Consider the following 110,329-nt stretch of genomic DNA (forward strand, 5'->3'; position numbering starts at 1 on the left):
CGCTTCGCATCTGCCAGGATCTCGGGCTGGCCGTGTGCTTGGCCTTGCGCGGGCGAGACAATCCCAGCGCCCGTGTAGCCCTTCGCATCCATGAACCGCAGGGCGATGAGTCGGTTGAACCAGGTATAGGCGACCTTGTCGATCACGTGCTTGTGGCTGTGCGCGGCGATCTCCGTTTCGAGTCGGCGCACCGTCTCCGCTCGCTCAGTTCGCGCGACGGATCCGGGGGCGAGCACTGCCGACGCCTGCGCCGAGACCGCTGTGATTAGTTCACGGCGAGCAGCTTTCGCAAAACTCTCCAGGGGTTTCGTGTCCATGCCTGTTCCTTAGAGCGTGATGCGCTTGTTGTTGTTGATCGTGTTGACGAGCAGCGAGCGGAGTTCGCCGAGGTAGGCGGCGATGTCGTCTTCGGTTTCGAGCAGCCCACCGGCCATCGGAAGCGAGAGCTTTTTGATCGAGATGCTCTGCTTCAGCGGTTGCTTCGGAGGGACAGGGCCGTCCGGTGACGGTTCAGTGTCAGATTCCACCGAAGGGTCCGGGTCCAGTTGCGGCTGCCTGGTCGATTCCAGCTCGTCCAGGATGGCGGGGTAAGTCGTGTCGGCGAACTGCGCTGCGAGATTACGGATCGCCGGGATCTGCGTCTCGTGCTTCACCCGCTCAAGCACGGCCTCTGCTTTACAAGTCACGGACTCCCGTGAGGCCCCGGTCGCACGCTCAAAGGCTGCGCTGACCGGCACCTGCTTCCAGTAGTCGTTGATCGACCCGATGGCAGCGTCGCGCTCCGTGGAAACGATGCCGCCCAGCTGCGCCTGCAGGTCGGTGATCGCAGCTCCGAGCTGCGTCGTCCTGTTGCCCCGGAAGATCTGCGGATCCTCGAGTGCGATCTCGACTCCGTCCGCAACGCTCGCAGTCAAGAACGCAAGGTTCGTGCGGTTGAGCTGCATGAACATTGTTGCGTTGTCGTAGATGCTGCGCTGGTTGCCGTTGAGGAACGCCTTGATCGGATCGATCGCGTTGTCCTTCGCGTCCAGGAGCTCGTCCGCAGTTGTGTCAGCCTCGTTGAAATGCTCCAGGAACCAGTCGGCGTTGTTTGCCGTCAGCTCGCCCAACAGTCGGATCGGTTCGTCCAGCTGATCGATGAACGGATACGCGGCAGCACCGGACCGCAATGCCTTCAGCTCGACGAGCTTCGACTCGAGGTGGTCCTTCCCGACACGGCCAAGTTCAGCCGCATCCTTCGTGAGGCTTCCGTCGTTGGTGAACTCGATGACGAACTTGCGGAAAGCGTTCACGATCTTCTGGTCATAGACCCGCTGCGGAGCGACGACGAGGTTCGGGTATCGCTGCGTGTTGCGCAGCGTCCCGGTGATCTCGGTGCGCGCGAGTGTTTTGCCGTCTAGCTGCAGCTCGATCTTTGACTGTCCCGCGAGGTGGGCTACCACCGCGGCGATCGACCATTGGTCCCAGCCAAAAGGCTTGGCGGAGTACCGGTCGACGAGCTGCTTCATGGTGACCATCTCATGCCGCTTGCCACGCATCTCCAGATGCCCGAGCACATCATCGGCGGGCACCTCCAGGATGCTGAGGCTCTCATCGAACATCCCGTCTGCCGGGTTTACCAGTCCATTGAGACCCTGCTCGCTGAAAGTCTTGCCACCCAGCATGCTCAGGTTGGTGTACGTGGCCGCGATGACCTTCGCGAAGCCGTCATTGATTCGAGTCTGTGCGTCGCTGGCGGTGACGTCGATCACCGCAGCGTTATGAATCAGCGTCGCGCTGCCGACCGCAGTGCGGAGCCTCTCGACGATCGCTCTCTCGCGCTCGGCGTTCTGGGTACCCTTCTCACCGAGGATGCGGGTCTCGATCGCGGTGCGACTCGAACCCTGCGCACGCTTGACGTACTTCTGGGTCTTCAGCAACAACCGAAGGTCAGCGAGGATCCGGTTCGCCTCGGGCGGGAGAACAACGCGAAGTTCATCGAGACCCACGCTGTGTGCCTTGATCTGGTCGAGGCTGAACTCGGTCTCGGGGCTCGTGAAGTGCAGCGCCAGCTCGTACTGCTTGCCATACGGGGTTCCGTCGAGCTTGTAGCCGAACGGGAAGTTCTGGCCATTCTTCCCGACCGTCTTCGTCGTCTTCACGACGGACTCAGCGAGCAGTTTGTTGAGCTTCGCGGAGACCTCGGAGTTGTCGATGTCGACGTCCTTGATCTCCTGCTCGATCTTCTGCTCTTCGTTCGTCAAGTAGTCGTAAAGGTCGCCGTTGCGCTGAATGTAGGTCTGCGCCTCGAGCGCGTTGAGTGCTTCGTTAACGTCCTTGCCGAGCTGGATGAGATCCGTGCCGAAGCGGTCGTAGACCAAGACCGTGAGGTTGCGGGCGGTGGCCTTGAAGCTGTCGACGTACTTGACCAGGAACAGCGCCTTCAACAGGCGCGCCGCGAGCGTGCTGAGCTTGCCGCTGCCGGCGGCGCTCTCGGCGTTGATGATCGCCCGTTGATTTGCGGATTTCAGTGAAGCACGGATGCCCTCGAACATCTGGTCGAAGGATGCCAACGAGCCGAGCGGCCGATCGGCAAGGTGGGTTGCAACCTGCTGCACGACGCCGAGCATCGACCGCTCACCGACAGAGCTATTGCGTCCTTCGAAGATGTTGTGGTCGCTGATGCCCTCGATCGCGGCTTGGAAGAGCGGGAACTGGTACGTCACAAACGGGTACGTGCCGACGAAGTGTGACTCGTCGCGATAGTTCGGGTAATGGCGACCCTCGACGAAGTCAAACAGCGTCTTGAAGTTCGCGTGCTCGCCGCTGTACACCGCTGCGACCTCACTGGTAGCGGCATCCGTCTTCGCGAGAAGACGCTTGCGGATGACTTCCTCGACGTCCTGGCTGGTGAGCTTGAGGCGGTTCTTGAAGCGCGCCTGAATCTTGGAGAAGTCGTTCGACTGCTGCTTGGTCCGGTCGCCGCCGACCTTCTCCATGTCTTCCTGAGAGGTGACGAAGATCCATGCCCGGCCGCTGCACTTCGTGGCGATTGACTCAGCGATCGTCTGCAGGTTCAGCATAAGCTGCGTGTTCGTACCGATGAACTGGCCGACCTCGTCGACGAAGAAGTTCAGCCGGAAGCCCGCTGGTTGTTTTTCAAGCCACGCCGCGACCTCTTCTGCGAAGTCTTCGATCGATACCGAGTAGTTGGCGCTGTACTGACGGATGATGCCCGGGCTCTCTGCGCCGTTCACCTCAGCGAAGGCCTTGTCGATGTTCCCTGCTTCGAGCGCCGCCTGTTCGCGGCCACGCGCCCATTCGATTCCCGCAGCGCGCGCGAACGCCGCTTTGAAGTCGTCATACTGTCCACGCGAATCAAGGTCCCGCTCGAATCGAGCGATGTGCCCCTGGTTGCCGTAATATCCCCGCGCTTCATCGAAGATCTTCACAAACACCTTCAGCAGGGCATCGTTCTGATCTTTGGAGATCAGCGTTGCCTTCTGATCGATGTTGAACAGAAGGCTGCGCGACTGGATCCGGTCGGCCTTGTCGATCAGTGCGGGCAGGAACGCGTCGTCGGCCTTGGAACGGAACTGCTCCGACACGAGGACACGAGGGTAGTCATGGCCTTCGATGTCCCCCAGCAGGTGCGCCAGCATCTTCAGCAGGTGCGACTTACCGGATCCGAAGAAGCCCGAGATCCACACGCCGTTGGCATTCGTGTAGTTGGTGTATGCCTCAAGCACATGCTCAAGCCCCTTGGCGGCTTCGTTCGTGAGGACGTACTCCTCGACCTCCGTCGCGAGATGCGAGGTGTCATCCGCCTTGATGACGCCCTCGATTGGTCGCCCGATCGGCTTCGCGAAAATCTCGTTGATCACGGTCGCGCTCATGCTTCTTGCTCCAGAATGTCTTTGGCCCGGTAATAGCTGTCACTGGCGCTGAGATTCAGCGCACGCAACTGATGGCCCGCCGTCTGTGTGAACTCGTACGTGCCGGGGAACCACGCAAGCATCGGCCGCCCCACAACAACGCTCTGCAGGTTCTCCAGCACCGTGTGGGTGCGGATGAAAGGGAAGACCTCACCAAGCCCAGTGAGGAAGACGATGTCGCTCGACTGGTCCTGTAAGCGAGCACGGATGGCGGGCGCGATGTGATCGTGCGGGTCGAGCATCCCCTGCAGTACCTCGCGGAACTCGCCCTTGTCCATAGTCGGCTCCAGCTTGACGACTCGCTCCCAGACGCCACGCTCGGTGAGGAGCTCAACGGCGAGATCGTACAAATCAATCTGGGCGACTGTGAGTCCGTCGTCACTCTGGAGCTTCGTCCGCACCCGGTCCCGCATGCTCTCAACATCGTGCGTCCACGAGGGCGGGAAGTGGTAGATGAAGAAGGGGACCTCTTTCGAGAGTCCCTCCATCTTCAGGAATCGCTCGCTTCGGAGCACCTCATAGACGTGCCTCTCGTCGCTCTGCAAGCTGCGCTTCGTCTGTGTCATCACCCAGCCCCTGCGAATGTCGTCGTCGGAAAGAATCGGATGTCGCTCGGGGTACGCCTGTTCAAGGCCTCAATGACACGTTCCGACATCACCGCGGGAACGATGCTCCTGCTCTCCGTGAGCAACCCAGCGTCTTGCAGCATCCGAAACATGCTCTGACGCAGCTTCATTGTCGTCGACGGCTGCAACTCGTCCAGCTCGGGATGCCACAAACTCTTTCCAACGAGGAAGCGATCGAAGTCTTCAGCGCTCAAGCTCGGCGTCATCAGCAAGAACCGCTCGCGCACGACCTCTTCGGCGAACTCCCCGATAAGACGGTACCGACGGCACGCTGCGGCCCACATCAGGATCTGCTGCTCACTCGGGCCAGCGTCTGCGAGCAAGTTGATCTCGGCGTCTGTCAGCACGGATAGCCGCTGGACTGTTTCACGGATCACCCGCACGCTTGAGGAGGAAGTGCGCGCCTGCAGGACGTTTCGCTCGACGGCGATCTTCCGCACCTGACCCCAGTCGCGCTCCGCGAGGAACAGGGATGCGAGCACGGCGGCTTCGCGCATCAGGAGACCACCGCTCGTGAACGACAGCGCATAGCGCTTCGGAGAGTTCGCGAACACGGAACCTCCTCTCGGATTCTTGTAGTTGAGCGGCGATGTAAGACGCCGACGACGTTGCCGCAAGCGGCCGTGATCTGAACCGGCCATGAGTTCACCCTGGCTTCGTCTGGCGGGGCCGGACTGATTCGACGTACCCGGTTGTTCTGGCCTCTCGCCTTGGGCTCGCGTCGGGAACCAATCTAGGGTGTGCCCTTCGCGGCGCCGCAGGTGAAGACGGTGTCCTGCATCTCCCCGAGGTGGGAGGTGATGTCGTCGGCTGGCAATCATACTTAGGACACTTCGCTCCCCCTCGACCGCAGAACGCGGACGCACCCGATGATATCGGAGGAGCACCCGGTTGAGTCGTGTTGTCTAGAGATGGCCGCCCCGTAAGCCGACCCGAGGATTCGCCAACGGACAAGCGCATAGCGGCCAGCTTCGCCGATGAACAGCATCCAACCGAACACCTCGCTGATGTGGATGATGTCGCCCTTCGTTAGGGTTCTTAGACGCGCGCCTGCGCAGGCCTCGCAAGGGTCACGTCGCTGGTACGGGCGACAGCCAGATGGTCTGGTTCGCTCGCGGGCTCCCGACCAATGCGGGCCGAGCCTGACTCACCTTCGCCCCCAATGAAAGGCCCACACGTGGAAGCTTATGAACTCAAATCCACCGTCGGTCAGGGGCTGGAGCAGCTTGGATTGGGGCTTCTCCCCGTCGTCGAGGGCGCCTTTGCCGAGGCAGTTCCTGGGGTCGAGTGGACTCGGATCCTCGAGGAGAAGGACCGCGCTGCCGGCGGCGGCCAAGGGCGGTACTCGGCTACCGACGTGTCGCTCATGCTTCGCGCAATGACCGAGCGGATCGGGGAGCTCGGGTACCCGTTCGACCGCGTGCTGTCGCGGAGCGCTCGCGGGTACGCGAGTGAGCTTCGGGAGGTTCGGAACGCCTGGGCTCACAACGCGGGGTTCACGGAGCAGTCGGCTTACCGGGCGTTGGACTCGATGCAGTTGCTGTTGGAGAGCGTTGGGGCTGCGGAGCAGGCTGCGGTTGTTGGGGAGTTGAAGGGGCGGGTGTTGAACCCTTCGACAGGGGCAGGGACCCAAGGAGTGGGCTCAGGGAGCCAAGCGGTTGCGTTGGGCGGGACGGCTGACGGTGGGGAGATGGGCCCTTCGACAAGCTCAGGGACCGAGAGGGGTGCGTTGACAGGAGAAGCCAGCGATCGCGAAGCGGAAGATGGGCAGAGCGCCGCAGGCTCCTTGGTCGCCGAAGGCGTGGCTCCCTCCGTCTCCATCCGCGTCAGCGCGACGCCGACGCTCAGCTACGCGATGGCGCACTGCAGCATCGCGGTGATCGACGAGATCGTCCTCGAGAACCATGGCGGGGAACGCCGGGCGGCCTCCGTCGAGATCGACGTCGTCACCGCCGGCGGCGCCCTCGCCGACACCAAGGTGCTCCTCGCCGACCTCGGCGAAGACCGCACCACCCTCCTCCGCAGCCCCGAGGTACTGCTCGACCCCCGCCGCATGCTCCTCGTCGAAGAACAGCGCCCCGGCGTCATCCGCGTCACCGCGCGCGACGCCGCAGGCACCCAGCTCGGCACCGTCGAGACCCCCGTCACCGTGCTCGCGTCCAACCAGTGGATTGCCGCACCCGTGCAGCTCGGCCTCGAACTCCTCGCCGCCCACGTGCAGCCCAACGCCCTCGTCGTCAGCGAGCTCATGCTCGAGGTCTCCGACCTCCTCGACAAGCAGACCGGCAACAGCTCCCTCGCCACCTACCAACTCGACGACCCCGCCCGCATCGACGCCATCGTCGCCGCCGTCTGGGACGCCGCCCGCGCCCGCGACATCCGCTACGCCGAACCGCCCGCCAGCTGGGGCCAGAGCGGCCAGAAGGTCCGCACCCCCGAGGAAGTCCTCACCAGCCACCTCGGCACCTGCCTCGACACCACGATCCTGCTCGCGTCCGTCCTCGAAGCCATCGGCATCCACCCCCTCCTCTGGCTGCTCAAGGACCACATCTTCCTCGGCTACTGGCGCGTCCAGACCACCCTCGACGTCGTCGCCAGCACCGACGTCTCCGAAGCCGTCAACTCCCTCGAACTCGGCCGCATCGGCGTCGTCGAGACCACCATGCTCACCGGCACCTCCGCCACCTTCGCCGACGCCTCCCGCCGGCCCCACACCGAACACCTCGCCGGCTCGCTCGACGACTTCATCGGCGTCACCGACGTCGTCCAGGCCCGCCTCCGCAAGATCTACCCACTGCCGAGCCGCCGCATCAACGCCGAGGGCGAACCCGTCGTCACCCTCTACCAGGCACCCGAAGCCCGCGCCCTCACGCAGGACGCCCCGGCCACCGCTGAATCGACCGCCGCCGGCCACGGGCCCGACCTCCCGAAGCGCGTCTCCACCTGGAAGAACGCACTCCTCGACCTCAGCCTCCGCAACAAACTCATCAACTACACCGACCGCTCCGGCTTCGAACTCGCCGTCCCCGGCCCCGCCCTCGGCCGCCTCGAGGACAGCATCAACCACGGCACCCCGCTCACCCTCGTCGCCTCGGACAGCGTCGCGACGATCGACCAGCAGCGCGGCATCCGCTTCGGCCGCGACCTCGACGAGAGCGACCGCATCACCTTCCTCGAGGACAAGAAGAGCGCCTTCATCGACGTCACCGAGGCCGCCTACCCGACGAAGCTCCGCGCCCTCGCCTACAAAGCCAAGACGATCGTCGAGGAGACCGGCGCCAACAACCTCTACCTCGCGTTCGGCATGCTGAGCTGGCGCTTCGGTGACCGCGACCTCCGCTCACCCCTCGTGCTCGTGCCCGTCACGCTCACGACCACGAGCCGCGGCTCCTCCTACCGTCTCACCCTCGACGAGTCGGGCTCCTCCACACCCAACTACTGCCTGCTCGAGAAACTGCGCCTGAGCTTCGGCCTCGAGATCCCCGGGCTCGCCAACCCCGTCGAGGACGGCTCCGGCATCGACCTCCCGGCCGCGTTCACCGCCGTGCGCCAGGCGATCCTCGACGCCGGCCTCCCGTTCCGCGTGGAGGAGACGGCGTCGCTGTCGATCCTCCAGTTCGCGAAGTACCGGCTGTGGAAAGACCTCGACGAGAATTGGGAGACGCTCGCCTCCAACAGCCTCGTCGACCACCTCATCAACTCGCCGCTCGAGGCCTACGCCGACCCGACGCCCGCGCAGACCGACACCGACCTCGACCGCCTCGGCCTCGACTGCCCGGTCGCCGCCGACTCCTCCCAGCTCGACGCCGTCGCCGAAGCGGTCGCCGGCCGCACCTTCGTGCTCGAAGGCCCTCCCGGCACCGGCAAGTCGCAGACCATCACCAACCTCCTCGCCCGGTCGCTCGCCGAGGGCAAGAAGGTCCTGTTCGTCGCCGAGAAGCGTGCGGCGCTCAACGTCGTGAAGCAGCGACTCGAAGACGTCGGACTCGGCGCATTCTCGCTCGACCTCCACGACAAGGGCGCCAGGCCCAATGTCGTCCGCGCGCAGATCAAGACCGGCCTCGACCTTCGCACCAAGGCCGACGTCGACGCGCTGAGCACCAACCGCGAGCTGTCCGAGTCCGGCCTCCGTACCCTCACCCGCTACGCCGACCGCCTCCACGAGGTCAACGCCGCCGGCTTCTCCCTCTACTCCGCGCGGAGTCGACTGCTCGCGATGGACCACGACCTCGTCCCGATGGCGATCCCCGAGCAGCTCGTCGCCGCCGGCACGCCCGAGGCGTTCGAGGAGCTGCGGCAGGTGTTCCGCGACCTTCCCGAGCGCTCCGACCTCGCGCGCCCGAGCACAACGCACCCGTGGGCGTTCCTCGACGGCCCCTCGGCTCCCGGGCTGGACGCCGCGACCGTGCAGCAGGCCGCCCGCGCACTGGACGCCGCTCTTGCGACGACGCTCGACGCCGGTCTCCCGATGGACGCCCTGCGCCTCGCGTCGCGTCCCGACCTGCTCGGCCTCTGGTCTACCGCGGTCGCCGCGCCGCGTCTGCCGATCGGCGCGTTGATGGCTGGAACCAGGCCCGAGGACTTCACTCGGCTCGACGACGCCCTCGCCGCCGCCGAACAGCTCCGCGATGCCCAGGCCGAGTGGCGGTCGACCTTCACGCCGGCCATCCTCGACCGCGACATCGCCGGCCCGCTCCACGCCGCCGAGCAGGCCGCGGCGTCGAGCTTCTTCGGTCGCAAGAAGCGACTGCGGGCCGCGCTCGCGCAGCTGAGTGATGTGCTGGCCGTCGACGCGACCTCGTTCAAGGTCAAGCAACTGGTGCCGCAGCTCACCGAGGCGAAGGCGGCGCAGGACCGTCTCGTCCAGCTGCGCGGCACGCTCCGGTCCACCGCGCTCCCGCTCGTCGGCGACCGCTGGAACCCGCTCGTCGAGCCGACCCAGCCCGTGCGCGAACTCCTCGGCTGGTACCGCTGGCTGTCGGAGGGCTTCCGCCTGCCGGGCACGCCCGACGACGCGTTCATCACCGCCGTTCGCGACCACTACGCCACCACTCAGCCGTCGCAGCAGGCGGCCCAGGCACTGACGACGCTCGCGAGCACCTGGAGCGACGTCCTGCGCAGCGCGTCCGTCAGCACCGAGCGCCTGTCGGCGTGGTCGGGTGGCGAGGGCTTCCTGCAAGCCTTGTGGTCGACGCGCGACGCACGCCGTCTCGACGCCGCCGAGCCGGTCGTCCTCGAACGCTGGCTCGACCTCGTGCGGGTCGTCGAACCGCTCCGCACCCACGGGCTCGACGACGTCCGCGCTGCGATCCTCGCCGGTCGTATCGAGACCGAGGACGCGACGCTCGCCTTCGAGAAGGGCCTCGCGCAGGCGTCGATCGACGAGCGCGAGCGCACCACGACGCTCGACGCCTTCGACGCCACCGCGCACAACCGCAGCGTCACCCGCTTCACCACAAGCGTGAAGGCCGTGCGCGAGGAGTTGCCGCGCGCGATCCCGGCGTCGGTGCTCGGGCTGCGGACGTTCAGTTCGCAGTCGGAGAGCGGTCAGGTCGGCGGGCTGCGTCGGCAGATCGACCGCCAGCGCGGCGGTATGAGTGTCCGTGCGCTGCTCGAGAACTTCGGCGAGCTCATCACGCAGATCATGCCGTGCACGCTCGCGAGCCCGGAGTCGGTCGCGCGGTTCTTCCCGGCCGCTGCCGAGCTGTTCGACATCGTCGTGTTCGACGAGGCGTCGCAGATCCGGGTCGCCGACGCGATCGGGGCGATGGGGCGTTCGCGCTCGGTCGTCGTCGTGGGCGACAGCAAGCAGATGCCGCCGACGACGTTCGCCGAGGCGGGCGCGACGATCGACGACGACGCCGACTACACGAGCGAGGTGCTGCAGGACGAGGAGTCGATCCTGTCCGAGTGCGTGCAGGCGCGGGTGCCGAGCAAGTGGCTGTCGTGGCACTACCGCAGCCAGGACGAGTCGCTCATCGCGTTCTCGAACCATCACTACTACGACAGCCAGTTGTCGTCGTTCCCGGCACCGTTCGCGGGCGCGGGCGACGGTGGGGTGGCGGGTCACGGGCTGGCGTTCGTGCGACTCGATGGTCAGTTCGAGCGGGGCGGCCGCGGCAAGTCCCTGCGGACGAACCCGGTGGAGGCGCAGGCGATCGTCGAGGAGATCTCGCGCCGCTTCGAAGCCTCGCCGGAGGAGACGCCGTCGCTCGGGGTCATCACGTTCAACGCGCAGCAGCGGACGCTCATCGAAGACCTGCTGCGCGACAGTGCCGACCCGCGGATCGCGCTGGCGCTCGACGAGCAGGACGGGCTCTTCGTCAAGAACCTGGAGAACGTGCAGGGCGACGAGCGCGACACGATCCTGTTCTCGATCGCGTTCAGCGCGAACGAGAAGGGTGTGATCCCGCTGAACTTCGGGCCGCTCACCCGAGCCGGTGGTGAGCGACGGTTGAACGTCGCGGTGACTCGGGCGCGGCGACAGGTGGTGTTGTTCGCGAGCTTCGACCCGTCGGAGCTACGGGCGGAGCAGACGTCGTCGATCGGCATCAAGCACCTGAAGGCGTATCTCGAGTTGGCGCAGCGGGGGAGCGAGGCGGCCGGTGAGGACGGTCGTCGTCAGGCGATCATCGACCGCCACCGCGACGAGATCGCCGACGAGCTGCGATACGTCGGGCGCGCGGTGCGGACTGATGTCGGGCTGTCGGACTTCCGCGTCGACATCAGCATCGCGACGGAGGCGGAGCCGGACCGGCCGCTGGTGGCGGTGCTGCTGGACGGGGCATCGTGGCGGGAGCGTCGGACGGTCGCGGACCGTGACGGACTGCCGGTCGAGGTGCTGAGTGGCCTCATGCGCTGGCCGGGCGTCGAGCGCGTGTGGTTGCCGGAGTGGCTGCACCACCGCGAGGAGGTGCTGGACCGGTTGGTAGCGGCGGTGGAGGCTGCGGCCGAGCGGGTTGCTGCGGGGAGTGCGATGGTGGAGGCGTCGGGTGTTGCGGAGGCGGATCCGGCCGATGTGTCGGTTGCCGATGAGGCCGATGTCGCTCCCGAAGATTCGGATGCACCCGCGCCTGTTCGCAGTGCCCGAGTGCGCGAGTGGTCGGAGCGGCTGGCGTCGCTGGAGACCCTGTCGGAGTTCCGCGACCGCAAGGTCGGTGCGGCGCAGCCCGTCGAGGCGATGCCGGTGGCGGACACGTCCGCGCGTCACCCGGAGCTCTCGGAGTACCAGCCCTGGGACGCACCCACGCTGGGTGGGATCGAAGTGCTCGATCGGTTGCCGGGGCGGCAGTCGGTCGTCGCGGTGCAGGGCGCGATCCGTGCGGCGGTGGAGGCCGAGGGGCCGATCCACGTGACGCGTCTGGCGAAGCTGGTCGCGGGTGCGTTCGGTCTTGACCGGGTGGTGGGTTCGCGGGCGAAGTCGATCCTCGACAAGGTCCCGACCGAGTTGCTGGGTCGCTCCGACGAACCGTTCGCCTGGCCGACCTCGATCGACCCTCTCACCTGGCGCGGAGCCCGTCAGTCCTCGGCGGAAGCCGCCCGAGCGATCGAGCACATCTCCCTGGTGGAGATCGCGAACGCGATGGCGATCGCCGCGGAGGAGTCGGCGGGCCTCTCGCCCGACGAACTCCGCCGCGAGACCCTAGCCATCTTCGGTGGCAAGCGAGTCACCGCCGCGATCGGAGCCCGCCTCGACGAGGCCCTCGAGTTTGGACTGGTGTCCGGGCGCCTGGCACGGAGTGGCGAGGCGATCGTCACTTCGGCAACGTGAGAGAGCTTCCTGGAACAGTCCTTCTTTGTTCGGAGGCGGAGATAGCGGCGGGAGCTGCCCGCTATCGGACGGTCCCACCTCCTATCGGATACGAACGGATGTCGGATCGAGGGTGAACAGGAGACTCTCCGCTTCGAATGCGCCAACGCGCGCAGTTATGCGAATGTTGTCACCGACGCGTACGGAATCTCGAGTCTTATCCTGAAGATGAAGGTCTGCGGCGCTCACGTCCCGAAGCTGGAAGTTCGGTCCGCCGTAGGAGTGAGTTTCGCTGTAGTCGCCGTACGCGACGAGGATGTCGTAGCGGGTCGTGTAGTCGCCATGGGCACTTATGGCCGCGATGCTCCCGTCGAACTCGATCAGTTGACCCCTGTGGTTGGCTGCAAACGCCTCGACCGATTGTCCTTGGTCTGAGCCACTCAGTAGCAGGGCGAGCTCCTCGTTCGCTTCCGCAGTGAGAGGCCGTTCCGTGTCGGCGGCACCTGTGGGTGTTGCCGTTGGGACAGGTTCGGTCGTCTCAGCCGCTCGCGCTGGCGCCTCTGCCTGTTTCGAATCACTGCCTTCCAAAGTCGCGCCCACGGCGATGATCCCTCCAAGCGCGAGGGTCAGTGCTCCGGCGATGAGGATGGTGCGTCGCTGCAGCCTCGGCTTCGGGCGACGGAATGTCAGCTGTGTTTGCAGTGGCCCCTGACGCCGATCGAGTGTTTCCCAGCCGTCTGACTCCCATTTCTGGATAGTTCTTATCTCGGAACCGCGGATCGCGCGTACAGTTCTCTGTTCGTATTTGGTGTCTTCGGCAGACATGTCGACTCAGACCGCCCGAGTACCGATGTCTCGAAGCACGGCGGCCGACGCGCGGACGCCGTCCATCGCGCCCTGGATGGTGGCTGGGTCGCCGCCCGAGACCGCTGTCGTCAGCGTGTCGAGGTTGGTCTGCAGTCCGACGAGGGCAGGTGCCCACTCGGCGGCGATCGACGCCGGCACGTTCAGCGACTCCAGCTGACCGAGGTTGAAGCTGATCTCGGCCGTGTTCGAGATCAACCGCCAGGTGCCGCCCTCGGCCAGCGTGGTGACCATGTCGTCGAGGTCCTTGTCGATGTCGGCGGTGTGCTTACTCGCGCCCGCCTGGAAGGCGGCGACATCGACCACGGCCGGCGCAGCGGGCTCGGCGATGGGCTCGACCGTCGCGGTCGGAACCGGTGGCGGCGTTGCCGTCGGCGTCTGGGTTGCGGTCTGCGCGACGGCGACCGGCTCGGTCCGTCCGCCGTTGATTGCATTCGAGACACCACCGACAAGCAGGAGCGAACCGACGACAGCGCCAGCGATGATCCAACCCTTCGCCTTGCCACTCATGCCGGATGTGGTGCCTGGCTGTGCGGCGTACGGCGACGGAACCGGCGCGGCGGCGAACGCGGGCGGCGCGGACTTCTGCAGCTGGAGCGGCTGGTTGACGAGCGGAGCGGTCGCCGCCTGCTGCGGAGGCATGACTGCGGCGGGCGCGGTGTGGGTGGTCCACGCGGCACCGTCCCAGTAGCGCTGCTGCGTCCGGTCCGCGTAGTCGGGGTACCAGCCGGCGGGCGTGGCAGAGGGCGGGGTGGTCGAGCTCATGGGAACGGTCCTTGCATCGGGTCAACGCGACCCGCAGCGGCATCGGATCATCGACGGCAGGTGACGGACCCGCGAACCGGGCCAAGCACAGTCTGGCGGGGGAGGGGCGGGGGTCATCAGTCCCAGAATGGGTCACGCGCCCGAGTTGTGCGTCAGTCTTGGGCTTGGGCGCTGTTCGGCGAACACCGGACGCCGGTGTCCCAGAACTCAGTCGAGATCGAGCGCTCCAGTTCCAGGGGCGAGGTGATCGACCCCGGGCCGCAGGATCGTGATTGTTCGCACCCCTCCTTCGAGTTGGCGCTGCAGTTTCACCAACGAAAAGAGGTAGGAATCGGGAGTTCGCTCAGCTCGTTCGAGATACAGATTGCAGCCCTTCGACATCTCGACCAGGGTCAGGCGAATATCGCGACTGCTGCGCACTGCTTCTCGCGCCGTCCGAAGCTCGCGGCGTATGCTCACCACACTTCGGCTTACCTGGTCAAAGTCTTGCCGCTCTGCCGCATTGGGAACGACGTAAGGTTCTACGCTTGGATCGAGGGCTCGTCGCAGGTGTAGCTCCTCGATGAGGTTATTGAGCGCCTGAGTTTCGATCCTTCGAGCGTTCAATAGATACGTCGCATAAGCGGCGAAAACAGCCAGAGCGGCCCCGACTGCTGCAACGAGAATGTCGGGCCAGAACGTAATCCACACTCAGGCATTCTGGCAGGGGGTGCCCAGTTTCCACCATGGAATCTAGTCATGGTCCAGGGCCGTTGCAGGCTAAGCGCGTATTGAGCTCACTGCAGGATCCGCGACCACCTCGACCTTGAACCCCGCCTCGTTCTCGAGCCAGCCCGCGTAGTGCTGCTCGCCACCGGCGTGCGGATAGCGGTCCTGGTACAGCGGCCGCCAGCCGTGCTCGAGGCCCGCCGTCATGATCGCGTCGACAGCCTCCCGCGTGCCGCCGCGGAACGCGAGATGGTTCACGCCCGGACGTCGCCGATCGTGCGACTCCGCGCTGAGGTTCGGCGACGCCGTCAGCGTGACGTAGGTGTCGCCGGCCTCCCAGGACTCGCCGCCCGGCCACTCGCTCTCCTGGGAGAACCCGACGCGCGACAGCAGCCAGGCCCAGCCCGCCCGCTCCGCCTCCACGTCCGCGAGCCACACCTCGACGTGATGCAGCCCGGGACCGGCCGGCGCCGACGGACGCTCCCGCTGCAGCGCATCAGCTCCGTCCTGCAGTCGCTCCAGCGTCCCCGCCACCGCGACTCGCGCCAGTGCATGAGGCCGCGCGAGCACGTCGATGTTGCGGGCGATCCGAACGTCCTCGAGCGGCACCAGCACCAACCGAGGGTCGGCCCGCGGCGCCGTGTACCGGGGGAACAACGCCAGCAGCTCCCCGCCCACGATCAGCGACGCGGCCAGGTGGTAGTCGTTCACCCGATGCGCCCGATGGAACCGCACCCCAGCCGTCGCCTCGATCACCCCGAGTGCGACATCCGGCGCGAAGCCCGCGTGGGCGGCGATCCACGACTCGTCCGCGAGCTCGGCCGCCGACACCGACGATCGCCCAGCGAGCGGATGGTCCACCGACATCGCCACGTCGAACGGCTCGCTCAACAGCGTCATCACCGACAGCTGCTCCGACGGCCACGGTTCGTCGTGGTCCATCCGGTGCGCGATGACGAGGTCGTACTGATCGACGAGTTCGGCGAACTCGGGTTGCGCGACATCGTGCTCCCCGAACACCAGCGACGGCCCGCCCTCAGCGTCTTCCAGCAACTCCGGCAGCAACGCCTGCCCGGCGCTCTGGAACGCCGCCACCCGCACCCGTGCCCCGGTGTCGTCGCCGTACTCGCGCACCGTCTCGGCCGCGCGGTCGATCAGTGTGTGCACCGTCCCCGCCATCTCGGCCAGCGCCATGCCCGCCTCGGTCAGGCGGATCTCGCGCCCCACCCGATACGTCAGCGCGACGCCGAGCTCGCGGTGCAACGCGGCCAGCTGTTGCGAGATCGCCGGCGCCGTCACGTGCAGGTGCCGGGCGACCGCCGCGATCGTTCCGCGCTCGGCCAGTTCGCGCATGATCCGCATCTGAGAGAGATTCATCAGCTCAAGCTAACTGGTCACGTGGAAACCCTCAATATTCATGACGGATCGATCTGACTACGTTGGTCACCAGGACAGCGCAACGACGCCCGTCCGCGACAGCCGGCACCACCGGCCGCCGCCGCTCCCGCAGGAAGGAACGCCATTGCTCGCCCTCTGGAAACGACCCGACACCGCCGGTTTCGAACTCGTCGAGCGCGCGATGCCGGCCATGGGTTCCGACGACGTCCTCATCCGCGTCCATCGCACCGGCATCTGCGGCACCGACCTCCACATCGAGTCGTGGGACCCGTGGGCGGCCGGCGCGGTCGACGCCCCGCTCGTGCCCGGCCACGAGTTCTCGGGCGAGGTCGTCGAGGTCGGCAGCCGCGTCGAGGGGATCCCCGTCGGCGCAGCGGTCTCCGGTGAGGGGCACCTCGTCTGCGGCACGTGCCGCAACTGCCGCTCCGGCCGCCGCCACCTCTGCCGCCACACGCGCGGCCTCGGCGTCAACCTCGACGGCGCCTTCGCCGAGTACGTCGTCCTGCCGGCCACCAACGTCTGGGTCCACGGCGACCAGGTCACCCCCGACCTCGGCGCCCTCTTCGACCCCCTCGGCAACGCCGTCCACACCGCCCTCAGCTTCCCGATCCTCGGCGAAGACGTCCTCATCACCGGCTGCGGCCCCATCGGGCTCATGGCCATCGCCGTCTGCCGGGTCGCCGGTGCGCGCAACATCGTCGCGACCGACGTCGTCGCCGACCGCCTCGAGAAGGCCCTCGCCGTCGGGGCGGACCGCGTGGTCGACGTCTCGAAGGAACGGGTCGCCGACGCCCAGGCCGAGCTCGGCATGCTGGAGGGCTTCGACATCGGCCTCGAGATGTCGGGACAGGCTGCCGCCGCCAGCGAGCTCATCGAGAACCTCAACACCGGAGGCAAGGTCGCGCTCCTCGGACTCCCGTCGACCAACATCGAGATCGACTGGACCAAGGTCATCACCCGCATGATCACCATCAAGGGCATCTACGGCCGCGAGATGTTCGACACCTGGCACCACGCGAGCGCCATGGTCGACCACAGCCCCGAGCTCCGCAACGCCCTCGAGTCGCTCGTGACCGCCCGCTTCCCGCTCGCCTCCTGGCAGGACGCGTTCGACACCGCACGCGGGGGAGCGGCGGGCAAGGTGCTCATCGACTGGACCGATACCCGCGACGTCGTCATCACCGGCGTCGTCGACGAACAGGCACCGGTCGCCGCCCACGCCGCGACCGCCGCCTGAGCGACCGCCACACTCAGCTCAACCGCCCACTCGACCCCGAGGAGACGACATGTACGGCACCATCAAGACGCAGCTGCGCGACCAGCTCGACCGCATCGAGGCGGACGACCTCACCAAGCGCGAGTTCGCGATCACGTCCCGCCAGGGCAGTCACGTGACGATCGACGGCCGCGAGGTGCGGAACTTCTGCGCCAACAACTACCTCGGCCTCGCCAACGAGCCGTCGATCGTCGATGCGGCGAAGCTGGCGCTCGACGAGTGGGGCTACGGGCTCGCGAGTGTCCGCTTCATCTGCGGCACGCAGCAGATCCACCGCGACCTCGAGCAGGAGCTGAGCGCCTTCCTCGGCACGGAGGACACCATCCTGTTCTCCTCCTGCTTCGACGCGAACGGAGCGGTCTTCGGTGCGCTGTTCGGTGAGCACGACGCGATCATCTCCGACGCGCTCAACCACGCGTCGCTCATCGACGGCATCCGCCTGAGCAAGGCCCGCCGCCTGCGCTATCGCAACCGCAACATGGCCGACCTCGAGCAGCAGCTCATGAACGCCGCCGACGCGCGTCGCACCGTCATCGTCACCGACGGCGTGTTCTCGATGGACGGCTTCTACGCGCCCTTGGACGAGATCTGCGACCTCGCCGACCGCTACGGCGCGCTCGTCCTCGTCGACGACTCGCACGCCGTCGGCTTCGTCGGCCCGGGTGGTCGCGGAACGCCGGAGTTGTTCGGCGTGCAGGACCGCGTCGACATCCTCACCGGCACGCTCGGCAAGGCGCTCGGTGGTGCGTCCGGCGGGTACGTGAGTGCGAAGCAGGAGATCGTCGACGTGCTGCGGCAGTCGGGCCGACCGTACCTGTTCTCGAACAGCCTGGCGCCGTCGCTCGTCGCCGGGGCGCGTCGGGCCGTCGAGCTCGCGGCGGAGGGTGACGAGCTGCGCGAGGGACTGTTCCGCAAGGCCGACCTGTTCCGTGCCCGCATGACCGAGGAGGGCTTCCGGCTGCTGGAAGGCTCGCACCCGATCATCCCGGTGATGTTCGACGACGAGCAGCAGGCGGTCCAGGTCGCGGCGCGGATGCTGGAGCAGGGCATCTACGTGATCCCGTTCAGCTTCCCCGTGGTGCCCCGCGGCGAGGCCCGCATCCGCGTGCAGATCAGTGCCGCGCACAGCGAGCAGGACATCGAGGATTGCGTCGCGGCGTTCGTAGCGGCGCGGGGGTAGGTGCGGCGGCTACTCAGCGAGGTGATCGGCGTCGCTGGAGGCGGCCGTCGATCGAAGTCGCATGCTCAGCACGTGCCGCACCGACCCGTCTGCGCCGCGGTCGTCGTCCACGCGTCGCATGCCGATCTTCTCCGCCACGCGCGACGACGCCTGGTTGTCGGGGTGGACGATCGCGACGAGCTCTGACGAGTCCGTGTGCTCCTGGGCGAAGTCCCGACTGGCGGCGGCGGCCTCGGTCGCGAACCCTCGACCCTGCCAGGCGGGGCTCACGTGGTACCCGACCTCGAGCTTCAGCTCGCCGTTGACCCGCTGCCACGTCAGGCCACAGTCACCGACGAATTCGCCGTCGTGGTTCTCGATGATCCACAGTCCGAAGCCGTACTGTGCGTAGTTGCCCTCGTTCCAGGCGATCCACGCCGCGGCCTGCTCGCGGGTCTTCGGCGCCGGGTAGAACTGCATGACCGCGGGATCGCCGAGGAGGTTCGCCATCTCGTCGAGGTCCGCCTGTGTCATGCGCCGGAAACGCAGGTGCTCCGTGTCGTGGGGGAGCGCCATCAACCGCGCCGCATGCTGCGCGCAGCGAACCCGTCGAGCGCTGCCAGAACGGGAGGCGCAGTCCAGAGACGGTTCCGCTGTCGCGACGAGCCGACTGTGAGGATGCCACGGTCGACGAGGGTGTCGAGGGTGTTGAAGACCGTGCGATCTGAGGCGTCGAGATGTTCGCGCACGAGTCGACTGTTCATCACCGGATGCTCCAGTGCCAGCGCCGTGATGAGGTGCGCGGCCGAATCGGCGCGGATGTCGCGCAAGGCCTGCTGCCATGCGGCTCGGATGGTCTCGATCTCCTCCACCAATGTCCGTCCGTTGGCGATCGCGAGGAACGCACCGTCGGCGAAGACGTGGACGATCGGCTCGACGTCGCCCTGCCGATAGCTGGTGAGTGCAGCGAAGTAGTCGTCGCGCTGCTGCAGGATGCCGGCTGAGATGGGCACAGTGACCCCGCTGGTCAGTCCGACCCGCCGGAGGGCGGCCTGCACCAGCGCTCGACCGGTGCGCCCGTTGCCGTCAGGGAACGGGTGGATGGTCTCGAATTGCGCGTGAGCGACGGCGATCGCAGCGAGCGGGAGGGGTGCCGGTCGGAGGGAGTAGGCGATGAAGTCGTCCATCGCCGCTGCGACACGGTCATGGTGCGGCGGAACGAAGTCCGCTTCATGCGGACCGAAATTGCCGCCCCCGATCCAGACCTGCTCGTCGCGATATCGGCCGGTGATCTCCGGTGCCGATGTGCCGAGGAGCTGCTCCTGCATGGCGATGATCGTCGTGTTGGAGAGCTCGTCCGATGCCGCGAGTGCTGCCTCGAGAGCTCGGACATTGGCGACGATGAGCGGTGCGTTCCCGGTATCACGCTCGTCCAACTCGGCCTCGGCGATCGCCTTCGCGCTGCTCGTCAGGTTCTCGATCTGCGAGCTCGACGCCGATTCGCTCCGCAGCAGGATCGACGAGAAGGGCGCGGTGACGTGACCGACCTCGCTGTCGAAACGGATGATCCGTTCCTGCGCTTCGCCCAGCAGCTCCACGAGACCATCCGACAAGCGGATGTCGAGGTCCGCGATCGGCGGCGGGACCGCGGCGTCGTATGGCTGTGCGAGGAGCAGCCGCTCGCGCTTCGGCAACGCGTCGGGAGCGATACGCGACCGCCAGGGTCGCTGTTCATACGTGACAGCGGTCGTCATCATCCCCTCCTGTTTCCCGGCCGAAGTTGCAGTTACGACAGCCGTTAGTGAAGTTTAGGCGCTTATCCTTCACTAAGGAACCTTCGGGGTGCAGTTGGGACGCCGTTGTCAGCGGTTTGACTCTCCCGTAGGGGGAGGCGCGATGCTTGAAGCATGTTGCACATCGGAGAGTTCGCAGGCATGACCGGGTTGAGCGTGAAGGCGCTCCGCCACTACGACGAGAAGGGCGTCCTGGTTCCGGCCGACGTCGATCCCGACTCCGGCTACCGCCGCTACGGCGAGGAGCAGGTGCGCGCGGGCGTGATCGTGAAGGCCCTCCGCGATGCCGGTGTTCCCCTCGCCGCAGTGGGCGTCTCCGTCGCCGGCGCCGACCCGTCGACGGCTCTCGACGTGCACCATCGCCTGGTCCTGGAGCAGCGGGAGCAGGAGGACCACGCGTTCGCGCAGGCCCGCTCGGTCGTCGCGTCGCTCGCGGCACCGGTCGAGATCGTCGAACGCGAGCTCCCGCCCCAGCCCTATGTCGGCCGGGTGCTGACCGTGCCGCGCGGCGACGAGGACGCCGTGACGGACGACGACGCGAACGAGCAGTTCTCGCAGCTCTACGTCGCCCTGCAGGAGGCCGGGGTCGGCCCGACGGGCACGTTCTGGACCGCGCTCCGACCGGGCGAGCAGGGGCGGTCGAGATCGTCTGCTGCTGGCCGACCTCGTCGCAGCTCGAACCGACGTGGGGTGGTGACGAGACCACGGTCGACGTGCTGCCCGAGCGGACCGAGCTCGCCGCGGTCTGGCGATCCGAACCGGGCGTCGAGCTCCCCGAGGGATCGACCCACCCCGCGGTGGTCGCCCTGTTCGACGCGATCGCGGAGCGCGGCATCACGATGCCGACCACGGAGCTGCGGCAGCGGGTGCTCGGCCAGACCGCCGACGAGTACACGGTCGAGGTGTCGATCACCCTGCCGTGAGGTCGCTCTCCCACCGCGCTTCCCGGGGGCGTGTCAGGCCGGGTCGTTAGGCTGGAGTCGTGGCCAACAGCAGAGATTTCGACGCCCGTTACGAGCTCCGTGAGTTCCCGTTCGCGAACGGGGCCGACGGTGAACCGACCCCGGAGAGCCTCGCGGCCCTCGACGCCATCGGATTCGGCTTCCACGAGTCCACCCCCAAGCCGGAGGCGCGCAAGCGCAAGGTGAACGAACTCATCGCCGACGAAGCGGTGCTGCTCGGCGCCTACGTCCGCAAGCCGCAGCCCGGTTCGGTCGACGAGACCTGGCCCGCGGGCACCTTCTCCTGGTTCCCGAAGGCGCTCAGCTGGGGCGACGGCACCAGCATCAACACGCAGGCGATCTCCGACGTCACGGTCCGCCCGACCGAACGACGCCGCGGCATCCTGCGCCGCATGATGACGCAGGCTCTCGAGCGCGGCGTCGCCGACGGCTATGCGATCGCGGCCCTCACCGCCAGCGAGGGCACGATCTACCGTCGGTTCGGATTCGGCTCCGCGATCCGTGAGCGCAACGTCGTCGTGAAGCGCGCGAAGGCACTGCCGTTCCTCGCGCCGACGAGCGGCATCGTGTCCGTCGTCACGCCCGAGTACCTGGTCGACGGCGTCGCGCGTCAGGTGTTCGACCGCTTCGACGAGCGCTCGATCGGGTCCATGGTCCGCAACACCGGATCCTGGCCGCTGGTCCTCGGCACGCTGGGTCGCGACGGTGAACCGGCGAAGGACACCCGTGCCGCCGTGCACCGTCCCGCCGACGGCGAGGAGGTCGACGGCTACGTCACGTGGCGCATGGTCGAGCAGCCCGGTGGTCAGACCGGTATCGAGATCATCGACCTCGTCTACGCAACGGACGCGGCTTACCTGTCGCTGTGGGAGTTCCTGCTCTCCATCGACCTCAACGACGTCGTGAAGTACAACCGCGCCAGGCTCGACGACCCGATCGTCTCGGCGCTCGGCGACAACCGGGCGTACGACATCGAGCACGAAGAGGACCACGTGTGGCTGCGCGTCCTCGATCTCCCGGCCGTCCTCGCGTCGCGTCCGTTCGCGGTCGACGGCACGTTGACGATCGCCGTGACCGACGCGCTCGGCTACGCGGCGGGCACCTTCCGCCTCGAGGTGACCGGTGGTCGTGGAACGGCCATGAAGCTGAGCAACGAGACCGACGCTGCCGGCGCCGACCTCGCGCTCGACGTCGCCGACCTCGGTTCGCTCCTGCTCGGCGCGGTCTCGCCGGTGTCGCTCGCCGCAGCCGGGGTACTGCAGGCGGCCGACCCTGCTGCGCCGCTCCTGCTGCGATCGATGCTCCAGACGCCGCGCGCGCCGCACGGGATCACCTTCTTCTAGGCGGTCCCGAGCGGCGACCCGCGGGCGTCGCCCCGTCGCGGATCAGTCGCGCTGCTCGATGAGGGTGAGCTGCGTGCCGTCGGGGTCGATGAGGAATCCGGCCCGGAGTCCCCAATCCTGCATCCGGACCGGATGCAGGCGAGGCGCGCCGACGGTCGCCTCGGGGACTCCTGAACGTTGGATGGCGTCGTAGAGCTCGTCGACGTCGGCGACGCGCAAGCAGCACATGAAGCTGCTCGATGCCGGGTCGAGGTCGGGTGCCGGGAAGAACTCGAGCTGCAGACCACCGCGGACGAGGATCAGCCAGCCCTCGTCTCGGAACGCGCGCTCGAAGCCGAACGCCGAGTAGAACGTCTCCGTCGTGTCGAAGCTGCGGGACGGCAGGTTCGGTGTCGCGCGGTCGTGTCGTGTCGAGGTCATGGAGTCGATGATCGCAGCGTGTCGGCCGGCTGGGAAGATCAGGCCTGCGTGGCCGGTGTCGCGAGTCGTTCGCGGAGGAAGGCGACCACGCGCTTGCGGGCCTCGAACGCAGGGTGACCGTTGCGCTCGCGGACCTCGCCGGTGAGGACCGAGTGCGCGGTCTTCGCGAAGCCGGCGGCGTTGCCGGAGGAGGAGTCGAGTTCGATGACTTCGAACGCGTCGCCGAGCTTGGCCGCGATGGTGGAGAAGCGCTCTCGCGGGACAGCTCGATCCTCGCTGAAGCGGAGACCGAGCGCGCAGACCGAGCCCTGAGCCGCGCGGGCTGCGACGGCGTCGAACTCGGCGGCGGACATCCCGGGGTCGATGCGGCGGGCCCGGCTGACGGGGAACGGAGTCGACGGCTGGCTCATGACGGAGGCGAGGACGTGCTCGTCGACGGCAGCTGCGAGCGCGAATCCGCCGGTGAAGCACATGCCGATGACGCCGACGCCAGGACCCGGCGTCCGGGCCGCGAGGTCGGCGGCCAGTGCCCGGACGTGGTCGGCGACGGGTCGGTGGGCGCCGGTCGCGAACGCCTTGAACTCGGCGGAGACGCAGACCTTGCTGACGCTCGCGAGCGTGTAGCCGAGGGTCCCCTCGTGCCCAGGCGTCCCGAACGGTGACGGGATCGCGACGGTGAAGCCCTCCGCGGCGAGGTGCTCCGCCAACCCGAGGACCTCGGGCGTGAGTCCGGGCAGCTCGGGGATGAGGACGACGCCCGGCCCGGACCCCTTCTCGAAACAGTCGTGCGTGACGCCGCCGCCGGTGAACGGGGTCCGCACCCAGCCGGTGAGGTCTGCGCGCGGAGCGGTGTCGGTGGTCGCATCGTCGGTCATGGGGTGAGCGTAGTCCTGGTCGCTGCGTCCGATCTGCTGGATCGTGGCACGTCCCGCCTGGGAAGCCACCCGCCGTTCACCTCCCGGTCACCGCCGCTCCTCCACCCGGCCACCCCGCGCCGATGGGATGGGACACGATCCCCGTCCCTTCGTGCCCTGGAGACCCATGCCCCGCCTCAACCGCGTGTTGACGATGACCGCCGCGTGCGCCATCGCCGCCACCGCACTCATCGCGACGCCCGCCGCCGCCATCGCCGCCCCAGCGCCGGGGCTCCAGATCAACGAGGTCGAGTCCTCCGGGGGCGTCCCCGGCGACTGGATCGAGTTCACCAATACCGCGTCGACCGCGGTCACGCTCGACGGCTGGGTCGTGAAGGACAACAAGGACGACAGCAACTACGCGTTCCCGGCCGGCACCGTCGTCGAGCCCGGTGCGTTCCTCGTCGTCGACGAGGACCAGCTCGGGTTCGGCCTCGGCAAGGAGGACTCGGTCCGCCTGTTCGACCCGACCGCCGCGATCGCCGACGAGTACTCGTGGACCGCACACGCGCCGGTCACCTACGGCGTCACCGCCGACCGCGCCGGCTGGGCCGAGACCACTGAGTCGACGAAGGGCGCTGCGAACATCTTCACCGCACCCGAGGCCCCCGAGACCGACGGTGAGATCCGCATCAACGAGATCGACTCCCAGCCATCCGACTGGGTCGAGTTCTTCAACCCCGGCACGACGGCCCTCGACATCTCGCGCTACGAGATCCGCGACAACTCCGACGACCACCGCTGGCAGTTCCTGCCCGGCACGTCGATCACCCCCGGCGAGTTCCTCGTGGTCGACGAAGCGACGATCGGCCTGGTCGGCGGCACCGAGACGCAGGGAGCGTTCCGCGACCCGATCGGCATCGGCAGCGCCGACGAGATCCGCCTGTTCGACGCGACCGGCACGCTCATCGACCGCTCGGGAACGTGGAGTGGCCACGCGGCCATCGATGGTGACTTCATCGCCGCGACGCTCGCCCGCTGCCCCGACGGTGAAGGCGACTTCACGCTTGCACGCATCACCAAGGGGGCCGCGAACGACTGTGTCCTCCCGAACGTCGCGATCAACGAGGTCGAGTCGAACAACGACGCGACCGACTGGGTCGAGATCGTCAACCTCGAGGCGACCGCGCTGGACATCTCCGGCTGGACGCTCATGGACAACGACCCGGTGGGTCACGCTGCCGACACGACCCCGCTGCCCGCGGGAACGATCCTCGAGCCCGGCGCCCACTTCGTCTTCGACCAGAACGTGAACTTCGCGTTCGGGCTCGGCAACGGCGACACCACCACCGTGCGGAACGCCGCCGGCGCGACGGTCGCCGAGTACACCTACGCGGCCCACGCGGACGGCGTCTTCGCGCGCTGCCCCGACGGCACGGGCGAGTTCGTCGACACCGCCGTCTCCACCAAGGGCCTGCGCAACGCTTGCGGCAACCCGGTGCGCATCAACGAGGTCGAGTCCGACGGCGGTTCGCCCGACGACTGGATCGAGCTCGTCAACCCGACGACCGCCGCGCTCGACGTCTCCGGCATCGTCGTGAAGGACGACGACGACACCCACGCCTACGCCATCCCCACCGGCACGAGCATCGCGGCCGGCGGCTACCTCGTCATCGAGCGCGCAGCCCTCGGCTTCGGGCTCGGCGGCGGCGACACGGTCCGTCTGTTCGAGGGCGACGCACTGCTCGACTCGACCACCTGGGGCGAGGGACACCCGGCGAACACCTGGGGACGCTGCCCCGACGCGACCGGCGCCTTCGCTGCGACGGCCGAGGCCACCAAGGGCACGGCCAACGTCTGCGCCGGTGAAATCCCGGTCGGTCCGTGGCCCGGTTCGCCCGATGTGACGGTGCTCGACACCACGCCGATGTTCCTCGAGGACAGCTCAGGACTCGACACCCAGGTCACCGCCGACGGCGCGTTCCTCTGGGCGGTCGACAACGGCACCGGCTCGTTCTGGAAGCTCGCGATCGCCGCCGACGGTTCCGTCTCGTTCGTCGACGGTTGGGAGAACGGCAAGCGCGCCCGCTTCCAGAAGGACGCGTCGAACCCCTCCGCAGCCGGCCCCGACACCGAGGGCATCACCGTCGACGGCGCAGGTTCCGTCTATGTCGGTGTCGAGCGCGACAACAGTGTGAAGGGCACGACGCTCAACGCCGTGCTCAAGGTCGACCCGAACGCGCCCGGCCCCGACGTCGTCGCCTCCCAGGAGTGGGACCTCACGGCCCTGCTGCCGACGGTCGGTGCAAACCTCGGTGTCGAGGCCGTCGAGTGGGTGGCAGACGGCGACCTCGCCGGCAAGCTCTTCGACGACAACACGAAGGCGACGTACGACCCGGCGGACTACGCGGGCCACGGTGACGGGCTGTTCTTCGTCGGCGTCGAGGACACCGGCGACGTCTACGCGTTCGCACTGAACGCCGACGGCTCGGCCACGCTGATCTCGACGATCGACCCGGGCCTCCCGGCGGTCATGGCGCTCGACTACGACACGACGCTCGGCGTGCTGTGGGCCGTGTGCGACGACGGCTGCGCGGGCACCGGTGCGCAGATCACGTTGAACGGGACCGAGCAGCCCGGGATCGCTCAGGTCGAGCGTCCGGCGGGACTGCCCAACCTCAACAACGAGGGCTTCGCGACCGCGCCGGCCTCCCTGTCGGTCGACGGCAAGCGTCCCGTGTACTGGTTCGCCGACGGCTACGCTTCCGAGGCCCTTCGTCTCGGGTCGCTGCCCGGAACGACCACGCCGCCCGTGACGCCCCCGACCGGTGGGGTCACGCCACTGCCTGGGACGAGCCTCACCGAGGCCAACCGCGGTGCGATCACGCTCGCGGACACGGTGCGGCGGGGCGAGACCGTGACGGTCGGCCTCGAGGACCGCTTCGCCGCGACGGCCGTCGAGGTGTGGCTGTACTCGACGCCGGCGCGGATCGCCGCCGGCACGACGAACGCCGCCGGTGACCTGCTGGCGACGATCCCGGCCGACGCGACGTTGGGCGACCACCGGGTCGCGGTCTACGCGGCGGACGGCTCGATCATCGGCTGGACCGAGGTGCGGATCGTCGCGGCCGACGGGACGAGCGTCGACGGTTCTGCGTCGGGTGGGGCGCTCGCGACCACCGGTGCCGAGCTGCCGTTCGGCACGATCGGTGCGGGGGTCCTGCTGGTCCTCCTCGGTGGGGTCCTCGTCGCGATGCGTGCGCGTCGCCGGGCGGTCTGACCGACTGAAGGTCCTACGGCCCCGGGAGCGCACTGCTCCCGGGGCCGTTCGCGTCACCGGTCGCTCCGGCCCGCGGTGTGTGGTGGTGTTGGTGCCAGCGCGGTGCTGTGACGTGACCGCGGGTCTGGCGCGTGGGCGCGGGTCTCCGGAGGGGCGCGCTCGCGGGTGTGGGGTGCGCCCACGCCGGGAGGCGCACGCTCGCGCCGAGTCGGGCGCGCTCGCGCCGGCGCACCGCGCTGGCGAGTTCGGTACCGGTGTCACCGCGGTGCGGTGGGGCTGAGCGCGGGTCTGGCGCGTGGGCGCGGGTGCCCGGAGGGGCGCGCTCGCGGGTGTGGGCCGCGCCCACGCCGGGTCGGGTGCACTCGCGTCAGCGCACCGCGCTGGCAGCAGGCAGAGGACGCAGGTCGAGGCCGGGTGCGATGCTGGGTGGATGGACGAGCGCAGGAGGGCCGAGGGTGGCGTGACCGTCGGTCGGGCGGCGGCCGAGATCGGCGTCAGCGTGCGGACGCTGCACCACTGGGACGAGATCGGCGTCGCGCAGCCGTCCGGAAGGAACGAGAGCGGCTACCGCTCGTACCTGCCCGTCGACATCGCCCGCCTCCGCCGGGTCGTCCTCCTGCGTGACCTCGGGGTCCCGCTCGCTCGCATCCCCACCCTGCTCACCGCGCCGGCCGCCGAACGACGGGCGGAGCTCACGCAGCGTCGGCACGAACTCGACGACACCATCAAACGACTCGAAGCCGTCGCCCGATCCGTCGACCGCCTGCTCGAAGCCGACGAGGTCGGCGTGCTCGTCCCCGAGGAGCAGCGCCAGGCGGTGTTCGGCGACGACTGGAACCCCACGATGGCCGAGACAGCTCGCGCCCGCTGGGGCGACTCCGCGCAATGGGCCGAGTACGCCGAACGGTCCGCGACCCGCACGCCGGACGACTGGCGGGTGCTGGTCGGACCCATGCGCGACCTGGTCGACGAACTCGCCGAGGCCGAGCGCGCCGGTGTCGCCGCCGGAAGCGCGACGGCGGACACCCTCGCCGAACGGCATCGCGCCGCCCTCAGCGAGTACTTCCACTGCACGCCGTCCATGCACGTGATCATCGGTCGCCTCGCCCTCACGGAGCCCGGCATGGCCGACACCTACGACCGGATCGAGCCCGGCCTCGCCGCGTGGCTCTCACACGTCATCGACGAGAACGCGCGCAACCACGGCGTGGACCCCGAGACCGCCGTCTGGGAGTGAGAGCGTTCCGCCTCAGCCCAGCTCGCGGAGTGCCACCTCGATGATCGTCGCGCTCGGAACGTGTAGCGCCTCCGCGGCGGTCGTCCCCGTCGCTAACAGGTACGCGTCGACGAGGCGGTTGCCCGCTGCATACCCGGCACCCATCGGCAGACCGACCGGCTCGCCCCCGTATCGCAGCGCGGCTTCGTCACCGTGCACCCACGAGACGAAGTGCTGCATCCCGCCGACGTCGAGACCCTCGACGACCCGGTCGAACACCGCGTCGTCGTCGAGGTGCGCGACACCGATCGGCGTGTAGCCGGACGGTCCGTGCAACTGCCGGGCGAACGCGTCCGCGAGCCCCTCCGACACCACCTGCTCACCGACCACGACGGCCGCCGGATCCCACACCACCCCGCCCGGCGCGTATCGCAGATTGTGGTTGAGTTCGTGGACGGCGGCCGCCTCGAGGCGCGCGAGGTTCTCCTCCGTCGGCCAGAGGATGAGGGAGATGAACCCGGTCGCGCTGCCGTTGCCGATGAATCCGCGGATCGACTCCATGAAGTAGGTGTCGTCGGGGTCGCCGAGGACGAGCAGGACGGTGATGTCGGGGACGACGAGGGTCGGCACCGCCGCGAGCTGGGTGGCGACCGCCGCGTCGAGTGCCCGCGAGATCCGTCCCCACGCGTCCGCCGCGACGAGCCGGTCGAGGCCGTCGACGACCCGATCCCGGCTCCGATCGATCGGGAAACCCGAGCCCATCGTGTGCATGGCGAGCAGGTCGACCTCGCCGGGGAAGTACCGGTACATGTCGGCGACGGGCTCGAGCATGGCGCGGAGTCGCGCTGGTCGTTCGGCTTCCGGCGCGTCGAGGACGGAACGCATACCGCTGGCGGTGTCGAGGATCGTGATCGTCATGGTGACGACGCTAAAGTCTCACGCCGCGTGAGGGTCAAGTGCCCTACCCCGGGAAGCTGCCAGCGCGGTGCGCTGACGCGAGGGTGGTGTACCCGGCGTGACTGCTGCATAACCGGCGTGACCGCTGCACAACCGGCGTGACCGCACCCCGCGCGCGCGAGCGCGACCCTCCGGAGACCCGCGCTCACGCGTCAGACCCGCGGTCGCGTCAGCGCACCGCGCTGGCCCAAGGCGACGGCGGGCGGAGGAGCGGGCTACCGGGAGCGCAGCACTTCGAGCGCCTGGGGCGAGAGCGGCGACCCGGCGCGCTTCGCGGCGTACAGTGCGGCGCCGATCGCCGGACCCAAGAGCGGGGTCCGGAGTTCGTACCGGGCGGGCAGCGCCGCGATGGCCTGCTCGAAACCCGACCGCACCGGCTCAGCGGAGAACACCCCGCCCGAGTACGACACCGGAACGACCTCGTCGCCGCTGAAACCGAGCTCCACGCGGGTCGTCTCGACGATCTCCGCCAGCTCCCCGCTCGCGTCGGCCAGGATCCGCGCCGCGACCTCGTCACCCTGCTCGGCCGCAGCGACGACCGTCTTCGCGAGATCCGCGATCCGGCCGCGCTGACCCTTCCAGCGGTTCATGACGACGTCGATCACATCGAGGTCGCTCGTGATCCCGACCCTCGCCCGCACGAGGTCGACGAGCGGACCGCGCGGCAGGCGACCATCGCTCATCCGCGTGAAGGCGTTCAAGCCCCGGGCGGCGATCCAGTACGCCGAGCCTTCGTCGCCGAACAGTTCGCTCCACCCGCCGACCCGGTGCCCGCGGCCACGGCGCTCGCCGTACGTCATGGAGCCCGTGCCGCTGATCACGTTGATCCCATCGACGGCGCCGAGCGATCCGGCCCACCCGCACACCATGTCGTTGTCGCAGGAGAACCGGTCATGACCGAGCACGTCGCGCGGCAGCGCATCGAGGTGGGCGATGTCGGAACTCACCTCGCCGTACCCGGGCAGACCGAAGAAGGCCTGATCGATGTCGGCGGTCGTGACACCCGCCTGCCGGCACACCTCCGAGACACCCTCGATGAGGATGCGACCGACCAGCTCGATCCCCTCGTCGAAGTAGTAGCAGCTCGCCGTCCTCACTTCCGCGAGCACCCGTCCGGCGTCGTCGAGCAACACGAAGGCCGTCTTCGACCCGCCGCCGTCGACGCCGAGGTACCGCGCCACGACTACTGCGCCTGCAGCTGAGCGGCGACACTCCGAGCGTCGACGCCGCCGTCGAACTCGTGGATCCGGACGCCCTGCACGACGCGGTTCACCGTGCCGCTCGGGAACGGGTTGTCGGGCGTCGCGCCGAGCTGGAGCGAGTACGACAGGCCGAGCAGCTGGGCGACGAGCACGTAGCCGATCGCAAGCTGCGCGTCGTCGAGGCCGGCGAGCTCGGGCAGCACCCAGTCGTACGCCGTGGCGTCGGCGACCGGCTCGGAGGAGATCGCGATCACGCGTTCCGGCGACAGCGTGGCGCGCAGTTCGGTGACGATGTCGAGGTCGTACCGCCGCGTGTACGGGTCGGACGACAGGTAGACGACGACGAGCGTGCTGTCGTCGACGACCGCCTTCGGTCCGTGACGGAACCCGAGCGCCGAGTCGTAGTAGGTGACGATCCGTCCGGCGGTCAGTTCGAGCAACTTGAGCGCCGACTCGCGGGCCAGACCGGTGAGCGGGCCGCTGCCGATGTAGACGACGCGTTCGCACCCCTCGTTGGCGAGCGCGCGGATGTCCACCTCGCGCTGGTCGAGGATCGTCGTCGCTCCGGCCGCGAGCGTCTGCACCGCGGCGTCGTCAGCGCCGCCGAGGATGAGGAGGACCGAGAGCAGCATCGAGCTGAAGCTCGACGTCATCGCGAAGCCCTCGTCGTTCGACCGCAGGGGCATGAGGACGGTGAGCGACGAGGCGCGGTCGTGGTGGCGTCGGTACAGCTCGCCGGTCTCGTCGCACGTGATCACCAGGTGGTGCACCTCGGCGAGCGACTGGTCGGCGAGTTCCGTCGCGGCCACGCTCTCCGGGCTGTTGCCGGAGCGGGCGAACGACACGAGGAGCAGCGGGACGTCCTCGGCGAACGACTCCCGCGGGTTGGAGACGATGTCGGTGGTCGCGACGGCGTCGATCCGGCGACGGAGCGTCCGGGTCAGGGCCGGTGCCGCGATCTCGCCGATGAAGGCCGAGGTCCCCGCCCCGGTCAGGACGACACGCAGCTCGGGTCGTGCCAGGAGCGGTGCGAGGAACGCGTCGATCTCCTCGCGGCGGGCGGCGATCCCCGTCGACGCCTCGAGCCAGACGTCGGGCTGCTGGGTGATCTCGCGGACGGTGGCTTCCGAACCGACGATGGTGGTGATGGACACGGGTTGCTCCTGGGGTGGGTCGAGATGATGAGGGGGAGTTGCGAGGTAGCGATGTTGGTTGAGCGTTCGACGCGCGCGGCGATGGACGTGATCCTGCCATGCCGGGATCGGTGCCTACCCCTTGAGGCCTGAGAAGGTCATGGTCGCCACGAACTGCTTCTGGGCGAAGAGGAAGAACACGATCAGCGGGAGCGTGGCGACGACGTTGCCGGCCATGAGGAGCGCCCAGTCCGTGCGGCGCGCGCCCTGGAAGTTCGTGATGCCGAGCTGCAGCGTGAAGGCCTGGTCGTTGTTGATCGCGATGAGCGGCCAGACGAGGTCGTTCCACGAGCCCAACAGGGTGAAGATCGCGAGCGTCGCCAGCGCGGGCTTCGCGAGCGGCAGGATCACCCGGAAGAACACCTGCAGGCGGGTGCAGCCGTCGATGAGCGCGGCCTCCTCGAGCTCCGCCGGCAGCGACAGGAAGAACTGCCTCATGAGGAAGATGCCGAACGCGGACGCCAGCCACGGCACGATCGCCGCCCCGAGGCTGTCGATGAGCCCGATCCGGGAGAACAGGATGTAGGTCGGGATCATGAGCAGCTGCGTCGGGATCATGATCGTCGCGACGATCATGAGGAAGCCCATCGTCTTGCCCCGGAACTTCAGGCGCGCGAACCCGTAGCCGGCGAGCGAGCAGAGCACGAGGTGGGACAGGACCGCGACCGTCGACACGATGACCGTGTTGCCGAGCCAGAGCAGGATGTTCGACTCGGAGAAGAGCTTCGCGAACCCGTCGAAGGTGATGTGCGAGGGGAGGATGCGGGGCGGATAGGTGTTGATCTCCGACTCCGGCGTCACCGAGGTGATGAACATCTGCACGAACGGGATGGCGAAGATGATCGCGATCGGGGCGAGCACGAGATGCCAGGGGCTGAACCGCCGACGCGTGCGTCGTTCGGCGGGCGGAGCGGTCACGGACGACTTGCCGGTGGCGGCGTCGCCGCGTGGTGGGGTGGTCAGGACGGTCATCAGAATGCCTCCACGTTGGAACGGCGGGAGTACAGGACGACACCGATCGTGGCGATGAGTGTCACCACGAACAGCCCGTAGGCGACCGCGGAGCCGTACCCGAACTGCAACTGCTTGAACGCCGCGTCCCAGAGGTAGAACACGATCGTCTGGGTGGCGCCGAGCGGGCCGCCCCTCGTGGTGGTGTACACGAGGTCGAACAGCTGAATCGCCTGGATGAACTGCCAGATGGCGACGAACACGGTGACCGGCCCGAGCTGCGGGAAGGTGATGCGCCAGAACGACTGCCAGGCGTTCGCACCGTCGATCCGTGCCGCCTCGAGCAGTTCGGAGGGGATGTCCTGCAGTGCCGCCAGGTAGATGACGGTCGTGAACGCGGCCTGCCCCCAGAGCGACATGATCGTGATGACGACCATCGCCTGCCCCTGGTCTTCGAGCCAGCCCTGCGCCGGGAGTCCGAGGAACCGGAACACGGTGTTGAGGAGCCCGAACTGCGGGTTGAAGAGGTAGGTCGTGAGGATGCCGGTCGCGGCGGCGGAGGCGACGAAGGGGACGAAGATCGCCGTGCGGTAGACACCGATGAAGCGGATCCGGCGGTTGAGCGCGACGGCGAGGAAGAGTCCGAGTCCGAGCGACGCCGGGACGAACAGCAGTGTGTAGACGACCGTGTGGACGACGGCCGCCTGCAGCTCGTCGTTGCCGATCATGCTGGCGTAGTTCTCCAGCCCGACCTGCTCCGGCTCGCTGAACCCGTCCCACTTCTGGAGCGACAGGAAGAACGCCCAGATCGCGGGGAAGATCGACAGGCCCAGCACGATGAGCATCGCCGGGGCGACGAAGCCCCAGCCGGTGAGGCTGTCGCGGAACCGTCGTCCGGAACGGCGGGGCCGGGCCGGAGCGCGCTCGGCACGCTCCGGCTTCGGCTCCGTCGATGGACGTGTGTCGCGTCCGGCGACCGTGGACATCAGTCCTCCGCCAGGGCGTCGTCGGCGGTCTTCGCGGCGTCCTCGAGCGCTTGCTTCGGATCGCCCTGGCCCTGCAGCACCGAGGAGATCGCCTTGCCGATGGCCTCCGACAGCCCGACGTAGCCGGGCACCGTCGGGCGGGCCTGCTTGGCGTTGACGCCGTTCTCGGCCATCACGTCGAGGCCGGGCAGCTGAGCCACCTGCGCCTGGAACTCGGGGGTGTCGATCTCGCTCGAGCGCAGCGGGAGGTTGCCGTAAGCGACGTTCCACTTGAGGTCCTGCTCCGAGTCGGTGAGCCACTTCGTGAACTCGTACGCCCAGTACTCGCGGTTCTTGTCCTTGTGGTCGAAGAGCGCCCAGACGTCGGGGCCGGAGACGGTCTGGTGGTCGCCGTCGGTGCCGGGGAGGACGGTGACGCCGTACTTCGTGCCCTTCGTTTGCAGCGTCGACAGCTGCCACGGGCCAGAGGTGATCATGCCGATGCGGTCGCTGGCGAACAGGTCGCCGAACTTCGTGTCGGTCTGGTCGAGGTAGACGCTCTTGTCCTCGACCGCCATGTCGCGGAGGAAGGTCAGTGCGTCGACGCCTGCATCCGAGGCGAACTCGGCCGTCTTGGCGTCGTCGGAGATGATCGATCCACCGTTCTGCCAGAGGTGCGGCCAGAACTGCCAGGTCGTCTCCTCGCTGCCCGACACCGAGTACGCGTAGCCGTAGGTGTTCGTCGCCGGGTCGGTGAGCTGCTTCGACGCCTCGCGGAAGTCGTCCCAGGTCCAGTCGGCCGTGGGGTAGTCGACGCCGGCCGCATCGAACACGGTCGTGTTGTAGAGGAGGGAGATGTTGTCGACCACGGCGGGGAAGCCGATCGTCTTCTCACCGGTCGGCTGCACCGTCTTGCGGGCCGCCTCGGAGAACTCGTCCCACTTGACGTCGGGCTCGGCCACCTGGTCGGTGATGTCGAGGGTGCGGCCGGACGCCTCGAGTCGGCTCGCCCAGGAGCCGAAGGCGTACGAGACGTCGGGGTAGTTGCCGCCCGCGAAGCTCGCGGAGAGCTTCTGCAGGAGGTCCTCCGTGGACGGCGCGCCCGAGGACACGTCGATGGTCACGTTGGGGTGCAGCTTCTCGAAGTCGTCGACGAGGCCGGTGAGGATCTGCTGCGCGGCGTCGGCCTGCCCGGTCCAGAAGGTGAGTTTCACCTTCGCGTCCTTGTCGAGCGTCGTGGCACCGGAGGATCCGCCGGCGCACCCGGAGAGCGCGAGCGCTCCGACGGCGAGGACGGCGGTCGCGGTGATGAGGCGACGTGCGCGGCGGGCGTGCGGTGAGGTGGAAGCGTGGATCGTGGAACGGGGTGGGAACATCGGTGGTCGTCTCCTGTGTCGATCGTTCGGGAAGGAATCGGTTCGGCGGTGCGTCGGGTCGGTCAGATGCGGTCGGCGGGGATGATCTCCCGCAGCGGCTCCGGCAGCAGCTCGCCGTGCGCGGCGACGAGGTCGTTGCACAGCTCCCAGATCTGCTCGGGCGTGAGGGTGGACGAGGCGTTCGGGTCCATGAGGACCGCCTGCCGGATGAGCGTCGGGTTGCCGGTGCGGGCGGCCTCGATCGTCAGCTCGGCGACGGAGACGTACGGGCGGTTGAGCGCGGCGCACTGCACGGGCAGGGCGCCCATGGGCTGCGGAGCGATGCCGTTCCCGTCGACCTGGACCGGGACCTCGACGACGGCACCCTGCGGCAGGTTGTCGATGAGGCCGCGGTTGACGACGTTCCCGTGGATGAGTCGCGGTGTGTCGGTCACGAGCGAGTGGATGAGCTGCGGCGCGTACTCGCTCGCCTCGTCCTCGAGCGTCAGCGGGGTCCCGGCCGCGAGGGCGGCCTTCGTCGCCTCGAACTCCGCGACGTTCTCCTCGCTGATGCCGAGGTACTCGAGTGGCTGGAGGCGGAAACGCTCGACCTGCTCGGGGGAGCGGAGGAACCACGACAGGTACTCGGAGGAGTGCTCACTCGTCTCGGTGGGGTAGTAGCCGATGCGGCGGAACATCTCGACGCGCACGCGGCGGCTGAGCTCCGGGTCCTCGCGGATGCGGTCGCGCAGGGCCGGGTAGAGGTCGCGGCCCTCGTGGGTCCACTCGAGCAACCACGACTGGTGGTTGACTCCGGCGGCTCGGTAGCTCGTGCCCTCGATCGGCACGCCGACGAGCTCGCAGAGGTCGTTCACCGTCCAGAACACGCTGTGGCAGAGGCCGATCGCGCTGATGTCGGGGGCGACGACCGACGCCCACCAGATGTTCATCGCCATCGGGTTGGTGTAGTTCAGGAGGTGGGCGTCCGGGCAGATCTCCCGCATGTCGGCGGTCAGCGCCGAGAGCAGCGGGAAGGTGCGGAGGGCGCGGAAGACGCCGCCGACGCCGGTGGTGTCGCCGATGGTCTGCAGGAGACCGCGGGCCGCTGGGATCTCGAGGTCGGAGACGGTCGCGTGGATGCCGCCGACCTGGACCATGTTGATCACGAAGTCCGCACCGGCGAGGGCGCGACGACGGTCGGACTCCGCCGAGATCGTCGCCCGGCCGTCGAGGCGTTCGTCGACGTGGCGGGCGGTGCCCTCGGCCACGGCGAGGCGTTCGGGGTCGATGTCGTGCAGGACGATCTCGAGGCCGGCGAGGTCGCGGTAGCGGAGGAGGTCGGCGATGAGTTGGCGGGTGAAGACGACGCTGCCCGCCCCGATGAAAGTCACTCGTGTCATGGAGTGATCATCGACTACAGTGATCGAACCGAGCAAGAACTTGATCGGAAATCGATTGAAATGATCACTTTCGCTGAGCAGAGCCGTCGGCGACGAGGGAAGGGTTCGCCGTGGGAGGACCGACCGCAGCCGAGCTCTCGCGACACGCTCCGTCCGGGAAACGCAGTCAGCGGATGCGCGCCATCCTCGCGCTCCTCGCGGCGGAGGACGCCGTCGTCTCGATCGACGACCTCACGACCCGGCTCGACGTGTCGGCCCCGACGATCCGGCGCGACCTCGCCGACCTCGACGACCTGGGCCTCGTCCTCCGGACGCACGGTGGCGCTCGGGCGGTGGAATCGCGCGACGAGGTGCCCGTGCGGTTCCGCGACACGCAGTTCCGCGAGGCCAAGCGTCGGATCGCCTTGCGCGCGGCGGAGATGATCCCCGCGGGACCGTACGCGATCGCCCTGAGTGGTGGCACCACCACGGCGGCGGTCGCCAAGGAGTTGAGTAACCGGGCGGAACTGACGATCGTGACGAACTCGCTCACCACGGCGACCGAGATCGCCTCCCGGCCGAACCTGCAGGTGATCATGACGGGAGGCCTGGTGCGCTCCTCGTCGTTCGAGGCGGTGGGGGCGCTCGCCGAGAACACCTTCAGCGCGATCAACGTGGGTACAGCGATCCTCGGGACCGACGGCATCAGTGCGCAGGGTGGAGCGACGACGCACGACGAGCGTGAGGCGCGGACGAACCTGGCGATGGTGCTACACGCGCAGCGGGTCATCGTGGTCGCCGACGGTTCGAAGGTCGGGCGGGTCACGCTCGCGCGCATGGCCGAGTTGGGGCAGATCCACGACCTCGTGACCGACTCCTCCGCCGACCCCGACGAGCTCGAGCGCCTGGCGGCCGCGGACATCGCCGTCCACGTCGTCGAGCTCTGACCGGTCCTCCTTCCTCTGCTGCGGCTTGGGCCAGCGCGGTGCGCTGACGTGAGCGCGGGCCTCCGACGTGAGCGCTGGTCTCTGGAGGGGCGCGCTCGCGGTTGTGGGGTGCGCCCGCGCCGAGTGGCGCACATTCGCGTCAGCGCACCGCGCCGGACCTCAACCCCACAGATGTCGCGGGCGCGGACGGCATTGTTCTAGTACTATTGCAAACATGTTGTTCCGCGTCGATCCCACCTCCGCGGTCTCGCTCGCCGAGCAGATCGCGGTGCAGGTGCGCTCCGGCATCGCGACGGGCGCGCTTGCACCGGGGGAGCGCCTCCCGCCCGCCCGCGACCTCGCCCGAGCACTGCAGATCAACATGCACACGGTCCTCCGCGCCTACGGAGAGCTCCGCGACGACGGACTCATCGGGATGCGACAGGGCCGCGGCGCGTGGGTGAACGAGGACGCAGCGCCGGGCCTCGTCCGGGTCAACGAACTCGTCGCCCAGCTCGTGACCGAGGCACGCAAGTTCGGGATCTCGCCGACGGACCTCAGCCGGATGATCGAACGCACCTGACGATCCCCGACGCCAACCGCACGACCCCGTCAGTCGACGACACCGACGATCAGACCACCTCAGCAGCTCAGGGGGAGCACATGCACGAAACCACCACCACACCGCCACCGGCAGCACCAGCGCGCGGACGAATCGTCCTGGCCGGCTTCGCCATGGCCGTCCCGGCGATCGCGATCGCACTCACCCGGCTCGTCTGGGGCGATGCGATCCCCGTCGACGTCGCCTCGCACTGGTCGGGCACCGGGGCACCGGATGACTCCCTGCCCGCCGCGGGCGTCTTCCTCGTGACGCTGATCATCGCGTCCGTCGCCGCGATCACAGCCATCATCCTGCTCGCCCTGCCGAAGCCGGACATGCGCACCAAGCGCATGATCATCCTCTTCATCGGCATCGCCGCCGGGTCGGCCGCGTCCGTGTGGATCATCCCCACCTGGCTCACTGTGCAGGCGGGATCGGTCGACGGTGCCGTCCTCGGCTGGTGGGTCGTCCCGCTCGCCGCGTGCTCGCTCTGGGGTGTGATCCCCGCCGTGATCCTGCCGGCTCAGCCGCTGCTCGCCGGTGCAGCTGCACGACCGGCGCCGATGGACCTCGGCGAGACCGAGGTCGGTGCCTGGAGCCGGAGTGTCACAGCCCTGCTGTTCCTCTGGCTCGCCCTCGCCCTCGTCGCGATCGGCGCCGTCGCCTACACGCCGATCCTGCTGGGCGGCGAGTCGGGCGTCGCGATGTTCGGTCTGTCGATCCTCGCCCTCGCGACCCTCCTCTGCGCCTCGTTCATCCGGCTCCGCGTGAGCGTCGACTGGCGCGGCCTCCGCGTCGTCTCGCTCTTCGGCATCCCGATGAAGCGCATCCCCCTCGACCAGGTCGACGTCGTCGAGGCCACCGACATCCGCCCGATGGACTGGGGCGGCTGGGGGTACCGGATCATGCCCGGCCGCTCGGCCGTCGTGCTGCGCTCCGGCCCCGGACTCGTCGTCACGAGCACCTCGGGCAAGCAGTTCGCGATCACGGTCGACGACCCCGAGGAACCCGCCGCGCTCTTGCAGGCACTCGCCGCCCGCGCCGGCTCGCGCGTCTGACGTTGCACCGCGTGACGAACCGGACGTCCAACCTCTCCTGACGCCGTACGGTGAATCCATGAGCGAAGCACCCCTGGCCACGGAGCCGACCACGACCGCGCTGCCCTCGACCACGATCGGAGTCGGCGACACCGCCGCGCAGGTCGGCGCCATCGGGTACGGCGCGATGTCCATCGCCGGCACCTATGGGGCGATCGCCGACGCCGATGTCACCACGATCCTCGACGCCACCCTGGCGAGCGGCGTGAACCTCATCGACACCGCGAACGTCTACGGCGACGGTCGGAGCGAGGAACTCCTCGGCCGGTACCTGACCGGGCGCCGCGATGACGTCTTCCTCGCGTCCAAGGTGGGCATCGTCACCGGCGGCGGCATCGGCAAACGAGGGATCCGTGGCGACCGCGCCCACCTCCACGAGCAGATCGACGGGACGCTCACCCGCCTCGGCACCGACCACCTCGACCTCTACTACCAGCACCGCGTCGACCCCGACATCCCGATCGAGGAGACGGTGGGGGCGCTCGCGGAACTGGTCACCGCGGGCAAGGTCCTCCGCATCGGTCTGTCCGAGGCGACGGGCGACGAACTCCGCCGCGCGCATGCCGTACACCCGATCGCCGCGATCCAGTCCGAGTGGAGCATCGTCAGCCGCGACATCGAGACCTACGTGGTCCCGATGGCGGCGGAGCTCGGCGTGACGGTCGTCGCGTTCTCGCCGCTGTCGCGCGGGCTGTTCACCGAGGACTTCACGGCCGAGACGGTGCCACTCGGGGGGACGCGAGCGAACTTCCCGCGCTTCCAGCCCGAGCACCTCGCGGCGAACCTCGAACTGGCCGCACGCTTCCGCACCCTCGCCCACCGCATCGGGACGACCGCGGAGGCGCTCGCGCTCGCCTGGGTGCACGACCGAGGACAACAGCTCGGCGCGCGGGTCGTCTCGATCCCCGGCACCCGGAGCGTCGCGCACCTGCACGCGAACCTCGAGGCGTTCCAGGTGGAGCTGACGGACGAGATCCGAGCCGAGATCGACACCTATGCCGACCAGGTGAGCGGTCCGCGGGCCGCCGACCCGAACTGGGTGTCGGGCGGTCGCGAGGGGCTCATCTGATCGGGACCGAGCTCGAGCACGGTTCCGGTCACGCGGTCAGCAGCCGATGGCTGGTTTGCCGGGGCGGCAGGGTTTGTCGACGCCCACGGTCGAGTTGCGGACGATCTGGACCGTGTGGGGTTCTTCGGTCGGGATCGAGAGGGTTCCGACGACGGGCAGCCACCCGCTGTCGCCGATGCGGTACTCGGCGGCGTACTCGATCTCGACGGTGATGGTCTTGGTCCCGACCGTCGTGTAGCGGTGGCTGGTCGGGGTCTTGGAGAACTCCGCGAGTCCGAGGGCAGCCCACGTGGATCCGCCGGTCCGGGTGGTGGTCGTGTCGCCGTCGCTGTAGTCGTAGGTGAATCCGACGGGGATGAAGTTCACCTCTGCGACCTGGCCCAAGAGGGTGCCGGTGCGGGTGTGTCCGGAAGCAGCTGCGATGACGTTGGTGTGGAGCCCGCGCACTCCCCAGGCGGCGGGTTCGGTGGTGACGGTGGGTGCGGCGGGGGCGAAGCTGGCGACGTCGCGGATCGTGACGGGGGCCGCCGGTGCTGCTTCGAGGTCGGTGCCGAGGTCGCCGGGGGTGAAGGTGTAGCACTCGTCCGGCCGCATGAGGCTGCAGACCGTCCGCTCTCCGTTGGGCCCGTCGGTCACCCCGGGCGGCAGCTCAGCTGAGCCGCCGCCTTCGTCGTCGCCTCCGCCCGTTCCGCCGCCGGAACCACCGCCAGTGCCAGGGCGTTCGACGCTGCCGCCGATGTCGACCGAGCCGTTACCAGCGCATCCCCAGATCGCATCCGCGGACCCGCAACTCGCGGCCCTCGCAGGTCCAGGAGCGGCCATTGTGATCGTCATTCCCGCGACGAGAGCCATGGCGAGCGTTGCAATTGCCGTCTTCACGCGCATGATGAAGCACCTTCTTCCGCATCCTTCGACGTGATGAGGAAGCGGCCGGAGCTTGCCGGGTCAACGCCGAGGGATATCTCGAATCCGATGGCGGGCAGGCGGTCAGGTTGCGGTTGGGGTTGACCGTTCGCATCCAAAATCTCGACGGATCCGATGATCTCGCATGCAAACGCTCGAGCGACGACTCCGACTGAGTCGGGCGAGTTGTAGAACTCGCGGACCTGGACACCGGACAGAGTTATATCTCCTCGGGTGCTGTAGCCGCCATCGCGCATTCGGGAGTAGGCCTCGTATTCGATCGCCGCGACGTCGGCGGACGCGATCACATCGATGCGCTCCGGATTGACGCCTCCCTCATGGAGGATCGTGTTCGAGATGTCGAGGAACTGTTGATAGATCTCTGTCACCGCCGCAAGAGCCTCCTCCTCGTTCTCGAAGACCGGAGGCGTGCTCATCGGTGACAGGGCTGGCGCTGGGCCGGTGCAGGCCACCAGGCCGAGGAGTCCTGACACGAAGGCCAGCGTGGAAACAGTTCGAGGCAGCAGGGTCTTGGGCATCCCTCGACGCTAAGCGCACCCACACTCCAGCCCAGGGTTATCCACAGAGCAGATATGCCTACACCGACATATGCCGCGCAACGGACTTATTCGCCAGCGCGGTGCGCTGGCGTGAGCGCACCCCGGAGGACTTGAGCGCGGGTCTCCGGAGGGGCGCGCTCACGTGAGGGACCCGCGCTCGCGTCAGCGCACCGCGCTGGCGTCAGGCCCAGGCCCAGGCGCCGAAGTCAGGAGCGGCCGAGCCACCAGGCGGGGGAGGCCGCGATGACGGTGCGGGCCGCGGCGTCGATGTCGTCGAGGTCACCGGATCGGAGCCACTCCTCGATCGCCGCGACCGTGCCGGCACCGGCGTAGGCCACGAGCATCCGCACGTGTCGCTCGGGCGTGATGCCGTCCTCGCGAGGTGGGGCGATGTGCGGGTGTCGGTCGAGGTGGTGCGCGAGCGCCTGCTCGATCCGCTCGGTGAGCGCGTCACGCAGGGGTCCGATGAGCCGGGGGCGCATGGCGTTGCGGTAGATCGTCGCGTGCTCGGCGACGTGACGCAGGAGGTCGCGTTCGGACTCGTCGAAGACGCTCAGCGTCGAGTCGCTGTGCGCCGGCAGATCGGCGTGCGCCTGGAGCGTCTCATCCAGTTCCTCGCCGAGCACGTCAGCGAGCAGGTGGACCGGCGTCGCGGCGTGACGGTAGAAGGTGTCGCGGGTGATCCCCGCCACCCGGGACACTTCCGCAACGGTCACCTGGTCGATGCGCTTCGCCGCCGCGAGGGTGTGGATCGCGTCGCGAAGGGCACTGCGGGTTCGTGCCTGACGAGGGTCCATGCGTTCACTCTAGTGAGGCCCGACCAGTCGGCTCGTGCACCGAGTTGCACCCCGGCTCGGAGAGTGCAATACTGCACTTCGTGATGCAGAGTGCAACTTCGACGAATCGGCTGTCCGACCGGATGGCCGCCACCGCCGCGCGCCTGACGACCGTGTCGCGTCGACTCACGGCCGCACAGGGGCTCAACGGCTTCACGATCGAGGAACTCTGCGAGGAGGTCGGCGTCTCGCGTCGCACCTTCTTCAACTACTTCCCGAGCAAGGAGGACGCCGTCCTCGGCATCGACGAGACCGAGGAGACCGAGCGGTTCGCCACCGAGTTCCTCGCCCTCGGCTCGCGGGGGTGGCGCGCCGTGCTCGACGACTTCATGCTCATCGCGGCCGGCCACGCGGAGCGGTCCGGGTTCGGTCTGGCCGAGCACGTCGACTTCCACGCCGCCCTCGAGCGCGAACCCAAGTTGCTGGTCCGGTTCATGGGCCTCAACCGTGAGCGCGAGCAACTGCTCGTCGAGCTCATCGCCGTGCGGGAAGGCGTCCCGGCAGACGACCCGCGTGCCCGCGCCTGCGCCGACCTCTTCGGGATGGCGATCAAGACGACGATGGCGCGCGTCTTCGGCAGCGGCGTCGCCGACATCGGCCAGGGCGGGGAGTTCGACATCGTCGGCTCCATCCGCGACTGCCTCGCGACGTATCGCGCCATCCTCGAGCCCGACGACCCCGAATCCGCCGACGCCGGACCCGCCGCCGCCGCGCCTCAGCATCCCCACACGAACCCCACCCCCCGAAAGGACCTCCAGTGACCGCCGCCACCGCCGCACCCACCGAGGGCCCGATGCTGCTCACCAAGCGCCGCATCTGGATCATCTTCGCCGCCCTCATCGCGGGCATGCTGCTCTCCAGCCTCGACCAGACGATCGTCTCCACCGCCATGCCGACGATCGTCGGACAGCTGGGCGGCGTCGACCACCAGGTCTGGCTCACCACCGCCTACCTCCTGGCGACCACGATCGTCATGCCCGTCTACGGCAAGTTCGGTGACGTCCTCGGTCGTCGTCGCCTCTTCCTCGTCGCGATCGCCCTGTTCACGATCGCCTCCGTCGGTTGTGCGTTCGCGGGTGACTTCACGCAGCTCATCGTCTGGCGAGCCGTCCAGGGCCTCGGTGGCGGTGGCCTCATGATCCTGTCGCAGGCGATCATCGCCGACATCGTGCCCGCCTCCGAGCGCGGCAAGTACCTCGGCCCGCTCGGCGCCGTCTTCGGTCTCTCCGCCGTCGGTGGCCCGCTCCTCGGTGGCTTCTTCGTCGACCACCTCACCTGGCAGTGGGCGTTCTACATCAACATCCCGGTCGGCATCGCCGCCTTCGCGATCGCGTTCTTCACGCTGAAGTTGCCGAACAAGAAGGCGACCGCGCCGATCGACCTCCTCGGCGTGATCTTCCTCTCGGCGTTCACCACCTGCCTCATCTTCTTCACCGACTTCGGTGGCGACGCTGCGCACGGTTGGGGTGCCATCGAGACCTGGATGTTCGGCATCGGCATGCTGCTCGCCGCGCTGCTCTTCGTCATCACCGAGGCGCGCGCCAAGGACCCGATCATCCCGCTGTCGCTCTTCAAGAACCCGACGTTCATCAACGCGACCGCGATCGGCCTCACGCTCGGCCTCGGCATGTTCTCGGCGATCGGCTTCGTGCCGACGTTCCTCCAGATGTCGTCCGGCACCTCGGCAGCCGCATCGGGCCTGCTCATGATCCCGATGATGGTCGGCCTCATCGGAACCTCGATCGTCTCGGGGAACCTGATCACCAGGACCGGTCGCTACCGGATGTTCCCGGTCATCGGCACGCTCGTCACCGCCGCCTCGATGGTCGCGTTCACGACGCTCACGGCGGACACCCCGATCTGGCTGATCTGCGTCTTCCTGTTCTTCTTCGGCGCCGGTCTCGGCCTGATCATGCAGGTCGTCGTGCTCGTCGCCCAGAACTCGGTGGACGCGTCGATGGTCGGAACCGCGACCAGCACGAACAACTACTTCCGCGAGGTCGGTGCGTCGCTCGGTGTCGCCGTGTTCGGCACGATCTTCACCACGCGCCTCACGGCCAACCTGAAGGACGTGTTCGCGAGTTCGGGTGCCAGCGCGGGGGACGCTTCCAATGCGGCGGCGACGATCGACCCGCAGACGCTCAGCCAGCTTCCGCCGGGCATCCGCGACGGTGTCGTGACCGCCTATGCCGACGCTCTCGCCCCGGTGTTCTGGTACCTGCTGCCGTTCATCGGCGCGGCCTTCCTGCTGTCGTTGTTCCTCAAGCAGATCCCGCTGTCCGACGTCGCCGGGCTCATCGCCCGCGGCGAGGCGGTCGGCGGGGACGAGGCGGAGTCGCTCGAGGCCGCAGCGCGCGGCAAGGTGCCTGCTTCGACCACCGGGGCACCCGCGTTCGACCGGGCCTCGGGTGGCGACGGTGAACTGGCGGACGCTGATCGCGAGCAGTCGCCGCGGTAGGACTCGGCCGCTGCCTGACGCCGGCCCTGGGACACGTCGTCCCGGGGCCGGCGTCGTCATGCTGAGGCCTGCCTGAAACTATCTGACATGTGACTGATAGATGCGTATGCTGGGGGGTGCTCGCCAGAGCCGGTGAGCAGAACGGAGCGGCATCATGTCGAATGCATCAATCCAGGGCCGGTTCGCCGGCAAGGTCGCGATCGTCACCGGGGGCGTGTCCGGCATCGGGGCGAAGATCACCGAACGGCTGGTCGCCGAGGGCGCCTCGGTCGTCGTCGCGGACATCAATGCCGAGCTCATCGCGCGTGCCGCCGAGACCTTCGGCGATCGCGTGTGGGGTCGGCGCACCGACGTGACCGACGAGGCTGACTTCTCCGCGCTGGTCGCCGAGACCGTCGAACGCTTCGGCACGCTCGACACGCTCTTCAACGTCGCCGGTGGATCGCGCGCCGGGACGATCACCGACATCTCCTTCGAGGACTGGGACTTCACGGTCCGACTGAACCTCTACAGCGCCTTCAACGGCACTCGGCTCGCCGCCCGTCAGTTCCTCGCCGAGGGCAAGGCCGGGTCGATCGTCAACATCGCTTCGCTCAACTCGCTCGTCCCCATGCACTTCGGTGTCGGCTACACGGCGTCGAAGGCCGGCGCGGTCATGTTGACCAAGCAGGCGGCGCTCGAGCTCGGTGAGCATGGCATCCGGGTGAACGCCGTGTCGCCGGGTCTCGTCGCGACGCCGTTGACGAAGTCGCTGACCGACATCCCCGGTGTGCAGGCCGCGTACGACGAGCGCATCCCGCTCCGACGTGCCGCTGCGCCGGAGGAGATCGCCGCAGCCGCCCTGTTCCTCGCGAGCGACGACGCGTCGTACATCTCGGGCGACAATCTCGTCGTCGACGGTGCCTGGCAGACCACCGGCTATCCGGACCTGCGACCGTTCATGAGCTGATCAGGTGGGGCCGACGGCTAGCCCTTCGGGGAGACGACCTTGATGCGGGAGTGACCCGAGGGGCCGCCGGTCGACTCGATGTGGGTCTTGAACGCCTCGAGCGCCCCACGGACGACCCGTCCGGCGAGCCCGAGCGCCGCAGCGGTCCGCTCCACCGCGGACACCGGCTTCCAGTGCACCGTGACGTCCACGCGGGTCTGCTGCTTGTCGATCGCGTCGAAGGTGGCGTCGCCACTGAACCAGACGTCGCCCTCGATGGTGCGCCAGACCAGACGCTCCTCGGGGAGCTGCTCCAGGATCTCGACGAGGAACTGCCGCGAGAGCTTGCTGATCGCGACGGTCCAGCGACTGTAGACCTCGCCGGTCAGCTTCACCTCGCGGACAGCCGGCAAGAACTCCGGGTACGACTCGAAGTCGACCCACTGCTTGTAGACGGCGGCGATGGGGAGGTCGACGATGATGCTGTGCTGGACGGTCGAGACCCCGTCCTCCGCCGTACGGGTTCGCTTCGCCGTCTCTTCGTCCCCGGGCTCGAACGATCCGTCGTCGGGGGCGGAGTCTGTGCTCCCTCGTCGCTTCATTTGTCCTTCTTGTCCTTGTTCTTGCCGTTGTTGCCGTTGTTGCCGTTGTTCCCGTTGTTCCCGGAATCGTCCCCGCCTCCGTCGTCTTCGACCGGTGCAGCGGGTTCGGCCGGCGCGACCGAACTGGGTTCCGGGGTCGGCGTCGGGGTCTCGACCGCGGGGGAGAGTTCGGCGCGGACGAGCGCGATCGCCGCACGGATGTCCGCGGCTCGGGTCGCCGAAACGGTCCCAGCCGCCTCAGCAGCGGCCAGCTGCGCCTCGAGCGCGTCGAGAGCCGCGAGTGCACCCGCAGTGTCGCCGTCGGCGGCTGCGTTCGCGACCACGAGTACACGACTCTGCAGGTCGCGGCCGGTGTTCGCGTCGAGGTCTGCAGCCGGTCCGGCGCAGCCACTCAGGAGGGCGACGACGACCAACGGTGCTGCGAACAGCCGGAGCCCTCGGTTCCAGGAGTTCCTCATGGCGTCACCTCCCGCAGGAGTTCGTCCAGATGCGTCGACAACGGTTCGGGCAGAGTGGGCAGCGTCGGGGCAGGCGGCTGTGCCTGGGACACGATGAACCAGACGACGGCGACCGCGATCACCAGCAGCACGGCCGCGAGGATCAGCCAGCGTCGAAGGCGCCGCGGCTGGTGCGCTGCGACCTGTCGCCGTGCACCACCGTCGAGACGTCGCTCCGAGCGGCGAGTGCCGTCGAGCCCCGTGGTCGGGCCGGTCTCGGCGCGCGCGCCTGTCATCGGCGCGAACGGCGTCGTCGAGACGAGCGGCTCGGTCGCGGCCGTCGGTGCCGGGTCGGCGGTCGTCGTCATCGCAGGTGCCGAGGTCGCCACGGTCACATCCGCCGGGTCGAGCACGGGGTCCATCGCGCGGACGGTCGTCGCGACGTCGAGGGCGGTGGGGCGTTGCGCCGGATCGGCGGCGGTCATCGCGGTGAGCAGCGACTTCCACTGGTAGCCGAGCTCGCCGGGGATCGTCGGCGACGCGTTGAGGCGTGCCATGAGCGACTCGTGCGTGGTGGTCTGCGGGTAGGCGCGGCGACCGGTCAGGGCTTCGAGGAGGACGAGTCCGAGGGCGTACACGTCGGCCGGAGGGGCCGGATCCGCTCCACGGACGAGCTCAGGACTGAGGTAGGCGACCGTGCCCATCAGTGAGCCCGGCGCGGTCATGCGGGTGCTGTCGATGAGGTAGGCGATGCCGAAGTCGGCGAGCTTCGCGCGGTACTCCTGGTGGGGCAGGATCGTCGGTCGCAGCAGCACGTTGGACGGCTTGATGTCGCGATGGACGACCCGCGCCGCGTGCACCGTGTGGAGCGCCTCCGCGAGGTCGACGGCCATCGCGGCGACCTCGGACGACGGAAGCGGCGACCGAGCGATGCGTTGGGACAGCGTCGGGCCGTCGACGTGCTCCATGACGAGGTAGGAGCCGTCACCGGCCACGACCCTGGCGTCGAACAGGGTGACGAGGGCCGGGTGGTTCAACGACGCGAGCAGACGCGTCTCCGAGGCGGTCCTGGCGCCGTCGGTCGCATCGGTCGTTCCCGGGCGGAACAGCTTGACCGCCACCTTGCGCCCGAGCACCTCGTCGGTCGCCAGATGGACGGTCGCCATCCCGCCGGCACCGATCGGTCGCTCGAGTCGATACCGACCGTCCAGCAGTTCGCCGCTCTGGGACGGCGCGGTAGCGGGTTCGGTCATGGGTGGTGCGGCCGGTCCGGTCGTCAGAGGACGGGGCCGTCGTTGTCGGTCGTGCTGCGGCGGGTGACGCGTTCGCCGCTACCGGGGTCCACTGCGGAGCGCGTGGTCGAGGAGACCTGTCGGTGGCGGAGCACGAGCACGAGCGAGATGAGGAACACCACGGCGCCGGCGGCCATGAGGATGTACCCGATGAGCGTGAGGTCCACAGCGGGGACGTCGACGTTCACGGCGAAGGCGAGGATGGCGCCGATGACGATCAGGGCGATTCCGGTTCCGAGACCCATGAGTAGCTCCTCTTCTCGACGACCGTGAGTTCGAGCGGATCGCTCAAGGGGTGTTCACGGACGACTCAGCCTATTATTGAGTCAATCACGGTTGAGTCAACGGGGGTTGTGTCGGTGGAGTCGCTGGCGGTAAGGGCGTCCAAGTTCGCCGCGCTCGCGGAACCGGCGCGGCTGCGCATCGTGGACCTCCTGGCGCTCGGCGACCTCTCGCCGACCGAGATCCAGCTCGCCCTCGGGATGGGCTCGAACCTCGTCTCCCATCACCTCAGCGTCCTCCAGCGAGCGGGGATCCTCTCGCGGTCGCGATCCGAGTCCGATGGGCGCCGGAACTACGTGCGGCTCGTCCCGGGGGCGTTCGACCGCCTCGCGCCCGAACCGATCAGCGCCCCGGCGCGGGTCGTCTTCGTCTGCACGGCGAACTCGGCGCGGTCGCAGATGGCGGAGGCGCTCTGGCAGGAGCGCAGCGACGTCCCCGTCGCATCGGCGGGTAGTCGGCCGGCGAGCGAGGTCAACGCGGGCGCCGTCCGGGCGGCGGCACGCCATGGCGTCCGGATCCGCCCGAGCGTTCCACGCGCGACGGCGGAGGTCCTCCGGCACGGCGACTTCGTCATCACCGTGTGCAACCGGGCGCACGAGGAGCTCGGCGGGCTGGATGACCTGCACTGGTCGATCCCCGACCCTGCCGCGCCTGCGACCGACGAGGCGTTCGACGAAGCGTTCCGGGACATCCGCCTGCGCGTGGACGAGTTCGTCAGTCGGCTGGCACCGGTCGCCGGATAGGACCGGGACGCCCGGCGGGAGCAGCTGGTCGCGGCACCGACCTCATCCGGCGTCGGGGAGAAGCTCCGGGCACTCGCCGCCGGGGACGGTGGCCAACTCGAAGTGCCAGATCTCGTTCGCGTAGGTCTGGCAGAGGCCGTAGTCGGCGCCGTGCTCGATGAGCCAGTAGTCGGCGTCCGTCGCACCGATGTCGACGGCCGCCCCGCGCGTGTGCGAGGAGCCGTCGGGCGTGGCGATGTACCGCCGGGCGGCCGCCTCGCTGCCGTACTGGAGGATCGCCGCGTCGAGCAGGTGCTGCTGGTACGCCGTGCTCCGCCAGCCGGAGCTCACGTACAGCGCGATGTCGTCCTGCGCCGCTGCGTCGGTCGCCTGCTGGACGGCCTCCAGGAGGTCCGCATCGAGGTTCGCGATGGCCGGGAGATCGGTGTCGTAGGCCGAGTACCGGTTCTCCTCCAACACGCCGTCGTCGGATCCGAACGCGCCATCCGTCGTGGTCGTAGTTCCGGCACTCCCGTCTCCGGACGGTCGCTCGGCCAGTGCTGTGATCCCGCGGGTGATGGTCGGCGCGACGCCCGTGCACGCGACCAGGGCGATCGCGGCGGTGAGGGCGACGGCCGTGGCGGCGAGGATGACGACGGCTCGGTTGGAGCCTCGGCGGGCGACAGTGCTCCGTTGGCCTGGTAGCCGGTGGTGCTCGTGCTGGTGCTGCATGTCGTGCTGCATGGTTCCTCCTCGGTCGGTCGTCGGTGTTCGGCACGCGACGACCAGGCCCCAGTCCAGCTCGACGGCGGTTGCGCGGGCGTCGGACGATCATCAGACGGTTCCGAAACACGGTGCCGCCTACGATCGACACGACGCCCATCGCGGGCGCCGGAGCGACGCCTTCGACGCGTCGTCCGTCCCGAACACCGGAGGTCCCATGCGTGTCCTGATCGCCGAGGACGAGCAGTACCTCGCCGAGAGCATCCTCGAGGGCCTGCAGCACGAGGGGCTCGCCGCCGACCTCGTGTTCGACGGCGACACCGCGCTCCAGCGGCTCGCCGTCAACGCCTACGACGTCGTGGTGCTCGACCGCGACCTCCCTGGCACGCACGGCGACGACGTCTGTCGCTGGATCATCGCCCAGGAACTGCCCTGCCGGGTGCTCATGCTCACCGCGGCCGCAGACCTCGACGACAAGGAGAGCGGCTTCGAGATCGGCGCCGACGACTACCTGACCAAGCCGTTCGAGCTGCGCGAGCTCGTCCTCCGGCTCCGTTCACTGGCGCGTCGACCCAAAGCGTCGCTCCCACCCGTCCTCGAGTACGCCGGTGTGCGGCTCGACCCGTTCCGCCGCGAGGTGTACCGCAACGGCCGGTACGTGCGTCTGGCGAAGAAGCAGTTCGCGGTGCTGGAGATCCTGCTCGCGGCCAAGGGTGGCGTCGTGAGTGCCGAAGAGCTCCTCGAGCGCGCCTGGGATGAGCACGCCGACCCGTTCACGAACGCCGTGCGGGTGACGATGTCCACACTCCGGAAGGTGCTCGGCGAGCCGTGGATCATCCACACCGTGCCGGCCGTCGGCTACCGGGTCCTGCCGCCAGGTGAGGCTCCCGCCGAGACGAGCGGCGCGGACGCCGACGACGAGGACGACGAGGCGGGCGCATGACCGCCGCTCCGGCCGTCGGTGACATCGTCCGGCCGACGTGGATGACCGCTCGCGTGAAACTCACCGCGACCTATGCCGCCTTCACCGTCGTGACGGGACTCATCGCGCTCATCGTCATCAACGTCATCATCTGGCGGTTCCCCAGCTATCCGCTCGCGCCCGCCGCCGACAGTCGACAGATCTCCGCCATCACCCGCGGCGAGATCCGCGATTCGCTCATCAACTACTCGATGCTCGCACTCATCGGTATGGCCGTGATCGGGACCGGTGTCGGCTGGATCGTCGCCGGACGGGTTCTGCGGCCGCTGCGGGACCTCAACGCGGCCGTGCGAGCGGCGGCGGAGGGCTCGCTCGACCACCGCATCGCGATGACCGGTCGCCGCGACGAGTTCCGCGAGCTCGCCGACCGCTTCGACGACATGCTGGCACGCCTCGAGCAGTCGTTCCTGACGCAGAAGCGGTTCGCGGCCAACGCCTCGCACGAACTGCGGACACCGCTCGCGACGATGAAGATGCTCATCGAGGTCGCCCAGGCCGACCCGGAGGGCCGCGACGTCGACCGCGCGTTGCGACGGCTGCACGAGACGAACGAGCGGGGGATCGCGATCGTCGAGGCGCTCCTGCAGCTGAACCAGCTCGATCGCCGCCCGCTCGTGACCTCGCCCGTCGACCTGGCGGCGGTGGCTCGCGACGCGTCGCAGCTCATCTCGCCGGAGGCCGCGGACGCCGGGGTCACGATCTCGTCGACGCTCCGGAGCGCATCCGTGCGCGGCAACCGCGTGCTCCTCCAGCAACTGTTGACGAACCTGCTGTTGAACGCCGTGCGATACAACAGCGGTCCGGACGGCTGGGTCTCGGTGTGGGTCGGACCCGACCCGCAGGCGCCGGGACGCGCCGTCGTCGTGGTCAGCAACTCGGGGCCGCTGCTCGAGGAGGCTGAGGTGGCGCGGTTCGTGGAGCCGTTCGACCGGCGGGACGCCCGGATGGCGCGGGCTGCCGGTCGCGATCGGGGGAACGGTCTCGGGCTGACCCTGGGGGCCCGCATCGTGGAGCTGCACGGCGGGTCGCTGCGGCTCGCCCCGCTGCCGGCGGGTGGACTCGAAGTGACGGTGCTGTTGCCGGCTCACGACCCCGACCCGGCCGGAGCCTGACCGCGGAACGACAGGACACGGAACGACGGAACGGCCGACCGATCACAGGATCGGTCGGCCGTTCCGTCTGGTGCGGAGGTCACTGCACGGCGCAAGCCCTGGCCTCATCGAACAGGTCCTCCGGCAGGGCCCACACCCCGTTCGCATCCGGGTCCGGGACGTCGAACCCCTGGTCCCGCAGGCATTGGGCGCGGAGCCGGAGCTCGTCGGAGATCTCGGCCTTGCTGGGCTGATCGGGGTTCGCGGGCGGTGGGCCGAGTTCCTCGGCGCAGGCGTCGTAGGCCGTGTTCATCGCCTCGCCACCGTCGAGGGTGATCGCGGTGCCGGGTTCCGGGTCAGGGACATCGAACCCCTGGTCGCGCAGGCAGCCGGCGAGGGAGATGGTGTAGTCGTCGAACGCCTCGGCGTAGGAGTCGGCGGTCGACGGCGATCCACCACCCGACGGTGCTTCCGCGGATCCGGAGCAGGCGGTGAGCCCCAGCATGAGGGCGAGGACGGGGACGGCGAAGCCGATGGCTGTGGGTCGGCGCATGGATGGTCCTTTCTGACGGGCGACCGGTGTCGGTCACCCAGCCATCCCATCAACCGGCCTGTTCCGTCCTCGTCTCCCGATCACCAGACGTTCCCAACACCCCGCCCCTGCCCGCGAACTGTCACCAACCGCTAGTCCGGGCGGCTCGGACTAGCAGCAAGTGACAGTTCGCGGGCAGGGGAGGTTCAGTTCATGCGTGTGACGATCCAGACGATCAGTGTTCCGACAACGAACGCGACGGGGATCCACGTCCCGGATCGGCGCAACCTGCGGCCGGACGGAGCGACACCCGGCGGCGGGGTGAGCAGTCCGACCGCGGGGGAGCCGGTCTGAGCGCCGGGTGCCAGCGGGTGCTCCGGAGCTCCGGACGTCTGCGGCTGCAAGCGGTCGTCCCGCCACCGAGCCCACTGGTCCAACTTCGTCATCAGGGCGTCGATGACGCTGAACAGCCAGGCCCAGGTGTCGGGATCGAGGGTCGACACCTCCCGTTTCGTGTAGAGGAACAGCCAGTCGTCGATGATCTCGACGTCGAGCTGGGCGGCGTGGTCGATGAACCGCGCCATGATGTCCGGCGTGAACAGGTACAGGGCGTCGCGTTCGTAGCCGTCGGGGCAGTAGAGCGTGAAGTGCCGGTCGAAGTCGCCTTCCAGGGACAGTCGCTGGGCCCGCTGGAACGCCGCTGGGAGGTTCGAGCCGAACCCGTTGTTGCCGATCGCGTCGAGCACGATGTTCGGCAGGGGGACGTCGAGCTTCACCGCGACGTACCCCCAGTGGTGGGTCGTCGAACGCTTCCCGTGACGGACCGTGTACCGGTAGTTGCCGAACTCCACGGGGCGGGGACGGTTCGCCCGCAGCACGTCGGTCGACTGCCGCGACGATCCGATCCCGAAGATCATGCCGGGGAACGGAGGGTAGCTGAGGTCTGCGGTGTAGGTCATCCCGTTGGCCGCGGCGAACTGGGAGAGGCGGAAGCGCTTGATGCGCCTCGTCCGCCAGGAGAGGACCGCGACCACCGCGACGGCGGCGGCCGCGAGGAGTCCGATCCCGAGCAGCGGCGTCGGGCCGGAGCCGCCTCGTGAGGGCGTGGGCAGCGTTCCCAACAGGACGAACCCGCCGACGGCGACCACGACGATCCCCGCGATCAGGCCGATGAACAGCCGGGCGGACGGCGCGCGATGGTACGAGGGCGCTTTCGCCATGGCGTCACGGTCGATGGGGTCGATGAGCGCTCGGGTGTCGATCGTGCCGTCCATCCCCTCACGCTACCTGCCCGCGAACTGTCACCAACTGCTAGTTGGAGCGGCCAGGACTATCAGCAAGTGACAGTTCGCGGGCAGGGGGAGGGGTTACATCGAGCGGCGGAGCCAGCTTTCGACACCGGAGACATGGACCGTGACCAGCGCGCGGGTGAGTTCGGTGTCGCGCTTCTCGAGGGCGTCGACGATCGCGTGGTGCTCCTGCAGGGTGCGGGCGACGGCCTTCTCCTCGGTGAGGCCGCGCCAGATGCGGGCCCGGACCGTCTTGCTGCCGAGCGCGTCGAGCAGACTCGCGAGGTAGGCGTTGCCGCTCAGCTCGATCACGCGGGCGTGGAACTGCAGGTCGTGCGCGACGAGGTCCTCGACCGTCGTGGACTCGTCGACCTCATCGACCATGCTGCGCAGCTCGGCGATCCGCTCGTCGTCGAGGTGCTGGATCGCCATCACCGACGCGGAGGGTTCGAGGATGCGGCGCACCTCGAACATCTCGATGAGGGAGGCGTCGGCGTGCATGTCGATGACGAACGACATCGCCTCGTGCAGCAGGCTCGGTTCCAGCGTCGTGACGTAGGTGCCGTCGCCGCGACGGACGTCGAGCACGCGGATCAGCTCCAGCGCCTTCACCGCCTCGCGGAGGGAACTGCGGGAGAGCCCCAGGGTCTCGCTGAGCTCCTTCTCCGGAGGGAGGCGCTGGCCGGGTGTGAGGTCGCCGGCGACGATCATCGCCTGGATCCGCGCGATCGCCTCGTCCGTGACTGCCATGCGACCCCCTGCTCGAGCGAGACGGTCACATGGAACACCGCCTCGCGCCATGATACATCCGACGTTTCCACGGGCCTCACCCCGACCAGGCTCCACGCACCGCCGACATCGGGCACCTTGTGTTACGTCAGGTTGAGCGCCCTCTCGCGGCCCGTCCGATCACTCCCTACTGTTGCTGCAACCCGACGTCCCGGTGCGCCCCGACCGCACCGACAGCGGACGCCGGCACGCTCCACCACCCCCCTGCACCGTCCCGCACCCCACCGTCATCTGGAGTCCCCATGCGTCGTCGATCGCGCCTCGCGCTGTCTCTTGTCACCCTGGCCGTCGTGGCCGGCCTCGCCACCGGCTGTTCGCTCAAACAGTCCTCGTCCAGCGCGTCGACGAGCGGCGCCGCTGCCAGCTCGGCCGCCTCAGACGTGGACGTCCCCTCGCTCAAGGGCAAGACCGTCGGCGTCGCCGCCAAGGACGTCGTCCGCGACTTCGGCCGCCTCACCTACCAGGGTGTGCAGGACCGCCTGGAGGAGCTCGGCGCCAAGGTCGTCGCCACCCAGGCCGACGCACAGGACGACAAGCACCTGGCCAACGTCGAGAACCTCGTCTCACAGAAGGTCGACGCGATCGTCGTCATCCTCGGCGACGCGACCACGCTCGCCCCGGCGCTGCAGCAGGCGAAGGACGCCGACATCCCGGTCTTCACGATCGACCACGCCAGCGAGAACTCGGTGAACAACATCGGTTCCGACAACTGGCAGATCGGCTCCACCCTCGCCCGCACCCTCGCCGAGGACATCGGCGGGAAAGGCAAGGTGCTCGTCTTCAACGGCTTCTACGACGTCACCCCCTGCCAGATCCGCTACGACGAGTTCAAGCTCGTGCTGAAGAACTACCCGAACATCGAGATCATCGAGCCCGAGCTGCAGGACATCTACGAGGGCACCATCGAGGACGCCAAGCAGAAGACGAACGACGCGCTCACCCGCTACCCCAAGGGCGAGATCTCGGCCGTGTGGTCGTGCTGGGACCTCCCGGCGATCGGTGCCTCCCAGGCCATCGACGCGGCGGGCCGCGACGAGATCAAGGTCTACGGCGTCGACGCCGAGCCCGGAGCGCTCGACCTCATCCAGGACCCCGACTCGGTGTACCAGTTCACGGTCGCGCAGCAGCCGACCCTGTTCGGGACGACGAGCGCGAACAACGTCGCCCTGTACCTCGGCGGCAAGCAGGACGAGGTGCCGCTGAGCACCTACCTCGACGCCGTGTTCATCGACAAGGCGAACGTCGCCGACGAGCGCAAGCGACTCGGCCTGGAATGACGCACGACACCTCGATCGACGGTCTGACCGCCCAGCGCTCGCTGGGCGGCCGGCCCGGTGCAGCCACGACCGAAGCCTCGGCTCCAGCCGTGAGCATGCGTGGCATCGCGAAGGACTTCGGCGGTGTCCGGGTGCTGGACGACGTCGACCTCGAGGTGCACCCCGGCGAGGTCGTCGCGCTCGTGGGCGAGAACGGCGCGGGCAAGTCGACGCTCATCAAGATCCTCACCGGCCTCTACACGGCGAGCGAGGGCACCATCGAGATCGACGGCGAACCGGTCGTCATCCGCAACCCGGGCGACGCCGAACGCCTCGGTGTCCGCGTCATCCACCAGGACCGCCACCTGGCCGGTCGCCTCACGGTCGCGGAGCAGCTGTTCCTCGGCTCGCGCTCCGCGTTCCTCACCGGCCGGCAGCTCGACCGGCGCGCCGAGCGGGAGCTGCTCGACCTCGTCGGGCTGGACGTGCCGGGCAAGACCCTCGTCGACGAGCTGAGTGTCGCCGAGCAGCAACTCCTGCAGCTCGCGATCGCGACGATCACGCGCCCGCGGGTCCTCGTGCTCGACGAACCCACCGCACCGCTCGCCGCCGGCGACGTCGAGCGGCTGTTCCGCACCGTCCGGACCCTGCAGAGCCAGGGCGTCGCCGTCATCTACATCTCCCACTACCTGCAGGAGGTGCGCGACATCGCGTCCCGCGTCGTGGTCCTCCGCAACGGTGAACGCGTCGGTGCGCTCGATCTCGCCGATCCCGACGCGACCCTCGACGCCATCGTCCAGCTCATGGTGGGGCGGAGCGTCGAGGAGTTCGGCGACCGCGAACGGATCGTCGCCGACGCCGTCGCCGAACCGGTCCTCGCGATCGACGGCCTGACGGTCGCGGAACGGCTGCACGGCGTCTCGATCGCCGTCCGTCCGGGCGAGATCGTGGGCGTCACGGGGCTCGTCGGATCGGGCCTCGAGGAACTGGCCGACGCGGTCACCGGGCTCCGGGCGCACGGCGGGACCGTGCGGCTCGGCCGGGCGACGATCCGCTCGCCGAGGGCCTTCGTCCGGGCGGGTGGGGCGTACGTCCCGGCCAACCGCCACCGCGACGGCATCCTGAACCGTCAGTCCGTCCGCGAGAACCTCACCCTCGCCGCGCTCGACCGCATCACCGGGCTCGGCGGGATCCTGCGTGGTCGACGCGAGCGGGAGATCGCCGCCGACCTCGTCGCGAGGCTCGACGTCCGGCCCGCGAACGACACCGCGGTGGCCGGGAGCCTCTCTGGCGGCAACCAGCAGAAGGTCGTGCTCGGTCGATGGCTCGCGGCCGGGTCGACGGTGTTCGTGCTCGACCAGCCGACCTCCGGCGTCGACATCGGGTCGCGTCAACAGATCTACGCGGAGATCGACGCGCTCGTCGCGCAGGGCGCCGGCGTCCTGCTCGTGAGCGTCGACCTCGAGGAACTGATCGGGCTCGCCGACCGCGTCCTCGTGTTGTACCGCGGGACGATCCGGACCGAGCTGCCCCGATCGCAGGCGACCGCCGACACGATCCTCGCCTGGTCGACGGGCGCCGCCGAGGTCGCGTCAACGCCGCCGGCCCCCTCGACCGGCTCGGGGACCGAGTCGTCACCCACCCGAGGAGTCTCCGCATGACCGCCCTCTCCGCTCCACCCGTCGCGCCCGGCCAGGCGCCGTCGGCCGCAGCCGAGTCCGCGACCAAACGTCGTCGCCCGGTCTCCCGGTTGGGACTCATCGGCTACGCGATCGTCGTCATCGAGGTCGTCGTCTTCGCGGTCGCCTCGCCCGGCTTCCTCGACCCGGCCAACCTCGCGACGATCCTCACCCAGTCGGCGGTCTACGCGATCGCGGCCTTCGGACTGTCCATCGTCGTCATCACGGGCGGTGAGGACGTCGTCCGCGGCGGCATCGACCTCTCGATCGGCGCCGTCCTCGGCTTCTCCGGCGCCCTCGTCGCGGTGCTCCTGCAGGCCGAGCTCGGTCTGCCGCTCGCGCTGCTCATCGGACTCGGAGCCACGGCGGTCATCGGGCTCGTGAACGGTCTCGTCGTCGTCGCCGGGATCCGCCCGCTCCTCGTCACCCTCGCGATGATGAGCATCGTCACGAGCCTCACCATCGTCATCACGAACAACGTGAAGGTGCCGGTCTCCGACGCCGGGCTGGTCTGGTTGCGGAGTGGACACGTCGTCGGTGTCCCTGCGGCGGTCGTCGTGCTGCTCCTCGTCTTCGCGGTCGCCGCCTTCGCCACCGGGCGCACCAGCTGGGGCGTGAAGAACGCCGCGGTGGGGCAGAATTCGACGGCCGCCCGGGTGGCCGGGATCAATGTCAACCGCCACATCGTCGTCAGCTACGTCCTCGCGGCGGTCCTCGCCGGGATCGCGGGCGTCCTCATGACCAGTCGGTTGTCCGCTGCCCTGCCGGGGATCGGCGAGCAGTCGCTCATCGACATCCTCCTCGCGACGTTCCTGTCCATCGCGTTCTCCCGTCGGCTCGTCGTCACGATCACGGGGACCCTGTTCAGTGCCGTGTTCGTCGCGATCCTCACCAACGGCTTCAGTCAGCTCGGCGTCCCGAGCCAGTGGATCGGCATCACCAAGGGTGTGCTGATCCTGCTGGTCCTCGCGGTCGCCGCGATCCGCGAACGGAGCGTCAAGCGATGAGTGTCGACACGCGCACGCAGTCCTCCGCCACCACCGGCGTCTCCGTCCCGAAGGCCGGGTCGGCTGGAACGAGAGGCGGCGATGACCAACGTCCCGGCGGCCCGCTCTCGAGGCTGACGGTCCGTGGCCTCGGTGCCGCGGTGCCGCAGGCGCTCGCCCCCGCCGTGCTGGCCGTGCTGCTCATCGTGTTCGCGGTGCTGTCGCCGTCGTTCCTGACCGCCGACAACCTGCTCGGGGTGCTCAACCAGAACGCGCTGCTCCTGCTCGCGGCCGTCGCGATGACGGTCGTCGTCCGCGCCGGTGGCATCGACCTCTCCATCGGTGTCGCCATCGACCTCGCGGCGCTCACCGCCTCGGCGCTCCTGGCCGACGACTACGTGGCCTGGGTCGCGATCGTCGGCGGTCTGGTCGTCGGCCTGCTCGTCGGGGCCGTGAACGCGTTCCTCATCGTGGTGCTGCGCATCCGGCCGTTCCTCGCCACGCTCAGCGTCTGGTTCATCGGTGGTGGCGTGCAGCAGGTCGCGACCGACGGTGGGTCACCCATCTACCTGTCGCGCAGCAGTGTGCCGGACGAGTTCGCGTGGCTGGGCGCTGGAACCGTGCTCGGTGTCGCCGCGCCGATCGTCGTCGCCGTGCTCGTGCTGATCATCGTCTGGGCTGCGCTCGAACGGAGTCGCTGGGGTCGGGTGCTGACTGCGGCGGGTGAGCAGCCGACGGCGACCCGGATCTCCGGTCGGCTGGCGGGGACGTCGATGGCGACGGCGTTCATCTTCGCTGCCGGGATCGCGGCTATCGCCGGGCTGATCCTGGCCTCGCGGAGCCAGGGCTTCGTCGCGAATAGCGGGCAGCTCTACGTGCTCGACTCCATCGGTGCGGTGTTCATCGGGACGACGCTGAGTCGGACGGGGCGGCCGAACCTCTTCGGGACGCTCGTCGGCGTGCTCATCTTCGCGCTGCTGACGAACGGGATGAACCTCATCGGGCTGTCCTTCTACTGGCAGGGTCTCGCCCGCGGTGTCGTGCTCATCCTGATCCTGCTGCTCGGTGTCCTCCTGGCGCGCGACCGCGTCCGCAAACCCCTCACGTGACGTCCATCCGAGTCTGGTGGTGCGGTTGCGCCAGCGCGGTGCGCTGACGCGAGGAGGAGTGACTCGGCGCGAGCGCGCCCCGCACGCGTGAGCGCGGGCCTCTGGAGACCCGCGCTCACGTGCATGACCCGCGGTCACGCCAGCGCACCGCGCTGGCATCACCCGAGGGAACGGATCAGACCCGGAGGTCGAGCCAGGCGACCTGCTCCGGGGTCAGCCTCAGGGACAGGGCATCGGTCGACGAACGCGTCTCCTCGATGGACCGCGGGCCGATGAGGGCGAAGGTCGGGAAGTCCTGCGCCAGCACATAGGCCAGGGCGATCGCCGTCGGCGCGACACCCAGCTCCGAGCCGAGCTGCCGGGCACGGGCCAACCGCTCGAAGTTGTCGTCGCTGTAGTAGCAGCGCACGAGATCCGGGTCCGACAGGTCCTCGGGCTCGGCGCGCCCGGTGAAGAACCCGCGTGCCTGCGACGACCACGGCAGCAGCGGCGTCTTCGTCTCCTCGAGCCACGCCCGGCTCGTCGGATCGGTCACCTCCACACACCCGGCCCACGGCACGTCGAGCGCGCGGGCGAGACCGAAGTGGTTGCTCAGCGCCGCGAACCCCCGCTTCCCGTTGGCCGCCGCATAGGCGTTCGCCTCCTCGAACCGGTCGATCGTCCAGTTGGAGCCACCGAACGCACGGATGCGACCGGCCTCGGCGTGCTCGTTCAGCACGTCGACGAACTCGCCCACCGGCACCTCCACGTTGTCGCGGTGCATGAGGTACAGGTCGAGGTGGTCGGTGCCGAGACGGTCGAGGCTCTCGAACAGCTGCCGGGAGATCGACTCCGGGTCGCAGAACGGTGTGTGCGCACCCTTGCCGATCACCACGACGTCGTCGCGGAGACCCCGGTTGGCGAGCCAGCGTCCGAGCAGCTGCTCCTGGAGCCCGTCGCCGTACAGCCAGGCCGTGTCGAAGGCGTTGCCGCCGCGCTCGAAGAAGTCGTCGAACATCGCCGACGCGTGCGACAGGGTCTGCTGGTTGTCGACACCCATGACGAGGCGCGAGATGTCGTGGTCGATGCCGGCGATGCGACCGGTCGGCATCGGGAACTCGGCGCGCACGGCGAGCGGCCGGCCGGAACCGGTCGGGATGTCGGTGTCGATCGACTCGAACGGGTACTCGAGGCCGATCGCCTCACGCCACCGGTCGAGGGTCCCGAGGTTGCCGAGCGAGTCCGCCCAACGCATCTGCGGCGCCTGGCCCGCGTCGGCGAACGTCGCGACCGCGTCGGCCTGGATCGCGTACTGCGGCGCCCCGGGGATGTGGATCGACTCGGTGCCCGAGATGGTGCGGACCTCGATCGTCGAACCGTCCTCGACCGACGGCAGCCACGGGTCGGACACGATGATCTGCCCGGTGGACCCCGTGACGACGACGCGGTTGTCGTCCTGGACGCGCACGCCGCTCGTGACGTGCGCCGTGATGCCCGACGGGAAGACGAGCGAAGCGCTCGCCCACTCGTCGACGCCCGTCGCACCGACGGTCCCGGCGCCGCTGACGTCCGTCGGGTCGGCGAAGGGCGCACCGACGGCCGCCCCGGCGATCAGCCGCGAGATGGAGACGGGGTAGCCGCCGACGTCGAGGATGCCGCCGCCCGCCAGCTCCGGGTTCATGAGTCGGTGATCGGCGGGCAGGTCTGCGGCGAACGCGAACGACGCCTCGATGTGCTGGATGTCGCCGATGGCGCCCGACGACACGAGCTCGACGAGCTTCGCCGTCTGCGGGTGGAAGCGGTACATGAACGCCTCGGCGAGGTACACGCCGGCACGGCGGGCGGCCTCGATCGCGAGCATCGCACCGGCGCGGTTCACCGAGAGCGGCTTCTCGCTGACGATGTGCTTGCCGGCTTCCGCCGCTTCGATCACCAGCCGGACGTGCTCCGTGTGCGGGGTCGCGATGTAGACCGCGTCGACGCCGGGGTCGGCCAGCAACTCGGCGACCGAGCCGTACCCGCGGACGGGAGCCGTGCCGTCGCCGAAGCGCTCGCCGAACTCTTCGGCACGCGACGCGTCACGACTGGCGACGGCGGCGAGTCGACCGGTGCGACTGGCGTGCAGCTCGGTCGCGAACCGTTCGGCGATCGTTCCTGGGCCGATGATTCCCCAAGCGACGTGTTCCATATGGTGGTGCTCCTCAACGTTGATCGGCGGTGCGATGGTCTGTGGTGAACGTCACCGTGAACGTTCACGGTGCGAGCGTATCAGTACGATGTGACCATGACCAGGCCCCGCGACGATCACGCTCCGGCGCGAGCGACGATCATCGACGTCGCCCGGGTCGCCGGTGTCTCGCGCCAGACCGTGACCCGCGCACTCAACGGGATGCGCGACGTCAGCGACGCCACCAGGCAACGGGTCGTCGAGGTCGCGGCATCGCTCAACTACCGGCCGAACCGCGCCGCGCAGCACCTGGTGAGCGGCCGGACCACGACGCTCGGACTGGTGGTCGACGACCTGCGGAACCCCTACTACCCGGAGCTCGCGGCCGCCCTCGTGCAGCAGGCGGCAGAGCGCGGATGGACCGTGTTGGTCGCCGAGGTCGGGGGAGCGGCGAACGCATCGGGCGACCGACCCGCCGCCGCGGATCGCGGACCGGACCTCCCCGACGCGGAACGTGCGCAGCTCGCCGAACTCGCGCGGCAGGTCGACGCGGTCGTCGGGCGCAACGGCGCCGACCACGGAGCACTCCAGGGCGCCTTCGCCACCATCCCGTTCGTCTCCCTCGGCGACCATCGGTCAGACGAGCCCGAGGCAGGATCGAACCCGCCCGGCGCCGAGCCGACGCTGCAGGTGGCGGGCGTCGACATCGACTTCGAGGACGGCATCCGACAGGCGCTCGCACACTTCGTCGCGACCGGGCGCCGGTCCATCGCGATGATCGACGCCTCGGCGGAACCGTCCGGACGACGTCTCGCGTACCGGGCGTTCCTCGAGGAGCACGGCTTGCCGTGGTCGGAGGCGTCGGAGACCTGGGCGGAGGACACCCACCAGGGCGGGGTGTCGGCCGCCCTGCGGTGCCGGGCCGCGATGCCCGACGTCGATGCCGTGCTCGTCTTCAACGACGTCATGGCCGTCGGCGTGCTCAAGGGACTCGCCCGTGCCGGGGTCGGCGTGCCGGAGGACGTCGCCGTCATCGGCATCGACGGACTCGACCTCGGTCGCTTCGTCACCCCTGAGCTCACGAGCGTGGCCGTCGACAAGGGCGACATCGCACGGCACAGTCTCGAACTGCTCGACGGCATGATGTCCGGCACGCTTCCGCTCTCGGGGCCGTCCGTCCGACGCTCGGTCGGTGTCTCACTCGTCATCCGCGAGTCCGCCTGAGCCGCTCCGCCTGGGCCACTCCACCCGAGCCGCACCGGCCCCGTCGTCCGGACGGGCGCGGACGACACGGCAGACTGGTCCCATGTCTGAACTCCTCGCCCTCTGTCGCGTCGAAGCCCTCCAGGTGGACGACGGGTCGATCGGTGTCACCGCGATCGACAAGCGCCCGGTCGACGAGCCGCTGCACGTGCGGCCGATGGGGCTGTACGGCGACGTGCAGGCCGATCGCAAACACCACGGCGGTCTGACGAAGGCGCTCTACGCCTACGCCGAGGAGGACGCGCGGTTCTGGGAGGGTGAGCTCGGTCGGGAGATCACGCCGGGGCTGTTCGGCGAGAACCTCCGCACGCAGGGGCTCGACGTGAACGGTGCCGAGATCGGTGAACGCTGGCGGATCGGCGACACCCTCGTCGTCGAGGTGACCTGCCCGCGGACCCCGTGCGGCACCTTCCAGCGGCGCCTGGGCGAGCCTCGGTGGGTGAAGCGCTTCGCCGACGCCGCGCGGCCCGGTGCCTACCTCAAGGTGGTCAAGAGCGGGACGGTGCAGGCGGGCGACCCGATCGAGATCGTCCGACAGCCCGGCCATGGCGTCACCATCGCCTCCTGGTTCGCCGCGGCGGACGAGGCGCAGGCCGTCACCCTCGAGCAGTCGGAGCAGTCCGGCGCCGTGGTGCTGGCGCCCGAGATCCACGAGTCGATCAAGCAGCTCCGCCGCAAGCGGACCGTCTGAGCCCTGCCGTCGCGTCCGCACACCTGTGCGACCGCTGAGTGCAAGCCCCGGCCGGAACAGTCCGGAAGCGGACGCTGTTGCATACCATGGAGCCGAAGACCGGAGCACGCGGGGACCCCGCACGGTGCTCGGCACGAAGGAGGAGTCACGATGAGTGCAGCAGACGAGCAGAGCACGACGACCGAGCGCGCGGTGCTGGCCGGCGGGTGCTTCTGGGGCATGGAAGACCTCGTCCGGAAGATGCCGGGCGTGAAGTCGACGCGCGTGGGCTACAGCGGTGGCGACGTCGCCAACGCCACCTACCGCAACCACGGCACCCACGCGGAGGCCCTCGAGGTCGTCTTCGACCCGAGCAAGCTGTCCTTCCGCGAGCTCCTGGAGTTCTTCTTCCAGATCCACGACCCGTCGACGAAGAACCGCCAGGGCAACGACGTCGGCCTGAGCTACCGCTCGGCGATCTTCTACACCTCGCCCGAGCAGGAGCGCGTCGCCCGCGACACGATCGCCGACGTCGACGCCTCAGGGCTCTGGCCAGGCAAGGTCGTCACCGAGGTCGAGCCGGTGTCCGAGTTCTGGGAGGCCGAGCCGGAGCACCAGGACTACCTGGAGCGCATTCCGTGGGGCTACACGTGCCACTTCGTGCGCCCGGGCTGGAAGCTCCCGCGCCGCGCAGAGGTCGCGGAGCAGGCCACCGCGTAAGCACGTCCACAGCGCCCGGCACCTCGGTGTCGGGCGCTGTGCTGTGTGTGGACCGGCAGGCTCAGACGCCGTCGGCGCGCGAGGAGTTGACGGCGTCGGAGGCCAGTCGTGGCGCGAACCGCGGGTCGAACTGCAGCGATGGATCGTCGGGTGATGCCAATGACGGTTTCCCGAGGCGGACCCACTCGAGGTACTGGAGGTAGGGGTCGGACCCGGCATCGACCGGCGCATCGACGATGCGCTTGCGTCCCCACGGCCACTTCCACCCCACGATCAGCATCCTACGGACGGTTCCTGAAGATCCGCGGACCATCGCGCCACGATCTCGCAACGATGGCGTCGAGGCGTGCTCGTTTCGTCTGATGGATACGGAGTTGTCCATCGGCCGTCGGTGCTGTCATGATGAAGCACGGCGGAGATAGCTAGACAATCGAGATACTTCGAAGGGTTGTCCGGACCCGGTCACTGCACCTGCCGAGAGAGGTCGTTCCATGGGCTCCGCCGGCAGCGAGACGTCTGAACTCCGCCGAGCCTGGGTGGAGCAGCTCACGGCCGACCGCTTCGGCGTCTTCGTGGGGGATCGGCGAATCGGGTTCATCGATGTGGACTGGCCGCTGCACGTCGCCCTCCGCGGGGCCGACTACGAGACGGCGGTCGAAATCGATCGGGCGATCCGGTTCGACCAGGCGCTGCGAGCGGTCCTCGGCGACTGAGTCGCCTCCGGTGTCCGGCGACTATGATCGCAGCACGGTTCGGGTGGACGGTTCGCCGGGCGGCACCCGGTGGGACCTGCGAGACGGAGGGAGAGTGACATGACCGACTCCTTCAGTGCCGAGCCCTGGGCGTCCGGCCTCCCGGTCCTCGAACTGCCGATGTTCCCGCTCGGCTCTGTGCTGTTCCCGCACATGCCGCTCGCCCTGCGGCTCTTCGAGGAGCGCTACCTGACCATGCTCGCCCACCTGCTCGAGGCCGAGGACCCGGCGTTCGGCGTGGTGCTCATCGAGCGCGGGCGCGAGACGGGAGGCGGTGAGCACCGCTTCCGGACAGGGACCGTGGCGGAGATCGTCGAGGTCGACGGCGGCGAGGGCTTCGTGGCGGTGATCGCCGAGGGCGGTCAGCGCTTCGAGGTGACCGACTGGCTGCCGGACGACCCGTACCCACGCGCCGAGATCCGCACGCTCGACGACTTGGAGTGGGACGAGCGCTGGGAGCAGCTGCGGGACGAGACCGAGGCGGCGGTGCGGCGTTCGCTGGCCGTGGCCAGCGAGTTCAGCGAGCAGCAGTGGGCCTCGGTCGTGGAGCTCGCCGACGACCCGCTGGAGTCGTCGTGGCAGCTCGCGGGCATCGCCCCGGTGAGCGAGATCGATCAGATGCGATTCCTCTCGGCCGGTTCGCTGGAAGAGCTGCTGGTCGGTGTGCGCGATCGCGCCACCGAGGCCGGCGAAGCGTTCATCGCGGGCGGCATCGCCGACGCGGACGACGAGGACTGGGACATCCTCGGCGGCTGAGCCCCGACGTCCCACCTCGACAGGCTCGGTGACCGGCAGTGCTCTGTGCCGCCGGGTGCGCTCGGACACCGGAAGCCCGCCTCCCGCTCCGCTGGTCGCCGAGCCTCGGCCCCTCCGCCGGCCACTGAGCCTGTCGAAGTGCCCTTGCGCATTCGTGGAAACGCTTTACTATTTCCTATAGGATCTTTTTGACCGGGAGCACCAGCCCCGAGCAGTCCCTGAGCGCAATGGAGCATCATGACGGATACGACCGCGACCGCGTCGACCCCCCGATGGACCGCCGACACCTGGCCCATCGCCACCTGCCTGCACGGCATCCCACCCGTCGACCGCAACGGCGTCTCCCTGCACGACGCGGAACCCGAAGCCTGGGACGACCTCTTCGCGCAGGTCGCCGGCGTCGGGTTCACCCTCGCCGAACTGCCCGACAGCCACGTCCGGCCCGCCGACCTCGAACCGTCCCGTCGCGACGAGTTCCTCGCCATCGCGAAGTCGCACGGCGTCGGCGTCCCGTCCGTCCACCTGCAGCGGCAGAGCGTGATCATGCCGGGCCACGAGGAGCGCAACCTCGAGTACGCGCACCGCACGATCGACGCCGCCGCCGAGTGGGGGATGCAGGTCTTCTCCACCGGCCTGCACCAGCCCTTCAGCGAGGCCCAGCGCAAGGCGCTCTGGTTCTGGACCGCCCAGGGCCCGAAGGACCCCGACGACCCCGAGGTCTGGAACGCCGCCGTCAGCCGCATCCGCGAGCTCGGCAAGCACGCGGCCGACGTCGGGCTGCCACTCGCCCTCGAACTCTACGAGGACACCTACCTCGGCACCGCCGACAGCGCGGTGCGGTTCGTGGAGGAGGTCGGGCTCGACAACGTCGGTCTGAACCCCGACGTCGCGAACCTCATCCGCCTGCACCGCCCGGTGGAGGACTGGCGCGAGCTGTTCGCCAAGACCCTGCCGTACGCCAACTACATGCACGTGAAGAACTACACCCGCGACGAGGCGGCCGACGGCAGCTGGGCGACGTCCGTGCCCTCCACCATGGAGGCCGGGCTCATCAACTACCGCCAGGTCTTCCGTGACGCCGTCGAGCTCGGCTTCAACGGCATCATCCTGGCCGAGCACTACGGCGGCGACAGCCTCGGCATGTGCTCCACCAACCAGAAGTACATCAGGACCCTGCTGCCGCAGGCCTGATCCAGACGACCACAGGAGAGCTTCATCATGACCACACACACCATCGCCGTCGTCGGATCGGGGTACATGGGCGGCGGCATCGCCCAGGTGCTCGCGCTGTCCGGCGCCACCGTCCGCATCGCCGACATCTCCGAGGAGATCGCGCGCAAGAACTACGACCGCCTCATCGCCGAGGCCGAGCAGTTCGTCGCCGACGGACTCTTCCCTGCCGACGCCGTGGAGCGGATCCGCGCCAACGTCTCGCCCGCAGCGTCCATCGAGGAGGCCGTCACCGGAGCCGACTTCATCGAGGAGGCCGTCCCCGAGAAGATCGAGATCAAGCACGAGACCCTCCGTCGCATCAGCGCCGCGGCCTCGCCCGACGCCATCATCGGCTCGAACACCTCGACCATCCTCATCGGTTCGCTCGCCGAGGCCGTCACCAACCCGGAGCGGTTCCTCGGCGTCCACTTCTCGAACCCGGCCCCGTTCATCCCCGGCGTCGAACTCATCCCGCACGAGACCACCGCCGATGCGGCGATCGCCACCGTCGAGGAGATCGTCGCAGCGACCGGCAAGGAGACCGCCCGCGTCAAGGACGCGACGGGCTTCGTGCTCAACCGCCTGCAGTACGCGCTGTTCCACGAGGCGACGCAGCTCGTCGAGGAGGGCGTCGCGACGCCCGAGGACATCGACACGATCGTCCGCACCACCTTCGGCTTCCGGCTCCCCGTCTTCGGTCCCTTCGCGATCGCCGACATGGCCGGACTCGACGTGTACTCGTTCTGCTACGCCTCGCTCCAGACCCGGTGGCCCGAGCGGTTCGCCACGCCGGACTCCCTCAAGGAGCTCGTCGACGCCGGCAAGTTCGGCACCAAGTCGGGTGCCGGCTACCTCGACGTCCCGGCCGACCGCACGCCCGAGCTGATCGCCTACCGCAACAAGGCCTACGTCGCGATCAAGCAGCTCATGGACGAGCTCGGCCCCGCGCCCATCAACTGAGCGCGGCGCCGACCGAGCGCACCGTCCGGCTCGATCGGACACCGACTTCACCACTCCCACGCAGAAAGGCCGGCCATGACCGCCACCAGCTTCCCCAAATCCAAGACCGTCGTCCTCACCGGTGCAGCCTCCCCGCGCGGCATCGGTCGCGCCTCCGCCCACCACCTCGCCGAACTCGGCTGGAACATCGGGATCATCGACCTCGACGAGGCTGCGGCGCAGGCGGTCGCCGCCGAGATCGCGGAGCAGCACGGGGTGCAGGCGGCCGGCGCCGGCGCGAACGTCGCCGACGAGGCGCAGGTGCGTGCCGCGTTCGACGCACTCGAGACCGCCCTCCCACAGCTCGTCGCCCTCGTGAACCTCGCGGGCGTCGCCTCACCGGTGCCCTACCTCGAGGTGAGCGCCGACGAGTGGAAGCGCGTCATCGACATCAACCTCAACGGCGTCCACTACACGACCCGCCGTGCGGTGGAGTCGATGGTCGCGAACGGTGTCGGTCGGGTCGTCAGCCTGTCATCCGTCTCCGCCCAGCGCGGCGGCGGCACCTTCAGCAAGACGGCCTACTCGGCGGCGAAGGCCGGCGTGATCGGCTTCACCCGCAGCGTCGCCCGTGAGCTCGGCCACGACGGCATCACGGTCAACGCCATCTCGCCCGGACCGATCGACACCGACATCATGGGCGGCACCCTCACCGAGGAGCGCAAGACGGCCATGGCCGCCGACGGCGTCCTGCCCCGCATCGGCACCCCACGCGACATCGCCGCCGCCATCGCCTACCTCATCAGTGAGGACGCCGGCTTCGTCACCGGTCAGACGCTGAACGTCGACGGCGGCCTCTACATGCACTGATCCACCACACGCACCACGAGCGAACGGAGCAGCACCATGCAGCACCTCACCGGTCAGTGGACCAAATCCCGGTTGATCTTCCTCGGTCTCGGCGTCGTCTTCGTCGGCATCGGCCTCTGGATGATCATCCCCTCGATGGTCTCCTGACCACCGCCAGCAGCAGCAGTAGCACCAGCAGCACCCACCCGCACCAGTCATCTCAAAGGAGAGTGTCTTGTCCACACCCAATCCGCCGGCGATCGGATCGACCAACGATCCGGCGCTGAAGTCGGCGATCCGCAAGGCGTCGAAGCACCTCATGCCGATGCTCGTCATCCTGTACTTCGTCGCGTTCCTGGACCGCACGAACGTCGGCTTCGCCGAGGAGGCGCTCAGCGTCGACCGCGGCATCTCGAACGGTGCCTTCGCCCTCGGCGCCGGCATCTTCTTCATCGGCTACGCGATCTTCGAGATCCCGAGCAACCTGCTGCTGAAGAAGTTCGGCGCCCGGTTCTGGCTCGCCCGCATTGCGGTGACCTGGGGCATCGTCGCCGCCCTGTTCGCCTTCACGACGAACGACACGATGTTCATCGTCCTGCGGTTCCTGCTCGGCGTGACCGAGGCCGGGCTCTTCCCCGGCGTCATCATGTTCCTGTCGGAGTGGTTCCCGAACAAGGTCCGTGTCCAGATGTTCTCGATCTTCTACCTGGCGCAGCCGTTCTCACAGATGCTCGGCGCCCCGCTGAGTGGTGGCCTCATCAGCTTCGGCGACGCCCTGACCCCGTGGCACGGCTGGCAGGTGATGTTCTTCGCCGAGGGCATGCTCGCGGTCCTAGCCGGCTTCGCAGCGCTCTACTTCCTCACCAACTCGCCACAACAGGCGAAATGGCTGGACCAACAGGAGAAGGACTCGCTGACGGCCGCGATGGAACGCGAGGACACCGTGCGGCAGTCGGACGGCCCGACCGGTATCGCGAAGGCGATGACGAGTTGGAAGGTGTGGTACTTCACCATCATCTACTTCTGCCTCCAGATCGCGGTGTACGGCACGACGTTCTACCTGCCGCAGCAGGTCTCGAACCTCATCGGTCAGGACGTCGGCTGGCAGGTCGGCCTCGTGGCGGCCATACCGTGGCTCGTCGGCCTCTTCGCCTGCTACTACGTGGGACGGAACGCGAACACCGTCGTCCGTCGGCGCACCTGGGGCACGTGGTTCTACATCTCGACCGGCGTCTTCATCCTGGCCTCGGCCTGGGCGGGCGCGAACAACCAGCCCATCCTCGGCATCCTGTTCATCACGATCGCCGTGGCGAGCTTCCTCTCGGTCGGGCCGATCACGTGGGCCTACCCGACGGCGTTCCTCACCGGAACGGCTGCAGCGGCGGGCATCGGCCTCATCAACTCGCTCGGTAACCTCGGCGGCTTCGTGGCACCGATCATGCGCACCGGGATCAACGAGAGCGTGCCGACCGACAGCGGCGTGTGGGGCGTGGTCTCGCTCGGGGTGTTCGCCTTCCTCGCGGCCGCCATGCTCTACTGCACCCGGTTCTTCCGTGGGGCGAAGGCGGACGAGCTGCTCGAGACGACGGCGAACCGCACGGCGCACTAATCTCACCGCAACACCCGGACGGGGTCGATCGCTCAGGCGGTCGGCCCCGTTCTGCCCTTCGACAGGCTCAGGGACCGGAGGAGGGCGGCTCAGGGACCGGAGGAGGGCGGCTCGGGGACCGGAGGACTCGGTCCCTGAGCCTGTCGAAGGGTGCATGCCTGGCCCGGCGCCTGTCAGACTCCGGTCCCTGAGCGTGTCGAAGGGCGGTTCAGTGCTCGGCGTCGCTGCGGGCGCGGGTGCGCACGAGCTCGATGTGCGAGCGCATGGCCGCCGCGGCGGTCTCGGGGCCGTCGGAGAACGCGTCGAGGATGGCTCGATGTTCGACGACCGCTTGGTCGGCGTCGGTGACGCCCGTCTCGACCGTCTGGCGCATGCGGTGCACGCGGGTGGAGATGCCCTCGGACATGTCGAGGAGGAAGGGGTTGCGGGTGCCCTCGAAGATGAGGTGGTGGAAGTTCCAGTCGACCGCGAAGTACTCGCGGAGGAGTGCGACGGGGATCTCGCCGGCCGACGCCGCGGCGCGCACCCTGGCGGTCATCTCGACGTGCTGTGCGAGGGCGACCTCGAGGGCCGGGACGAGCTCGTCGGCGTGGGCGGCGGCCAGCGCGGTGGCGCCGCTCTCGAGCACGATGCGGGCGTCGAACAGCGACTCGAGCTGGTCGTCGGCGAGCGGCGGTGCCACCCGGTAGCCCTTGTGGGTGACCCGGGTGACGAGGCCGGTGCGCTCGAGCTGGACGAGCGCCTCGCGGACCGGCGTCGGCGAGACGTCGAGGTCGCGGGCGATCGCGTCGATCGACAGGCGGGCACCCGGTTCGATACCGGAGCTCAGGAGCATGTCGAGCACCAGCTCGTAGACGCGGTCGCGCAGACCGCGGCGTTCGAGCGAGGAGGAGGCGCCGAGCGGGAAGACGGCATCAACCACGGCAGCCTCCGAAGGGTGTGCTCGAGGCGTCGTCACGGAGGGGAACCTCCGGTCGAGCGGCCGCGATGATCGTCGAGGACCAGTTTACGGGGCCTCCAGGCGTCATCGCGGCAGGTCGGAGCCCGCGCGGTCGAGGCCGGCCACCTCGTCGAGCACCAGCGAGAGGGCTGCCGGATCGTGGGCGAAGCGGCCGAGGAAGACCCCGTCGACCGCGTCGCCGATCGTGGTCAGCAGGCCGGGTCCGGCGCTCCCGCCGTAGATGACGGCTGAGGAGGTGTCGATGTGCCCGGCCGCGGCGAGCGCGTCGAGGTGGCCGCGCAGCCGGAGGCACACCGTGCGGATGTGGGCTGGCCTCGCGGCCTCGGTGGCGCCGATGGCCCAGTGTGGTTCGTAGGCGACGATGACGCGGCCCACGATCCCGGCGGCGACCGCCCCTGCCAGGGCGTCGTCGAGCTGTGCGACGCACTCCGCGGCCGCCACCTCGGCGTGTCCGTGCTCGGCCTCGCCGATGCACAGCACCGGCGCGAGACCGTTGCGGAGCGCGGCGGTCGTCTTCGCGCGGACGACGTCGGGCGTCTCACCGAACAGTCGGCGCCGCTCCGCGTGCCCGACCTCGACGACCTCGCAGCCGACCTCGCGGAGCTCGGCGCCGCTCACCTCGCCGGTGAACGCCCCGGTGTCCTCGGTCGCGAGGTCCTGAGCCCCCACGGCTGCGACGCCGCGGAGCCGCTCGACCGCGCCGGTCACCGAGAGGTATCCGGGGATGACGAACAGCTCCGCCGCGCCGGATCGGAGTGCGTGGTGCTCGGCCGACACCCCCGCGACGACCGAGCACCAGTCGAGCGTCTGCGCGTGCCCGAAGTACATCTTCAGGCTCACGCCGACGAGTCTGGGACGTCCTGACATCAGGACGCTTCGTACGCGCTGATCTCCTGCACCTTGTCGTTCGACGCGCTCGAGGCGTCGAACTCGTAGGTGAGCCACTCGCGCACGTTGCGGCGGGCGAGTTCGATGCCGACGACGCGTTGGCCCATGCAGAGCACCTGGGCGTCGTTCGAGAGCACCCCACGTTCGACGGAGAAGCCGTCGTGCGCGGTGACGGCTCGGATGCCCTGGACCTTGTTGGCCGCGATCGCGACGCCGAGGCCCGTGCCGCAGATGAGCAGCGCGCGGTCGGCCTCGCCGCGGGCGACGATCTCGGCCGCGGTCACCGCGACGGTCGGGTAGTTGGTGTGGCCGTCGGCGTCGACCCCGACATCGACCACGGAGGCGACCAGGTCGCTCGCCTCGAGGTCGCGCTTGAGGATCTCCTTGTAGTCGTAACCGGCGTCATCGGAGCCGATGACGATTCGCCAGGTGCGGGTCATGGTGTGCCTTTCGTTGCTGGCCCTTCGACAAGCTCAGGGACCGGTGTGTCGCTTCAGGGAGCGGGGTGTCTGCTCAAGGAGCGGGGTGTCTGTTGAGGGAGTGGGGTGTCTGTCGGTGGATCGGACGTTCAGTGCTCGGCGAGGAGGGTACCGACGCGCTCGACGATGAGGGCGAGGGAGACGGCCCCGGGGTCCTCGACGCCGACGGCCTTCGAGCCGTGCGAGCGGGCGCGACCCATGCCGGGCATGAGACCGGCCGTGTCGTGGGCCGCGGTGGTGGCCGCTGCCGCCGCCGTGGTCCACGCGGTGGAGAGGTCCTCGCCGGCGGCGACGCGTTCTGCGAGGGTGTCGGCGAACGGGACCAGGGCGTCGACGAGCGTCTTGTCGCCGACGGAGGCCTTGCCGTAGCGCATGACGGCGTCCTTCGCTGCGGTCACACCCTCGCTCACGGCGGTGGCGGTCGGGCGCTCGGCGTCGCCGAGGCGCTCGCCGAGGGTGCGGAGCATGACGCCCCACAGAGCGCCCGAGGTGCCACCGGCGCGGTCGGACCAGGCGTCGCCCGAGCGGTCGAGCAGCGTCGCGACGCCGGCACCGGCCTCACGCAGGCGCTCGGCCTCGGCGGCGGCAGCGGTCGCCCCGCGGTCCATGCCGATGCCGTGGTCGCCGTCGCCGACGATGGCGTCGAGGCGTCCCAGCTCGTCCGCGTGCTCCGCGAGGAGCTCCTGGATCGCGGAGATCGCGTCGGCCACGACGGCTGCCGACTCCTGCGACTCGGGCGAGGCGTCCGGCACGACGAAGGCGACGTCCTCGGTGTCGTCGGCGGCGACGGTCTCGAGCGCGCCGGAGTCGACGGCGCCCGTGCGGAACGCGGGCGTGTCCGCAGCGGCACTCCACAGTGGCTCCAGCTCCTCGTCCACCCAGAGCAGGGTGAGCGAGACGCCGGCCATGTCGAAGCTCGTGCAGAACTCACCGACCTGCGGATCGACGAGGGTGATCCCGGCGTCCTCCAGTAGGGAGGCGATGCGGTCGTAGACGACGAACAACTCCTCCGACTTCACGGAGCCGAGGCCGTTGAGGATCGGGACGACGCGTGCGCCGTTCGGCGTGACGCCGTCCGGGATCTCGGCCTCATTCAGGAGGTGGTGCACGAACAACTCCGCCAACCCGTCGGCGGAGGGGATGTCGGTCTCGTCGATACCGGGCTCGCCGTGGATGCCGAGCCCGACGGCCATCCGCCCCTCCGGCACGGAGAACAACGGCTCGTCGGCACCGGGCAGCGTGCACCCGGAGAACGCGACGCCCATCGAACGGGTCCGGGCGTTGGCGAGGATCGCCACGCGCTCGACGTCGTCGATGGAGTACCCACCCGATGCCGCACCGCCAGCGACCTTGAAGACAGTGAGGTCGCCCGCGATCCCGCGCCGCTTCTCGAGTTCGGTGGGCGGGGCGCTGAAGATGTCGTCGGTCACGGTGACCGTGCGGCAGTCGATGCCGTCGGCCTTCACGGCGTCCTGCGCCGCGGTGAAGTGCAGGACGTCACCGGCGTAATTGCCGTAGCTGAGGAGGACGCCCCGTCCCTGCTCGCTCGCGCGGACGACGCTCTCCACCTGGTGTGCGGACGGCGACGCGAAGAGGTTGCCCATGGCCGCACCGTGGGCGAGTCCCGGTCCGACGAGGCCGGCGAAGGCGGGGTAGTGCCCGGAGCCGCCACCGATCACGAGGGCGACCTCCGGTTCCGCGGACCTGGTGGAGCGCGACACCCCGCCGGAGACCTTGCGTACCCAGCGTCCGTTGGCGCGGACGAAGCCGTCCACCATCTCGTCCGCGAAGTCGGCCGGTCGGTTCCAGAGCCTGGTCATCTGCATCTCCTCGTCATCGAGTCCGTCGATCCGGCGCAAGCCGGCACATCGCAATAATCCTATAGGATATTGGAACCGACCGGAACCCTGGACTGCTCCCAACTCAGGACGCTACGGGCGGGTCGGCGCCCTCGGGCGGCAGCCGGAGGCGACGCGCCGGGGGCACCTGAGTTGTGAACGTGTGACACGAGCGACGCACGTCGCCGGCGTCCCGACGGCTGAACCTGCCGAGGCTGGAGTGGGGGAGACTCAGCCCCGGCAGGTTCGGCGATCGGGACGCCGGCCATCAGGGGCGCGTGACGGTGGACCCCGTGTGCGTGGCTTCGACGCGTTCTGCACGACGCGCGGCGAGGAGCGAGGGCGTGATCGCGAAGGTGATGCTCGACGACCGGCGCGGCGCGGTCGCCCGCAGGAAGCCGAGCCGCTCGGCGAGGGCGATGGACCTGGTGTTCTCCGGCTCGATGACGGCTGTCACGGTCTTCGCCCCGAGCTCGCGGAAGGCCAGGTCGATCATCGCCTCGGAGGCCTCGCTCGCGAGACCGCGTCCGCCGACGGCGGGGTCGAGGACCCATCCGATCTCGACCGAGCGCTCGGCGGGGTGGACCTCCCGGAGATGCAGGGAGACATCGCCGACGAGCCGCCCGTCGTGCTCCACGGCCAGGGCGAGGAAGTCGCCCGACTGCCAGAGGCGGTGGTGCCCGACGCGGTGCCGCAGGTGCTCACGGGACGCCTCGCGGTCGCGGACCGGCCACGGCAGGTGCTCGACGACCGCCGGTGTGGACTGGATGCGGTACCAGGCCTCGGCGTCCTCCAACCGGTGGCGACGCAGGACGAGACGGTCGGTGCTGATCGGGTGCGCGTCGACGGGAGCCTCGATCCGCGGCCCGCGGAGGAATCGAGGACGTGAGACACCTGCCGGGAACAGGGGACGCAGAGCACGGACGGCGGCGGCGAGGCCGCTCCGGATCCGGTCCGCAGGCTCGGCCGTCGCTCCGGCCGTCCGACGACGGCGGGGGGCGAACGACGTGCCCAGGGGCTCTGCTCGGGTCATGCCCTCCACGGTAGGCACCGCACCCATGGGCTCGGCCTGAAAAGATATGAGGCCTCTATGAATCGCCCGTCGCTCCCCGCGCCTCGCAGCTCGACGACGGATAATCGACCCATGCCCTCCGACCTGCCAACGCAGATCGTCGACTCGGGGCGCCGCCGGGCGGTCCTCGCCAAGCTACCGCGGATGTACCGGGCCGACGGTTCACCCATCCGCGTCCTCCTCGTCGACGACGAAGCGGTCCTGACCGACCTCGTGAGCCTGGCCCTCGGCTACGAGGGGTGGGTCGTGGACGTCGCCACCAATGGTCGCGAGGCCGTCCAGCGCTACCGCACGGAACGTCCGGACGTCGTGGTCCTCGACATCATGCTGCCCGACATGGACGGGTTGAGCGTCTTGCGCCAGCTCCGCAGCTTCTCGCAGGGGGAGCCGGAATCGGGCACCCCGACGCTGTTCCTCACCGCTCGCGACTCGGTGGACGACCGCATCATGGGACTCACCGCCGGCGGCGACGACTACATGACGAAGCCGTTCTCGCTGGAGGAGCTCGTGGCCCGTCTCCGCGGTCTCCTCCGCCGCACCGCGCACGTCGTGTCCGACGACGACTCCCGCATCACGATCGGCGGGCTCTTCCTCGACGAGCGCAGCTACGAGGTCAGCCGCGACGGCGAGCCGGTGGCGCTCACCACGACGGAGTTCGAACTGCTGCGCTACTTCATGCGCAATCCGAAGCGCGTGCTGAGCCGCGCCCAGATCCTCGACCGCGTGTGGAACTACGACTTCGCCGGCAAGGCCAGCATCGTCGACCTCTACGTCTCCTACCTCCGCAAGAAGATCGACGCCGACCGTGCGCCGATGATCCACACCGTCCGCGGTGTCGGATACGTGCTGCGGCCGGTCGAATGAGCACCGCATCGGTTCCGACTGCGGGCGTGCCGACGCCTCGGGCGAACCGGCGGCACCCGTGGACGCTCCAGCGACGGTTGGTGACGGGCATCGCGGCGGTCATCGCAGCGGTCCTCGCGGTGTCGGGCATCCTGACGATCGTCACGGTCGAAGGGTCGGTCACCGCCGTCGTCGACACCCAGCTCACCGGATCGATGGAGGCCTTCGAGCACTCCGTGGTGAAGTTCCACGATCAGCAGGCGGGCGGGGGAGCCGTGGTGGACCCCGATGCCACGCGCGGTGAGCCCGGCTACGTCAAGCCGTTCGTGGACTACGTCGGCCACGGGCCCGGGACGCTCATCGCGCTCGTCGCGGACGGTGGGGTCGTCGATTCCGCGCGCTTCACCCAGTCCAACGCGACGGCGCTCGACGTGCGGACGAAGGCGCTCATCGAGGAGGCCGTCGCGGTCGACAGCTCCGAGCGACAGAACATCGAGCTGGGGTCGCTCGGCGGGTACCGACTCGAGTTCCTCGACCACGGCGACGGCGAGACCCTCGTGGCCGGCGTCTCGCTCGCCACCCCGCGTGCCGCCGTGCAGCAGGAGGCGATCGTCATCGCGATCCTTGCCGTGCTCGCGCTCGCGGTCACCATCGTCGGGGCGATCATCGTGGTCCGCCTCGGGCTCCGACCGTTGTCCCGCGTGGCCGCCGCCGCCGAGGAGGTGTCCACCCTGCAACTCGAGCGTGGCGACACCGGGATCGACGTGCGGGTCGATCAGGCCGACACGGATCCCCGGACGGAGATCGGCAAGGTGGGCGAGGCGCTCAACGGCCTCATCGACCACGTCGACCGCGCACTCGCCGTCCGAGCCGCGACCGACAAGCGCATGCGCCGGTTCGTCACCGACGCGAGCCACGAACTCCGGACGCCGCTCGCTGCGATCCAGGGCTACGCCGAGCTCACCCGCCAGGACAGCGAGAACCTCCCGCCCATGACGGAGCACGCGCTCGCCCGCATCGAGTCGGAGGCGACCCGGATGAGTTCGCTCGTCAGTGAGTTGCTCCTGTTGGCGCGTCTCGACGAGGGCCAGGACCTGCACCTCGACGACGTGGACCTGAGCGACCTCGTCGCCGCCGCCGTGAGCGACGCGGCCGTCTCGGCACCGGCACACCACTGGTCGGTCGACGTGCCGGAGCGCGCGATCATCGTGCGCGGCGACCGCGAGCGCTTGCACCAGCTCGTCGTGAACCTGCTGTCGAACGCCGCCGTGCACACCCCGGCCGGCACCTCCGTGGTCACCCGCATCAGCGCACCGAAGAGTCCCGACGAGCCGCAGCGCGCCTCGCTGACGATCGCCGACGACGGACCCGGCATCGACGAGGCCTTCCTCCCCGAACTCTTCAACCGGTTCGCCCGGGCCGACTCGTCGCGCTCGCGTGCCGCCGGCAGCACGGGCCTCGGCCTGGCGATCGCGCTGTCCATCGCCGAGGGCCACGAAGGATCGATCGAGGTCGCCTCGTCATCCGCCGGTACCACGTTCACGGTGACGCTGCCGTGGTCGGGCCCGTCCGAGGAGCACCCCGCCGTCCGGCCGGCGGCCGACGCCACCGCGACGCGGCCGGAGGCGGTCACCTCGACGCGAGGCTGACGGCCCGTCCGGTCGTCGAGCCGCACCCGGTCGCCGAGCGCCACCCGGTCACCGAGCTTGTCGAGGTGCCCTTCGACAAGCTCAGGGACCGGAAGGGGTGGCTCAGGGACCGGAAGGGGTGGCTCAGGGACCGGAAGGGGTGGCTCAGGGACCGGAAGGGGTGGCTCAGGGACCGGAAGGGGCGGCTCAGGGATCGGAGAAGGGGGGGCTCAGGGGCCGAGTTCAGGGGGCCGACCGGCGCGGGGCGATGAGCTGCTCCGCCGAGTGCGCGAGGTGCGCGCGGAGCTCCGCCTCGCCCTGGTCGCCGCTGAGGGCGTCGACGAGTCGGTCGTGCTGGTCGATGAGTTCCTCGGGCGGGAGGACGCTCCGGAGCTGCACCATGAACAGGCCGAGCTCGGCGAGCAGGCCGGCGTGCGCCTCGCTCAGTCGAGGGCTCCGGGCCGCGGCGACGATCGCGTGGTGCAGCTCGGCGTGCGCGACCTCGATGGCGCGGTGATCGCCGGGTCGGTCGAGGCAGATGCGTCGGAGACTGTCGTTCGCCGCGATGATCGAGGTCGGTGGGCGCGACGACGGCTCCGCACGCGTTCGCAGCAGCCGGACCGCCTCGGCCTCGATCGCCGTCCGGTACTCCATGAGGGCGAGCACGTCGGCATCACTGAACGACCGCACCCGGGCGCCGCGGTAGGCCTCGAACGTGACCAGGCGCTCCGCCGCGAGCGCCCGGAGCGCCGCTCGGACGGTGTGCCGGTTGACGCCGAACCGGGCGGTGAGGGCGGTCTCCCGCAACGGCTCGTCCGCGCCGAGCCGTCCGTCGAGGATGTCCTCCCGCAGCGCGTCCGCGACGGCGTCGACCGCGGTCATCGGGCGACCTCGCGACGGTCGATGCGCTTCGGTAGGACGAGGATCCCGAGTCCGGTCACGAGCAGCGCGGCACCGACGACGGTGGACGGCCCGAAGGACTCTCCGAGGAGCAAGATGCCGAGGAGCGTCGCCGTCAGTGGTTCGAAGAGCGTGAGCGTCGCGACCCGAGACGCGGGCAGCCCGCCGAGCGCGTAGCCGAACAGCAGGTACCCCGCCACCGTGTTCACGAGCGCGAGCCACGCGACCGCGAGGGCGCCGGGCACGGTGAGGATCCAGGCGGTCTCAGTGGCGAGGAGGATCGGCACCGAGACGAGCGCCGCTCCGCCGAAGAGCGCCGCCATGGTGCCGAGCGGTGTCCATCCGTGCTCGATGAGCGCCTTGCTGCAGAGCGTGTACAGGGCGTAGGAGGCTCCGGCTCCGACGGACGCGAGCAACCCGCCCACCGAGACGGTCCCGATCCCGCCGCCCGTCACCCCGGACAGGACGGCGACACCGGCTGCGGCGACGATCGTGGCCAGGAACCAGCGGCCGCTCGGGCGCCGGCGGTGGATCGCCCATTCGAGGAGGCCGGTGATCGCGGGTGCGGAGCCGAGCGCCGTGAGGGTCCCGATCGCGACACCGTTGCGCTCCACTCCGAGGAAGAAGAACGGCTGGTACGCGGTGACGCCGATCGTGCCGACGACGACGGCGACGACCAGCGCGGGCCTCCCGAGTTCCGCTGCGCGGGTCCGAGGTGGAGTGGACCTCGAGCGGCGGGCGAATACCGCCCACACGAGGACGAGGAGCGCTCCGCCGAAGACGATGCGTGCAGCGCCGAACGCGACCGATCCCACCTCGATCGGTAGGAGCGCGTGAGCCGTGCCCGTCGTCCCGAAGCACACGGCGGCGAGGATCGCGGCTGCGACGGGCAGGCGCCCCGCGGCAGTGCTGGTGCCGGTCGTCTGGGTTTCGGTCGGCGAACGGGTCATGGGGACAGCCTGCCGCAGGATTGTGTAACAATCAACGGCTGTCCGGGATGTCCGGGACACACGCCACGACGCCCGCCCGCTCGAGGAGCGGACGGGCGTCGGGCGGGAGATCGGGTCAGCCGGCGTAGCCGCTGCTGATCACCGACACCCCGAGCAGCAGGGCTGCACCGGCTGCGACGATCAGGGCGAGCGCCAGCATGGTACCGGAGATGATGACGGCGGTGAGGGCGAAGCCCTTCGACTTCGGCTTGCGGGCGAGCGCGATGATGCCGAGCACGAGCGAGGCGATCGGCAGGAGCACGAACGACGGGGCCACGACCGCGGCGATCGACAGGGCGAACGCGATGATCGACAGCGTCTGGGTCGAGCTCTCGCGGTCGGCGGTCGTCGCAGCAGGAACGGGTGCGAGGGGCAGCGGGGCCGTCGGCTGAGTCGGCGCGACCTCCTGCACGGGCGTGGCCTGGGTGAGGGGCTCGGGGCCGAACGCTTCGGTCGGGGCGTCTGCCAGGGTCACGTCCTCGGCGGGCGAGATCGTGGGGGACTCGGTGGTGGCTGAGGCGGACATGAGGTGGGGTTCCTTCCTCCGCGAGGTGCGGAGCTTCCTCCGCGGTGTGCGGAGCTGATCGGTTGATGGTTCCAGCCTCCTCGGATCGCCGCCGGGGCGCGTCGCCCGCGCGCCCGATCTCCCGTCCTCCCGCGGGATGATCCTGCGCGTCCGGTCCATGGGTCTGCGGTGCCGCGCCCGTCGGTACCACTGTTTCGGCTGACCCTCGGAAACGGGACACCGGGCTTCCGCGGGCGACCGATGTGTGTTTATCCTGACGCCTGTGACCCGCCGCATCGGAGCCGCTGTGCTCGCCCTGCTCGGAGCCTCCGCGCTCGCCCTCACCGCAGCCGTCCCGGCAGCCTCCGCCGCGACCACCTCGAGTTGGGCGACGTGGTCCGAGCTCTCCGGCGGATCGGGGTCGTACCAGGGCACGATGACCCTGGCCGGTCAGCCCGCCCTCACGGCGGCGTTGACGAGCGACTCGGTCGGCGGCGGTGGCATCGGCGTCATCCCCGGCACCACGACTTGGCTGGCCGCGTCCACCCCCGTCGGTGCGAAGTACGGCAGCAGCCGCGGTCAGGCCTACCTGAACCTCCGGCCGAAGGCGAACAACGCGGCGTCGCCCTCGACCACGACCTACTCCTTCGCGACGCCGACACCGCCGTCCGGCTGGACGTTCGTCCTCGGCGACATCGACGCCGACCAGGTCACCGTGACGGCGATCGGCCCCGACGGTTCCGCGCTCACCCCTGACGAGCTCGGGTTCAACGGTGGCTTCAACTACTGCGCTCCCGGTCTGGCCGGCAAGCCGTCCTGCACCGGTTCCGCCACGGACGTCCCCACCTGGGACCCGGCGACGCAGGTGCTCCGCGGCAACGCCGCCGCCGCGGACACCGCCGGCGCGGCGGGTTGGTTCGAACCCTCCGCCCCGATCTCCAGCCTCACGTTCACCTTCCAGCAGCGCCTCGGCGCGCCCGTCTACCAGGCATGGTTCGCGTCGATCGCGCGCGACGTGACCGGCACCGTGACCGAGCAGACCACCGGCCCGCTGGACGGTGTCGGCGTCCGCCTCATCGACCGCGACGGTCGGGTGGTGGCTTCGACCACGACCGCCGGTGGCGGCGCCTACACCTTCGCCGGCTACTTCGCGACCGACGGCTACACCGTGCAACTCGTCCCGCCGGCCGGCAAGATCGCCGACGGTCCCGCACGAGCCGCCGCGGACCTCACGGACGCCGACGCCGTCGCGGACTTCACCGTCCGGGACATCGTGCCCGTCGCCGTGTCCGGCACCGCGCTCGACACGGACGGTATGCCGATCGTCGGAGCCACGGTCACGATCGACGGCGCGGGCAGCGTCACCACCGACACCGACGGGAACTACCTCTTCGACACCGTGCCGGTCGGCGAGCACACGGTCGTCATCACGCCGCCCGCGGGTTACGCGGTGCAGAGCCCGCCGAACGTCTTCACGGTCCCGGTCGGGAGCGAGACACCCATCACCGAGCAGGACTTCGTGCTCGTCGCGAATCCCAGTCTCGGCGGGGTGATCACGTCCGGTGGAGTCGGTGTGGCCGGTGTCACCGTGAGCGTCGACGGTCCGAACGGGGTCGAGAGCGCCGTCACGGCCGCCGACGGTTCTTACCGCTTCCCGCTCCTGCCCGCTGGCTCCTACGAGGTCTCGGTCGTCGCCCCGGAGGGGTACGTCGTCTCCGGAGCCGCAACCCGGGCGGAGGAGCTCGCCGGCGCCGATCTGGACGCGGTCGACTTCGAGCTCGCTCGGCTCGGCACCGTCATCGGCGACGTCCGGACGGACACCGACGCCCCCGTGCCCGCAGCGACGGTCACGGTGACGACGCCGGGCGGCCCGGTCGCCCTGACCACGACGGCCGAGGGCTCCTACGGGCTCGCCGACCTGGCGCCGGGCAGCTACGAGGTCACGCTGACCGTCCCGGCCGGGTATTCGGTGCCCGCGGGTGGTGCCACGACGGCCACCGTCGTGGTCGGTACGGACGGCGCGGTCCAGACGGTGCCCACCTTCGTGCTCGTCGCCGATGAGGTCGCTCCGGTGCCGCCCGTCCCAACGGCGACGCCGAGCGACCCCGCCGTTCCGAGCAACCCCGCCGTTCCCAGCAACGCGGGTCGTCTGCCCTCGACCGGCGCGGACGCGATGCCGTGGATCGTCGCTGCCGGAGCGCTCTTCGTGCTCGGTGCCGCAGGTGTCGTCACCGCGGCCGTCCTGCGTCGTCGACGCGCGAATCGGGACGAGCTGTCCGGCGAATGACCGTTTGAACGACCCCTCGGGGATGGGAGGGCGCGGCTCGTCCGTAGACTTGGGCGAGCCGCGCCCCACCCAGGAGTGCGGATCGCACTGCTGAACGGGGATCCGTGGACATCATCGGGTGGGTGAACGACGCCGCGACGGCGCTGCCCGATCCGCTGATCTGGCTCCTCGGGCTCCTGTTCTCGACCGCCGAGTCCGGCCTGTGGCTCGGCCTCGTCGTCCCCGGTGAACCGGTGGTGCTCCTCCTCGCGGCCATGCTCGACTCCGCCCCCGGTGCCCTCGTGCTGTTCCTCGCGGTCGCCCTCGGCGGGTCGCTCGGGGACCAGCTGGGCTACCTCCTCGGTCGGCGTTCCGGTGGTCGCCTCCGTGACTCGGCCATCGTCCGACGGCTCGGCGTCGACGGCTGGGACCGCGCGGTCGAGGCGCTCGAGCGACGCGGGGCCCAGGCCGTCTTCCTCACGAGGCTCGTCCCCGTGCTCCGATGCCTGACACCGACCGCCGCCGGGGTCGCCCGCGTGCCCTACCGGTCGTTCCTCGCGGCATCGCTGCTGGGCTCCCTCCTCTGGTCCGCCGTCTACGTCGGGGTCGGCTCCCTCGTCCGCGCCACACTCGACACGGTCCGCCAGTACCTCGGTGCCACCGGCTGGGTGCTGCTGTTCGCGCTCGTCGTGGTGGTCACGGTGGTCGCGATCGCCCGATTCCGCCGCGGTGCCGCGATCCCCGGCGACGAGGCGATGATCCCGGTGACCCTGCACGAGAAGACGCCGCTCGCGCGCCTCCGGACGCAGCTGTTCTCCGACGACGACTGGAAGAACCTCCCGAACGCGATCACGGCGGGGCGCATCGTCCTGCTCCCGGTGTTCGCCGCCCTCGTGATCACCGGCTCCTACTGGGCTGCGCTCGTCGTCGGCGCGGTGGTGTTCCTGAGCGACGTCGCCGACGGGCAGATCGCGCGCCGCATGGGCACGGTCTCCGCGCTCGGCACCTGGCTCGACGGGGTCGCCGACCGTCTGACCGTGGTCGTGGTCGCCGCGTCGTTCGCCATCGCGCAGATCATCCCGTGGCAGGTGTTCGTGGTCATGATCGTCCCCGACCTCCTGCTCGCGTTCGTCGCCGTCGTCGCATTCCGCGGGACGCCCGAGGTGCCGGTGAGCATCGCCGGCAAGATCCGGACGGTGTTCCTCTTCGTCGGCTTCTTCGCGCTGCTCATCGGCCTCGCGCTCGGCGGCGGGGATCCGGCGTCGGCGCTCTACCGGGTCTTCGGCGGGGTCGGCTTCGTGGCGATCCTCCTGGGACTCCTCGGCCACTTCGTCGCGGCGACCCAGTATGCGCGACGCATGGTCGTCACCTGGCAGCGACAGGGCGTCCGCGCGGCCCGCTGACCATGACGCCGACCGCCGTCGGAGGTCGCCGCCGGAGGGCACACGGCCACAGCGCAGGCGGTGTCGTTTAGGCTCGGAGCATGCCAGTCGACTATCCGGACCTCGTCATCTTCGACTGCGACGGGACGCTCGTCGACACGGAACGCATCTCCGTCCGGGTGAACCTCCAGCTGCTCAACGAGGTCGGCGGCGACTACACCGAGGCCGAGGTGCGGGAGCTCTTCGTCGGCGCCTCGCTCGAGACCTACGCGACGCTCGTCGAGCAGCGGCTCGGGAAGCCGCTCGAGGCGGATTGGATCCAGCGCTGGAGCGATATGTTCCGCGGCATCTGCGAGCGCGAGCTCGAGGCGGTCGACGGGGTCGTCGACGCCCTCGACGGTATCGCTGCGACCGGGGTGCCGCTGTGCGTGGCCTCGAACGGGATGCTGCACGACGTCGTCCGCAACCTCGGGCAGGTGGGCATCCACGACCGCTTCGACGGGCGCATCTTCAGCGCGACCGACGTCGCCGTCGGCAAGCCCGCACCCGACCTCTTCCTTCATGCCGCCGCCGACTTCGACACGGCCCCCGAGCGGTGCGCGGTCATCGAGGACAGCGTCGTCGGCGTCCTCGCTGCCCGCGCGGCCGGCATGACGGTCTACGCCTACGCCGGCGGCATGACGCCCGCCGAGCGCCTCATCGGCGACGGCACCCACGTCTTCGACGACATGCGCTTGCTGCCCGACCTCATCCGCGACACCTGGGCGACCTCCGCGGCACGCTAGCCGCGCCGCACTAGCTGCGACTGCGGAGCTCGGGGAAGCCGTCCTCATCGTCAGGGACGGCCTGCGCCGCGACCGTCGGCGCCGCTGCCGGATCGGCTGACGTCGACACGTCCTGCTCCTCGGCGCGACGCCGCGTGCGTTCGCCACCGCGCTTGACGGCACGGTCGAACAGCTGTGGGCCGGTCGTCGCCAGGCGCCTCCAGGGGAGGGTGCCCTCGATCTCGATCTGCAGGGAGAAGCTCAGCAGGGTGCGGATGACGACGATGATCGCGAGGACGAGTGCGTCGGTCAGTGAGGGCGTCGACGTGACCGTCGTCACGAGGTCGGCGGCCACGAGGATCTCCAGCCCGAGCAGGATGACCGAGCCGATCGTCTCCCGCAGCATCCGGAAGGCCCGTGCGCCGTCGCGCGTGCTCCACCACAGGCGGGCCGAGAGGGTGACGGCGATCACGAAGCCCACGACCATCGCCCCGACACCGGCGACCTCGAAGACGATGGTGACCAGCTCGAAGAAGTCCATCCCTCCATCATCGTCGCCCGCCCGCTGGACCGGAAGCCGGGCCGACCCGCTAGGGTGGTCGCGAGTGACACGGGGTGCCGATCCCACGACGATCGGCTGAGAACACACCCGTCGAACCTGATCTCGTTAGTCCGAGCGAAGGGATGTCGCGAATGAGCATTCGCACACCGCAGCAGTCTGCCCACCCGTCCACCGACGACTCGTCCGTCGGCGAGTTTGCGAGCGCGTCCGGGGACCTCCTCGACCGCCTGCGCGAGCGCACGCCGCTCGTCCAATCGATCACGAACGCCGTGGTGACGAACTTCACGGCGAACGTCCTGCTCGCCATCGGCGCCGCCCCGGCGATGACCGACATCCCCACCGAGGCCGGACCGTTCGCCCGCATCGCCTCCGGCGTGCTCCTCAACCTCGGGACGCCGCAGGCTGAGCAGCGCGAGGCCATGGTCGAGGCCGCCACCGCCGCGAACGAGGCCGGCACTCCATGGGTGCTCGACCCCGTCGCCGTCGGCTTCCTGCCGGTGCGCACGGCGCTCGCCACCGAACTCCTCGCCCTCCGGCCGACGATCGTGCGCGGCAACGCCAGCGAGATCATCGCGCTCGCCGGACTGGGCGCCGGCGGTCGCGGCGTCGACAGCACCGACTCGGTCGACAGCGCGATCGAGGCGGCCACCGCGATCGCCCGCACCTCGGGTGCCGTCGTCGCGATCTCCGGGCCGACAGACGTCATCACCGACGGTGAGCGCATCGTCCGCTGCTCGAACGGACATGCCTGGCTCACCCTCGTGACGGGCGGTGGCTGTGCCCTCGGTGCCGTACTCGCCGCCTTCGCGTCACTCGACGACGACCGGCTGCTGACGACGCTCGCGGCGACCACCGCGTACACGGTCGCCGCGCAGCTGGCGGCCGCGGAGAGCCGTGGACCCGGCTCCTTCGCTCCCGCCTTCCTCGACCGCCTCCACCTCCTCGATGCCGACACCGTCCGCAGCCTGGCGGTGATCGCGTGAGCGCCTCGACCACCGCGGACCTGGTCCTCGCGGCCCGTTCGCACGCCGAGCTCGTGCGCCGCGGTATCGCCACCTACCTCGTCACGGATGCTCCGGCCAGCGGGGATCGCGGTGTCCTCGACGTCGTACGCCGAGCTGTCGACGGCGGGGTGACCGCAGTTCAGCTGCGGGAGAAGACCGCATCGGCGCGAGAGCTGTTCGACCTGACCGTGCGTGCGGCGGAGGTCGTCGCCGGGCGGGCGCTGCTCCTCGTCGACGACCGGGTGGACGTGTTCCTCGCCGCCCGTTCCGCCGGTGCCGTCGTCCACGGCGTCCACGTGGGTCAGAGCGATCTCCCGGTCGACGCCGTGCGCCGCATCGTGGGGCAGGCCGCCGTCGTGGGGCTGACGGCGAACACCCCGGCGCACCTCGACGCGGTCGCAGCGCTGCCTCCCGGGGCCGTCGACTACCTCGGTGTCGGCGTCATCCGCCCGACGACGACCAAGCCGGACCACCCGGAGCCGCTGGGCATGGAGGGGTTCGCCGCGATCGCCGCCGCGACCCCGCTCCCGTGCGTCGCGATCGGTGGGGTGTCACTGGAGGACACGGTCGAGCTCCACGCTGCCGGTGCCGCTGGTCTCGCCGTCGTCTCCGCCATCTGCGCCGCCGACGATCCGGCGGCCGCCGCCCGGGCGTTCCGCAGCGCCTGGACCGAGGTCTCGGCATGAGCGCCGCGGAGCAGACGACGACGCCGGAGTCGTCGAGCTCGGACCGGGTGCGCGGTCGACGACCTGTCGCGGTCCGGGACACACCGCGGGTGCTCAGCATCGCCGGGACCGACCCGACCGGCGGTGCCGGGATCCAGGCCGACCTCAAGAGCATCGCCGCGAACGGCGGATACGGCATGGCGGTCGTCACCGCGCTCGTCGCGCAGAACACCCGGGGCGTCCGATCCGTGCACACCCCGCCCGTCGGGTTCCTCCGCGAGCAGTTGGACGCGGTCGCGGACGACGTGGTGATCGACGCGGTCAAGATCGGGATGCTGGGCGACGTCGCGATCATCGACACCGTGTCGACCTGGCTGCAGGAGACCGTGACCGGACCCGTCGTCCTCGACCCGGTGATGGTCGCGACGAGCGGGGACCGCCTCCTCCACCGCGACGCCGAAGCGGCCATGCGCGCGCTCCTGCCACACGTCGACCTCCTGACCCCGAACCTGCCGGAGCTCGCCGTCCTCGCGGACGAGCCGGTGGCGACGAGCTGGGCCGACGCACTCGCCCAGGCGGAACGGGTCTCGGCGCAGGCGGGCGTGATCGTGCTCGTGAAGGGCGGGCACCTGACGGGGACGACCGCGTGCCCGGATGCGCTCGTCGACGCCACCGGTGGTCTGGGCGACGACCGATCACTCGTCGAGTTCGACGGTCTTCGAGTCGACACGCGGAACACCCACGGAACCGGGTGCTCCCTGTCGAGCGCGATGGCCACCCTCGTCGCCCGTTCGGGATCCTGGACCGAGGCCCTCGGCGAGGCGAAGGCGTGGCTCACGTCGAGCCTCCGGCACGGGGATTCGCTCGAGGTCGGCTCGGGCAACGGCCCGATCAGCCACTTCGCCGAGCTGTGGGCGTCGGCCGGGATGACCTCGGGTAGGCAGGACGGCGCCGGCATCCTCACGGGCTGGTGGGAGGACATCGCCCAGCTGCGGGACCGGATCGACCACCTGCCGTTCGTGACGACGCTCGCGGACGGCACCCTCGATCCGGCCCGGTTCGCCTGGTACCTGCAGCAGGACGCGATCTACCTGCGGGCCTACTCGCGGGTCCTCGCGCGAGCGAGTGCACTGGCACCGACGGCCGAGGAGCAGGTGTTCTGGGCGACCGGTGCGGCGGGCTCCATCGAGGCCGAGATGGAGCTGCACCGCACCTGGCTCAGCACGTATGCCGTCAGCGGTATGGACGTGGAACCGTCGGCGACGACCGCGGCGTACCTCGACCACCTGCACGCGGCGACGGTCGACGGCGACTACGGGCGGGTGGTCGCCGCCGTGTTGCCCTGCTACTGGATCTATCAGGATCTCGGTGAACGGCTCGTCGGCGCATCGCACGCGGAGCACCCCTTCGCGGCGTGGCTCGACACGTACGCCGACCCCGCCTTCGCGACGGCCAACGCCCGGGCGATCGAGATCGTCGCCGGGGCGGCAGCTCGTGCGGACGAGGCCGGCCGGGAGACGATGCGACGGGCGTTCCTGGCCTCGGCCGCGCACGAGGAGGCGTTCTTCGCCGAGCCGATACGATGAAGGCCGGATCCGCCGCCGCGGTCCCGGACCACGACGAGAGGCCCCTGATGCTGACGAGCAACGAGTACTTCGACGGCAACGTGAAGTCGATCGGCTTCACCACGAACGAGCCCGGTGCGGAGTCGGCCAGCGTCGGAGTGATGGAGCCGGGGCAGTACACCTTCACCACGGGTAAGGCCGAGGAGATGTCGGTGATCTCCGGCAAGCTCCGCGTGCTGCTGCCGAACACGAGTGCCTGGCAGGACTTCGGGCCCGACGCGCAGTTCAGTGTCCCGGGGAGCAGCAGCTTCCAGGTCGAGGTCGAGGTCACCACCGCGTACCTCTGCCGCTACCTCAACATCTGAACGTTGGTCACTGAGCTTGTCGAAGTGTCGACCGGCTCAGGGACCGGTCGGGGTGCGCCCGTCGACCGGCTCAGGGACCGGTTCGGTCCGTCCGAGCGTCCCGGCTCAGGACCGGTCGACGACCTCGAGCGTGAGGACGACGGTCGAATCGTCGGAGCTGTTCGTCAGCGTCACCGTCGTGCTCCCGACCTCGAGCGGCTGCAGACCGGGGTTGAACGACGCGCCGCCGCGGGATCCGCCCGGCACGTACTCCGCGATCGACGGATCCTCGACCTTCGCGGACCAGACGGTCGGATCGACGGCGACGAGGTCCACCACGTTGTCGAGGCCGACGGTGATGGTGCGGCCGTCCTGATCGACGAGCTGCACGATGACGGGTGCGATCACGCCGGCCTCGCTCGCGGAGCTCTGACCGGAGGGCGAGTCCGCGCCACCCGTGCAGGCACTCGTGCCGAGCACGGCGCCGACGATCGCGATCACGGTCAGCCCACGGGTCGCACGGCGCATGGCGGTCCTCTCTCGACGTGACCTCACCCTACCGCCGGGCGACGGCGGACCTCAGGACTGCAGGGCCAGTGAGTCGGCGGCGGCGCTGAGCCGACCGTCCTCCATGACGAGCACCTGGTCCATGCGGTCGAGGTGGCTCCGATCGTGGGTGACCAGCAGCGTCGCGGCGCCAGAGGTCGCGGTGAGTTCGAGGATGAGCTCGATGATCGCGGATCCGCGCTCGTGGTCGAGGGCACTGGTCGGCTCATCCACGACGAGGGCGTCGGGCTCGTTCATGAGGGCGCGCGCGATGTTGACCCGCTGCCGCTGACCGCCGGAGAGCTGGTGCGGCCGCTTGCCGGCCTGGTCGGCGAGCCCGACGGCGGCGAGCAGCGTCGCGGCCCGCTCGCGGGTGCGCGTCCGGTCGGCCCGCGACGTGCGGCCGCCGAGTGTCCCGAGGACGCACAGCTGCTCGAGGGCCGTGAGCGACGGCAGCAGGTTCGCCTGCTGGAACACGATGCCGAGCCTCGTGCGGCGGAAGTCGGTGGCTGCACGGCGGTCGAGGGAGGTGACGTCGACCCCGGCCACTTCCACGAGGCCGCTGTCGGGCCGGATGAGGCCGGCCGCGACGGCGAGCACGCTCGACTTTCCGGAGCCCGAGGGCCCGGTGAGCGCGGTGACGGTCCCGGCCGGGACGGCGAGGGTCGCGCGGTCGACGGCGGTGACGCGGTGGTCGCCGTCGGGGAAGGTGAGGGTGACGTCGGTGAGCGAGATCATGCGGTGACTCCGATGGTGACGAGGGTGGGTGCGAGGAAGGACGCAGGGAGGGTGGGCGCGTTCACCGGTTGCCGCCGAGCGCGGTCAACGGGTCGGCCGAGAGGATGGACCGCAGGGCGAACGCCGCGCCGATCAGGCCGAGGGCGATCGTGATCACCCCGGGCACGAGCGTCGTCAGTGGGCTGAGCACGAAGGGCAGCGCCGTGCCAGCCGCGGAACCGAGTGCGGCGGTGGTGCCGATGCCGAGCCCGACGCCGAGGACGAGGAGGACGAGCGCCTGGCCGAGCGCATCCAGCGAGAGCCGACGGGTCGTCGCGCCCAACGCTTTGAGGATCGCGACGTCGCCCGCGCGCTGCATGGTCCACACCGTGAAGAAGGCTCCGATGACGAGCGCGGAGATCCCGAACAGCATGGCGACCATGAGGAGGAGCGATCCGATCTCGGAGCGGAACGATCCGATCGCGAGCAGGGACGACAGGACGTCCTTCGATACCGTGCCGGTGGCCTGCTCCGCTCCCGTCACCGCATCGGCGCTCGGGTTCCCGGTGATGGCGAGCGCGGTCGCTCCGTCGCCGGGGGACCCTTGCGCGGCCTGTAGCGACCGCCACTCCGACAGGCTCGTCCAGACGACCGGCGTGTGGCTGTACCACTGGTCGTCGACGACCGATCCGACCTCGAGTTCGCTGCCACCGATCGAGACGGTGTCGCCTCGGGAGACGTGGAGGGCCTCCGCGGCGGTCCGACTCAGGCTGGCGGTCCGGTCAGCGGGCACCTCGGCGGCGCGACCCGGGAAGGCGTCACCGCTGATCCCGAACAGTGCCACGGAGGTGCGCGCATCGTCCGTGGTCATCCGCGTCTGGCTGATGCCGAGTTCCTGGACACCGTCCACCCCGGGGACCGCAGCCCACGTGGTGGCCGCGTCCGCGTCGATCGCGGAGTCGGCGAACGTCGCCTGCTCGCCGTCGGCCGGGGCCGCGAGGACGATGCTCGACGCACCCAGTCCTGTGATCGCCGAGATGTTCTGGTTCGCCAGCCCTGCGGTGAGGCCGCTGAGGAATCCGACGAGCAGGGTGATGAGGGCGACGACCGCCCCGATCAGCACGAAGCGACCGGTGGCGAAGCGCATGTCGCGCCAGGCGACGAACATGGGGACTCCTTGTCAGCCGCCCGACGGCGTCTCCGTGGTGCGGCAGGATTCCAGCCTCGTCGCGTCGCCGACTCCGGGCATCGTCGGACAGGACGGTCCTCCGGCGCGGTCAGGTGGAGGCGACGTTCCACCTTTCTGATGATTCGCGAGGACGATCCCCGCCGTACGCTGGGCGGATGAAGCACTCGGCACTCAGCCCCGTGTTCACCGGCCTGCAGCTCGGCCTCCACGGCCTCGTCACCGCGCTCATCGTGCTGGTGATCGCGCGATCCGTCTCGGTCGGTGGCCAGGCGGCCCTCGCGGCGATCGTCCTCGCCGTCGTCATGCTGCTCACCTACGCCGCTGGCGCGATCCTCGGCGGTCGGGTTCGGCGCGCTGTGGCCGCCAGCGGAGGGACCGATCGCGCCACCGCGCCGGTGGGCGTCCGTCGAGGTCGGGTTTCCGTCCTCGTCTGGCTGGTGCTGCTCAGCGTCGAGTGGGTGGTCCTCGTCCTGCTTAGCCCGGATGCCGCCTACCTGGTCTTCCCGTTGTTCTTCCTCTATCTGCACCTCCTCCCCAGGGCCGTCGCGGTGCCCGCCGTCGTGATCGCCACCGTCGCCGCGGTGGTGGCGATCGGTCTGCACGCCGGCTTCAGCGTCGGGGGAGTCGTCGGCCCGCTCGTCGGTGCGGCCGTGGCCGTCGCGATCGGACTCGGCTACGAGGCGCTGGCTCGGGAGGCGGCCGAGCGGGAGCGACTCATCGCCGAGCTCGTCGCGGCACGCGAGGAGCTCGCCGAGCGGGGGCGGCAGGCGGGCAAGCTGGCGGAGCGGGAGCGCCTCGCCGCAGACCTCCACGACACGGTCGCCCAGGCCCTGTCGAGCATCCAACTGCTCCTGCACGCGGCCGAACGCTCCGCCGTCGAGCAGCCGGGCACGGAGCAGCTGCGCTCGCACATCGGTCTGGCGCGGGAGGCCGCGGCGACGGCCCTCGCCGAGACGCGCAGCCTCATCGACGAGCTGAGCCCGCCGGCGTTGGTCGGCGCGACGATCGCGGACGCGCTCGGTCGGCTCGCCGAGACGACGACCGCCGAAAGCGGCACGCCGGTCTCCACGACGGTCACCGGCGATGCGTTCGTCCTCGGCACGCCGGTGACGACCGCGCTCCTCCGGGCTGCGCAGGGCAGTCTCGCGAACGTCGTCCGGCATGCCGGAGCGAGCCGGGCGGACGTCACCCTCACCTACCTCGATGAGGAGGTCATCCTCGACATCGACGACGACGGGGTGGGGTTCGATCCGGCGAGGGTCGCCGAGCGCACTGCTGGCGGTTCGTTCGGCATGATGTCCATGCGTCGTCGCATCACCGAACTGGGTGGCGAGGTCGAGGTGCGCAGCGCGCCGGGTGCCGGCACGACCATCACCGTGCGGTTCGCGGCACCAGGACCGGAAGGGGATGCCCATGCGTGACGATGCGACGGATGCCGGGGAGCCGCAGGTCATCCGGGTCGTGGTGGCGGACGACCACCCGATCGTCCGAGCCGGACTCCTCGCGGTCCTCGCGCCGATCGCCGACATCGAGGTGGTCGGGACCGCGTCGACTGCAGCCGAGGCCGTCGCCGCCGCACCCGGCGCCGACCTCGTCCTCATGGACCTGAGCTTCGGCGACGGTCCGACGGGGATCGATGCGACGAGGGAGATCGCGTCGCTGCCGGGCGGTCCGTCGGTCCTCGTGCTGACGAACTACGACTCCGACGCCGACATCCTCGGCGCGATCGAAGCCGGAGCTGCGGGGTATCTGCTGAAGGACGCCGCCCCGGAAGACCTCATCGACGGCATCCGCTCGGCGGCCGGCGGGAACTCGGTGCTCGGTCCGGCCGTGGCGACCCGCCTGGTCGCTCGGGTGAGTGCACCGCAACAGGCGCTGAGCGCGCGGGAGATCGAGGTGCTCGCGCGGGCGGCCGAGGGCCTCACCAACCTCGAGATCGCCGGGCGACTGCACGTCGGGGAGACGACGGTGAAGTCGCACCTCGCGCACATCTACACGAAGCTCGACGTGTCGAACCGCTCGGCGGCGATCGCCGCGGCCCAGCGTGCCGGTCTCTTCCGCACCCGGTGAGCCCCATCCCGGTCCCTGAGCGCCACCCCGGTCCCTGAGCCTGTCGAAGGGTCGAAGAACGACGGCCCGGAGCTATGCCCCCTTGACCTGCTCGTACGCCGCGAGCGCAGCCTGTCTCGTCTCGCCGAGGTCGACGATCGGCTCGGGGTAGTCGGGCGTGCCGAACTCGGGCACCCACCGCTTGATGTACGCGTCGTCGGCGTCGAAGCGTTCGCGCTGCCGTTCCGGGTTGAAGATCCGGAAGTAGGGCGAGGCGTCGAAGCCGCTGCCGGCCACCCACTGCCAGTTGAAGGGGTTGGAGGCGGGATCGGCGTCGACGAGCGTGTCCCAGAACCAGTCCTCGCCGAGCTTCCAGTGGATGAGCAGGTTCTTGGTGAGGAAGGACGCCGTCACCATCCGGATCCGGTTGTGCATGGTGCCCGTCGCCCAGAGCTCCCGCATGCCGGCGTCGACGAGCGGGATGCCGGTCCTCCCGGCGGTCCAGGCGTCGAAGGCGTCCTGGTCGACGTCCGGCCACGGGAACCGGTCGAAGGCCTGACGCCAGTTGCGCGTCGCGAGGTCTGGGAAGGCGAAGAGGCAGTGGTAGGCGAAGTCGCGCCAGCCGAGTTCTTTGAGGAAGGTGGCGCCGTCGTCGCCGAGACGCCGGCGGCCGTCGCGGGCGGCGTGCCAGATCTGCGGCGAGCTGATCTCGCCGAACCGGAGGTGCGGGGAGAGCCCGGAGGTCGACGGCTGGGCCGGGAAGTCTCGGTCCTCCGCGTAGCCCGTGACGCCGTCGTCGAGGAACTCGGCGAGCCGCGCGTCGGCGCCGGCCTCACCGGGCGTCCACTGCTCCCGGATTCCGGCCGCCCAGTCCGGCTTCGTCGGGAGCAGGTTCCAGGAGCCGAGCTCGTCGCCCGAGGGCGGTTCGGCCATGGCGGTCAGTGCGGTCGGCGCGGGGAGGGGGTGTCTCGGCGGGTTCGCCGCGTGCCGCTGCAGCGAGGCCTTCCAGAACGGGGTGAACACCGAATACGGCTGCCCCTGTCCGGTGACGATCTCCCACGGCTCAGCGAGGAGGTTCGCGGCGAAGCTGCGAGCGTCGAGCCCGGCCTCCTTCAGCTCCGACTTGATCCCGGCGTCGATCTCGCGCTCGGCCGCGCCGTAGCGACGGTTCCACAGGACGGCGCCGGCACCGATCGAGCGGGCGAGCTCGGGCACGATGGTCGCCGCACTCCCCGATCGGAGGAGTAGCGTGCCGCCGAGACCGCGGACGTCGTCGCCGAGCGCCTCGAGGCTGTGGTGCAACCACCAGCGGGACGCGCCGCCGAGCGGTCGCAGTTCTTCACTGTCGTCGAGGACGAACAGGCAGAGGATCGGCGCTCCGAGCTCGACCGCTGCGTGCAGGGCGGGGTTGTCGGCCAGGCGGAGGTCGTCGCGGAACCATACGATCGTCGGGGCAGCAGCCATCCCGTCAGCCTACGCGGACGATCGAACCGGACCGGAGGGTTGACCGGAGCCGCCCGTTCCGGTCATCGTGCCGTCCCGGTCACTGAGCCATCCTCCGGTCACCGAGCCATCCTCCGGTCACCGAGCCATCCTCCGGTCACTGAGCTTGTCGAAGTGCGCCGGTGTGACGCAGCCCTTCGACAGGCTCAGGGACCGTGGGAGGGTTCTCCCCGTCTGGACGGGTGCCCTCGTGCTCCGCTGTCTCCTCCTCCGGTCACTGAGCTTGTCGAAGTGCCCACGGGGTGACGCAGCCCTTCGACAGGCTCAGGGACCGTGGGAGGGTTCTTTCCGTCTGGACGCGTGTCCTCGTGGTCCGGTGTTTCTTCCTCCGGTCCCTGAGCCTGTCGAAGGCTCGCTCAGCTCAGCGCGGCCTCGCGGTCGAGCAACGACCGCTTGACGTCGAGTCCCCACGCGAACCCGCCGAGCGTCCCGTCGGTCCGGAGGACACGGTGGCACGGGACGAACAGGGCGGGCGCGTTCGTCGCGCAGGCGCTCGCCGCAGCGCGGACCGCCGACGGCCGACCGCTCGCCGCGGCGAACTCCGTGTACGTCACCGGGTGTCCTGCGGCGATCGTCCGCAGCACCGTCCAGGCGTGCGTGCGGAACGGGCCACCGAACTGGGCGACCGGTACGAGGTCGATCGCCGCCAGGTCGCCGTCGTAGTACGCCCGGACGGCGTCCATCGCCGCGATCGTCCCCGCCACGGTCTCGCCGGGGCGGTCGGCTGGCCGGATCCGTTCGAGCATGACGCCGATGTCGTCGGACCACCCTGAGGAGAGCACCGCTCCGTCCTCCCGCGCGAGAATCGTGAAGGGGCCGTCCGGAGTGTCGACGGTCTGGCTGGTCGCGGTGAGCTGCGCGCCGGACGCCCGGCCGTCACCGCGGCGGGCGCTCGTGCTGGAGATGATGGTGGTCATGCTGCTGGACCTTTCTCGAGGGCTGAGGGTGCGGCGGACGGCGCCGGTGTGGAGGCCGCCTTCCACAGGTGGAGACAGAGGTAGGAGCGCCATGGGGCGAAGGCGTCCGCTTCCGCAGTGAGGGCGCGGGCGTCGGACGGCAAGCCGAGTCGGCCCGCACCCGTGCGGACGGCGACGTCGCCGGGCAGGAAGGCGTCGGGGTTGCCGAGCACCCGCATACTGACGTAGTCGGCCGTCCAGGGGCCGATCCCCTTCATGGCGAGCAGGCGCGTCCGGAGCTCGTCGCGGTCGTCGCCGAAGCCGATCGTGAGTTCACCGGACACGAGTGCCCGCGCGACGCCGAGCAGGCTGTCGATCCGCGCTCGGGGCCCGACGAGAGCGGCCTCCCCGCCGTTCGCGATCTGCGTCGCCGTCGGGAAGAGCCGGTGCAGCCCGTGTCGTTCGGGGACCGTCGTGCTCACCTCGTCCGCGAGACGACGGAGCTGGGTGCGTGCCGCGGCCACGGTGATCTGCTGGCCGACCATCGCCCGGACCAGCATCTCCTCCGGGTCGACCGCCCCGGGGAGTCGGATGCCGGGTGTGGCGGCGACCGAGGCGGCGAGACGCGGGTCCGTCGCGAGGACGGCGTCGGCCGACGTCGGGTCGGCGTCGAGGTCGAAGAGCCGACGGACCCGCGAGACGAGCACCGGCAGGTCGGCGAGGTCCGTCACCTCGGCGGTGAGTCGGAGGTCGTCGCCGAGCTGTCGCACCTCGAACCACGCCGTGCCGCCGGGGAGGGCGAGGAGCCGGGCGTAGTGGTCGGGCCCCGCGAGCTCGACGCCGTCCACCGCCCGTGGTGCGAGCCAGGCGAAGACGCCCGCTGCGTCGAACGGGCGGCGGAACGGCAGGGACAGGGTGATCGAGCCGGAGGCGTGTTCGCCGACCGTCCGGTGTTTCGCGCGCAGCTCACCGGGGGTGAGCTCGAACACCTCCCGCATCGTGTCGTTGAACTGCCGGATGCTCGAGAACCCGGCGGCGAAGGCGATGTCACCGAAGGGGAGGTCGGTGCCGGTCAGCAGCTGTCGAGCACCCTGCGCGCGGTGGGCCCGCGCCAGGGCGAGTGGACCCGCGCCCAGCTCGGCGCTGAGGATCCGCGTCAGATGCCGGCTCGAGTACCCGAGGCGCGAGGCGAGTCCGGGTACGCCCTCCCGTTCGACGACGCCGTCGGCGATGAGGCGCATGCTGCGCGCGGCGACGTCGTTGCCGAGGTTCCAGGCGGGCGTGCCCGGGACCGCTTCAGGAAGGCACCGCTTGCATGCGCGGAAACCGGCCTCGTGCGCCGCGGCGCTCGTCGCGTAGAAAGTGACGTTCTCCGGCTTCGGGGTTCGAGCCGGGCAGGACGGTCGGCAGTAGATCCCCGTGGAGCTCACGGCCGTGATGAACTGCCCGTCGAAGCGCTGGTCGCGGGCTTGGATCGCGCGGTAGCGTTCGGCGAAGTCCATGCTCCGGGTGTCGTCCATGATCCGAGTCTGACATGCGCCACCGGGTCCGACGAGCGGAAATCGGACACGACAGTGGGGGCCGTGCGCGCCCGATCAGTCGGCGCGGCTCACGCTCCGCGGAGCTTGTCGCTGAGCGCCGCGAGGGTCGCCATCTCCTGTGGGTTGAGCGACGTGGTCACGCGTTCGGCGATCGTCGCACCGTGGGCGATGGCGACCGCGCGGTAGACGTCGTAGCCCGCATCGGTCATGCGGACGAGGGTGCCGCGGCCGTCGTCCGGGTCGGGGCATTTGCCGACCAGTCCGCGCGCGACGAGTCGATCGACCAGGCGACTGATGCTCGGCTGCGAGAGCAGCACGCTCGAGTTGAGGTCGCGCAGACGGATGCGACGATCGGGCTCCCGCGACATCGTGTGCAGGACGTCGTACTCGTTGAGCGAGATGCCGTGGCTCGGGAAGTCGTGCGAGATGTGGCGCATCACGTCGACCTGCGCGCGGAACAGTGACTCCCACGCGGCGATCGCGAGTCGCCTCTCGTCCATACCCGCTCCCGCTGCCGTCCGACGATCCACCACCTGAATCTATCCTGCACGGCCGTCGAGCGGTGCGTCGAGGTGGGGTGGTTGCGCTCCGTATCGTCTCCGGACATGACGAGAGCCGGTCGCAGAGGCTACGACCGGCTCTCTTTCCCTTGCACCAAGAGTGTCCTGCAATCACATTCCGTCAGCTGCCACAGCAAAACAACTAACGTTCCAAAACCATATAACGGATCGGTAACGAGCGGTAGTTATCAGAACGTTATTTTTACTGGGAGTTGTCCGAGTGCGCTACCGGAGCGGAGCGCGAGCGCATGACGACCGCCTGAAAGCCGGACGGAAGCCGATCCGCGCTCCTGTCGCGGCGCGGAACTCCTGCCGTCGTGTCAGTCCTGGGAGCCGCTCGGGACGACGTCGATCACGCGGACGGTGATGGACGGTGCACCCTCGTCGGTGGACGAGGGGAGCCGCTCCGCGATGGCGCGATGGACCGCCTGCGCGACGGCAGGGGATGCCGCCTCCGCGGCGACGGAGATGTTGGTCTGCACGGTCAGGACGCCTCGGACACGCTTGACGCTCACCCGTGCCGGCTGGTCGGGCGAGCCGAGCAGGGCACCGACGCCCTCCTTCGCGGCCCGGAGCAGGGTGGGCTCGACGGCGGTCAACCCGTCGACGCCCGGTACCGCCAGGACCAAACCGTCGAGCGAGCTCGCGAGCGATCCGAGGTCGTCGTCCGTCTCCGTCAGGTCATGCATCGTCCCCCACCTCTCCGATCTCGTCGGCCTCGAAGTGCAGGTCGTCGACGACGATGTCGAGACCTGCCACGACGAGGTCCGTGTGTTGCCGGAGGCTGGCGGCGACCTCCTCGCGGAACAACGCAACCGTGTCGGCGACCGACTTCCCCCAACCGATGCTCACCGTGACGTGGAGCATGATCGGTTCACCGACCACGGTGACGTCGCCCTCGAGCACGCAGCGCCCCACGAGCACGCCCGGGGTGCGGTCGCCGGCACCGCGGACCAGCCCTCGGACCGTGCCCTCCGTGATGACGAGCGCAGCGGCGTCGTCGGACGCGGCGAACGGGATGTCGCGTCCGGCCTTCGCCTCACGGCCGATGTTCTCCATGATCCCTCGGATCCAGTCCTGGTCGAGTGCGGTGACCGCCGCCTCGTCCGCCTCCCGCAATGGCGTGGCGAGCGAGCGGACCCGCCGCAGGGACCGGAGGATCCGCTGGCATTCGGGCGAGTCGTCGATCGACGGGTCGGCCGGCAGCATGTCACGTTCGAGGTAGTCCGTGAGGGCGTCGATGCCGTGCGCGCAACCGCCTGGCCCGCCCGGTCCGGAGCCCGGAATCTCGGTGTTCATCGCCACCCCTCCATGTCCTTGACCAGTGTCGCCCGAGCCCGTGCGAGACTCCCTCGGACGCTGGCGACGCTCTGCCCCAGCTGTTCGGCGATCTCCTCGTACGAGTATCCGCCGATCTCGCGGAGCACCCAAGCCTGGTGCTGTCCGTGCGGCAGTCTGTCGAGCGCTGCTGACAATGCTCCCAGCTGCGACGACGCTTCGGCTCGCCGTTCGGGACCGTCGCGCTCCGGGGCCTCGATGATGGCGTCGTCGGTCGACTCGGTGTCCTTGCGCTGCCGCATGAGGTCGATCGCCCGGCGGCTGACGATGCGCATCAGCCAGCTCTTCACCATCGCGCCGTCATCGAGCGTGTCGATCCGCTTCCAGGCCGAGATGAGCGCCTCCTGGACGACGTCGTCGCCGTCCGCGGAGGATCGCGTGAGTCGCACGGCGTACGCCTTCATCATCCTGCCGTAGCGCGTGATGAGCACCTGGAACGCGCGGGTGTCGCCGTCGACGCACCGTTCGACGAGCGTCCGGTCGGTCGCCTGCTCGAGGAGGCCGCCCGACGTGCGCACTGGATCGACACCCACCGCCTGCCGCCTCTCTGTGCCGGCCGAGACAACTTCCGGCGGTTTCGTCACACCCGACCGTGACATCTGCGAGCCGGGCTCCGTCTCACTACTGTAGGCACAGAGCGGCGATCCATGTGAACGCCCCAGCACCACGATCGCACCACGATCGCATCACCACCGAGGAGACCGCACGATGAAGACCCCCAAACTCCGGTTGCCCGGGTTCTCCTCCACCCCGGAGGAGCGCGAGGCCAGGCGCGCCAAGCACCAGGAGGCCAAGCAGGAGCGCGCGGCGAAGGCCGCAGCCTCCTCGCCACCGTCGGCAGCCGTGGTCGCGGCCCTCCAGCCCTCGGCTCCGAGCGTGCGCATCAACGCGTTCCGCATCGGCCTCGTCGGGGGTATCGGCGTGCTCGTCGCGCTCGTGATCGGCAGCATCGTCACCCAGCTCAGTACCACCCTGATCTACGTCGGCGTCGCACTGTTCATCGCGCTCGGCCTGGACCCGCTCGTCTCCTGGCTCGAGCAGAAGCTGCCGCGCGGCCTCGCCATCGCCGTCGTCTTCCTCGCCGTGATCGGCGCGTTCGTCGGCATCATCTTCGCCATCGTGCCGCTGCTCGTGACGCAGATCTCGAACTTCGTGAGCGATTACCCCCGGATCTCGCAGCAGTTCCTGAACAGCGACTTCGTCGCGTGGGTCCAGAACACGATCGGGAACACCCTCGACATCGACTCGGCGCTCAACGACGCGTTCTCCTTCCTCAAGGACCCCAACAACCTGTTGAACATCGGTGGCGGCATCGTCGCGGTCGGTGCGGGCGTCGCATCGGGCATCACCGGCTCGATCATCGTCCTCATCCTGACCCTGTACTTCCTCGCGTCGCTGCGCTCGATGAAGGCCGTCACGTACCGCTTCCTCCCCGCCTACCGCCGCGAGGGCTTCGCGCAGGTGCTCGAGGAGATCACGCAGGCCGTCGGACGATACGTCGTCGGGCAGGTCGGGCTCGCGCTCGTCAACGGTGTGCTGAGCTTCATCTTCCTCAGCATCATCGGAGCGCCCTTCCCGCCGCTGCTCGCCCTGCTGGCGTTCATCGGCTCGATGATCCCGCTCGTCGGAACGCTGAGCGCCTCGATCGTGAACAGCGCGCTCTGCCTCTTCGTCTCGCCGGTCACGGCGCTCATCGCGATCATCTACTACCTGATCTACATGCAGATCGAGGCGTACGTCCTGAGCCCGCGAATCATGAACAAGGCGGTCGCGGTCCCCGGTGCCCTCGTCGTCATCGCGGCCTTCGGTGGCGGCGCCCTCGGCGGCATCCTCGGTGCCCTCGTCGCGATCCCGGTCGCCGCGTCGATCATCATCATCGTCCAGAAGGTCGTCTTCCCGAGCCAGGACTCCAAGGTGGTACCGGAGAACAAACTCGGTGACGCCGAGACGGCGGCCGTCGGCACGAGCGCGGCGGCGAAGTGATGGCGGCGACGTCGTTCCCGGTCCTCGCGGCCGGCGCCCTGCTGCTGTCGGGTACGGCCGGCATCGTCGCGCAGTCCGCTCGGGCCGCGGTCGATCTCGACATCCCGACGATCAGCGTCACGCCGTACCAGGCGATCGGCATCCCGATCGCGCTCGTCGGCGCCTTCTTCCTGGCGGTGGGGACCCAGCTCCAGTCCCGGGGCGTCGGGAAGGTCGAGGCGGCCTCGTCGGCGTTCGGGCTGAAGCAGCTCCCGCAGCTGCTCGGTCGCCCGTCCTGGCTCATCGGCACTCTGCTGCTCGGCCTGGCCATCGTCTTCCAGCTCGTCGCGCTGGCCTTCGCACCGCTCATCGTCGTGCAGCCGCTCGGGGCGATCGCCCTCGTGATCACGGCACTGTTGAACGCCAGGGTCACCCGGGTCAAGATCACCAAGGAGCAGACCCGCGCGATGGTGCTGTGCGTCGCCGGCATCGGCCTCTTCGTAATCGTCGCCGCGCTCTACGCGGTGGAGGAGCCGATCCGTCAGCCGCAGCTCATCATCATCCTCATCATGCTCGCGGTCGTGACTCTGGCGCTCGCCGGCGCGTACGCGCTGTGGCGCCGGAAGCTGCACACGGTGTTCTACGTGGTCGCGGCAGGCGTGCTGTACGGGTTCGTCGTGACCCTCGCGAAGGTCGTCATCAACCGGGTCATCACGCAGAACTTCGAGGGTCTCACCGTCGTCGGCATCATCGCATTGCTCGTCGCCGCCGGGGTGGGTGGGTTCTTCGTCCAGAAGGCCCACCAGAGCGGACAGCCCGACCTGGTGGTCGCGGGCCTCACCGTCGTCGACCCACTCGTCGCCGTCGGCATCGGCATCGTCGTGCTCGGTGAGGCGGCCAGTGCGCCCTGGTTCGCGCTCGTGCTCTTCGTCGTCGCCGGTGCGATCGCCGTCTTCGGCGTGTGGAAGCTCGCGATGCGCCCGGTCCCGGCACCGGGCGAGAAGCCGAAGAAGCCGCGCGTCATCTGACGCAGGACGTCCGACGGGCCCGGCGAGTGGAACACCCACTCACCGGGCCCGTCGTCTCGTCGGTGGGGCCACCGAACCGGCTCAGAACAGGTCGGGCGACGGGGTGCTGGCGTAGCGGATGGAGACGTCCGCGTGGCGGTCGAAGCGGTAGCCGACACCGCGCACGGTGCGGACGATGTCCTCGTAGCGGCCGAGCTTGGCGCGCAGGCGACGCACGTGGACGTCGATGGTCCGCTCGTTCGGGACCTCTTCGTCGTCGCCGGCGCGCCACAGCGATGAGATGAGCTCCGCGCGCTCGATCGTGCGTCCTTCGCGGAGGACGAGGTACTGGAGGAGCTCGAACTCCTTGTACGTGAGCGGCGCAGCCTCGTTGTCGAGGACGAGGCGCTTCCGGGAGATGTCGACGACGACACCGGCGTGCGCGCGGTCCTGCTCCTCCTCGTCGACCTCGTCGCGGTGGGCCGCGAGTGCCGAGGGGTCCTGGAGGGCGAGCCGGACGACGTCGAGGTCGCGTCCGCCGGCACCGCGAGGGGCGAGGGCGACGGCCGCGTGCGTCTCGGCCTCCGGAGCGAACTGGGCCGTCAGGGCCTTGATGGCCTCGACGATCTCACCGAGGCTCGTGCCGGCCGCGGCCGCCTTCGCCTCGTCGAGACCGACGTAGAGGACGAAGCCTCGGGCTTCAGGGCCGGCTGGAACGGCGCGGACGTGCGGGGTCGCGGCCCGAGGCGCATCCTCGACGGCGGTGAGCTGGCGGGTGGGGCGGGTGGTCTGAACGGCTGCAAGAGACATGAGTGCGAGGTCCTCGGGAGTGATGATGCTACGACGGATCGTGCGCGGTGCGCTCGGGGTGATCCCGCCTGCCGGTGGGCAGTTGCGGTCCCGCGATCCGGGAAGTGGCGCGTCGGCCGGGTACGGACGGGGTACGTCCGGGAGTCGGCTCACCTGGTGGGGGAGCGGCGGACTCGGAGGTGCTGGGAGCAGTGGAGCGGATCCGTGTGGATCGCTACCGGTGCTGGAGGAGTCGGGTCAGCGACACATTCGACAGCACATGACAGCGCGGCCGGGCATCATCATGCCGGCGTTCCCAGGGGCCTCGAAGGAGGTCGGGGTGGGCGCGTTGGTCGTCATAGTCCGCAATACAACAGGAATCCCCCGGATCCTGTCAAGTGCGAGCGGAAGATGACGTTCTGTTACTCGGGAATTGTCAGCTGGCGGCACAACTGAGATGAGGCGGATCGTCGTCCATCGCGGGGATGGACGACGATCCGCCTCATGTCGGCGGGAGCCGGGGTCAGACGACGCCGTAGAGGCGGTCGCCGGCGTCGCCGAGCCCGGGGACGATGTACCCGTTCTCGTCGAGCTTCTCGTCGAGGGCGCCCAGGACGATGGTGACGTCCTTGCCGGCCGTCTCGGCCTCGAGGCGTTCGAGACCCTCGGGGGCGGCGAGCAGGCAGATGGCGGTGACGTGCATCGCGCCACGCTTGAAGAGGAAGTCGATGGCCGCCGCGAGCGAGCCACCGGTCGCGAGCATCGGGTCGAGCACGAAGCACTGGCGGTCGGACAGGTCGTCGGGGAGACGCTCCGCGTACGTGGTGGGTTCGAGGGTCTCCTCGTTGCGCACCATGCCGAGGAAGCCGACCTCGGCGGTGGGGAGCAGCTTCACCATGCCCTCGAGCATGCCGAGGCCGGCCCGCAGGATCGGGACCACGAGCGGACGCGGCTCGCTGATCTTGACGCCGACCGTCTCGGTGACGGGCGTCTGGATCGTGATCTCCTCGACCGTGACGCCGCGCGTCGCCTCGTAGGCGAGCAGCGTGACGAGCTCCTCGGTGAGGGCACGGAACACCGGTGACGGTGTCGTCTTGTCGCGGAGCACCGTGAGCTTGTGGGTGATGAGGGGGTGGTCGGCTACGTGCACTCGCATACGATCAATCTAGTCGCTCGCGCGGCGACCAGGATTTCGGGGAGATGACGGATGCACGCACCGGCCGAGTTCGCCGTGTGGATGGAGATAGCCATCGCCGAGGCCGAGGCGGCACTGGCCAGTGACGACGTCCCGGTGGGCGCGGTGCTCGTCGCCCCGGACGGCACGGTGGTCTCCGTCGGACGCAACGAGCGCGAGCTGCACTCCGATCCGACCGCCCACGCCGAGGTGGTCGCCATCCGCGCCGCAGCGGCCGCGCTGGCCGACTGGCACCTCACGGAGCTGACGCTCGTCGTCACGCTCGAACCCTGCGTCATGTGCGCCGGCGCGATCCTCGCCGCCCGGATCCCGCGGCTCGTCTTCGGGGCCTGGGACGAGAAGGCCGGTGCGGTCGGTTCCGTCTACGACGTCCTGCGTGACCGGCGCCTGCAGCACCGTGTCGAGGTCTATGCGGGGGTAGAGGCCGAGCGCTGCTCGGCGCTCCTCACCGACTTCTTCCGGGGCGCGGGCGGCGTCGGAGCCCCCTGAGGGCGAACACGGCCCCGGAGGTCGCCGCGCCTCGACAGGATCGATGACCGGATGCGGCTGCTCCCAGCACTTCCGGAGCCCGTTGTCGGCGGGTGATGGCAGGATCGCAGGATGCAACCCGGCGTGATCCTCGACATCATCCTCGTCGTCGTCCTGATCGGCTTCCTGATCCGCGGGTGGCGTGCGGGGCTCCTCGGGAGCCTCGGCGGGCTCGTCGGGCTGGCGGCCGGTGGGGTCGGCGCCTTCTTCGCGATCCCGCTCGTCGCCTCGTGGGTGCCGGACGCGGCGTGGCGTGGCTGGGCGGCGGTCGCGGCGGCGGTGGTCGTCCTCGCCATCGGCTACACGATCGGTGCGTTCATCGGTGGGGCCATCGGCTCCGTCGTCCGCAAGACCCCCCTGCGCGGTCTGGAACGCCTGCTCGGTGCCGCCCTCAACCTCGTCGTCACCGCGCTCGTCCTCGTGACCGCGGCACTCGGTGTCGGATCCCTCGGCATCCCGCTGCTCGCCCAGGCGGTCGGGTCGTCCGCGGTGATCGGCACGATCGACCGCGTCACGCCCGTGCAGGTGAAGAGCACGCTCGCGCAGCTCCGCTCCACGGTGGTCGACGGTGGGGCCCAACGCGTCATCGAGGCCTTCGGTGGAACCGCGGACGTGCCCGCCGCCCCGCAGCTCGACACCTCGACGCCGGCGCTGCAGACGGCCTCCGCGTCCGTGGTGCGCATCAGCGGCACCGCCGAGTCCTGCTCGCGGAGCCTCACCGGAAGCGGCTTCGTCTTCGCCGACGACCTGGTCATGACGAACGCGCACGTCCTCGCCGGCGTGACGAACCCGGTCGTCGAGGTCCCGGGGGCCATGCCCAGGGAAGGACGGATCGTCTACTTCGACCCGGTCGACGACCTCGCCGTCATCCGCGTCGACGACCTCGGCACCCGATCGCTGCCGCTCGCACCGAATCCGGCGCCCGGTTCGAACGCCGTCGTCGCCGGGTATCCGTTCGGTGGCCCGTACACGGCCGGTGGCGCGCAGGTCATCGTGATGGGGCCGAGCCTCGTCGCCGACATCAGCGGGAACAACCCGACGAGCCGTCAGGTCGTGACGCTGTCCGGGACGGTGCAGCCGGGCAACTCCGGTGGCCCGCTCCTCACCGAGTCCGGTGAGGTTGCGGGCGTGATCTTCGCCCGCGACGCGAACTCCGCGCCGGTCGGGTACGCGCTCGCGATGGACGAGGTCCTGCCCGTCGTCGCGCTCGCCGGGTCACTGCAGTCCGCGGTCCCGTCGGGCGCCTGCCTCGCCGACTGACCCGGCCGGGCACGTGCCGCCGAGCATGCAGGTGCTTAGACTCGCAGGGTGAGTGAAACGATCAGCCTGCCCAGCATCGCCATCCTCGGCGCCGGTTCGATGGGAGGGGCCGTCCTCCGCGGTCTCGTCCAGCCGGGTGTCGAGGTCGACGGTGGCATCACGGTGACGAACCGGACCATCGCCAAGGCGGAGGCTCTCGCCGAGCTGCCAGGCGTCACCTCGATCGCTCTCGAGCAGGACACCGACGGCAACCGTCGGGCGGCAGCCGCGGCGAAGATCGTCCTGATCGGCGTGAAGCCCTACCTGGTCGCCGACCTCCTCGCCGAGATCGCCGACGCGTTGCAGCCGGGCACGATCGTCGTGAGCCTTGCAGCCGGTATCCGTGGTGCGGCGTTCGAGTCCGCCCTGCCGGAGTCGGTGTCGGTCCTCCGCTCCATGCCGAACACCCCGTCCTACGTCGGGCTGGGTGTCACCGGGCTCGCGCCGGGTACTCGGTCGAGCGAGGACGACCTCGCCGTCGTCACCGCGCTCTTCGAGACCGTCGGCCAGGTGGTCGTCATCCCCGAATCGAAGATCGACGCCCTCAGCGCCATCTCCGGTTCCGGTCCGGCGTACGTCTACTACCTCATCGAGGAACTGACCCGTACGGCGATCGGCCTCGGATTCACCCCCGAGCAGGCGTCCGTGATGGTCGACGGAACCTTCCGCGGCGCGACGGAACTCCTCGCGACGACGGGGGAGAGCGCCGAGCAGCTGCGGATCAACGTCACGAGCCCGAAGGGGACGACGGAGCAGGCGCTCGCCGTGCTCGCCGAGGCGGGCTTCAGCGAGACGTTCGACCGCGCCGCGGCAGCCGCCGTCGCACGCGCCGAGGAGCTCTCGGCGTCCTGACCCGAGTGGTGCCCGATCAGTCGAAGGACCGCACGAAGCAGTCGAGGCCGGGTCTGTCGTCCCAGGAAGCGACCGCCACGAAGCCGGACCGCCGGTAGAGCGCGATCGCGGCGGAGCGCCAGTGCCACACGGAGAGACGCACGGCGTCATCGCCCCGCAGCCGCGAGACGGTCGTGGCGGCCTCGAGCAGGGTTGCGGCCACTCCCCGGCGACGAGCGTCGGGGGCGACCCAGAGTCGCTTGAGCTCCGGCGACGGGCCGTCCGTCAGGACGACGCAGCCGAGCACCCGGTCGTCCTCGACGGCCAGGAGGATCTCGTCGGAGGCGAAGGCGGTGCTCGGGTCGGCGATCTCGACCCGGTAGCGGTCGGGGAGGGTGATCGTCGGAGCGGGATCCTCCGGACGCGGTTCTCGGTCGAGGAGTTTCTCGTGCTCGGTCCGGCGGTGGTACTCCTCGAGGAGCTCGGCGAATCGCTCGCGACGATGAGCCGGAGCATCCGCCCACCGTTCCACGACGATCACGCGTGGCTCGTCTCGTCGTCGAGCCCGAGGACGAGCAGCAGTCGGTCCAGCGCGGCGAGCTGGGCCGCGGCATCGTAGTGGTCGTCGTCGGCCGTGCTCAGGGTGCTGACGCCCTCGATGAATCCGACGACGACGGTGGCCGTCGCGGCGACCTCGGCCTCGGTGAGCTCGGGGCGGATCTCGGCCACGAGGCGGCGGGTGCGCGCGACGAACACGCCATGACCCGCACGGTGCCGTTCGGCCAGCACCTCGTCGTCGAGCGCCGCCGCGAGGTAGCCGAGCCAGACCCGGGCCTCCTGGCGCGTCTCGTCGGTGAGGGACAGGGCCTGCCGGAGGACGGCGCGCAGAGCGTCACGCGGGGTCTCGGCTGCGGCTTCGAGCGCCTCGGTCCGCGCCGCCGTCCGTTCGTGGAGCAGGTCGCGAGCGTGCAGCAGGAGCGCGCGCTTGTCGGGGAAGCGATGGAGGACGAGGCCCGTCGTGCACCCGGCCCGCTCCGCGACCGCGCGGAGGGTCAACCCGTGCGGGCCGTGCTCGCCCAGGACCTCCCAGACCGCGTGCGAGATCCGCGCCTGGGCCGCTGGGTCCTTGGTTCTTGCCATGTCGTGGTCACCTCGGAACCGATGTTACCGTAATGCTTGTTACGGAATGACTGGAGGACACGCATGACGATCAGGATCAGCCGGGTGGCCTGGGACGACGAGGCGGGAACCGCGCTGCGGGCCGCCCAACGCCGCGAACTCGATGCGCGGTACGGAAGCGACGATCACGAACCCGGGACACCGCCGACCGCAGCCGACATCACGCTCTTCCTGCTCGCCAGCGACGTCGACGACACCCCGCTCGGCTGCGGCGGCCTGCGGATGCTCGGCGCGGACCGGGCTGAGATCAAACGCATGTTCGTCGTACAGCAGGCCCGGGGGACCGGCGTCGCCACCGCGCTCCTGCGGGCACTGGAGGACGAAGCGCGGTCGCTCGGTCTCGCAGAGCTCCTCCTCGAGACCGGCACGGAGCAGCCGGACGCGATGCGCTTCTACGAGCGCGAGGGGTACCAACCGATCGAGGCGTTCGGCCCGTACGTCGACGAGCCGCAGTCGCGCTGCTACGCGCGTAGCCTCACCTGAGGAGGCTTCAGCCCTCGAGTGAGGCGAAGCGTTCGATGTCGGCCGACGTGCCGGAGACGATGATGAGGTCGTGGTTCGACACGACGGTGTCGGCGGTCGCGTACGTGAAGGGCTTCCCCGGTGACTTCACCCCGACGACCGTGATCCGGTACTTCGTCCGGACGCCCGACTCCGTCAGGTTCAGCCCGCGGATGGGCTTCGGCGGGTACATCTTGACGAGCGCGAAGTCGTCGTCGAACTGGATGAAGTCGAGCATGCGGCCCGACACGAGGTGGGCGACGCGTTCGCCGGCCTCGCGCTCGGGGTAGATGACGTGGCTCGCCCCCACCCGGGCGAGGATCTTGCCATGCGACTGCGAGACGGCCTTGGCCCAGATCTGCGGGATCTTGAGGTCGACGAGGTTGGCGGTGATGAGCACGCTCGCCTCGATCGAGGAGCCGACCGCGACGACCGCGACCGAGAAGTCCTGCGCGCCGATCTGCCGGAGTGCCTCGATGTTCTTCGCGTCGGCCTGCACGGTGTGCGTGACCCGGTCGGACCACTTCTGCACGAGGTCGGAGTTGTCGTCGATCGCGAGCACCTCGCGGTCGAGCCGGTCGAGTTCGCCGGCGCAGGCCGCACCGAACCGACCGAGTCCGATGACGAGGACCGGGGCGTCGTGCTTGATGCGGTCAACCAACGATGGGCCTCTCTTCGGGTCGTTTGAACAGCTGGCCGCTCTGACTCGCGGCCACGGCTGCAGCGAGTGTCACTGTACCAACGCGGCCCAGGAACATGGTGACGGCGAGGACGTACACCCCGGCGTCGGGCAGGTCCGCGACGAGGCCGGTGCTCAGCCCGACCGTCGCGAAGGCGGAGATGACGTCGAACAGCACGTGGTCGAGCGGGGCCTTCGTCATCTGCAGGATGACGATCGTCGACAGGGCGACGATCGTCGCACCCCAGAGGACGACGCTCACCGCGACGCGGAGCACGTCCTGCGGGATCCGGCGGCGGAAGACCTCCACGCCCTCGCGTCCGCGGGCCTCGGCGAACGCCGCCAGGAACAGGACGGCGAGCGTCGTGACCTTGATCCCGCCGGCGGTCGAGGCGGAACCACCGCCGATGAACATGAGCATGTCGGCGACGAGCAGGGTCGAGCCGTTGAGGTCGCCGATGTCCACGGTGGAGAAGCCGCCCGACCGCGTCATGGCCGACAGGAAGAACCCCTGGAAGATCGTGTCCCAGAGGTTCCACTTGTTCCAGGTCTCGGGGTTGTTGAACTCGAGCAGGATGAAGGCGAGCGCCCCGGCGAAGAACAGGATGATCGTCGTGACGAGCGTGAGCTTGACGTGCAGCGACCAGCGGCTCGGCCGACGGAAGTTGCGGCTCAGTGCGTAGATGACCGGGAAGCCGATGCTGCCGAGGAAGACCCCGAGCATGAGGATGCTGAGGAACCAGTAGTCGTTCTCGAAGGCCGCGAGCCCCTCGGCGTTCGGCGTGAAGCCGGTGTTGGTGAAGGCCATGGCCGCGTAGTAGACGCTGTTCCAGGCGGCGTCCCAGGGGTTGATGCCGTCGAGAAGCATGCGCGGGAAGAGCAGGACGGCCAGGGCCGCCTCGATCACGAGGGCGCTGACGGCGACGGTGACGAGCAGGTTGCCGATCTCCCCGAGGCGGACCGCCTGACC

The 110,329-nt window shown here is 69.5% G+C and carries 104 protein-coding genes, 3 pseudogenes and 1 riboswitch (2 of these 108 only partly in view); of the genes and pseudogenes, 49 read left to right on the forward strand and 58 right to left on the reverse strand.

Annotated features, from left to right (window positions below; translation table 11 throughout):
• The 4 genes in view from pglX to ACQG07_RS05160 are tightly spaced (at most 9 nt apart) and all read right to left on the reverse strand, a layout consistent with a single transcriptional unit that may run on beyond the window.
• Positions 1–317: the beginning of a BREX-1 system adenine-specific DNA-methyltransferase PglX gene (gene pglX, locus ACQG07_RS05145; RefSeq protein WP_426737654.1), read on the reverse strand. 3,172 nt of this gene lie to the left of the window's left edge; only the first 317 of its 3,489 coding nucleotides appear in the window; its start codon is at positions 315–317; its stop codon lies beyond the left edge, outside the window.
• 9 nt (positions 318–326) lie between these two features.
• Positions 327–3,875 (reverse strand): BREX system P-loop protein BrxC, encoded by a 3,549-nt coding sequence (gene brxC / locus ACQG07_RS05150; protein ID WP_426737655.1) that lies wholly within the window; start codon positions 3,873–3,875, stop codon positions 327–329.
• Positions 3,872–4,480 (reverse strand): DUF1788 domain-containing protein, encoded by a 609-nt coding sequence (locus tag ACQG07_RS05155; RefSeq protein ID WP_426737656.1) that lies wholly within the window; start codon positions 4,478–4,480, stop codon positions 3,872–3,874. Before ACQG07_RS05155 ends, brxC begins: the two co-directional genes overlap by 4 nt.
• Positions 4,480–5,094: a DUF1819 family protein gene (locus tag ACQG07_RS05160; protein ID WP_426737657.1), complete on the reverse strand. Its 615-nt coding sequence runs from the start codon at positions 5,092–5,094 to the stop codon at positions 4,480–4,482. Before ACQG07_RS05160 ends, ACQG07_RS05155 begins: the two co-directional genes overlap by 1 nt.
• Positions 5,095–5,702: 608 nt before the next feature.
• Between ACQG07_RS05160 and ACQG07_RS05165 the strand changes: the two are divergent.
• A pseudogene (locus tag ACQG07_RS05165) lies at positions 5,703–6,086 on the forward strand (Swt1 family HEPN domain-containing protein); the annotation flags it as partial.
• Positions 6,087–6,341: 255 nt separating this feature from the next.
• Positions 6,342–12,311, forward strand: a complete 5,970-nt coding sequence (locus ACQG07_RS05170; RefSeq protein ID WP_426737952.1) for a DUF4011 domain-containing protein — start codon at positions 6,342–6,344, stop codon at positions 12,309–12,311.
• Positions 12,312–12,392: 81 nt separating this feature from the next.
• Here the strand turns inward: ACQG07_RS05170 and ACQG07_RS05175 are convergent, their stop codons facing one another.
• The 5 genes and pseudogenes from ACQG07_RS05175 to ACQG07_RS05195 all read right to left on the reverse strand — a co-directional run.
• The gene (locus tag ACQG07_RS05175; RefSeq protein ID WP_426737658.1) at positions 12,393–13,115 is read right to left on the reverse strand and encodes a DUF4839 domain-containing protein; all 723 of its coding nucleotides are present in this window, start codon (positions 13,113–13,115) and stop codon (positions 12,393–12,395) included.
• A 6-nt stretch (positions 13,116–13,121) separates the two neighbouring features.
• Complete coding sequence (locus tag ACQG07_RS05180; RefSeq protein WP_426737659.1) at positions 13,122–13,919, reverse strand: DUF2510 domain-containing protein; 798 nt, start codon at positions 13,917–13,919, stop codon at positions 13,122–13,124.
• 207 nt (positions 13,920–14,126) lie between these two features.
• Positions 14,127–14,609, reverse strand: coding sequence for a hypothetical protein (locus ACQG07_RS05185; RefSeq protein WP_426737660.1), 483 nt, complete (start codon positions 14,607–14,609; stop codon positions 14,127–14,129).
• A gap of 69 nt (positions 14,610–14,678) precedes the next feature.
• Positions 14,679–15,119 carry a VOC family protein gene (locus ACQG07_RS05190; RefSeq protein WP_426737953.1) on the reverse strand — a complete coding sequence of 147 codons (441 nt, stop codon included), beginning with the start codon at positions 15,117–15,119 and terminating at the stop codon, positions 14,679–14,681.
• A gap of 24 nt (positions 15,120–15,143) precedes the next feature.
• Positions 15,144–16,004 (reverse strand): annotated as a pseudogene (locus ACQG07_RS05195) (LysR family transcriptional regulator); the annotation flags it as partial.
• A gap of 145 nt (positions 16,005–16,149) precedes the next feature.
• On the opposite strand from ACQG07_RS05195, the gene tdh reads away from it, so the two are divergent.
• Both tdh and ACQG07_RS05205 read left to right on the forward strand, forming a co-directional pair.
• The gene (gene tdh, locus ACQG07_RS05200; RefSeq protein ID WP_137244318.1) at positions 16,150–17,262 is read left to right on the forward strand and encodes an L-threonine 3-dehydrogenase; all 1,113 of its coding nucleotides are present in this window, start codon (positions 16,150–16,152) and stop codon (positions 17,260–17,262) included.
• A gap of 49 nt (positions 17,263–17,311) precedes the next feature.
• On the forward strand, positions 17,312–18,481 hold the full coding sequence (locus ACQG07_RS05205; protein ID WP_079706562.1) for a glycine C-acetyltransferase: 1,170 nt from the start codon (positions 17,312–17,314) through the stop codon (positions 18,479–18,481).
• Between the two features lie 9 nt (positions 18,482–18,490).
• On the opposite strand, the gene ACQG07_RS05210 is transcribed toward ACQG07_RS05205, so the two are convergent.
• Together ACQG07_RS05210 and ACQG07_RS05215 are read right to left on the reverse strand one after the other, a co-directional pair.
• Positions 18,491–19,036 carry a GNAT family N-acetyltransferase gene (locus ACQG07_RS05210; RefSeq protein ID WP_426737661.1) on the reverse strand — a complete coding sequence of 182 codons (546 nt, stop codon included), beginning with the start codon at positions 19,034–19,036 and terminating at the stop codon, positions 18,491–18,493.
• Entirely contained in the window at positions 19,036–20,214 is a 1,179-nt protein-coding gene (locus ACQG07_RS05215; protein ID WP_192006068.1) for a Fic family protein, read from the reverse strand. The genes ACQG07_RS05210 and ACQG07_RS05215 overlap by 1 nt, the downstream gene beginning before the upstream one ends.
• 153 nt (positions 20,215–20,367) lie before the next feature.
• Here ACQG07_RS05215 and ACQG07_RS05220 point away from each other — a divergent pair.
• The 3 genes and pseudogenes from ACQG07_RS05220 to ACQG07_RS05230 all read left to right on the forward strand — a co-directional run.
• Positions 20,368–20,550 (forward strand): annotated as a pseudogene (locus tag ACQG07_RS05220) (MerR family DNA-binding transcriptional regulator); the annotation flags it as partial.
• 416 nt (positions 20,551–20,966) lie between these two features.
• Positions 20,967–21,176 (forward strand): hypothetical protein, encoded by a 210-nt coding sequence (locus ACQG07_RS05225; RefSeq protein WP_426737958.1) that lies wholly within the window; start codon positions 20,967–20,969, stop codon positions 21,174–21,176.
• 59 nt (positions 21,177–21,235) lie between these two features.
• Positions 21,236–22,558: a GNAT family N-acetyltransferase gene (locus ACQG07_RS05230; protein ID WP_426737662.1), complete on the forward strand. Its 1,323-nt coding sequence runs from the start codon at positions 21,236–21,238 to the stop codon at positions 22,556–22,558.
• A 42-nt stretch (positions 22,559–22,600) separates the two neighbouring features.
• On the opposite strand, the gene ACQG07_RS05235 is transcribed toward ACQG07_RS05230, so the two are convergent.
• Complete coding sequence (locus tag ACQG07_RS05235) at positions 22,601–22,978, reverse strand: bleomycin resistance protein (RefSeq protein ID WP_426737663.1); 378 nt, start codon at positions 22,976–22,978, stop codon at positions 22,601–22,603.
• 38 nt (positions 22,979–23,016) lie between these two features.
• Entirely contained in the window at positions 23,017–23,853 is an 837-nt protein-coding gene (locus ACQG07_RS05240; RefSeq protein ID WP_426737664.1) for a dienelactone hydrolase family protein, read from the reverse strand.
• A 166-nt stretch (positions 23,854–24,019) separates the two neighbouring features.
• Here ACQG07_RS05240 and ACQG07_RS05245 point away from each other — a divergent pair, with 166 nt between their 5' ends.
• Entirely contained in the window at positions 24,020–27,112 is a 3,093-nt protein-coding gene (locus tag ACQG07_RS05245) for a lamin tail domain-containing protein (RefSeq protein ID WP_426737665.1), read from the forward strand.
• A gap of 430 nt (positions 27,113–27,542) precedes the next feature.
• The gene (locus ACQG07_RS05250; protein WP_426737666.1) at positions 27,543–28,349 is read left to right on the forward strand and encodes a MerR family transcriptional regulator; all 807 of its coding nucleotides are present in this window, start codon (positions 27,543–27,545) and stop codon (positions 28,347–28,349) included.
• Positions 28,350–28,361: 12 nt separating this feature from the next.
• Here ACQG07_RS05250 and ACQG07_RS05255 read toward each other — a convergent pair whose 3' ends face one another.
• From ACQG07_RS05255 to ACQG07_RS05285, 7 genes are all read right to left on the reverse strand, one after another.
• Positions 28,362–29,246: a DUF2268 domain-containing protein gene (locus ACQG07_RS05255; RefSeq protein WP_426737667.1), complete on the reverse strand. Its 885-nt coding sequence runs from the start codon at positions 29,244–29,246 to the stop codon at positions 28,362–28,364.
• Positions 29,247–29,500: 254 nt separating this feature from the next.
• Positions 29,501–30,466 carry an N-acetylglucosamine kinase gene (locus ACQG07_RS05260; RefSeq protein WP_426737668.1) on the reverse strand — a complete coding sequence of 322 codons (966 nt, stop codon included), beginning with the start codon at positions 30,464–30,466 and terminating at the stop codon, positions 29,501–29,503.
• A 2-nt stretch (positions 30,467–30,468) separates the two neighbouring features.
• Positions 30,469–31,641, reverse strand: a complete 1,173-nt coding sequence (locus tag ACQG07_RS05265; RefSeq protein WP_426737669.1) for an SIS domain-containing protein — start codon at positions 31,639–31,641, stop codon at positions 30,469–30,471.
• 114 nt (positions 31,642–31,755) lie between these two features.
• Positions 31,756–32,652: a carbohydrate ABC transporter permease gene (locus ACQG07_RS05270; protein WP_202939352.1), complete on the reverse strand. Its 897-nt coding sequence runs from the start codon at positions 32,650–32,652 to the stop codon at positions 31,756–31,758.
• Positions 32,652–33,617 (reverse strand): carbohydrate ABC transporter permease, encoded by a 966-nt coding sequence (locus tag ACQG07_RS05275; protein WP_085513883.1) that lies wholly within the window; start codon positions 33,615–33,617, stop codon positions 32,652–32,654. Before ACQG07_RS05275 ends, ACQG07_RS05270 begins: the two co-directional genes overlap by 1 nt.
• Positions 33,617–34,972 (reverse strand): ABC transporter substrate-binding protein, encoded by a 1,356-nt coding sequence (locus ACQG07_RS05280; protein ID WP_079706575.1) that lies wholly within the window; start codon positions 34,970–34,972, stop codon positions 33,617–33,619. Before ACQG07_RS05280 ends, ACQG07_RS05275 begins: the two co-directional genes overlap by 1 nt.
• Before the next feature lie 62 nt (positions 34,973–35,034).
• The gene (locus ACQG07_RS05285) at positions 35,035–36,351 is read right to left on the reverse strand and encodes an alpha-glucosidase/alpha-galactosidase (RefSeq protein WP_426737670.1); all 1,317 of its coding nucleotides are present in this window, start codon (positions 36,349–36,351) and stop codon (positions 35,035–35,037) included.
• Between the two features lie 173 nt (positions 36,352–36,524).
• Here ACQG07_RS05285 and ACQG07_RS05290 point away from each other — a divergent pair, with 173 nt between their 5' ends.
• From ACQG07_RS05290 to ACQG07_RS05305, 4 genes are all read left to right on the forward strand, one after another.
• Positions 36,525–37,277, forward strand: coding sequence for a DeoR/GlpR family DNA-binding transcription regulator (locus ACQG07_RS05290; RefSeq protein WP_192006045.1), 753 nt, complete (start codon positions 36,525–36,527; stop codon positions 37,275–37,277).
• Between the two features lie 214 nt (positions 37,278–37,491).
• On the forward strand, positions 37,492–37,839 hold the full coding sequence (locus tag ACQG07_RS05295) for a GntR family transcriptional regulator (RefSeq protein ID WP_137244023.1): 348 nt from the start codon (positions 37,492–37,494) through the stop codon (positions 37,837–37,839).
• A gap of 80 nt (positions 37,840–37,919) precedes the next feature.
• Positions 37,920–38,915, forward strand: coding sequence for a hypothetical protein (locus ACQG07_RS05300; RefSeq protein ID WP_426737671.1), 996 nt, complete (start codon positions 37,920–37,922; stop codon positions 38,913–38,915).
• A gap of 58 nt (positions 38,916–38,973) precedes the next feature.
• The gene (locus ACQG07_RS05305; RefSeq protein WP_426737672.1) at positions 38,974–40,023 is read left to right on the forward strand and encodes an aldo/keto reductase; all 1,050 of its coding nucleotides are present in this window, start codon (positions 38,974–38,976) and stop codon (positions 40,021–40,023) included.
• Positions 40,024–40,059: 36 nt separating this feature from the next.
• Here the strand turns inward: ACQG07_RS05305 and ACQG07_RS05310 are convergent, their stop codons facing one another.
• The 3 genes from ACQG07_RS05310 to ACQG07_RS05320 form a co-directional block, all read right to left on the reverse strand.
• Positions 40,060–40,617: a PKD domain-containing protein gene (locus ACQG07_RS05310; protein ID WP_426737673.1), complete on the reverse strand. Its 558-nt coding sequence runs from the start codon at positions 40,615–40,617 to the stop codon at positions 40,060–40,062.
• A 281-nt stretch (positions 40,618–40,898) separates the two neighbouring features.
• On the reverse strand, positions 40,899–41,465 hold the full coding sequence (locus ACQG07_RS05315; protein ID WP_426737674.1) for a hypothetical protein: 567 nt from the start codon (positions 41,463–41,465) through the stop codon (positions 40,899–40,901).
• A 227-nt stretch (positions 41,466–41,692) separates the two neighbouring features.
• Positions 41,693–42,283, reverse strand: a complete 591-nt coding sequence (locus ACQG07_RS05320; protein ID WP_191941863.1) for a TetR/AcrR family transcriptional regulator — start codon at positions 42,281–42,283, stop codon at positions 41,693–41,695.
• Positions 42,284–42,366: 83 nt separating this feature from the next.
• Here ACQG07_RS05320 and ACQG07_RS05325 point away from each other — a divergent pair, with 83 nt between their 5' ends.
• The 3 genes from ACQG07_RS05325 (at position 42,367) to ACQG07_RS05335 (ending at position 45,729) form a co-directional block, all read left to right on the forward strand.
• Positions 42,367–43,083 (forward strand): TetR/AcrR family transcriptional regulator, encoded by a 717-nt coding sequence (locus ACQG07_RS05325; RefSeq protein WP_137244018.1) that lies wholly within the window; start codon positions 42,367–42,369, stop codon positions 43,081–43,083.
• Positions 43,084–43,115: 32 nt separating this feature from the next.
• Positions 43,116–44,780: an MDR family MFS transporter gene (locus ACQG07_RS05330; protein WP_426737954.1), complete on the forward strand. Its 1,665-nt coding sequence runs from the start codon at positions 43,116–43,118 to the stop codon at positions 44,778–44,780.
• Between the two features lie 154 nt (positions 44,781–44,934).
• Positions 44,935–45,729 (forward strand): SDR family NAD(P)-dependent oxidoreductase, encoded by a 795-nt coding sequence (locus ACQG07_RS05335; protein ID WP_124767452.1) that lies wholly within the window; start codon positions 44,935–44,937, stop codon positions 45,727–45,729.
• A 17-nt stretch (positions 45,730–45,746) separates the two neighbouring features.
• On the opposite strand, the gene ACQG07_RS05340 is transcribed toward ACQG07_RS05335, so the two are convergent.
• The 4 genes from ACQG07_RS05340 to ACQG07_RS05355 are packed head-to-tail and all read right to left on the reverse strand — an operon-like array spanning position 45,747 to position 48,284.
• Entirely contained in the window at positions 45,747–46,310 is a 564-nt protein-coding gene (locus ACQG07_RS05340; protein WP_137244017.1) for an SRPBCC family protein, read from the reverse strand.
• Positions 46,307–46,768 carry a hypothetical protein gene (locus ACQG07_RS05345; RefSeq protein WP_426737675.1) on the reverse strand — a complete coding sequence of 154 codons (462 nt, stop codon included), beginning with the start codon at positions 46,766–46,768 and terminating at the stop codon, positions 46,307–46,309. The genes ACQG07_RS05340 and ACQG07_RS05345 overlap by 4 nt, the downstream gene beginning before the upstream one ends.
• Complete coding sequence (locus tag ACQG07_RS05350) at positions 46,765–48,000, reverse strand: serine/threonine-protein kinase (RefSeq protein ID WP_426737676.1); 1,236 nt, start codon at positions 47,998–48,000, stop codon at positions 46,765–46,767. The genes ACQG07_RS05345 and ACQG07_RS05350 overlap by 4 nt, the downstream gene beginning before the upstream one ends.
• 23 nt (positions 48,001–48,023) lie before the next feature.
• Complete coding sequence (locus tag ACQG07_RS05355) at positions 48,024–48,284, reverse strand: DUF6458 family protein (protein WP_426737677.1); 261 nt, start codon at positions 48,282–48,284, stop codon at positions 48,024–48,026.
• Between the two features lie 114 nt (positions 48,285–48,398).
• On the opposite strand from ACQG07_RS05355, the gene ACQG07_RS05360 reads away from it, so the two are divergent.
• Positions 48,399–49,064, forward strand: a complete 666-nt coding sequence (locus ACQG07_RS05360) for a metalloregulator ArsR/SmtB family transcription factor (RefSeq protein ID WP_426737678.1) — start codon at positions 48,399–48,401, stop codon at positions 49,062–49,064.
• Positions 49,065–49,106: 42 nt separating this feature from the next.
• Here ACQG07_RS05360 and ACQG07_RS05365 read toward each other — a convergent pair whose 3' ends face one another.
• Positions 49,107–49,787 (reverse strand): M15 family metallopeptidase, encoded by a 681-nt coding sequence (locus ACQG07_RS05365; RefSeq protein ID WP_426737679.1) that lies wholly within the window; start codon positions 49,785–49,787, stop codon positions 49,107–49,109.
• Positions 49,788–49,983: 196 nt separating this feature from the next.
• On the opposite strand from ACQG07_RS05365, the gene ACQG07_RS05370 reads away from it, so the two are divergent.
• Entirely contained in the window at positions 49,984–50,709 is a 726-nt protein-coding gene (locus ACQG07_RS05370; protein WP_274500308.1) for a response regulator transcription factor, read from the forward strand.
• Complete coding sequence (locus tag ACQG07_RS05375) at positions 50,706–51,860, forward strand: sensor histidine kinase (RefSeq protein WP_426737680.1); 1,155 nt, start codon at positions 50,706–50,708, stop codon at positions 51,858–51,860. The genes ACQG07_RS05370 and ACQG07_RS05375 overlap by 4 nt, the downstream gene beginning before the upstream one ends.
• A 79-nt stretch (positions 51,861–51,939) precedes the next feature.
• Here the strand turns inward: ACQG07_RS05375 and ACQG07_RS05380 are convergent, their stop codons facing one another.
• From ACQG07_RS05380 to ACQG07_RS05390, 3 genes are all read right to left on the reverse strand, one after another.
• On the reverse strand, positions 51,940–52,392 hold the full coding sequence (locus ACQG07_RS05380; protein WP_426737681.1) for a hypothetical protein: 453 nt from the start codon (positions 52,390–52,392) through the stop codon (positions 51,940–51,942).
• A gap of 185 nt (positions 52,393–52,577) precedes the next feature.
• On the reverse strand, positions 52,578–53,645 hold the full coding sequence (locus ACQG07_RS05385) for a hypothetical protein (RefSeq protein ID WP_426737682.1): 1,068 nt from the start codon (positions 53,643–53,645) through the stop codon (positions 52,578–52,580).
• A 93-nt stretch (positions 53,646–53,738) separates the two neighbouring features.
• Positions 53,739–54,410, reverse strand: a complete 672-nt coding sequence (locus ACQG07_RS05390; protein ID WP_192006023.1) for a FadR/GntR family transcriptional regulator — start codon at positions 54,408–54,410, stop codon at positions 53,739–53,741.
• 281 nt (positions 54,411–54,691) lie between these two features.
• On the opposite strand from ACQG07_RS05390, the gene ACQG07_RS05395 reads away from it, so the two are divergent.
• From ACQG07_RS05395 to ACQG07_RS05410, 4 genes are read left to right on the forward strand one after another with little or no spacing between them, the layout of a single operon-like run.
• Positions 54,692–55,726, forward strand: coding sequence for a sugar ABC transporter substrate-binding protein (locus ACQG07_RS05395; RefSeq protein ID WP_426737683.1), 1,035 nt, complete (start codon positions 54,692–54,694; stop codon positions 55,724–55,726).
• On the forward strand, positions 55,723–57,366 hold the full coding sequence (locus tag ACQG07_RS05400; RefSeq protein WP_426737684.1) for a sugar ABC transporter ATP-binding protein: 1,644 nt from the start codon (positions 55,723–55,725) through the stop codon (positions 57,364–57,366). Before ACQG07_RS05395 ends, ACQG07_RS05400 begins: the two co-directional genes overlap by 4 nt.
• Positions 57,363–58,391 carry an ABC transporter permease gene (locus ACQG07_RS05405; protein WP_426737685.1) on the forward strand — a complete coding sequence of 343 codons (1,029 nt, stop codon included), beginning with the start codon at positions 57,363–57,365 and terminating at the stop codon, positions 58,389–58,391. The genes ACQG07_RS05400 and ACQG07_RS05405 overlap by 4 nt, the downstream gene beginning before the upstream one ends.
• Positions 58,388–59,479, forward strand: coding sequence for an ABC transporter permease (locus ACQG07_RS05410; RefSeq protein ID WP_426737686.1), 1,092 nt, complete (start codon positions 58,388–58,390; stop codon positions 59,477–59,479). Before ACQG07_RS05405 ends, ACQG07_RS05410 begins: the two co-directional genes overlap by 4 nt.
• 175 nt (positions 59,480–59,654) lie before the next feature.
• On the opposite strand, the gene ACQG07_RS05415 is transcribed toward ACQG07_RS05410, so the two are convergent.
• On the reverse strand, positions 59,655–61,646 hold the full coding sequence (locus tag ACQG07_RS05415) for an aldo/keto reductase (protein ID WP_426737687.1): 1,992 nt from the start codon (positions 61,644–61,646) through the stop codon (positions 59,655–59,657).
• Positions 61,647–61,742: 96 nt separating this feature from the next.
• Here ACQG07_RS05415 and ACQG07_RS05420 point away from each other — a divergent pair, with 96 nt between their 5' ends.
• The 3 genes from ACQG07_RS05420 to msrA all read left to right on the forward strand — a co-directional run bounded on the left by ACQG07_RS05420 (position 61,743) and on the right by msrA (position 64,278).
• Positions 61,743–62,849, forward strand: coding sequence for a LacI family DNA-binding transcriptional regulator (locus ACQG07_RS05420; protein WP_426737688.1), 1,107 nt, complete (start codon positions 61,743–61,745; stop codon positions 62,847–62,849).
• Positions 62,850–62,931: 82 nt separating this feature from the next.
• Positions 62,932–63,579 (forward strand): MOSC domain-containing protein, encoded by a 648-nt coding sequence (locus ACQG07_RS05425; RefSeq protein ID WP_274500316.1) that lies wholly within the window; start codon positions 62,932–62,934, stop codon positions 63,577–63,579.
• 150 nt (positions 63,580–63,729) lie between these two features.
• Complete coding sequence (gene msrA, locus ACQG07_RS05430) at positions 63,730–64,278, forward strand: peptide-methionine (S)-S-oxide reductase MsrA (protein WP_079706599.1); 549 nt, start codon at positions 63,730–63,732, stop codon at positions 64,276–64,278.
• Between the two features lie 61 nt (positions 64,279–64,339).
• On the opposite strand, the gene ACQG07_RS05435 is transcribed toward msrA, so the two are convergent.
• Positions 64,340–64,558, reverse strand: coding sequence for a hypothetical protein (locus ACQG07_RS05435; protein ID WP_426737689.1), 219 nt, complete (start codon positions 64,556–64,558; stop codon positions 64,340–64,342).
• Between the two features lie 211 nt (positions 64,559–64,769).
• On the opposite strand from ACQG07_RS05435, the gene ACQG07_RS05440 reads away from it, so the two are divergent.
• The 6 genes from ACQG07_RS05440 to ACQG07_RS05465 all read left to right on the forward strand — a co-directional run bounded on the left by ACQG07_RS05440 (position 64,770) and on the right by ACQG07_RS05465 (position 70,395).
• Complete coding sequence (locus ACQG07_RS05440) at positions 64,770–64,991, forward strand: hypothetical protein (RefSeq protein WP_079706600.1); 222 nt, start codon at positions 64,770–64,772, stop codon at positions 64,989–64,991.
• Between the two features lie 99 nt (positions 64,992–65,090).
• Positions 65,091–65,786, forward strand: coding sequence for an LON peptidase substrate-binding domain-containing protein (locus ACQG07_RS05445; protein ID WP_236555265.1), 696 nt, complete (start codon positions 65,091–65,093; stop codon positions 65,784–65,786).
• Positions 65,787–66,023: 237 nt separating this feature from the next.
• Positions 66,024–66,977 carry a sugar phosphate isomerase/epimerase family protein gene (locus tag ACQG07_RS05450; RefSeq protein ID WP_192006009.1) on the forward strand — a complete coding sequence of 318 codons (954 nt, stop codon included), beginning with the start codon at positions 66,024–66,026 and terminating at the stop codon, positions 66,975–66,977.
• A gap of 27 nt (positions 66,978–67,004) precedes the next feature.
• A complete protein-coding gene (locus ACQG07_RS05455; RefSeq protein WP_079706602.1) occupies positions 67,005–67,958 on the forward strand; it encodes a 3-hydroxyacyl-CoA dehydrogenase family protein in 954 nt (317 codons plus the stop codon).
• 75 nt (positions 67,959–68,033) lie between these two features.
• Complete coding sequence (locus tag ACQG07_RS05460) at positions 68,034–68,807, forward strand: SDR family NAD(P)-dependent oxidoreductase (RefSeq protein ID WP_426737690.1); 774 nt, start codon at positions 68,034–68,036, stop codon at positions 68,805–68,807.
• A gap of 214 nt (positions 68,808–69,021) precedes the next feature.
• The gene (locus ACQG07_RS05465; RefSeq protein WP_240044097.1) at positions 69,022–70,395 is read left to right on the forward strand and encodes an MFS transporter; all 1,374 of its coding nucleotides are present in this window, start codon (positions 69,022–69,024) and stop codon (positions 70,393–70,395) included.
• Positions 70,396–70,603: 208 nt separating this feature from the next.
• Here ACQG07_RS05465 and ACQG07_RS05470 read toward each other — a convergent pair whose 3' ends face one another.
• The 5 genes from ACQG07_RS05470 to ACQG07_RS05490 all read right to left on the reverse strand — a co-directional run bounded on the left by ACQG07_RS05470 (position 70,604) and on the right by ACQG07_RS05490 (position 75,594).
• Positions 70,604–71,317, reverse strand: a complete 714-nt coding sequence (locus ACQG07_RS05470; RefSeq protein WP_244175592.1) for a GntR family transcriptional regulator — start codon at positions 71,315–71,317, stop codon at positions 70,604–70,606.
• 102 nt (positions 71,318–71,419) lie between these two features.
• The gene (locus ACQG07_RS05475) at positions 71,420–72,196 is read right to left on the reverse strand and encodes a triose-phosphate isomerase family protein (protein WP_426737691.1); all 777 of its coding nucleotides are present in this window, start codon (positions 72,194–72,196) and stop codon (positions 71,420–71,422) included.
• A 26-nt stretch (positions 72,197–72,222) separates the two neighbouring features.
• Entirely contained in the window at positions 72,223–72,684 is a 462-nt protein-coding gene (locus ACQG07_RS05480; RefSeq protein ID WP_071258616.1) for a ribose-5-phosphate isomerase, read from the reverse strand.
• 128 nt (positions 72,685–72,812) lie between these two features.
• A complete protein-coding gene (locus ACQG07_RS05485) occupies positions 72,813–74,543 on the reverse strand; it encodes a dihydroxyacetone kinase family protein (protein ID WP_274500322.1) in 1,731 nt (576 codons plus the stop codon).
• A 286-nt stretch (positions 74,544–74,829) separates the two neighbouring features.
• Positions 74,830–75,594, reverse strand: coding sequence for a GNAT family N-acetyltransferase (locus ACQG07_RS05490; protein ID WP_159875795.1), 765 nt, complete (start codon positions 75,592–75,594; stop codon positions 74,830–74,832).
• Between the two features lie 111 nt (positions 75,595–75,705).
• Between ACQG07_RS05490 and ACQG07_RS05495 the strand changes: the two genes are divergently transcribed.
• Both ACQG07_RS05495 and ACQG07_RS05500 read left to right on the forward strand, forming a co-directional pair.
• Positions 75,706–76,497, forward strand: coding sequence for a response regulator transcription factor (locus ACQG07_RS05495; RefSeq protein WP_064295688.1), 792 nt, complete (start codon positions 75,706–75,708; stop codon positions 76,495–76,497).
• Entirely contained in the window at positions 76,494–78,125 is a 1,632-nt protein-coding gene (locus ACQG07_RS05500) for a sensor histidine kinase (RefSeq protein ID WP_426737692.1), read from the forward strand. The genes ACQG07_RS05495 and ACQG07_RS05500 overlap by 4 nt, the downstream gene beginning before the upstream one ends.
• A gap of 222 nt (positions 78,126–78,347) precedes the next feature.
• On the opposite strand, the gene ACQG07_RS05505 is transcribed toward ACQG07_RS05500, so the two are convergent.
• The 3 genes from ACQG07_RS05505 to ACQG07_RS05515 form a co-directional block, all read right to left on the reverse strand.
• Positions 78,348–78,986, reverse strand: a complete 639-nt coding sequence (locus ACQG07_RS05505; RefSeq protein WP_426737693.1) for a GntR family transcriptional regulator — start codon at positions 78,984–78,986, stop codon at positions 78,348–78,350.
• The gene (locus tag ACQG07_RS05510; RefSeq protein WP_274500324.1) at positions 78,983–79,954 is read right to left on the reverse strand and encodes a DMT family transporter; all 972 of its coding nucleotides are present in this window, start codon (positions 79,952–79,954) and stop codon (positions 78,983–78,985) included. Before ACQG07_RS05510 ends, ACQG07_RS05505 begins: the two co-directional genes overlap by 4 nt.
• A 115-nt stretch (positions 79,955–80,069) precedes the next feature.
• Complete coding sequence (locus tag ACQG07_RS05515; RefSeq protein WP_274500326.1) at positions 80,070–80,519, reverse strand: hypothetical protein; 450 nt, start codon at positions 80,517–80,519, stop codon at positions 80,070–80,072.
• 262 nt (positions 80,520–80,781) lie between these two features.
• On the opposite strand from ACQG07_RS05515, the gene ACQG07_RS05520 reads away from it, so the two are divergent.
• The 3 genes from ACQG07_RS05520 to ACQG07_RS05530 all read left to right on the forward strand — a co-directional run bounded on the left by ACQG07_RS05520 (position 80,782) and on the right by ACQG07_RS05530 (position 84,931).
• Complete coding sequence (locus ACQG07_RS05520) at positions 80,782–82,785, forward strand: carboxypeptidase regulatory-like domain-containing protein (protein WP_426737694.1); 2,004 nt, start codon at positions 80,782–80,784, stop codon at positions 82,783–82,785.
• 104 nt (positions 82,786–82,889) lie between these two features.
• Positions 82,890–84,167, forward strand: a complete 1,278-nt coding sequence (locus ACQG07_RS05525; protein WP_426737695.1) for a CDP-alcohol phosphatidyltransferase family protein — start codon at positions 82,890–82,892, stop codon at positions 84,165–84,167.
• Positions 84,168–84,247: 80 nt separating this feature from the next.
• Positions 84,248–84,931, forward strand: a complete 684-nt coding sequence (locus ACQG07_RS05530; RefSeq protein ID WP_079706612.1) for an HAD family hydrolase — start codon at positions 84,248–84,250, stop codon at positions 84,929–84,931.
• A gap of 10 nt (positions 84,932–84,941) precedes the next feature.
• Here ACQG07_RS05530 and ACQG07_RS05535 read toward each other — a convergent pair whose 3' ends face one another.
• A complete protein-coding gene (locus ACQG07_RS05535; RefSeq protein ID WP_426737696.1) occupies positions 84,942–85,451 on the reverse strand; it encodes a DUF1622 domain-containing protein in 510 nt (169 codons plus the stop codon).
• Between the two features lie 60 nt (positions 85,452–85,511).
• A riboswitch (TPP riboswitch) is annotated at positions 85,512–85,612 on the forward strand.
• Here ACQG07_RS05535 and thiM point away from each other — a divergent pair.
• From thiM to ACQG07_RS05555, 4 genes are all read left to right on the forward strand, one after another.
• Positions 85,604–86,455 carry a hydroxyethylthiazole kinase gene (gene thiM, locus ACQG07_RS05540; RefSeq protein WP_426737697.1) on the forward strand — a complete coding sequence of 284 codons (852 nt, stop codon included), beginning with the start codon at positions 85,604–85,606 and terminating at the stop codon, positions 86,453–86,455. (Overlaps the previous riboswitch by 9 nt.)
• Positions 86,452–87,162 carry a thiamine phosphate synthase gene (thiE, locus tag ACQG07_RS05545; protein ID WP_342450880.1) on the forward strand — a complete coding sequence of 237 codons (711 nt, stop codon included), beginning with the start codon at positions 86,452–86,454 and terminating at the stop codon, positions 87,160–87,162. The genes thiM and thiE overlap by 4 nt, the downstream gene beginning before the upstream one ends.
• On the forward strand, positions 87,159–88,727 hold the full coding sequence (locus tag ACQG07_RS05550; RefSeq protein ID WP_426737698.1) for a bifunctional hydroxymethylpyrimidine kinase/phosphomethylpyrimidine kinase: 1,569 nt from the start codon (positions 87,159–87,161) through the stop codon (positions 88,725–88,727). The genes thiE and ACQG07_RS05550 overlap by 4 nt, the downstream gene beginning before the upstream one ends.
• A 47-nt stretch (positions 88,728–88,774) precedes the next feature.
• Positions 88,775–89,071 (forward strand): pyrimidine/purine nucleoside phosphorylase, encoded by a 297-nt coding sequence (locus ACQG07_RS05555; protein WP_086475105.1) that lies wholly within the window; start codon positions 88,775–88,777, stop codon positions 89,069–89,071.
• Positions 89,072–89,176: 105 nt separating this feature from the next.
• Here ACQG07_RS05555 and ACQG07_RS05560 read toward each other — a convergent pair whose 3' ends face one another.
• The 3 genes from ACQG07_RS05560 to ACQG07_RS05570 form a co-directional block, all read right to left on the reverse strand.
• Complete coding sequence (locus ACQG07_RS05560) at positions 89,177–89,578, reverse strand: hypothetical protein (protein ID WP_159875777.1); 402 nt, start codon at positions 89,576–89,578, stop codon at positions 89,177–89,179.
• 51 nt (positions 89,579–89,629) lie between these two features.
• Positions 89,630–90,334 (reverse strand): ABC transporter ATP-binding protein, encoded by a 705-nt coding sequence (locus ACQG07_RS05565; protein ID WP_426737699.1) that lies wholly within the window; start codon positions 90,332–90,334, stop codon positions 89,630–89,632.
• 61 nt (positions 90,335–90,395) lie between these two features.
• Positions 90,396–91,481: an ABC transporter permease gene (locus tag ACQG07_RS05570; protein WP_426737700.1), complete on the reverse strand. Its 1,086-nt coding sequence runs from the start codon at positions 91,479–91,481 to the stop codon at positions 90,396–90,398.
• 176 nt (positions 91,482–91,657) lie between these two features.
• Between ACQG07_RS05570 and ACQG07_RS05575 the strand changes: the two genes are divergently transcribed.
• Both ACQG07_RS05575 and ACQG07_RS05580 read left to right on the forward strand, forming a co-directional pair.
• Complete coding sequence (locus tag ACQG07_RS05575) at positions 91,658–92,923, forward strand: sensor histidine kinase (protein WP_426737701.1); 1,266 nt, start codon at positions 91,658–91,660, stop codon at positions 92,921–92,923.
• A complete protein-coding gene (locus tag ACQG07_RS05580; protein WP_124767418.1) occupies positions 92,916–93,572 on the forward strand; it encodes a response regulator transcription factor in 657 nt (218 codons plus the stop codon). The genes ACQG07_RS05575 and ACQG07_RS05580 overlap by 8 nt, the downstream gene beginning before the upstream one ends.
• Before the next feature lie 72 nt (positions 93,573–93,644).
• Here the strand turns inward: ACQG07_RS05580 and ACQG07_RS05585 are convergent, their stop codons facing one another.
• The 7 genes from ACQG07_RS05585 to ACQG07_RS05615 all read right to left on the reverse strand — a co-directional run bounded on the left by ACQG07_RS05585 (position 93,645) and on the right by ACQG07_RS05615 (position 99,922).
• Positions 93,645–95,015 carry a cryptochrome/photolyase family protein gene (locus tag ACQG07_RS05585; RefSeq protein ID WP_426737702.1) on the reverse strand — a complete coding sequence of 457 codons (1,371 nt, stop codon included), beginning with the start codon at positions 95,013–95,015 and terminating at the stop codon, positions 93,645–93,647.
• A 395-nt stretch (positions 95,016–95,410) separates the two neighbouring features.
• Entirely contained in the window at positions 95,411–95,971 is a 561-nt protein-coding gene (locus tag ACQG07_RS05590; protein ID WP_079706621.1) for a methylated-DNA--[protein]-cysteine S-methyltransferase, read from the reverse strand.
• A complete protein-coding gene (locus tag ACQG07_RS05595; RefSeq protein WP_426737703.1) occupies positions 95,968–97,470 on the reverse strand; it encodes an AlkA N-terminal domain-containing protein in 1,503 nt (500 codons plus the stop codon). The genes ACQG07_RS05590 and ACQG07_RS05595 overlap by 4 nt, the downstream gene beginning before the upstream one ends.
• An 89-nt stretch (positions 97,471–97,559) precedes the next feature.
• The gene (locus ACQG07_RS05600; RefSeq protein WP_079706622.1) at positions 97,560–97,991 is read right to left on the reverse strand and encodes a MarR family winged helix-turn-helix transcriptional regulator; all 432 of its coding nucleotides are present in this window, start codon (positions 97,989–97,991) and stop codon (positions 97,560–97,562) included.
• Between the two features lie 380 nt (positions 97,992–98,371).
• A complete protein-coding gene (locus tag ACQG07_RS05605) occupies positions 98,372–98,740 on the reverse strand; it encodes a hypothetical protein (protein ID WP_426737704.1) in 369 nt (122 codons plus the stop codon).
• Positions 98,733–99,350, reverse strand: coding sequence for an Asp23/Gls24 family envelope stress response protein (locus tag ACQG07_RS05610; RefSeq protein ID WP_192005966.1), 618 nt, complete (start codon positions 99,348–99,350; stop codon positions 98,733–98,735). Before ACQG07_RS05610 ends, ACQG07_RS05605 begins: the two co-directional genes overlap by 8 nt.
• Positions 99,347–99,922: an RNA polymerase sigma factor gene (locus ACQG07_RS05615; protein ID WP_426737705.1), complete on the reverse strand. Its 576-nt coding sequence runs from the start codon at positions 99,920–99,922 to the stop codon at positions 99,347–99,349. The genes ACQG07_RS05610 and ACQG07_RS05615 overlap by 4 nt, the downstream gene beginning before the upstream one ends.
• Before the next feature lie 175 nt (positions 99,923–100,097).
• Here ACQG07_RS05615 and ACQG07_RS05620 point away from each other — a divergent pair, with 175 nt between their 5' ends.
• Complete coding sequence (locus ACQG07_RS05620) at positions 100,098–101,372, forward strand: AI-2E family transporter (RefSeq protein WP_079706627.1); 1,275 nt, start codon at positions 100,098–100,100, stop codon at positions 101,370–101,372.
• Complete coding sequence (locus tag ACQG07_RS05625; RefSeq protein WP_274500338.1) at positions 101,372–102,379, forward strand: DMT family transporter; 1,008 nt, start codon at positions 101,372–101,374, stop codon at positions 102,377–102,379. Before ACQG07_RS05620 ends, ACQG07_RS05625 begins: the two co-directional genes overlap by 1 nt.
• An 81-nt stretch (positions 102,380–102,460) precedes the next feature.
• On the opposite strand, the gene ACQG07_RS05630 is transcribed toward ACQG07_RS05625, so the two are convergent.
• Together ACQG07_RS05630 and upp are read right to left on the reverse strand one after the other, a co-directional pair.
• Positions 102,461–103,168, reverse strand: coding sequence for a winged helix-turn-helix domain-containing protein (locus ACQG07_RS05630; protein ID WP_079706629.1), 708 nt, complete (start codon positions 103,166–103,168; stop codon positions 102,461–102,463).
• A 502-nt stretch (positions 103,169–103,670) separates the two neighbouring features.
• Complete coding sequence (gene upp, locus ACQG07_RS05635; protein WP_079706630.1) at positions 103,671–104,303, reverse strand: uracil phosphoribosyltransferase; 633 nt, start codon at positions 104,301–104,303, stop codon at positions 103,671–103,673.
• 51 nt (positions 104,304–104,354) lie between these two features.
• Here upp and tadA point away from each other — a divergent pair, with 51 nt between their 5' ends.
• The 3 genes from tadA (at position 104,355) to proC (ending at position 107,021) form a co-directional block, all read left to right on the forward strand.
• Complete coding sequence (tadA, locus tag ACQG07_RS05640; protein ID WP_426737706.1) at positions 104,355–104,831, forward strand: tRNA adenosine(34) deaminase TadA; 477 nt, start codon at positions 104,355–104,357, stop codon at positions 104,829–104,831.
• Positions 104,832–104,942: 111 nt separating this feature from the next.
• The gene (locus ACQG07_RS05645; protein WP_426737707.1) at positions 104,943–106,130 is read left to right on the forward strand and encodes a MarP family serine protease; all 1,188 of its coding nucleotides are present in this window, start codon (positions 104,943–104,945) and stop codon (positions 106,128–106,130) included.
• 48 nt (positions 106,131–106,178) lie between these two features.
• On the forward strand, positions 106,179–107,021 hold the full coding sequence (gene proC, locus ACQG07_RS05650; protein ID WP_426737708.1) for a pyrroline-5-carboxylate reductase: 843 nt from the start codon (positions 106,179–106,181) through the stop codon (positions 107,019–107,021).
• Between the two features lie 16 nt (positions 107,022–107,037).
• Here the strand turns inward: proC and ACQG07_RS05655 are convergent, their stop codons facing one another.
• Both ACQG07_RS05655 and ACQG07_RS05660 read right to left on the reverse strand, forming a co-directional pair.
• Positions 107,038–107,541: a GNAT family N-acetyltransferase gene (locus tag ACQG07_RS05655; RefSeq protein WP_426737709.1), complete on the reverse strand. Its 504-nt coding sequence runs from the start codon at positions 107,539–107,541 to the stop codon at positions 107,038–107,040.
• Positions 107,538–108,140: a TetR/AcrR family transcriptional regulator gene (locus ACQG07_RS05660; RefSeq protein ID WP_426737710.1), complete on the reverse strand. Its 603-nt coding sequence runs from the start codon at positions 108,138–108,140 to the stop codon at positions 107,538–107,540. Before ACQG07_RS05660 ends, ACQG07_RS05655 begins: the two co-directional genes overlap by 4 nt.
• 63 nt (positions 108,141–108,203) lie before the next feature.
• On the opposite strand from ACQG07_RS05660, the gene ACQG07_RS05665 reads away from it, so the two are divergent.
• Positions 108,204–108,662, forward strand: coding sequence for a GNAT family N-acetyltransferase (locus ACQG07_RS05665; protein WP_192005952.1), 459 nt, complete (start codon positions 108,204–108,206; stop codon positions 108,660–108,662).
• A gap of 7 nt (positions 108,663–108,669) precedes the next feature.
• Here ACQG07_RS05665 and ACQG07_RS05670 read toward each other — a convergent pair whose 3' ends face one another.
• Entirely contained in the window at positions 108,670–109,341 is a 672-nt protein-coding gene (locus ACQG07_RS05670) for a potassium channel family protein (protein ID WP_056013885.1), read from the reverse strand.
• Positions 109,334–110,329, reverse strand: the 3' portion of a protein-coding gene (locus ACQG07_RS05675; protein WP_079706637.1) for a TrkH family potassium uptake protein. 447 nt of this gene lie beyond the right edge of the window; 996 of the gene's 1,443 nt are visible here — the last part of the coding sequence; its start codon lies beyond the right edge, outside the window; its stop codon occupies positions 109,334–109,336. Before ACQG07_RS05675 ends, ACQG07_RS05670 begins: the two co-directional genes overlap by 8 nt.

The organism is Plantibacter sp. 2H11-2, from assembly GCF_050031945.1.
Lineage (GTDB): Bacteria > Actinomycetota > Actinomycetes > Actinomycetales > Microbacteriaceae > Plantibacter > Plantibacter auratus.

Bases quoted from the DNA above. Each gene is read 5' to 3' on its own strand.
- brxC (WP_426737655.1), bottom strand. From the start codon at position 3,875: ATGAGCGCGACCGTGATCAACGAGATTTTCGCGAAGCCGATCGGGCGA.
- ACQG07_RS05155 (WP_426737656.1), bottom strand. From the start codon at position 4,480: ATGACACAGACGAAGCGCAGCTTGCAGAGCGACGAGAGGCACGTCTAT.
- ACQG07_RS05175 (WP_426737658.1), bottom strand. From the start codon at position 13,115: ATGTCTGCCGAAGACACCAAATACGAACAGAGAACTGTACGCGCGATC.
- ACQG07_RS05180 (WP_426737659.1), bottom strand. From the start codon at position 13,919: ATGAGCTCGACCACCCCGCCCTCTGCCACGCCCGCCGGCTGGTACCCC.
- ACQG07_RS05205 (WP_079706562.1), top strand. From the start codon at position 17,312: ATGTACGGCACCATCAAGACGCAGCTGCGCGACCAGCTCGACCGCATC.
- ACQG07_RS05210 (WP_426737661.1), bottom strand. From the start codon at position 19,036: ATGGCGCTCCCCCACGACACGGAGCACCTGCGTTTCCGGCGCATGACA.
- ACQG07_RS05215 (WP_192006068.1), bottom strand. From the start codon at position 20,214: ATGACGACCGCTGTCACGTATGAACAGCGACCCTGGCGGTCGCGTATC.
- ACQG07_RS05235 (WP_426737663.1), bottom strand. From the start codon at position 22,978: ATGACCTCGACACGACACGACCGCGCGACACCGAACCTGCCGTCCCGC.
- ACQG07_RS05240 (WP_426737664.1), bottom strand. From the start codon at position 23,853: ATGACCGACGATGCGACCACCGACACCGCTCCGCGCGCAGACCTCACC.
- ACQG07_RS05245 (WP_426737665.1), top strand. From the start codon at position 24,020: ATGCCCCGCCTCAACCGCGTGTTGACGATGACCGCCGCGTGCGCCATC.
- ACQG07_RS05250 (WP_426737666.1), top strand. From the start codon at position 27,543: ATGGACGAGCGCAGGAGGGCCGAGGGTGGCGTGACCGTCGGTCGGGCG.
- ACQG07_RS05255 (WP_426737667.1), bottom strand. From the start codon at position 29,246: ATGACGATCACGATCCTCGACACCGCCAGCGGTATGCGTTCCGTCCTC.
- ACQG07_RS05270 (WP_202939352.1), bottom strand. From the start codon at position 32,652: ATGACCGTCCTGACCACCCCACCACGCGGCGACGCCGCCACCGGCAAG.
- ACQG07_RS05275 (WP_085513883.1), bottom strand. From the start codon at position 33,617: ATGTCCACGGTCGCCGGACGCGACACACGTCCATCGACGGAGCCGAAG.
- ACQG07_RS05280 (WP_079706575.1), bottom strand. From the start codon at position 34,972: ATGTTCCCACCCCGTTCCACGATCCACGCTTCCACCTCACCGCACGCC.
- ACQG07_RS05285 (WP_426737670.1), bottom strand. From the start codon at position 36,351: ATGACACGAGTGACTTTCATCGGGGCGGGCAGCGTCGTCTTCACCCGC.
- ACQG07_RS05290 (WP_192006045.1), top strand. From the start codon at position 36,525: ATGCGCGCCATCCTCGCGCTCCTCGCGGCGGAGGACGCCGTCGTCTCG.
- ACQG07_RS05295 (WP_137244023.1), top strand. From the start codon at position 37,492: ATGTTGTTCCGCGTCGATCCCACCTCCGCGGTCTCGCTCGCCGAGCAG.
- ACQG07_RS05300 (WP_426737671.1), top strand. From the start codon at position 37,920: ATGCACGAAACCACCACCACACCGCCACCGGCAGCACCAGCGCGCGGA.
- ACQG07_RS05305 (WP_426737672.1), top strand. From the start codon at position 38,974: ATGAGCGAAGCACCCCTGGCCACGGAGCCGACCACGACCGCGCTGCCC.
- ACQG07_RS05310 (WP_426737673.1), bottom strand. From the start codon at position 40,617: ATGCGGCCGGACGAGTGCTACACCTTCACCCCCGGCGACCTCGGCACC.
- ACQG07_RS05315 (WP_426737674.1), bottom strand. From the start codon at position 41,465: ATGCCCAAGACCCTGCTGCCTCGAACTGTTTCCACGCTGGCCTTCGTG.
- ACQG07_RS05320 (WP_191941863.1), bottom strand. From the start codon at position 42,283: ATGGACCCTCGTCAGGCACGAACCCGCAGTGCCCTTCGCGACGCGATC.
- ACQG07_RS05325 (WP_137244018.1), top strand. From the start codon at position 42,367: ATGCAGAGTGCAACTTCGACGAATCGGCTGTCCGACCGGATGGCCGCC.
- ACQG07_RS05330 (WP_426737954.1), top strand. From the start codon at position 43,116: ATGCTGCTCACCAAGCGCCGCATCTGGATCATCTTCGCCGCCCTCATC.
- ACQG07_RS05335 (WP_124767452.1), top strand. From the start codon at position 44,935: ATGTCGAATGCATCAATCCAGGGCCGGTTCGCCGGCAAGGTCGCGATC.
- ACQG07_RS05340 (WP_137244017.1), bottom strand. From the start codon at position 46,310: ATGAAGCGACGAGGGAGCACAGACTCCGCCCCCGACGACGGATCGTTC.
- ACQG07_RS05345 (WP_426737675.1), bottom strand. From the start codon at position 46,768: ATGAGGAACTCCTGGAACCGAGGGCTCCGGCTGTTCGCAGCACCGTTG.
- ACQG07_RS05350 (WP_426737676.1), bottom strand. From the start codon at position 48,000: ATGACCGAACCCGCTACCGCGCCGTCCCAGAGCGGCGAACTGCTGGAC.
- ACQG07_RS05355 (WP_426737677.1), bottom strand. From the start codon at position 48,284: ATGGGTCTCGGAACCGGAATCGCCCTGATCGTCATCGGCGCCATCCTC.
- ACQG07_RS05365 (WP_426737679.1), bottom strand. From the start codon at position 49,787: ATGCAGCACGACATGCAGCACCAGCACGAGCACCACCGGCTACCAGGC.
- ACQG07_RS05370 (WP_274500308.1), top strand. From the start codon at position 49,984: ATGCGTGTCCTGATCGCCGAGGACGAGCAGTACCTCGCCGAGAGCATC.
- ACQG07_RS05375 (WP_426737680.1), top strand. From the start codon at position 50,706: ATGACCGCCGCTCCGGCCGTCGGTGACATCGTCCGGCCGACGTGGATG.
- ACQG07_RS05380 (WP_426737681.1), bottom strand. From the start codon at position 52,392: ATGCGCCGACCCACAGCCATCGGCTTCGCCGTCCCCGTCCTCGCCCTC.
- ACQG07_RS05385 (WP_426737682.1), bottom strand. From the start codon at position 53,645: ATGGACGGCACGATCGACACCCGAGCGCTCATCGACCCCATCGACCGT.
- ACQG07_RS05390 (WP_192006023.1), bottom strand. From the start codon at position 54,410: ATGGCAGTCACGGACGAGGCGATCGCGCGGATCCAGGCGATGATCGTC.
- ACQG07_RS05395 (WP_426737683.1), top strand. From the start codon at position 54,692: ATGCGTCGTCGATCGCGCCTCGCGCTGTCTCTTGTCACCCTGGCCGTC.
- ACQG07_RS05400 (WP_426737684.1), top strand. From the start codon at position 55,723: ATGACGCACGACACCTCGATCGACGGTCTGACCGCCCAGCGCTCGCTG.
- ACQG07_RS05405 (WP_426737685.1), top strand. From the start codon at position 57,363: ATGACCGCCCTCTCCGCTCCACCCGTCGCGCCCGGCCAGGCGCCGTCG.
- ACQG07_RS05410 (WP_426737686.1), top strand. From the start codon at position 58,388: ATGAGTGTCGACACGCGCACGCAGTCCTCCGCCACCACCGGCGTCTCC.
- ACQG07_RS05415 (WP_426737687.1), bottom strand. From the start codon at position 61,646: ATGGAACACGTCGCTTGGGGAATCATCGGCCCAGGAACGATCGCCGAA.
- ACQG07_RS05420 (WP_426737688.1), top strand. From the start codon at position 61,743: ATGACCAGGCCCCGCGACGATCACGCTCCGGCGCGAGCGACGATCATC.
- ACQG07_RS05425 (WP_274500316.1), top strand. From the start codon at position 62,932: ATGTCTGAACTCCTCGCCCTCTGTCGCGTCGAAGCCCTCCAGGTGGAC.
- msrA (WP_079706599.1), top strand. From the start codon at position 63,730: ATGAGTGCAGCAGACGAGCAGAGCACGACGACCGAGCGCGCGGTGCTG.
- ACQG07_RS05435 (WP_426737689.1), bottom strand. From the start codon at position 64,558: ATGCTGATCGTGGGGTGGAAGTGGCCGTGGGGACGCAAGCGCATCGTC.
- ACQG07_RS05440 (WP_079706600.1), top strand. From the start codon at position 64,770: ATGGGCTCCGCCGGCAGCGAGACGTCTGAACTCCGCCGAGCCTGGGTG.
- ACQG07_RS05445 (WP_236555265.1), top strand. From the start codon at position 65,091: ATGACCGACTCCTTCAGTGCCGAGCCCTGGGCGTCCGGCCTCCCGGTC.
- ACQG07_RS05450 (WP_192006009.1), top strand. From the start codon at position 66,024: ATGACGGATACGACCGCGACCGCGTCGACCCCCCGATGGACCGCCGAC.
- ACQG07_RS05455 (WP_079706602.1), top strand. From the start codon at position 67,005: ATGACCACACACACCATCGCCGTCGTCGGATCGGGGTACATGGGCGGC.
- ACQG07_RS05460 (WP_426737690.1), top strand. From the start codon at position 68,034: ATGACCGCCACCAGCTTCCCCAAATCCAAGACCGTCGTCCTCACCGGT.
- ACQG07_RS05480 (WP_071258616.1), bottom strand. From the start codon at position 72,684: ATGACCCGCACCTGGCGAATCGTCATCGGCTCCGATGACGCCGGTTAC.
- ACQG07_RS05485 (WP_274500322.1), bottom strand. From the start codon at position 74,543: ATGACCAGGCTCTGGAACCGACCGGCCGACTTCGCGGACGAGATGGTG.
- ACQG07_RS05490 (WP_159875795.1), bottom strand. From the start codon at position 75,594: ATGACCCGAGCAGAGCCCCTGGGCACGTCGTTCGCCCCCCGCCGTCGT.
- ACQG07_RS05495 (WP_064295688.1), top strand. From the start codon at position 75,706: ATGCCCTCCGACCTGCCAACGCAGATCGTCGACTCGGGGCGCCGCCGG.
- ACQG07_RS05500 (WP_426737692.1), top strand. From the start codon at position 76,494: ATGAGCACCGCATCGGTTCCGACTGCGGGCGTGCCGACGCCTCGGGCG.
- ACQG07_RS05505 (WP_426737693.1), bottom strand. From the start codon at position 78,986: ATGACCGCGGTCGACGCCGTCGCGGACGCGCTGCGGGAGGACATCCTC.
- ACQG07_RS05510 (WP_274500324.1), bottom strand. From the start codon at position 79,954: ATGACCCGTTCGCCGACCGAAACCCAGACGACCGGCACCAGCACTGCC.
- ACQG07_RS05515 (WP_274500326.1), bottom strand. From the start codon at position 80,519: ATGTCCGCCTCAGCCACCACCGAGTCCCCCACGATCTCGCCCGCCGAG.
- ACQG07_RS05530 (WP_079706612.1), top strand. From the start codon at position 84,248: ATGCCAGTCGACTATCCGGACCTCGTCATCTTCGACTGCGACGGGACG.
- ACQG07_RS05535 (WP_426737696.1), bottom strand. From the start codon at position 85,451: ATGGACTTCTTCGAGCTGGTCACCATCGTCTTCGAGGTCGCCGGTGTC.
- thiM (WP_426737697.1), top strand. From the start codon at position 85,604: ATGAGCATTCGCACACCGCAGCAGTCTGCCCACCCGTCCACCGACGAC.
- ACQG07_RS05550 (WP_426737698.1), top strand. From the start codon at position 87,159: ATGAGCGCCGCGGAGCAGACGACGACGCCGGAGTCGTCGAGCTCGGAC.
- ACQG07_RS05555 (WP_086475105.1), top strand. From the start codon at position 88,775: ATGCTGACGAGCAACGAGTACTTCGACGGCAACGTGAAGTCGATCGGC.
- ACQG07_RS05560 (WP_159875777.1), bottom strand. From the start codon at position 89,578: ATGCGCCGTGCGACCCGTGGGCTGACCGTGATCGCGATCGTCGGCGCC.
- ACQG07_RS05565 (WP_426737699.1), bottom strand. From the start codon at position 90,334: ATGATCTCGCTCACCGACGTCACCCTCACCTTCCCCGACGGCGACCAC.
- ACQG07_RS05570 (WP_426737700.1), bottom strand. From the start codon at position 91,481: ATGTTCGTCGCCTGGCGCGACATGCGCTTCGCCACCGGTCGCTTCGTG.
- ACQG07_RS05575 (WP_426737701.1), top strand. From the start codon at position 91,658: ATGAAGCACTCGGCACTCAGCCCCGTGTTCACCGGCCTGCAGCTCGGC.
- ACQG07_RS05580 (WP_124767418.1), top strand. From the start codon at position 92,916: ATGCGTGACGATGCGACGGATGCCGGGGAGCCGCAGGTCATCCGGGTC.
- ACQG07_RS05585 (WP_426737702.1), bottom strand. From the start codon at position 95,015: ATGGCTGCTGCCCCGACGATCGTATGGTTCCGCGACGACCTCCGCCTG.
- ACQG07_RS05590 (WP_079706621.1), bottom strand. From the start codon at position 95,971: ATGACCACCATCATCTCCAGCACGAGCGCCCGCCGCGGTGACGGCCGG.
- ACQG07_RS05595 (WP_426737703.1), bottom strand. From the start codon at position 97,470: ATGGACGACACCCGGAGCATGGACTTCGCCGAACGCTACCGCGCGATC.
- ACQG07_RS05600 (WP_079706622.1), bottom strand. From the start codon at position 97,991: ATGGACGAGAGGCGACTCGCGATCGCCGCGTGGGAGTCACTGTTCCGC.
- ACQG07_RS05605 (WP_426737704.1), bottom strand. From the start codon at position 98,740: ATGCATGACCTGACGGAGACGGACGACGACCTCGGATCGCTCGCGAGC.
- ACQG07_RS05610 (WP_192005966.1), bottom strand. From the start codon at position 99,350: ATGAACACCGAGATTCCGGGCTCCGGACCGGGCGGGCCAGGCGGTTGC.
- ACQG07_RS05620 (WP_079706627.1), top strand. From the start codon at position 100,098: ATGAAGACCCCCAAACTCCGGTTGCCCGGGTTCTCCTCCACCCCGGAG.
- ACQG07_RS05625 (WP_274500338.1), top strand. From the start codon at position 101,372: ATGGCGGCGACGTCGTTCCCGGTCCTCGCGGCCGGCGCCCTGCTGCTG.
- ACQG07_RS05630 (WP_079706629.1), bottom strand. From the start codon at position 103,168: ATGTCTCTTGCAGCCGTTCAGACCACCCGCCCCACCCGCCAGCTCACC.
- upp (WP_079706630.1), bottom strand. From the start codon at position 104,303: ATGCGAGTGCACGTAGCCGACCACCCCCTCATCACCCACAAGCTCACG.
- tadA (WP_426737706.1), top strand. From the start codon at position 104,355: ATGCACGCACCGGCCGAGTTCGCCGTGTGGATGGAGATAGCCATCGCC.
- ACQG07_RS05645 (WP_426737707.1), top strand. From the start codon at position 104,943: ATGCAACCCGGCGTGATCCTCGACATCATCCTCGTCGTCGTCCTGATC.
- ACQG07_RS05660 (WP_426737710.1), bottom strand. From the start codon at position 108,140: ATGGCAAGAACCAAGGACCCAGCGGCCCAGGCGCGGATCTCGCACGCG.
- ACQG07_RS05665 (WP_192005952.1), top strand. From the start codon at position 108,204: ATGACGATCAGGATCAGCCGGGTGGCCTGGGACGACGAGGCGGGAACC.